Here is a 113,385-nt window from a genome sequence, read left to right on the forward strand (position 1 = left end):
GCGCAGCCGTACCGAGCGGCTGTTCGACTTCCGTTATCGGCTGGAGATCTACACCCCGCAAGACAAGCGGGTGTACGGCTATTACGTGCTGCCGTTTTTGCACAACGAGCGCATCGCCGCGCGCGTGGACTTGCGCGCCGAACGCGCCAATGGCTGCCTGGCGGTGCATGCGGTGCACGAAGAAGAGCTGGGGTTGGATGGGGAAGGCATGCAGGCGTTGGCCTTGAACCTGGCGCAGATGGCCAGTTGGCTGGGGCTGGGGCTGGGGCAGGTCCAACTTAATTGCCGGCGGCCCAGTGCTGCTCGGTTGAGAGTAGCGATGCTCAACTTGGGTATAGGCCTTTAGGGCGCCATCGCGGGCAAGCCCGGCTCCCACAGTTGGAATGCATTTCCCTGTGGGAGCCGGGCTTGCCCGCGATGGCGTCGGCCCAGTCGACTCAACGTTTTAGCGCTTGACCTGCTTCAAGGTCTCGGCAATCAGGAACGCCAGCTCCAGCGACTGATCGGCATTCATCCGTGGGTCGCAATGGGTGTGGTAGCGGTCCGACAAACCGTCCTCGGTGATCGGCCGCGCGCCGCCGATGCACTCGGTGACGTTCTGCCCGGTCATCTCGATATGAATCCCGCCGGCATACGAACCTTCGGCCTGATGCACCTGGAAGAACTCTTTCACCTCGCCAAGAATCTGCGCAAAGTCGCGCGTCTTGTAGCCGCTGCTGGCCTTGATGGTGTTGCCATGCATCGGGTCGCTGCTCCACAGCACCTGCTTGCCCTCGCGTTGCACAGCGCGGATCAGGTTGGGCAGATGGTCGCCAACCTTGCCGGCGCCCATGCGCGCGATCAGGTTGAGGCGGCCGGGGTCGTTGTCCGGGTTGAGAATGTCGATCAAGCGGATCAGGTCGTCGGGGTTCATGCTCGGGCCGACCTTGACGCCGATCGGGTTATTGACCCCGCGCAGGAATTCAACATGGGCGCCGTCCAGCTGACGGGTACGGTCGCCGATCCAGAGCATGTGGGCCGAGCAATCGTAGTAGTCGTTGGTCAGGCTGTCGCGGCGCACGAAGGCTTGCTCGTAGTTGAGCAACAGCGCCTCGTGGGCGGTAAAGAAGCTGGTTTCGCGCAGCTGGGGTGAATCGTCCATGCCGCAGGCACGCATGAACGCCAGGGTCTCGTCGATGCGGTCGGCCAGTTGGCTGTATTTTTCGGCCAGCGCGGAGTTGGCAATGAAGTCCAGGTTCCACTTGTGCACTTGGTGCAGGTCGGCAAAACCGCCCTGGGCAAACGCGCGCAGCAAATTGAGCGTGGCGGTGGACTGGTGATAGGACTGCAGCAGGCGGTCCGGGTCCGGCACGCGGCTTTTCATGTCGAAGCCGATGCCGTTGACGATGTCACCGCGGTAGGCGGGCAGGGTGACGCCGTCGATGGTTTCATCGTTGGCCGAGCGTGGCTTGGCGAACTGGCCGGCCATGCGCCCGACTTTCACCACCGGGCAGCCGGCAGCGAAGGTCATCACGATGGCCATCTGCAGCAGCACCTTGAAGGTGTCGCGGATTTTTGCCGCCGAGAACTCGGCAAAGCTCTCGGCACAATCGCCGCCCTGCAGCAGGAACGCGCGGCCCTGGGTCACTTCGGCAAACTGACGGCGCAACTCGCGGGCTTCCCCGGCAAACACCAGCGGCGGGTAGCTGGCCAGGTTCTGCTCCACTTGCAGCAAGTGTGCAGCGTCCGGGTACTGGGGTTGTTGCTGGATCGGCAGGGCGCGCCAGCTGTCGGGGCTCCAGGGTTGGCTCATCATGAACTCGATTGGGTGATTGACGGTCGGGCGCCAATGTTATCAGCAATTAGTGCGTGACCTGTTGCCGCCGGTTGGCCGACAATCGCGCCTTTGCCGTGCGGTAAACCCTTTAGGAGTAGTGATGACCGAGGAGCGTGTCGAGCGCCTGCTGGCCGAAGTCCATGATGATTTCGGCATGATCCGCGTGCTCGAAGTGGCCGATTACCGCTTTCTCGAGTTTGGCGATGCCATCGAGCAAAGCTGCGTATTTACCGCCGACCCGAGCTGGCTGGAGTACGACTACACCCGTGCGATGCTGATTGGTGCGTTGTGCCATGAGCAACCTGAGAGCGCGCTGTTCCTCGGCCTGGGGGCCGGCACGCTGACCCAGGCGTGCCTCAAGTTCCTGCCGCTGGAAGATGTCGAAGCCATTGAGCTGCGCCCGGAGGTGCCGCGCCTGGCCATCGAATACCTGGGGCTGGATGACGACCCGCGCCTGTACATCCGCATTGGCGACGCGCTGCAACTGTTGGATACCGCCGAGTCGGCCGACCTGATTTTCGTCGACCTGTACACGGATGTCGGCCCGGGCGTCGGCCATCTGGCCTGGACCTTCCTGGAAAACTGCCAGAAGAAACTCAACCCCGGCGGCTGGCTGGTGATCAACCAGTGGGCGACCGACGATGGCAAACCGCTGGGTGCGGCGTTATTGCGCGGGTTGTATCACCGCCATTACTGGGAACTGCCGGTGAAGGAGGGCAATGTGATTTTGCTGGTGCCTTCGGAGCTGGATCAGGAGCTGGACATTGATGCGCTTTCGGCGCGGGCCGAAGCCTTGGCGCCGCGGTTGGGGTACTCGTTGCAGGCGTTGATCAAGGCGATTCGGCCGGCGACTTAGTTGCCTGTTCTGGCGCCATCGCGGGCAAGCCCGGCTCCCACAGTTGAAGTGTGTTCACCTGTTGAAATGCATTCCCCTGTGGGAGCGGGCTTGCCCGCGAAAAGGCCCGCATTGCCAGCTCAAATCCCCTTGAACACCCCCGGCCGCTTCTCAATCATTGCTCGCACGCCCTCTTTGGCATCTTCACTGTTGAGCAATTTCTCCACCACCCCCTGCAACCCGGCCGCCGCAACAGCCTCACCCTCCATCCGCGCCAGGCGCGCCGACATCAACGTCGCCTGCACCCCAAGCGGCGCCTGGCGGGCAATGCGGTTGGCCAGCTCGATGGCGCGGGGCAGCAAGTCTTCACTGGCCATCACTTCCTGCACCAACCCCAGCCGCAGCGCCTCGTGCGCATCAAATTCATCGCCGGTAAGCAACCAGCGCATCGCATTGCCCCAGCCGGCCACCTGATGAAAGCGCAGCGTCGCACCGCCAAACGGAAAGATCCCGCGCTGGACTTCCATCTGCGCAAAGCGCGTGTTGCTCGCGCAAATATTGATGTCCGCCGCCAGCATCAACTCGATGCCGATGGTCAGGCAGTAACCCTGGGCCGCAACGATTACCGGTTTGCTCACCCTGGGCCCGGCGAACACGCCCCACGGGTCGCAGCCGCCCAACGGTGGCTGCCAGCCGCCCGACATCACCCCGCTGACATTCGCCAGGTCCAGCCCGGCGGTGAAGTGGTCGCCGTGGGCAAACACCACGGCCACCCGCGCGTCGTCGTTTCGATCAAATTCGCCATAGGCCAGGCTCAGTTCATTGAGCAAATCCAGGTCAAAGGCGTTGCGCTTGGCCACCCGGTCCAGGCCCAGCAGCATGACATGGCCTTGAAGTGCACGGCTGACGCGACTGCTGCTGGCTTGATTCATCGAGTGTGCCCTCAGGGCGTGGGTAGGTTTCAGACCAAAGGTCTTAAGCGTTGGGTGAACCGTTTAAGCGTTATGACCAGCAGGGCCGGGCCTTTGAAAAATAGACCCTGGCACGGCTCTCTGCAAAGACTGTGACACAGCGCGGTATATCAGCGCTTTACGATAAAAAAAGCTCCCTTTTTCAGGTATTTCCGGTATAGTGCGCGCCGGCCTTTAACCGGGCCGCGTTTAGGTAGCGCAATTCCCCGAAGTCAGCTTCGGCTGCACGTCCGCACAGCGGACTCTTCCTTGACGAATCTTTTTCATTCATTCGTTTTCGCAAATCCCCGCCGACAAAGCAGCCAGGGCGACTCTTGAGTCTCAACACGGCATGCGCAGCTTTGGAGCATGGGTCTTTGCGGATGCACTTAGAGGCAGACCCATGACCCAGGAAACCGGCGGCTTCGCCGCTTTTAATCTTAACCCGAATATTCTTGCTGCCGTCATCGCGACCGGCTACGAAGAACCTTCGGCTATTCAGCAGCAATCGATCCCGATCATCATGGCCGGCCAGGACATGATTGGCCAGGCGCAAACCGGTACCGGTAAAACCGCCGCGTTCGCCCTGCCTATCCTGCACTGCATCGATCCTGCCAAGCGCGAGCCGCAAGCCCTGATCCTGGCGCCAACCCGTGAGTTGGCGCTGCAAGTAGCAACCGCTTTTGAAACCTACGCCAAGCAAATGCCAGGCGTAACCGTTGTGGCCGTTTACGGCGGCGCGCCTATGGGCCCACAACTGAAAGCAATCCGTAACGGCGCACAGATCGTTGTCGCCACTCCGGGCCGTCTGTGCGACCACCTGCGTCGTGACGAGAAAGTCCTGTCGACCGTGAACCACCTGGTTCTGGACGAAGCTGACGAAATGTTGAAGCTGGGCTTTATGGATGACCTGGAAGTCATCTTCAAGGCGCTGCCACCGACCCGTCAAACCGTACTGTTCTCGGCCACCCTGCCACAGTCGATCCGTGCCATTGCCGAACGCCACCTGCGCGATCCGCAACACGTGAAGATCCAGACCAAGACTCAGACCGTTACCGCGATCGAACAGGCTCACCTGTTGGTTCACGCTGACCAGAAGACCTCGGCTGTATTGAGCCTGCTGGAAGTCGAAGACTTCGACGCCCTGATCATGTTCGTACGCACCAAGCAAGCGACCCTGGACCTGGCCAGTGCCCTGGAAGCCAAAGGCTACAAAGCCGCTGCGCTGAACGGTGACATCGCCCAGAACCAACGTGAGCGCGTGATCGACTCCCTCAAGGATGGCCGTCTGGACATCGTTGTGGCGACCGACGTTGCGGCTCGTGGCCTCGACGTTCCACGTATCACCCACGTGTTCAACGTTGACATGCCTTACGATCCAGAGTCCTACGTTCACCGTATCGGCCGTACCGGCCGTGCTGGTCGCGAAGGTCGTGCACTGCTGCTGGTGACTCCACGTGAGCGCCGCATGCTGCAAGTGATCGAGCGTGTAACCGGTCAGAAAGTCGCCGAAGTCCGCCTGCCGGATGCCCAGGCTGTTCTCGATGCCCGCATCAAGAAACTGACCAACAGCTTGTCGCCGCTGGTGGCTGACGCTGAATCGACCCACGGCGACCTGCTGGACCGCCTGACCGCCGATATCGGTTGCACCCCGCGTGCCCTGGCTGCAGCCCTGCTGCGCAAAGCTACCAACGGTCAGGCCCTGACCCTGGCAGCCATCGAGAAAGAACGCCCACTGGTACCGAACAACGCGCCACGCGGTGATCGTCCAGAGCGTACTGGCGACCGTCCAGACCGTGGTGATCGTGAGCGTCGTGCTCCGGTTCCATTGGCCGAAGGCCGTGCTCGCTGCCGTACCGCGCTGGGCGCGCGTGATGGCATCGCTGCCAAGAACCTGCTGGGCGCTATCCTCAACGAGGGTGGCCTGGCACGTGAAGCCATCGGTCGCATCCAGGTCCGTGACAGCTTCTCCCTGGTGGAGCTGCCGGAAGACGGTCTGGAAAAACTGCTGGCCAAGCTGAAAGACACACGCGTTGCCGGTAAGCAGCTGAAGCTGCGTCGCTACCGCGAAGATTGATCCGCCTTTGGGCTGATTGATCGCACATAAAAAATCCCCGACTGGTTCGGGGATTTTTTTTGTCTTGCATTCAGGTTTGGGTCAACACTCGATCCCACATTTAGATCTGTGTCAGCCGAAGCGGTAGATGTCCATCCCGAGCGCACCCATGGTGAACCCCTGATGCGCCACGCTGAAATCACCACCAGCGCCGCGCGCAAAGTACAGCGGCAGCAGATGCTCGTCACTGGGATGGCTGCGCACCGCATGGGGCGCCTGGCGACGGTAATCGTGCAAGGCCGTTTCATCGTTAGCGGCGAGTTTATCCACCACCCAATCACGAAAATCCCGCGCCCAAGGCTCGATGCTTTCAGGCCCGGCCTGCCAGTTCAGTTCCCCCAGGTTATGGGTGATGCTGCCGGAGCCGATCAACAGCACGCCTTGTTCGCGCAGGCTGGCGAGCGCATGCCCGACGCGGGTCTGCAGGGCAGGGCCCATGCGGCTGGGCAACGACACCTGGACCACGGGAATATCCGCTGCCGGGTACATCAGCGACAGCGGCACCCAGGTGCCGTGGTCGAAGGGGCGGCGCTCATCGATTCGCGCAGCCAGGCCATCGGCGTCGAGCAGCTCGACAATTTCATTCGCCAATGTCGGGTTGCCCGGCGCAGGGTATTGCACGGCAAACAGCTCGCGGGGGAAGCCGCCGAAGTCGTGCCAGGTTTGCGGAGCGGCACTGCCGCTGACCAGTAACTCATGGCTTTCCCAATGCGCCGACACCACCACAATTGCCTTGGGCCGTGGCAGTTCGGCCGCCAGGCGCCGCAATGCCGGGCCGCTGGCGCCGGGTTGCAGGGCGAGCATGGGCGAACCGTGGGAGATAAACAGGCTGGGGAACATAAGTGGGGTCCTGAGCGTTAACATGGGCCCATCTTCAATCAGATCATTGATCTAAATCTAATATAAGTTTTAGCGCCTTTTGATCGAATTTTCAGGGTGATTTTATGGAGCCTAAGTTTTGGCAAGAGCGCTGGGCCCGCAACCAGATCGGTTTTCATCTGCCCGAGGTCAACCCCTGCCTGCAGCGTCACTGGCCGAAACTGGCGCTGGCCGACGGGGCGAAGGTGCTGGTGCCGCTGTGTGGCAAAAGCCTGGACCTGATGTGGCTGGCAAGTGCCGGGTATCGCGTGCTGGGGGTGGAGCTGTCTGAGCAGGCGGTGGAGGCGTTTTTCAGCGAGCAAGGGCTCGTGCCCAGGGTCAGCCAGCGGGGCGTGTTCAAGGTGTACCAGGCCGATCAGATCGAACTGTGGTGCGGTGACTTCTTTGCCTTGGACGCCGACGCGGTTGCCGATTGCGCCGCGCTCTACGACCGTGCGGCATTGATCGCATTACCGCCGTTGATGCGGGCGCAGTATGCCGGGCATCTCAATAGTGTATTGCGCCCAGGCTGCCGGGGTTTGCTGATCACCCTCGACTACGACCAGACGCAGAAGGCCGGCCCGCCCTTTGCGGTAACCGATGAAGAGGTCAGGGTATTGCTCGAATCACACTGGGCTGCGCAGGTGTTGGAGGAACAAGACATCCTGGGCGAGAGTTGGAAGTTTGTGCAGGACGGCGTCACGCGGTTGGAGGAGCGTGTTTACCAACTGGCAAAGTATTGACCCTGATATCGCCATCGCGGGCAAGCCCGGCTCCCACATTGACCGTGCCGTTCGCGCAAGATCCCTGTGGGAGCCGGGCTTGCCCGCGATGACGATTCAGGCGCCCACAAAAAAGGGGCGATCAAATCGCCCCTTCTCGTGTTACTGCCTGGCTATCAGCCCCGACGACGCAGTGCGTCAATCCGCTCTTCCAGCGGCGGGTGGCTCATGAACATGCGTGCAAAGCCTTGCTTGATGCCACCGTTGATACCAAACGCCGTCAGGCTGTCCGGCATGTGCACCGGCAGGCCTTGCTCGGAGCGCAGGTGTTGCAGCGCTGCAATCATCGCCCCGGTACCGGCCAGGCGGGCACCGGCTTCGTCTGCGCGGAACTCGCGTTTGCGCGAGAACCACATGGTGATTGCGCTGGCCAGGAAGCCCAGTACCACTTCGGCGAAGATGGTCGCCACGAAGTAGGCAATGCCGCGGCCGCCTTCGTTCTTGAAGATCACCTTGTCGACAAAGTTGCCGATGATCCGCGCAAAGAACATCACGAAGGTGTTCACCACGCCCTGTACCAGCGCCAGGGTGACCATGTCGCCGTTGGCCACGTGGCCGATCTCGTGGGCCAGTACCGCCTTCACTTCGTCGTAAGAGAAGCGTTCCAGCATGCCCTGGCTGACCGCGACGAGCGCGTCGTTCTTGTTCCAGCCGGTGGCAAAGGCGTTGGCTTCATAGGCCGGGAAGATCCCGACCTCAGGCATCTTGATGCCGGCCTCGCGTGACAGTTGCTCAACGGTTTGCAGCAACCATTGTTCATGCCGGGTGCGGGGCTGGGTGATGACCTGGGTGCTGGTGCTCATTTTCGCCATCCACTTGGAGATGAATAGCGAGAAGATCGAACCGGCAAAACCAAAGACTGCACAGAAAACCAGCAGCTGATTGAGGTTCAGATCAACCCCGTTGGCCGCCATGAACCCGTTGAAGCCGAAAAGGCTCAGGGTAATGCTGGCAATCAGCACGACCGCCAGGTTAGTGGCCAAGAACAGCAGGATGCGCATCATGGTTGTAGAGTTCTCCTCATGCTTAATATGTCGCGTACTGCGGGGTATATAAGGTGCGGCCAGGGGTGATTCAACCGAGCGACTATTTCAAACTGTGTCCTACAGCGCGAATGTAGAGCCTTGAAAGGATTTTCCGACCGGTAAAGCCAGCTGCGAACGCTGCAGTCACGCCTTTGTCCCCTGTAATTGCGGGGGTTGACCGGTCCGTGGTGTACAGCGGCAAGGGAAGAGGAGCGTCGCGCAGAGAAGTGTTGCCAGATACTCGCTGTACGACCGATTGTCGGTCGTACAGCGTCATTTGCACTACTGGCGATAGGACTTGAGGAAGTTGCCGATGCGACCAATGGCCATGTCCAGGTCATCCACCCGCGGCAACGTCACCACGCGGAAGTGATCCGGCCACGGCCAGTTGAACGCCGTTCCTTGCACCACCAGCAGTTTTTCCGACAGCAGCAGGTCGAGCACGAACTTCTCGTCGTTGAAGATCGGGCAGACTTTCGGGTCGATCCGCGGGAAGGCGTACAGCGCGCCCATGGGTTTTACGCAGCTGACACCCGGGATCGCGTTGAGCAGTTCCCAAGTGCGGTTGCGCTGTTCCAGCAGGCGGCCCTGGGGCAATACCAGGTCGTTGATGCTCTGATAGCCGCCGAGTGCGGTCTGGATCGCGTGCTGGCTCGGCACGTTGGCGCACAGGCGCATATTGGCCAGCATGTCGATGCCTTCGATATAGCTCTGGGCGTTGTGCTTGGGGCCCGAAATGGCGATCCAGCCGGAGCGGAAACCCGCCACGCGGTAGGACTTGGACAGGCCGTTGAACGTCAGGCACAGCAGGTCCGGCGCCAGCGAGGCGGTGCACACGTGCACGGCGTCATCGTAGAGGATCTTGTCGTAGATCTCGTCGGAGAACACCACCAGGTTGTGCTGGCGCGCCAGTTCCAGCATGCCCAGCAGGACTTCCCTGGAGTACACGGCGCCGGTCGGGTTGTTCGGGTTGATGATCACCAAAGCCTTGGTGTTCGGGGTGATCTTGGCCTTGATGTCGGCCAGGTCCGGGAACCAGTCGGCGCCTTCGTCGCACAGGTAGTGCACCGGGTGGCCACCGGCCAGGGTCACGGCGGCGGTCCACAGCGGGTAGTCAGGCGCCGGCACCAGCACTTCGTCGCCATTGTTGAGGAGGGCCTGCATGGACATCACGATCAGCTCGGACACACCATTGCCCAGGTAGATGTCTTCGATGCCGACACCTTCCACCTGCTTCTGCTGGTAGTACTGCATCACGGCCTTGCGCGCGCTGAACAGGCCCTTGGAATCGCTGTAGCCCTGGGCGGTCGGCAGGTTGCGGATCACGTCCTGGAGGATTTCGTCCGGCGCTTCGAAACCAAAGGGCGCCGGGTTGCCAATGTTCAGCTTGAGGATGCGATGGCCTTCCTCTTCCAGGCGTTTGGCGTGCTTGAGCACCGGGCCGCGAATGTCGTAGCAGACGTTGGCGAGCTTGTTCGATTTGCTGACCTGCATGGCGATGTGATCCTGAAAATGAACGATCCAGACGGCGTGGACACTACCGTACTGCGAATCCTGCGAGGCCTGCATCCATAAATACGTTTGAATGCCGATAGCGCGGGTGCCAGACTGGCGTTTTGAAGAGGCGCAATCATACGTGCCGCCTGATCCATGGAAAAGACACAGATCAGGCTTTTTCAGTTGCCGAGGTGTACCGATGGAAAAGTTGCAGAAAACCGTTGATGAATGGAAGGCCATGCTCGACCCGGAGCAGTACCAGGTTTGTCGTCTCAAGGGCACCGAGCGGCCTTTCAGCGGCAAGTACAACGAAACCAAGACCGACGGCGTTTATCACTGCATCTGCTGCAATGAACCGCTGTTCGATTCCACTACCAAGTTTGATTCCGGCTGCGGCTGGCCGAGCTTCTACGCGCCGATTGCCGACAGCGCGATGATCGAGATCCGCGACGTCAGCCACGGCATGATCCGTACCGAAGTCACCTGCGCCAAATGCGATGCGCACCTGGGCCACGTGTTCCCGGACGGCCCGCCGCCGACGGGCCTGCGTTACTGCATCAACTCGGTGTGCCTGGACCTCGTCCCCCGCTAAAACCACTGATCGCTGATCGTTCCCACGCTCTGCGTGGGAATGCCGCCCTTGACGCTCTGCGTCAGCTTCAAAGCAGTGACAGGCGTGCCTGCATCGCGGCCAAACCCGCCCCATAGTTGCATCGAGTACGCATCATCAATGCGATCAATTAAATTGCACACAATTGAATCGTCTACTATCTTTCAGCGTCTTTCATCTTAATCGAGGCACTGCCATGAGCAACAACCTGCTGAGCATCCCGTGCACCACCATCAAGGGTGAGCAAAAGACCTTGGCCGATTTTGCCGGCAAGGCCATTTTGGTGGTCAACACCGCCAGCAAATGTGGCTTCACCCCGCAGTACAAAGGCCTCGAACAGCTCTGGCAGCAGTACAAAGACCAAGGATTGGTGGTGCTGGGGTTCCCCTGCAACCAATTCGGTAAACAGGAGCCGGGCAACGAAACGGCGATTTCCGAATTCTGCGAATTGAATTTCGGCGTCAGCTTCCCGCTGTTCAAGAAGATCGACGTCAACGGCAGCGAGGCCCACCCGCTGTTCGTGCAGCTTAAAAAGCAAGCGCCTGGGTTGCTGGGTTCCAAGGGCATCAAGTGGAATTTCACCAAGTTCCTGATTGGTCGTGACGGTAAGGTGGTCAAGCGTTTTGGCCCAACCACCAAGCCCCAGAACTTGACCCAAGAGATCGAAGCCCTGCTCAAATGATCGACGCAACCACCGTGTCCCTGGCCCTGGACGACCAGCTGTGTTTCAAGCTCTACGCCGCCTCCCGCGCGGTGACGCGTGCCTACAAGCCAATGCTCGACCAGTTGGGCCTGACCTACCCGCAATACGTGGTCATGCTGGTGCTGTGGGAGTGGCACGCGGCAGCTGCGCCGCAGCCCACGGTCAAGGCATTGGGGCAGCGGTTGATGCTCGATTCCGGCACGTTGACGCCCCTGCTCAAGCGTCTTGAGCAGCTCGCCCTGGTTCGGCGCCAGCGCAGTGCGCGGGATGAGCGGGAGGTGCACTTGAGCCTGACCCCGGCCGGTGTGCATTTACGCGACCAGACCCACGGCCTGAAAACCCGGCTGTTGTGTGACAGCGGCATCGACCTGAATCAGGCCGACGCCTTGCGCCACGGCCTGGACCAGTTGCTGGCGCAGATCAAGGACTTGTCGTCTGTGGCACCCACAAGTCCAGCAGCGCCTTGAGTTCTTCACGGCGAAACGGCTTGGCCAGGTAGTCATCCATGCCGGCGGCCCGGCAACGTTCGCGTTCCTCGGCCAGGGCGTTGGCGGTCAAGGCGACGATGGGCAAGTCCGGCCAGCGCCCGCTGCGACGAATCTGCCGGCTGGCTTCGTAGCCGTTCATCACTGGCATGTTGCAGTCCATCAACACCATGTCAAAGCGCTGTTCCTCAAGGAACTTGAGCGCTTCGCCACCGTGGGCGGCCACGATCACTTCGCAACCGAGCTTGCTGAGCATGCCCTTGGCCACCAGTTGATTGACCGGGTTGTCCTCCACCAACAGGATGCGCGCCCGGTGCGTGAAGGGCGCGGCGTCCATCTGGATCGGGTCAAGGATCAGTTGTGCGTCACTGTGCAAGTTGCGCTGCAGAATCTGGTACAGCGCGTTGCGGCTCAATGGGCGTGCCTGTTGCTGCAGCGGCGCCAGGCCTGCGACTTCCTCGCTGGGCATGAAGTTGCCATAGGCGGTCACCAGCAGGATTGGCGCGGTAATCGCCGGGCGTAAGCGGAACAGGCACTCCGGGCAGTCAGTGATCAGTAAGTCGGGAGTTTGCCCGCTCAGGTCATCGTCCTGGGAGTAAAGGCGCGGCGTCAGGCACCAGTGCGGCAGCAAGTTGGTCAGCAACTCCGTCAGGCCATTACGGCTGCTGGTGATCACCATCACGTCGCCTGCCAGGGGCGCCTGACGGGCGGCGGGTAAATGCGTGGGCAGCGGCAGCTCGGCACAGAACTGGCTGCCAAACCCGACTTCAGAGCTGATACTCAAGCGGCCGCTCATTGCTTCACACAGGTTATGCGTCAATGCCAGCCCCAGTCCCGTGCCGCCAAACTGGCGAGTGATACCCGCGCCCGCCTGGGTGAACGGCTGGAATATCTTTACCTGCGCTTCCTGGGCAATGCCGATACCGGTGTCACAGACTTCGATTTTTACCCGGCCATCAAGGGCGCTCAGGTATACGTCCACGCGCCCGAAGCGGGTGAACTTCAAGGCATTGGAGAGCAAGTTGCTGACGATCTGCCGTACCCGCGTCGGGTCACCTATCACTTGGGCTGGAAACAGCGGGTCGATCAAGCAGGTCAACTCGACACTCGGCGCGGCGTTCTGCGACAGCAAGTTGGCGGTGTCTTCCACCAGCGACCCCAGGTCAAACGGGATGCGCTCCAGCTCCAGCTGGCCGGCGTCGAACTTCGACAGGTCGAGGATATCGTTGAGCAACTCCACCAGCACCTTGCCCGAATCGTGGGCGATGGACAGTTGTTGGCGCTGTTCGGCGTTCAGCGGGCTGTCCAGCGACAGCGCGATCATTCCCAGCAGCCCATTGAGCGGTGTACGGATCTCGTGGCTCATATTGGCCAGGAATGCAGCGCGGGCCTGGGCCATGGCCAATGCGGTCAACTTTGCCGCTTCCAGTTCATCGTTGGATTGGCTCAAGCGCTGGTTGCTGGCCTTGAGTTCAAGGGTGCGCGCAGAGACGATCGTTTCCAGTTGGCTCAGGTATTCGGTGAGGCGGTCCTCGGCGTGGCGCCGTTGCTGGATTTCGGTCTCCATGTTTTCAAATTGCTGGTTGGCAACGCTGACCAGCACGCCGATTTCGTCGTTTTCGTGCCCCGGTGGGCAGTCCAGGTGGGCCTGCTTGCTGGTGCTCAGCGCGCGAATAATGCGCACCAGTGGCTGAGTCAGCATCACGTAGAACAGGCCGAGCAGAATGCCCGTCAGCAGCAGGCTGCGGGCAAAGCCGTTGAGCAGGGTAATCTCGGCGCGGTGCAGGAAACGGCTGCCAAAGGCGTAAGTGTCCACGTCCAGGCGCAAGACGCCGAGGGAATCGTTGGGCATGTGGCTCAAGAACAGCCGGTCTTCAAACTGGCGGTTGGCGCCGAACAGAAAATCGCTGAGAGGCCGGTAGGTACTTTCCTTGCGCGGGCGATCGACGTCGGCCAGGACCACACCATTGTTATCGACCAATTGCGCATGAATGATCGCCGGGGAATGCAGCAGGCCCAGGGTCAGTTCCTGGGCGAGTTCGGCGTCGATGTTGTAGGCAATACGTGAAGCGGGGTTATGGCTGATTTCGATCAGCGAGCGTATTTCACGGTTGATGGATGCGTCTTCGCTGGCATAATCAATGCCGATTTGGATCAGACTGAGCAAGGTTCCCAAGACGAAACCGACCAGCACAGTCAATCGAGCTTGTTTATAAGACAAGCGGTGGGCGAACTTGATATCCATCGGGTGTTGAACCACTTCACGTTTCCCTTCGCCCGGCAAGCATAGCTGAACATCCACACGCTCTGGCTTGGCCGGCATGAATCATTTTTTTACGCAGCCGCGTGCGGTCTGCCGCAGGGTTGCCAATACGCCATCTTTTGCAAGAACTTGCCAGAGGAATAATCGTGGATTCTCGATTGAATGCCTTTCTTGAGCGGGCCGATGCGGTACTGGCTCGCCTGGAACCCTTGTTACCTGCACCGCGCCAAGCCATCGACTGGAACCAATGCCTCGCCGCCCGTTGGCAGCGTGAAGGCCGCTCAGGCTTTTTGCTGCCGCTGGACGTCAGCCTGGACATGCGCCTGTCCGACCTCATAGGGGTAGACAAGCAACGTGAGCAGTTGGCACGCAACACGCAACAATTTCTTGATGGCCTGCCCGCCAACCATGCGTTGCTGTGGGGCTCGCGTGGCACGGGTAAATCGTCGATGGTGCGCGCCTTGCTGGCGCAGCACGCCAAGGCCGGTTTGCGCCTGATTGAAATCGAGCGCGATCACTTGGCCGACCTGCCGCGCGTGGTCGAGCAACTGCTCAAGCTGCCGCAGCGTTTTATCCTGTTCTGTGATGACCTGTCCTTCGAGGCCGGCGAGGGCGACTACCGCGTGCTCAAGAGTGTGCTGGACGGCTCGCTGGAACAGGCGCCGGAAAACGTGCTGCTGTACGCCACCTCGAACCGCCGTCACCTGGTGCCGGAAAACCAGAGCGACAACGACAATTGGAAGCGGGTGGATGGCGAGTTGCACCCCAGTGAGGCGGTGGAGGACAAGATTGCCTTGTCCGACCGTTTTGGCCTGTGGTTGTCGTTCTACCCGTTCAGCCAGGAACACTTCCTGGATGTGGTCGAGCACTGGATCGGCGAGCTGGCCAGCAAGGCTGGTTTGCAGTGGCAGCGTGATGAAGCCCTCGACATTCTCGCCGTGCGCTGGGCCACCGGGCGCGGCAACCGCAACGGCCGTTGCGCGTATCAATTCGCCCGTTACTGGGTAGGACTCAAGTTGTTGGAGCGTCAACCATGATCGATTTACAACAGGCCGGCACCGGCCTGGACGGCTATGCCATGCTTTGCGCGCAGTTGGAGTCGCTGCTGGCCGATGAGCGCGACTTCATCGCCAACAGTGCGCAGTTTTCGGCGTTTCTGTTCAACCAGCTGGATGACTTGAACTGGGCGGGCTTCTACCTCAATCGCAATGAAGAATTGGTGCTTGGCCCGTTCCAGGGCCAGATCGCCTGTGTGCGTATTCCGTTCGGTCGTGGCGTCTGCGGCGCCGCGGCGGCATCGCGGCAAACCCAGCGGGTGGAAGACGTTCACGCGTTCCCCGGGCATATCGCCTGTGACAGCGCGTCTAACAGCGAACTGGTGGTGCCGTTGGTCAAGGACGGCGTGTTGATCGGCGTGCTTGATCTGGACAGCCCGTCGCTGGCCCGTTTCAGCCTTGAGGACCAGGCGGGTATCGAGCGGTTGGCGGCGATTTTCCTGCGCTTGACCGACTGCTGATCTGTCAGGAAGGGGCTAGCCAAGGTTCTGGCTATCCAGCTTATGGAGCTGCACGTGCAGCGTCCTTTCCAATTCAAGCATGAGCTTTTCCAGGGACTTCACGTAGGTTTCGATCAGGGCACGATCCTCGCTGCGGGCGCAGGCCTGCTCGAGCGCTTCGCATTGCGTCGCCAGGGCGCTTGCCTGCACGATGCGCGCTGCGCCCTTGATTTTGTGGGCTTGCTCGATAATGGCTTGGGGCGGCGCCTGCCGAGCCAGCAGGGCCAGCAGTTCCTGGCGGTCCAGGCGGCTGCTGCTCAACAGTTCCTCCAGTAAGCGCCGGCTCAGGAGCGGGTCGCCACCGGTCAACGCATCCAGACAGTCCAGTTCCAGCTGCTGGCCCGCGGGTTGTGGCCGGATTTGCCCCAGTTGCAGTTCCAGTGCCGTGAGGCTGATGGGTTTGAACAGGCAATCGTTCATGCCCGCTTGCGCGCAGCGTAGTTTCTCCTCGGGTTGGGCGTTGGCGGTGAAGCCGAGTATCACGCAAGGCGCCAGTTGCTCACGTTGCTCATATTCACGGATCGAGCGGCTCAACTCGTAGCCATTCATGACGGGCATATTGCAGTCGGCGATCACCAGGTCGAAGCGCTCCTGGCGCCAGGCTTGAAACCCGGCGGCACCGTGCTGAGCGGCAGTGAACTGGTGCCCCAGGTAACCCAGTTGCTGGCACATCAACAAGCGGTTCGCCGGGTGGTCGTCCACCACCAGTACGTTGAGTACCGGGGCGGCAGCAGGGGCCTGCGACTTGAGTTCGTCCAGCACTTCGATCGGCTGCAGGAGCGTCATGTTCAGGGTGACATGGACCTGGGTACCCACCATCGGCACGCTGCTCAGGCTCAGTTGCCCGCCCATCATTGAGCACAGGCTGCGACAGATCACCAGGCCCAGGCCTGCTCCGCTCCTGGCCAGGTGCCCAGAGTTGTCAGCCTGGGCAAAGGGCTCGAACAGCCGTAATTGGTCGTCTCGGCTGATGCCGATGCCGGTGTCCTCGACCACCAGTTTCATCTGGATCTCCTGCGGCCGTTCGGTGGCGTGCACGTTCACCTTGATCTTCACCTGCCCGCGCTCGGTGAACTTGATGGCATTGCTGACCAGGTTGGACAGCACCTGTTTGAAGCGCAAGGGGTCGATCAGCACGGCGGTATCGTCGATAACGGGATCGGACTCCAGCAGCAGGCTGAGGGTCTTCTGCCGGGCCAGGCCATCGAAGACGCGCACCACCGACTCGATCACCTCGCCCAGGTTCACGCGCTCCGGGGCCAGGCTCAGACGGCCGGACTCGATGCGCGCGATGTCGAGGATGTCGCCGATCAGCTCCAGCAGGTCCTTGGCCGAGTTGTAGGCCACTTCGATAGCCGGGCGATCAAGATGGCCCTGGTCGGCGCGTTTGAGTGTCAGCTCGAGCATGCCGATCACCGCATTCATCGGCGTACGGATCTCATGGCTCATGGTGGCGAGAAAGGTACTTTTGGCACGGTTGGCTTCATCGGCGCGTTCCTTGGCGGTGCGCAACTCGTCGAACAGTTGGCGCCGCTCACTGATATCGATCCAGCCACCGATGATGCCTTGCACTTCGCCGACCGAGTCGCGATAGGGCAGGATCCAATGGTAGATCGTCAGTTTTTTTCCTTGAATATGCAGCGTGCGATCAAGGATCAACGGGTTACCTTCGTGCACCACCCGCTGGTAGTCGGCGTGGTACTGCGCAGCTTCCGACTCCAGCGCCATGTCCATCTGGATCACACTTTTGCCAATCACTTCTTCGCGCTTGACGTCGAACACCTGCAGGTAACTGTCATTGCAGGTTTGCAGCAGCCCCTTGCGATCACGCACATAAATGGGGTGCGGCGTTTCATTCACCAGTGCCCGCATGAATTCGAATTGATCGTTGAGGGCGCGCTCGGCCATCTTGCGGTGTTTGATCTGGCGGCGCATGTAGGCGTTCCAGGTCAACGAGATCAGCAGCAACAGCCCGGTGCCGATGATGATTTGCGCGATCAGTTGGTGGTAATTGCGCCAATAGCTGTCGGAGGCGGCGCTGTAGCCTCGCCAGCGACTGTTGATCACGCCCATTTCGTCCGGAGCAATGCTCAGCAGCGCCTTGTCCAGGATTGAACTGAGTTCGACCGCGCGGCGCGGCGTCGCCAGGGCGAACGTGGCGGGCAGGGTGCCGATACTGGTGCTGATCTGCAGCTTGTCCTGGAACATCAGCGAGGAGAGCAAATAGTTGGCGATCACCAGCGAATTCACTGCGCCTTCCACTTTTCCCTGGGCGAGCAATTCCGAGGCCTTGAAGGTATCGCTGACTTCCACCAGGTGGACCAGCGGGAAATCCTGGCGCAGGATTTTTTCCATTGGGTTGCCCTCGGTGATTGCCAGGCGCAGGCCTGCCATCTGTTCCAGGTTCGAGGGCGCGTTGGGCTCCTTGCGGGTCAGCAGAACATAGGAGTTTTCCAGGTAGGGGCGACTGAAACTCAGCTGGGTTTCCCGTTCGGCGCTGGGGACGATAGCGCCGATGATATCGGCCTTGCCGGTGACGAGCTGGTCGATCATCGCGTTGACTTCGCGAGTGCGCTGGATCTCGAAACGCAACCCGGTACGCAGGCGAATCAGCTCCAGCAAATCGGCGGTGATGCCACGAAAGTTGCCGTCGGCATCAAAGAACGTCAGTGGCGCGAGGGTCTCGTTGACCACGACCCTCACCACCGGGTTGTCTTTGAGCCAGCGCTCTTCGCGTTGGGTCAGCTGCAGTTTTTTATCGGTCAGCAAAATATCGCTGCCGGCGCTCCAGCGCTTGGCGATGCTGTCCCGCTCATTCATGGGTACGGCGGCCAGCACCGTGTCGACGATACTCAAGAGCGTGTGTTGGTCGTGGCGCATGGCAAAGCTGAAACCGTAGGCTTCATGCTTGCCGAAGTTGGCCATGCGGATATTCTTCAGGTAGCCCTTGTTGATCATGTAATGGGTGGAAATGGTATCGCCGAGAAACACGTCCGCCTGTTCGAAAGCCACCGCATTCAAGGCGTTTTGAAACGAGGGGTAAGCGCGAATCTGCGCTTGCGGGTATAACTTTTCCACTTCATCGAGCGGCAGGTAATGGTAGACCAGGCTCATGCGAAGCCCGGCCAGGCCGTCGCTCAGGCTGCGCGTTTCGCTCTCCCGGGTCACCAGCACGGGTTGATCCACGGCGTAGGGTTGCGACAACGTGAGGTTCGGGTTGGCGGCCTCAAACCCGTTGGCGGAGCCCAGCAGATCAATTTCGCCGGTTTCGAGGGCATGTATGGATGCCTCCCGCGATGAGTAGCGAAGTACCTTGATCGGCAAGGCCAGGGCTTTGCTCAACAACCCTGCGTAATCGGCGGTCAGGCCCTCATAATCGCGGCCGCTGGAGGTAAGATCGAAGGGCGGGTAGTCAGGTGCGGCAGTGCCTAATACCAACTCGCGTTTGTTCTGCAGCCACTGGCGCTGAGCCTTGTCCAGTTGAACATCCAGTTGAACGGCAGCCGCGCGGCTCAATAAGGTGAAGTGTTCCGGACCGGGTTGAGAGGTCGCGGATGCGGTCGTGCTGAAGCACACGCCGGCGATTAATATAATCAAATAGTCCTTTATACACCTGGGCATCCGCTTTCTCACACTAGCGCGTTTCGTTTTGCCATCTCGATAAGTTCTACCAAGGATTTGGCTTTAAGTTTTTGCATCAGCCTTTTTTTGTAAGTGCTTACTGTCTTGTTACTGAGAAACATGCCTTTGGCTATTTCTTTGTTGGTGCGGCCTTGTGCAAAAAGTTGTAACACCATTAGTTCTCGATCATTCACTGTCTTGAACAGTTCAAGTTCCTCGAAGTCCTTGCCGTCTGCGTTGTTGGCGTTCAAGGCCTGGCTGGGGAAGTAATTGTAGCCCGACAGCACCGCACGGATCGCGCTCAGCAGCTCGCTCAGGTCGCCTTCCTTGCACACATAACCATCCGCACCTGAGCGCATGCAGCGGGTGGCGAACAGCGTCGGGCATTGGGCGGTCAGAATCAGGGTTTTCATCGAGGTGTTCATGGCGTTGAATCGGCACAGCACTTCGAGGCCATCAAGTTTGGGGATGCTGATATCCAGAATAATCAAGTCCGGCAGGCACTCACGAACCATCTGTATCGCATCACAGCCGTTGTCCGTTTCACCGACGACTTTATAACCTTCGTGTTCCAACAACATCCGAATCGCCAGCCGTATAACCGGGTGGTCATCAATGATAAAAACTGTGTTCATAATCACGTTCCATGCAAGTGCAAATAAAGCGGGCACATTAGCTCAGAAGATGAGGGGGGCGCATGAACCTTGTGGGGAGTAGGTATAAAACAAGAGAATTCCTACATGAAAAAAGGTAATAGCCTACCAGTCGATAAGTCTTTGTGACGGTAGGTGTAAGCAATTATTGAGGCATTGTGCTTATTGGCGGCGCCAAGGGTTTAGCGGAGGGTTCAGGTGATGTTTCGTCGATGGACAGCGTTTAAAGTCCTACATTTATAATCGGCGTATTGGTGCAATTAACGTTGCAAGTTCGTCTCTGTTCAAAGGTTTCAATAAATAACCCAGGAGGGGTAAACCGCGCGCCAGGGCTTGGCTCATCAGGTTGGAAAGTTCTGTGGCGGGGAGCCCGCTCAATAGGATGGCACCCATTATAAAGCGTTGGCGGGTGGCGATTTCCACCAGTTCCAGCCCCGGTAAATCCGGCAGGCATTGGTCGCATAGCATCAGATCAAAGGGTGCCTGGGACGCAGACATCACGCGGATAGCCTGTTCGGCATTTTCAGCCAGGGTCAGGCGCTCGAAGCCGAAACTTTTGAGAAGGCACTGAGTGGCCAGCAGTTGAAAGGGATGATCCTCCACCAATAGGATTCGGAGGGGGGAACTGGGCATAGGAGGCACATGGGTCAGTCAAGAGTCGATGGGGTGGGGCGTAGGAATTGCTCGCCACGTCCGCCGGAAGCGTGCGTGATTATTCCTCGAATGAATGTGCGAATTCGATCAGGCCGCTCTGTTCCCGCCGTAGGCAAATTCTGTGCGGGAGGCAGGCGGCGTGACCCATTTCTTCACTGCGGGCTGGAGCGCCCTGTCATCTCACGCGCCATTTCGGTTGCATAGCTGTCGGTCATGCCGGCGATAAAGTCGATCATGCGCAGGAACGACGCGTGCAGCGGCCAGGCTGGGTTGGGTGCGTTGTTACCCAGCAAGTCGAGGATGCGCCGGTTCTTGAACGACGGCGTGCGCCCGCCATGTTGCTCCAGCGCTGCACCACAAAACGCGTTCAAGAGGATTTCCAGCGTGGTGTAGGCGCCGATTTCATGCAGGGTCTTGCGCTTGTCCTGGAAGATTTTCTTGCGCGCCATGTCCTTGGCGTCCAGCACGCAACGCTTGGCGGGGCCGTGCATGTGCTCCACCAAGTCGCCCGGCAGCGTGCCGGCGAGCAAGGCATCCTGTTGTTCGACGAAGGCACGTGCAGCGGCATTGGTCAGGTGCTCAATGGCCTTGCCGCGCAGGATCGCCAGCTTGCGTCGACGCGAGTCCTGCGCGCCCAGTTGCCGATACGTCTGGGGCAGATCGTCGCCCACCAGGTCGAGCAACAATGACTCGACCTCGGTGTATTCCAGCAACTCCATTTCCAGCCCGTCTTCGAGGTCGATCAACGCGTAGCAGATATCGTCGGCTGCCTCCATCAAGTACACCAGCGGGTGACGGGCCCAGCGTTGTTCTTCCAGCTGTGGCAGCCCGAGCTTGTGGGCGATCTGCTCAAGGATCGGCAGCTCGCTCTGGTAACAGCCGAACTTATGCTTTTTATAACCCAACGAGTCCGCGTGGCGGGCGGTCCAGGGGTATTTCAGGTAAGTGCCCAAGGTGGCATAGGTCAGTCGTGTACCGCCGTCGAACTGGTGGTACTCAAGCTGGGTGAGCACGCGAAAGCCTTGCGCGTTGCCTTCAAAATTGAGGAAGTCATTGCGTTCGGCACTGCTCATGTCGTCCAGCCAGCCGCGCCCGGCTGCCTGCTGGAACCAGTGACGAATCGCATCTTCACCGGAGTGCCCGAACGGCGGGTTGCCGATGTCGTGGGCCAGGCAGGCCGATTGCACCACCATGCCCAGGTCGCTCGGGTCGCACCAGTCGGGCAGGGCGCTGCGCAGGGTTTCGCCTACGCGCATGCCGAGGGAGCGACCGACGCAACTGACTTCCAGTGAGTGGGTCAGGCGGGTGTGGATATGGTCGTTGCTGGACACCGGGTGCACTTGGGTCTTGCGCCCCAGGCGACGGAACGCGCCGGAGAAAATAATGCGGTCATGGTCCTTGTGAAACGGGCTGCGACCCAATTCTTCCGGGCTATGCAGGGGCTTTCCAAGACGTTCGCGGGTTAGCAGGGTGGGCCAATCCAAGGCGGGTACTCTCCGTGCGGTGAATGACACTGCCCAGCTTCGCGGTTCCGCCCTGGCGGGGCAAGCGAAAATCTACAGTCCGGCCGCGTCGATATCGATTAACAGCAAACGCTGACCGTTATCGAAGAATTGTCCGGCGGTCAGGCAGTACTGGTTGGTGGTGGCATCGCGGTAGGTTGAGGAAAGGGTCAGGCGCCGTTCCTCCCAGCCTTCGGCGAGCAGATAGTAGAAGTAGGGCCGCCACGACCAGTTGTGGCCCAGGTAGCGACTGTCGGCCTGCCAGGCGTCCTGGCGCCACTCGAAGTTGGGCGTCAACTGGGTGCCATGGCGGTCGCACTGGTAAAAGCGCAACAGCCAGGGGAAGTCCGGCAATTGCGGCAAGTGGTCCAGCGGTGCACGGTTTTGTGCCCAGGCCTGGAGGATTTTCATCAGCTCGGCCAATTGCAGGCGCAACTGCATGATACGACCGCGCTCCGCCAGTTTGTGCTGCACGTAGACGCTGCGTAGCTGGGCAAAGCGCGACACGAACGCATCCGTGGCAAACCAGTCGAGCTGCGCCTGGGCAAACAGGTAACCCTGCACATAGCGTGCGCCGCATTCCAGGGCAAAACTCAACTGCGCCTCGGTTTCCACGCCTTCGGCGATGATCCAGCACCCGGTTTTTTCGGCCATTTGCGCCAGTGCCCGCACCACTTCGCTGCTCGGGCCGCCTTTGGCGGCTTCCTGAAACAGGCGCATGTCCAGCTTGAGGATGTCCGGCTGCAGCGCCAATACCCGATCGAGTTGGGAATAACCGGCGCCGAAGTCATCGATGGCGATGCGTGCACCGGCTTCGCGATAACGCGCTACCACATCGGCGAGGCGCTGAATGTCGCCGCCCAATTCGGTGATCTCGAACACGATGCGCTGCGGGTCGACGCCATGGGCATGCACCTGCTTCAAGCTGGGCAAGGCTTGGCCGGGGCGCAGTCGGTTGATCCAGCGCGGCGAGATGTTCAGGCTGAGGAACCAGTCTTCGGGCGCTTCATGCAGACGGCTCAGGGCATTGTCGCGGATCTGTCGGTCGAGGCGGCGCAAGGCCACGCCCGGCGTGCGTGGGTCGGCAAACAGTGGGCCTACCGACTGCAAGCGGCCATCCGCCTGGCGCAGGCGGCCGAGCGCTTCGACGCCAGCGATGCGCCCGGTGGCGGTGTCAATAAACGGCTGGAAACAGGCGAGCGGTTGCCCGTCGATCACGAGGCCTCCTTAAAAACAATCAGCGAAAAAAGGCCCGGCCCTCAGTAACGAGGGCCGGGCCGATTCTGTTTGCAAGAATGCAGCCAGCGCGAGCTTAGCCTTTGCGCGAAGCGCCTTGCATGGCCAGCTTGATCAACGGGATCAACCCCGCCCCCAGCCGCACCAGGCGCGTCAGGCTGCTGATACTGCCGCCTTTGGCGCCCTTGCCGGTGAAGAAGCCCATCAGCGTCACCGCCGCCACGCCCCACAGCGGCGCGTGTTTGATGCCCAGGCTGTCTTGCCAGTTATGGCGCATGTCACGCACCTTGTTCAGGGGCGCCATGAGTTGCTGGGACTCGTGACGGATTTCCTGACGGTGCATTTCCATGCGCAGGCGAATCAACGCCTTGCGCATTTCCCGACGCGTGGTGTTTTGCGGGACTTCAGTGAGGCTCATGGCAGCAGGCGCTCCCGATCATTGGCCAGCTCTTCAAGGGTGGCGTGAAACGGCGTGGATTCATCAAATATCGCCGCTTTCAAACGCACCCCGCAGAAGGCTGCGGCCAGGGTGTAGAACACGCAGAGGCTGATGATCCCCGTAAGACGGTAGGTGTCCCATACCAGAATCATCACCAACGCCGACAACCCCACCAGCAACAGCAGGGCAAACACCAGCGCCAAGCCGGCAAACAACAGCAGGCTGACCGTACGCGACTTCTGCTCTTGCAACTCGATGCCAAACAACTCGACATGGCTGTGCAGCAGGCCGAGAACGGCCGCGCCCAGGCGTCGTGATGTGGAGCCTGCGCCCGTGGACGGGCCGTTTTCGCCGATTGCCATAGTTAGCGCCTTGTAGCCAGCAGGCCGATCAGAAAGCCCACGCCGGCAGCAATGCCGACAGACTGCCAAGGGTTGGCCTGCACGTAATCTTCCGTCGCAGTCACCGCCGCCTGGCCGCGCTCACGCAGGGAGTCTTCGGTCAGTTGCAGGGTTTCACGGGCCTTGAGCAGGCTGTCATGGATCTTGGTGCGCAGCTCATCGGCCTGGTCACCGGCCAGCACGGCGGTGTCGTCGAGCAACTTTTCGGTGTCGCTGACCAGGGTTTGAAAATCCGCCATCAGTATTTCTTGAGCAGTCTTTGCAGTTCTTCTGGCCATGGTTATCTCCGTGATTGGCTGATCTGTACAGCTGTTGTGTTCGTTACGTTTGTTTTCGAGTCACCGGCTTCGGTGAAGGTTCAGTGCAATTGTCTGGTACAGCTTTTGCTTTGCCTTGGTGCGCAAGCCCTGGGGCCTGCGCTGAATCCGGGCGGTTCGGGCGAATGCCTTGAAAAACCTTACCCTAAATAACCGAAACTCGCGGAAAAACCCTGTCGGCAACGGCCTGTTGTGTTGATCGCTGCGCTAAAGCGGTTCACGCCCTCTGAAGAGGGGCGGGGTCGTTGGTGCCAATTTAGTGCGCGCAACCCCCGGCTTGAACCGCTTTGGTGCTTTTTGCCTTTATTACAGGCCTGCCAACCTCCATGGACAACCTGCAAAGTGCAGTGGACACGCTCGTCCACAGCTCCAACACCCTGTTTATCCTGATCGGCGCGGTCATGGTCCTAGCCATGCACGCCGGCTTCGCATTCCTGGAAGTCGGCACCGTACGCCAGAAAAACCAGGTCAATGCCCTGTCGAAGATCCTCAGCGACTTCGCCATCTCCACCCTGGCCTATTTCTTTATAGGCTATTGGATCTCCTACGGTGTGAGCTTCATGCAACCGGCGGCGGTGATCAGTGCGAATCATGGCTATGGCCTGGTGAAGTTCTTCTTCCTGCTGACCTTTGCGGCGGCGATTCCGGCAATTATTTCCGGCGGCATTGCCGAACGTGCAAAGTTCGCTCCGCAGCTGTGCGCCACCGCGCTGATCGTGGCGTTTATCTACCCGTTTTTCGAAGGCATGGTGTGGAACGGCAACTTCGGCCTGCAAGCCTGGCTGCTTGCGCGCTTCGGCGCCAGTTTCCATGACTTCGCCGGTTCCGTGGTGGTGCATGCCATGGGCGGTTGGCTGGCGCTGGCGGCGGTATTGTTGCTGGGGCCGCGCAACGGGCGATATCGCGAAGGGCGACTGGTGGCGTTTGCGCCGTCGAGCATTCCGTTCCTGGCGCTGGGCTCGTGGATTTTAATTGTCGGCTGGTTCGGTTTTAACGTGATGAGCGCGCAAACCCTCAATGGCGTCAGCGGCCTGGTCGCCGTGAACTCGCTGATGGCCATGGTTGGCGGTACCGTGGCCGCCCTGTTAATCGGCCGCAATGACCCAGGTTTCCTGCATAACGGTCCGCTGGCCGGGCTGGTGGCAATCTGCGCCGGTTCCGACCTGATGCACCCGGTGGGCGCGCTGGTCACGGGGGCGGTGGCCGGAGGCTTGTTTGTGTGGTGCTTCATCGCGGCCCAGGATCGCTGGAAGATCGACGATGTGCTGGGTGTGTGGCCGCTGCATGGTTTGTGCGGCGTGTGGGGCGGCATTGCGTGTGGCATCTTCGGCCAGACCGCTCTGGGCGGCCTGGGCGGTGTCAGCCTGATCAGCCAATTGATCGGCACGGCGCTGGGCGTGGTAGTGGCGCTGGTCGGCGGCCTGCTGGTGTACGGCGTGATCAAGCGCGTGCATGGGCTGCGCCTGAGCCAGGAACAGGAGTATTACGGCGCGGACCTGTCGATCCACAAAATTGGCGCGGTCAGTCAGGATTGATCGGTTTTTCAGTCGGCGGGTAAACGCCGTGCAGCAGGCGATAACGGCTGCGCCGCACGTCATCGACCCGCGCCTGCACCTGTTGGTCCGGCAGGCCCAGCAGGATCAAGGCGTGGGAGGCGAGCATCAGGCTCGACTCCAACAGCTCGGGCACCACTTCGCTGGCGCCCGCTGCTTTCAATTCGGCCAGTTGGCTGTCATCCCGGGTGCGCACCAGGATGGGCACCCGCGGGTTGATCCTTCTTGCCTCCTTCAGGACGGTCAGGGCGACATCGCTGTTGTCCACGGCAATCACCACCAACCGCGCGCGTTCCAGGCCGACGGCACTGAGCAGGGCGCCGCGACGGCAGTCGCCGTAATGCACGTTGCGGTCTTCGGTGGCGGCTTCCTTGACGCGTTCGGGGTCGTCATCCAGGGCGATAAACGCCTGTTGTTCGCGGCGTAGAAACCGCCCGATGGTTTGCCCGACGCGGCCGTAGCCGCAAATCACCGCATGGCCGCGTAACTCGGCATTGAGTGCGGTGATTTCTTCCAGCTGCACTTGCTGGTTGGGCTTGCGGTGCAGGCGCAGGGCAATCGCCGGTGCGGCGCGCAGCAGCAATGGGGTCAGCAGCATCGAACAGAAGGTGGCGGCCAGCAGCAAGCCGTTGAATGCGTCCGGAATCAGCCGGCTCTGTTGCATTTGCGCCATCAGGGCAAAACAGAACTCGCCGCCTTGCGCCAGGGCCAGGCCGCTGCGCCAGGCGGTTTCACTGTCGCTGCCGCGCAGCTTGACCAGCGCTGCCACGACGCAGCCTTTGATCAGCATCAGCGCGAGGGTCAGGCCGAGAATCAGCAGGCTATGGCTGACGAACAGCTGCAGGTCGATGAGCATGCCGATGCTGACGAAAAACAGCCCCAGCAGAATGTCGCGAAACGGGCGGATATCCGCTTCGATCTGATGACGGTAGTGGCTTTCCCCCAGCAGCATGCCGGCCAGGAACGCGCCGAGGGCAGGGGAGAGCCCCAGCAAGTGTGTGAGCCAGGCGGTGAGCAATACGATTACCAGGGCTAACAGTACAAACAGCTCCGCCGAATGGGACGCGGCGACTTCATGGAACAGGCGTGGCAATAACCAGCGGCTGGCGAGCAGCAGGCCGACGAACAACACCACGGTTTTGCCCAAGGTCAACGGCAGCGCCCAATACCAGGCCTGCTCGCTGCTGCCGGCAAACACCGGCACCAAGGTCAGCAGCAACACTGCCACCACATCCTGGAACAGCAGCACGCCTATCGCGTTCTGGCCATGGCTGCTGAAGATTTCGCCGAGGCTGCCCAACTCCTTGCTGACGATGGCCGTAGACGACAGTGCCAGGCCCGCGCCGAGCAGCAGCGCAACACCTGGCGACAGGCCGAAGCCCATCAGCAGGCCGCCCAGCAACACCCCGCAACCGAGCACCTGCAAACTGCCCAGGCCAAACACCACGCTGCGCAGGGCCAGCATCTTGGTCAGGGAAAATTCCAGCCCCAGGGAAAACAGCAGGAACACCACGCCCAGTTCGGCGAGGTCGGGCAGGTCTTCGCTGTCGTTCACCCAGTCGAGGGCAGTAGGCCCCACCGCCAGGCCCACACACAGGTAGCCCAGCACGGGCGGCAGTTGCAGCCGGCGAAACAGCGCAATCACCACCAGGGATGAGGCCAGAATGATCAGCAGGTTGGCGAACACGAGCAGCTTCCTTGCAGGTTGAGCGGACAAAAAGCCGCGAGAATCGCTGAATCAGTTATAGGCCATGGTGATCTGGGTCAGGTGTTTTGTGAGTAGTCGGGCTTATTCTGGCGGGCATACAATGACCGTCTACTTTCTGATCGAGCCCATCGCCATGCTTCCTGAATGCCAGTTGTTCGGCACCCTGGGTTGCCATCTTTGTGAGATCGCCGAGGTCGAAATCATGCCGTTGGTCGAACACGGTTTGCTGGTGGAGCTGGTGGACATCACCGACCCCGACGACCTGACAGAAGCCTACGGCCTGCGGATTCCGGTGCTTCGCCGGGTGGACACCGGGGCGGAACTGGACTGGCCATTCGACACTGAACAGATTGTTGCCTTCCTTTCTTAAGCCTTCTCCGATGGCGGGTTTCCAAATATTACGATACTGTATGCTTGTACAGCGATTGAATAGAGGGAACGCCCGTGGTGAATGTTGAACAACTGAAAAGCAGCGTCAATCGCATGTCCGCCGACGTCGTGCGCGACGCGGTAAACGAGCTGCGCCTCGACGGCCTGGTCACGGAAGGCAAGACGCCGTTTAACAAAGTGCATTTCAATACCTGCTTTGCCGAGATCGAAGCGTTGTTCCAGCGCGCCGGTTATCACAAGCAGTTGGATGTGGTGGGTTATCAGGGCTTGATGTACGCGCTTTACGACCCTGGCCGTTGGGAAGCCGTAGACGTGCTGCGTTGGCTCAAGGAATTCACCGAGGCCGCCAGTGACTCGCCGATCCTGCGCGCGCAATTGGCCAAGGCTTGAGAGATGCCCTAGGCTCAATCCCGTTGCATGCGGGATAATGCCTGCCTGTTTTTTCCAGGCTTCGAGCATGTCCATGTCCACAACCGGTTTTTGCGCCTCGCAACATCAAGCCAGCACGCTGTATTTGCCACCCGGCCCTTGGGCCACGGTGCTGGATTGCCTGTGCGAGCACTTTCCGGCGATCAGCCGTGAGCACTGGCTGGACCGCATCGCCCGCGGCCGCGTGCTGGACATCAACGGCACGCCCATCCGCCTGGACCTGGCCTATAAAGAGGGCCTGTGCATTTATTACTTTCGCGAAGTGCCGAATGAAAAAGTGATCCCGGTGCAGGAAACCATCCTGTACGCCGACGAACACCTGGTAGTGGCCGACAAGCCGCACTTCCTGCCGGTGACGCCCGCCGGTGAGTACGTCGAGCAAACCCTGCTGCGCCGTCTGATCCGTCGCCTGGATAACCCCTCGCTGGTGCCTTTGCACCGCATCGACCGGCACACCGCGGGGCTGGTGTTGTTCTCGGCCAACCCGCAGAGCCGTTCGGCGTATCAACAGCTGTTTCCCACGCGGCGCATCGACAAATTCTACGAAGCCATCGCCCCCGCTTTGCCGAACCTGACGTTCCCGTTGGTGCACAAAAGCCGCCTGGTGGAGGGCGAGCCGTTCTTCCGCATGCAGGAAGGGCCGGGTGCCAGTAACACTGAAACTGCCGTGGAGGTGCGCGAAAAAAATGGCGAGTTGTGGCGCTACGGCCTGTTCCCCGTGACCGGCAAGAAGCACCAGCTGCGTGTGCACATGACAGCGCTGGGGGCGAGTATCTGCAATGACCCGTTCTACCCCGAGGTGCTCAAAGACGCCGAAGACGACTACGCCAAGCCACTTAAGCTACTGGCCCAAGGCGTGCGGTTTATCGACCCGGTCACCGGCGAGCAACGCGACTTTCGCAGCCAAATCACCCTCGGCTGGTAACCCCCGGAAACGACAAGGCCCGCGCGAGGCGGGCCTTGGGGCAAACGCTTAAGACTTACAGGTCTTTAACGGTGCGAACCTGGTCTTTGTTGATGCGGGTCTGCTTACCGTCAAGTTGTTCGAACTCATAGAAGCCCGAAGCCTTGTCGTATTTAGGGGTGTCGACGGCCTGGATTTCGCGACCGTCATTCAGGGTGATCACTGTAGGCGAGGCGCAACCGGCGAGAGTAGCGAGGCCCAGTGCAAGCATGAGAGCGGCGATGGTCCGTTGAGTCATGAGTTTGTCTCCGAGAGAATTCTTTTAAATTGCTGACCGTGTGACGCGCGCGGCGTCGACAAAGTTCCTTGTGCGAGGTTCATTCTGACACGCCGGAGCCTGGGTGCAACAGCTCAGGTGTATTCAGGTTGGCCAGGCGTGGGTCATTCGCGGCGCATTCCAGGCCCACGCCACCCAGTTGCAGGAGGATCTTGCGCGGGCTGCGTTCACCGGCGTCCCAGGCCCGTTCTACCTCGGTTTGCAGGTGGGTGGGGATGATGCAGATCAATGGTTCCCAGAACTCGCCATGGCGCACCATCACCGGCAGCTTGGGATGGTGGCGCGCAGTCTCACGCAGGTCGGTCAGCAGTCTCACATCAATGTTGGGCACGTCACACGGCAGTATCAGCAGATGCGCATGACGCGCGGCGGCCATCCCGGCGCGGATGCCGGCCAGCGGGCCGGGGAAGTCCGGGCTGTCGTCACTCACCAACTGGTCGGCATAAGGCGCATAGAGGTTGTGGTTGCGGTTGCAGGAGATGATCAGGTCATCCGTCAGCGGCCGGGCCAGGCCCTGCAAGTGCGCAATCAATGGCTGGCCGCGCCAGGGCAGCAGGCCTTTGTCCTGGCCGCCCATGCGTTGGCCACGGCCACCGGCCAGCAACAGAATCGAACAGGGCAGGGGCGAAGAATCGAGAGACATGGCGGTTCCGCAGCGGCAGGCAAATAGGGCCCTGTGATATAACATCGGGCTGTTCCTTCGACAACCGGACCGAGCCATGAAAGCCAAGGCTGATGCGCCCTTCGTACCCCTGAATATTGCTGTGCTGACCGTCAGCGACACCCGCACCCTGGACACCGACACCTCGGGCCAGGTCTTTGTCGACCGCCTGAGCGCCGCCGGCCACAACCTGGCCGAGCGCGTGCTGCTCAAGGACGACCTCTACAAAATTCGCGCGAAAGTTGCGCACTGGATCGCCGAAGACGTGGTGCAAGTGGTGCTGATCACTGGCGGCACCGGCTTCACCGGCCGCGACAGCACGCCCGAAGCGGTGAGCTGCCTGCTCGACAAGCACGTCGATGGTTTTGGCGAACTGTTCCGCCAGATCTCCGTGGCCGACATCGGCACCTCCACCGTGCAATCGCGCGCGCTCGCCGGCTTGGCCAATGGCACGCTGGTGTGCTGCCTGCCGGGCTCGACCAACGCGGTGCGCACCGGCTGGGACGGCATCCTCGCCGAGCAACTGGATAACCGCCACCGCCCGTGCAACTTCGTGCCCCACTTGAAGCAGGCTGAACCCTGCGAAACCCGTGGATAAGCCCGGCAAAACCGGCGCGCTGATGCCGGTGGAAGACGCGCTGCGCCAACTGCTGGACATGGCCGAAGCGGCGCCGATCCGTGAGCCCCACGTGCTGCCGCTGGCTGACTGCGATGGCCGCGTATTGGCGCAAGACCTGATCTCCACCCTTGACCTGCCGCCGTGGCCGAACAGCGCCATGGACGGTTACGCCCTGCGACTTGCGGACTGGACAGGCGAGCCCTTGCAAGTCAGCCAACGGATCTTCGCCGGTCAGGCGCCGCAGCCGTTGGCGGCTGGCACCTGTGCGCGCATCTTCACCGGCGCACCAGTGCCCGAAGGCGCGGATTGCGTAGAGATGCAGGAAAACGCCGTGGTCCACGCCGACGAACGCGTGAGCTTTACCGAGCCGTTGCAGGCGCACCAGAACATCCGCCCACAAGGCCAGGAAACCACCGTTGGCGAGCGGGTGTTGAACGCCGGCACGCGCCTTGGCCCAATCGAACTGGGCCTGGCCGCGTCCCTCGGCCACGACCGCCTGAGCGTGGTTCGCCGCGTGCGCGTGGCCGTGCTGTCCACCGGCGACGAGTTGATCGAACCGGGTTTGCCGCTGGGCCCGGGACAGATCTACAACAGCAACCGCCGCGTGCTGTGCAGCTGGCTGGCGCGCATGGGTTGTGAAGTGATTGATGCCGGGATCCTGCCGGATGACCTGGAAAAAACTCGCAAACGCCTGGCAGACCTGGGCAATGTCGACCTGATTCTGTCGACCGGCGGTGTGTCGGTGGGCGAAGCGGACTTCCTCGGCATCGCCCTGCGTGAAGAGGGCGAGCTGGCCCTGTGGAAGCTGGCGATCAAACCCGGCAAACCGCTGACCTTCGGCCATTTCCGCGGCGTGCCGGTGATCGGCCTGCCCGGCAACCCGGCCTCGACCCTGGTGACCTTTGCGTTGTTGGCGCGGCCCTATCTGCTGCGCCGCCAAGGGGTGCAAGAGGTTGAGCCGCTGCGTTTTGAAGTGCCGGTGGGGTTCACCTGGCCCAAGCCGGGCAACCGTCGCGAATACCTGCGCGGGCGTATCGAGCAGGGCAAGGCGATCATCTACCGCAACCAAAGCTCCGGCGTGCTGCGCAGCGCGGCGTGGGCGGAAGGGTTTGTGGAGGTGCTGGAAGGGACGACGTTGGCTATTGGGGATCGGGTCAATTTCATTCCCCTGAGTGAAGTCCTGGACTGACCATAGAGAACCACTGTGGGAGCTGGCTTGCCTGCGATAGCGGTCTACCTGTTCCAGATAAGCAAGCTGACACACCGCTATCGCAGGCAAGCCAGCTCCCACATGTGTATGCGTGAATGTCTGAGATGCTCAGTAATCATCCCCACGCTCAGTCACATCGCGCTCCACCGGCTCGGCATTCGGGTCGTAGCCCACCGGAAACTTGCCCTTCAGCGTCCACGCAAACGCAATAATCTCCGCCACCGTGCGGTACAACTCTTCGGGGATGCTGTCGCCCAGTTCCATGCGCGCCAGCAGCTTCACCAGCTCGGCGTTCTCATAGATCGGCACTTCATTTTCCCGCGCCAACTTCAAAATGGCTTCAGCCAGGGCGTCGTCGCCCTTGGCCGTCAAGGTCGGGGCTTGCTGGCCGTCATACTTGAGCGCAATCGCCTGGCGCGGTGGAGACGGGTTTTTCATGCGGTTTCATCCACCCAGCGTTGTTCCAGTCCGGTTCTCGGCCCGCGAGGCGGCGTGCCGAGGTGGCAATCGAGGTCGCCAACGTTGAGGCCCGAGGTCACCAGGCGCTCGCGCAAGCTGCCCAAATGGCTTTCGATCAAACTCGCGGTATAGGGCCGGGTCGCCCACAGCTGGCTGGACAGTTTGCCCTGTGTCAGTTGCGCCTGAACCTGCAGCGGCCCCAGCGGCTCCATGTCGAACGCCAGCTCGACGCGCCAGAGCATCTGTTTCGGGTCTTTCTTGTCTTTGCGCTCCGGCTGGTCCTTGTCCGGCGCCGGCTCTTCGCGCTGGAACTTGACCTGCAACGGCACAATGTCCTGCAAGGTGCGCATGGGGATTTCCAGCTGCCAGGTGGTTTGCAGGCGGCCGTCGGCGGTGGTGCCGGTTTGCTCCAGGCTCGACAGCTGGTGGCTCTGCAGGCGCGAAATCGCCCCGGCAGCCAGGCGTAGCAGGTTTTCCAGGTCGCCTTCGCCTTCCAGTTTCGCCATCAGCCGCTCGGGCAACGGGAAGCCGGCGGGTGTCTGGCGGGCGCTGACCTGGCCCAGTGTGTTCAACGGGCTGCGCACAAAATTCGGCAGCACCTGGGCGAGGGTGTTGGCAGCGAGAATCGCGTTGAGGTTGGTGGCGCTGGGCAGGGCCGGCAGCAAGTCTGCGACCAGCCGCAGCAGCGCGCCTTTCATGTCCAGCGGCGGTATTTGCGGGTTTTGCCCGGCGAGTAGCTTGGCTTCAAGGAACGCGCCGCTGTTCTGAACCAGTTGCGCCAACACCTTGGGGTTGCTGACTTGTGCCAGGTCGGGCAGCGCCGCCAGCAAACGCGCGGCAGCGGCACGCAGGTCGGTGGAAGTGCTGTCGTCCGTCGGCAGGTTTTGCGCGGCGGTGAAGACCACGTCCAACGAGCCTTGGCGACTTTGCTGGGTGGAGAGCTGTTGCGCGACCGCCAATTGATCCTTGAGGCCGCTCAATGGCACGAAATTCAGTGTCTGCGCGTTCTGCACCACTGCGCTGAGCAAGCTGCCGACCCGCAGCGGCTGTGGGCTTTCCAGCGTCAGCGTGGTGCCGGCAAGGGCGTTATTCAGCACGGTCACCAGCGAGCGATAAATGGCCGGTTGCGTGGTGCCTTGCGGCAGCATCTGCGTGGTCAGCACCTTGGCTTGCAACAGCGTGCCCACCGGCATTTGCGTGGTATCGATGCGGGTGAGGGCAGCCACGTTGGCGCTCAAGGCTTGCTGCAAGGAAATGGTCAGGTTGCCGGTGGGCGTCTGGCTCACCGCCACGTTGCTGCCCAGCGGCAACGGCTGGGCGCTGCTGGCTTGCACCAAGGTCTGGCGGCCGCCTTCGAGGGTCAACTTGAGCAACAACTGAAACGCATCGCCGCCTTGTTTAAGCGCGATCACCTCGGCATTGACGGTTTTCCCAGGGTCGATCAGGCCGGTCTGCGGCTCCAGCAGCTTGAGCAGCTCACCGGTCGGCGGCAGCGGGGCAGGGCTGGGCGCCGGGGCGGCAGGCGGCAGCGTGGGAAGGTTGATCTCACCGGTCATCGTGCGCGTCGTCTCTGGGGAAATTGCCCTCTTTAGAGTAGGGCATCACATGTATAATGCCGCCCGTCTGCAAAGAGAGCGGTAAAAACCTCACAACTATTTGATCCAGCTCTCTAAAATCGGTCGCCAAAGCCGTTATTGTGCTTTTCTCTATAACGGCTGCTGCACCGCCGACTTGAACCGTAAAGGCCCGCGATCTTTTGACCAGCCCTCTTCTTGAAGCCGTAGCGCTCTCCTGTGAACGCGACCTGCGCCTGCTGTTCGAGCACCTCGACCTGCGGCTGACGGGCGGCGACATGGTGCAGGTCAGCGGCCCCAACGGCAGCGGCAAGACCAGCCTGCTGCGCCTGCTGGCCGGGTTGATGCAGCCGACGGCCGGTGAGGTGCAACTCAACGGCAAACCCCTGACCGAGCAACGCAGCGAGCTGGCCCGCAACCTGACCTGGATCGGCCACGCTGCCGGCATCAAGGATGTGCTCACGCCGGAAGAAAACCTCAGTTGGCTCAGCGCCCTGCATCACCCGGCTTCCCGCGACGCCATCTGGCAGGCCCTGGCCGCTGTCGGCCTCAAGGGTTTCGAAGACGTGCCGTGCCACACCCTGTCGGCCGGCCAACAGCGCCGCGTGGCCCTGGCGCGTTTGTATTTGCCTGGGCCGCCGCTGTGGATTCTCGACGAGCCGTTCACCGCCCTCGACAAACAAGGCGTTGCCCAGCTCGAAGAGCACCTGGCCCAACACTGCGAGCAGGGCGGGCTGATCGTGCTCACCACGCACCACACACTGACGCGCATGCCCGCCGGTTACCGCGACCTCGACCTGGGCCGGTGGTCGGTATGAGTGTGTTCGCCCTGCTGGTCGCCCGCGAAGCGCGGCTGTTGTGCCGCCGCCCGGCTGAATTGGCCAACCCGCTGGTGTTCTTCGCCATTGTCATCGCCCTGTTCCCGCTGGCGGTCGGCCCCGAGACTAAACTGTTGCAAACCTTGTCCCCAGGACTGGTGTGGGTAGCAGCGCTTTTATCGGTGCTGCTCTCGCTGGACGGGCTGTTTCGCAGTGATTTCGAAGACGGTTCCCTTGAACAGTGGGTCCTTTCGTCGCACCCTTTGCCACTTCTGGTACTGGCCAAGGTGCTGGCACACTGGGTTTTTTCCGGCTTGGCGCTAGTCTTGCTCTCGCCGCTGTTGGCGATGATGCTGGGCTTGCCCGTCGAGTGCCTGCCGGTATTGCTTCTGTCCTTGTTACTCGGTACGCCGGTGCTCAGCCTGTTGGGGGCGGTGGGCGCAGCGTTGACCGTCGGTTTAAAGCGCGGTGGCCTGTTACTGGCCCTGCTGATTCTGCCTTTGTATATCCCGGTGTTGATCCTCGGCAGCGGCGCCTTGCAGGCCGCGCTTATGGGCATGCCGGCGACCGGTTACCTCCTGTGGCTTGGCAGCCTGACCGCCCTGGCGGTAACCCTGACACCCTTTGCTATAGCGGCTGGCCTGAAGATCAGCGTCGGCGAATAATGAGGTCTGGTTAAGCGTTATTAACCAGTAAAGACCCTGAGTTTCTCGCCAAGACGAGAAACCACCGTGATGGAAACAGCAATGAACTGGACCTGGTTTCACAAGCTCGGCTCGCCCAAATGGTTTTACGGCATCAGCGCCAGGCTGCTGCCGTGGTTGAGTGTCGCCGCCGTGTTGCTGATCGGCATCGGCCTGGTCTGGGGCCTGGCCTTCGCGCCGCCGGACTATCAGCAAGGCAACAGCTTTCGCATCATCTATATCCACGTTCCCGCCGCGATGCTGGCGCAGTCCTGCTACGTGATGCTGGCAGTGTGCGGCGTCGTCGGCCTGGTGTGGAAGATGAAACTGGCCGACGTCGCCCTGCAATGCGCCGCGCCCATCGGTGCGTGGATGACCGCCGTGGCGCTGGTCACCGGGGCGATCTGGGGCAAACCGACCTGGGGTTCGTGGTGGGTGTGGGACGCGCGTCTTACCTCGATGCTGATCCTGCTGTTCCTGTACTTCGGCCTGATTGCGCTGGGCAACGCCATCAGCAACCGCGACAGCGCCGCCAAGGCCTGCGCGGTGCTGGCCATCGTCGGCGTGATCAACATCCCGATCATCAAATACTCGGTGGAGTGGTGGAACACCCTGCACCAGGGCGCCACCTTCACCCTCACCGAAAAACCGGCCATGCCCGTGGAAATGTGGGCGCCGCTGCTGCTGATGGTGCTGGGGTTCTACTGCTTCTTCGGCGCTGTGCTGCTGATGCGCATGCGTCTGGAAGTGCTCAAACGCGAAGCCCGCACCAGCTGGGTCAAGGCCGAAGTGAAAAACAGCCTGGGAGCGCGTGGATGAGCTTTAACTCTTTCAGCGAATTTCTCGCCATGGGCCATCACGGCCTGTATGTCTGGACCGCCTATGGCATCTGCCTGGCGGTACTGGCCCTCAACGTCGCCGCGCCGATCCTGGCCCGCAAGCGTTACCTGCAACAAGAGGCGCGTCGTTTGCGCCGGGAGACCGACAAGTGAATCCGCTGCGTAGAAAGCGTCTGTTAATCATCCTGGCCATCCTGGCCGGCGTCGGCATCGCGGTGACCCTGGCCCTGAGCGCCTTGCAGCAGAACATCAACCTGTTCTACACCCCGACCCAGATCGCAAATGGCGAAGCGCCGGTGGACACGCGCATTCGCGCCGGCGGCATGGTCGAGAAGGGCTCGCTGAAACGTTCCGGTGATTCCCTGGACGTCACCTTTGTGGTCACCGACTTCAACAAGGCCGTGACCATCACTTATCGCGGCATCCTCCCGGACCTGTTCCGCGAAGGCCAGGGCATCGTCGCCCTGGGCAAGCTGAATGCGGACGGCGTAGTGGTCGCCGACGAAGTGCTGGCCAAGCACGATGAGAAATACATGCCGCCCGAGGTCACCAAGGCCCTCAAAGACAGCGGCCAATCGGCCCCTGGCTCAAATACACAGCCTGCCAAGGAGGGCTAAGCCATGACGTCCGCACTGTTTATTCCGGAGCTGGGCCAGTTGGCGATGATCCTCGCCCTGTGCTTTGCCGTCGTCCAGGCCGTGGTGCCGTTGCTCGGCGCCTGGCGCGGTGACCGCCTGTGGATGAGCCTGGCCCAGCCGGCCGCCTGGGGCCAGTTTGCCTTTCTGCTGTTCGCGTTTGGCTGCCTGACCTACGCCTTTATGACCGACGACTTTTCCGTCGCCTATGTCGCCAACAACTCCAACAGCGCCTTGCCGTGGTACTACAAGTTCAGCGCCGTGTGGGGCGCCCACGAAGGTTCGTTGCTGCTGTGGGCCTTGATCCTCGGCGGCTGGACCTTCGCTGTGTCGGTGTTCTCGCGCCAACTGCCGCAAGTCATGCTGGCGCGGGTGCTGGCGGTGATGGGCATGATCAGCATTGGCTTCCTGTTGTTCCTGATCATGACCTCCAACCCGTTCAGCCGCATCCTGCCGCAGATCCCGGTGGACGGCCATGACCTCAACCCGTTGCTGCAAGACATCGGCCTGATCGTGCACCCGCCGATGCTCTACATGGGTTACGTGGGGTTCTCGGTGGCCTTCGCCTTCGCCATCGCTGCCTTGCTCGGCGGTCGCCTCGATGCGGCCTGGGCGCGCTGGTCGCGGCCATGGACCATCGTCGCCTGGGCCTTCCTCGGGATCGGCATCACCTTGGGCTCGTGGTGGGCCTACTACGAACTCGGCTGGGGCGGCTGGTGGTTCTGGGACCCGGTGGAAAACGCCTCGTTCATGCCCTGGCTGGTCGGCACCGCGCTGATTCACTCGCTGGCCGTGACTGAAAAACGCGGCGTGTTCAAAAGCTGGACTGTGCTGCTGGCGATTGCCGCGTTTTCCCTCAGCCTGCTCGGCACCTTCCTTGTGCGTTCGGGTGTGCTGACGTCGGTACACGCGTTCGCGTCCGACCCTGCGCGCGGCGTGTTCATCCTGATCTTCCTGCTGTTTGTGGTCGGCGGCTCGCTCACCCTGTTCGCCCTGCGTGCGCCGGTGGTCAAGAGCCAGGTCGGCTTCAACCTGTGGTCGCGGGAAACCCTGTTGCTGGGCAATAACCTGGTGCTGGTGGTGGCCGCGTCGATGATCCTGCTCGGCACCTTGTACCCGCTGGTGCTGGACGCGCTGAGCGGCGCCAAGCTGTCGGTCGGCCCGCCGTACTTCAACGCGTTGTTTATCCCGCTGATGGGTTTGTTGATGGTGGTGATGGCCGTCGGCGTGCTGGTGCGCTGGAAAGACACCCCGGTGAAATGGCTGGCCGGCATGTTGATGCCAGTGCTGCTCGGCAGTGTGGCCTTGGCGGTGATCGCAGGCGTTGCCTACGGCGACTTCAACTGGGCCGTGCTCGCGACCTTCCTGCTCGCCGCCTGGGTGTTGCTGGCCGGCGTACGCGACATCTTCGACAAAACCCGCCACAAAGGCCTGATCAAAGGCTTGCCGACGCTGACCCGCAGCTACTGGGGCATGCAGGTCGCGCATATCGGCATCGCCGTGTGCGCCCTCGGCGTGGTGCTGTCCAGCCAGAACAGCGCCGAGCGCGACCTGCGCCTGGCGCCGGGCGAGTCCATGGACCTGGCCGGTTACCACTTCATCTTCGAGGGCGCCAAGCACTTCGAAGGCCCGAACTTCACCTCAGACAAAGGCACCGTGCGTGTGGTGCGCAACGGCAAGGAAGTGGCGGTGCTGCACCCGGAAAAACGCCTGTACACCGTGCAGAGTTCAATGATGACCGAAGCCGGTATCGACGCTGGTTTCACCCGCGACCTCTATGTGGCGCTGGGTGAACCGCTGGGCGACGGTGCCTGGGCGGTGCGGGTGCATGTGAAACCGTTCGTGCGCTGGATTTGGTTCGGCGGTTTGCTCACCGGTTTCGGTGGTTTGCTGGCCGCGCTGGACCGGCGTTATCGGGTCAAAGTAAAAAGCCGCGTGCGTGAAGCTCTCGGCCTGCAAGGAGCGGCGGCATGAAGCGTTGGTTGATGGTGTTACCACTGGCGGCCTTTCTGGTGGTGGCGGTGTTTCTGTATCGCGGCTTGTATCTGGACCCGGCCGAGCTGCCGTCGGCGATGATCGGCAAACAGTTCCCGGCCTTCAGCCTGCCGACGGTGCAGGGCGACAAAACCCTGACCCAGGCTGATCTGCTGGGCAAACCGGCGCTGGTCAACGTGTGGGGCACCTGGTGCATCTCGTGCCGCGTCGAACACCCGGTGCTGAACAAACTGGCCGAGAAGGGCGTGGTGATCTACGGCATCAACTACAAGGACGACAATGCGGCGGCCTTGAAATGGCTGGCGGAATTCCATAACCCGTACCAGCTGGATATCCGCGACGAAGACGGCAACCTCGGTTTGAACCTTGGCGTGTACGGCGCCCCGGAAACCTTTTTCATCGATGCCAAGGGCGTGATCCGCGACAAGTACGTCGGCGTGATCGACGAAGTGGTGTGGCGCGAGCAACTCGCCGCCAAGTACCAGGCGCTGGTCGATGAGGCCAAGCCATGAAGCGTCTGTTAGCCGCTGCGGTTCTCGCACTCGGGTTGGTCGGCGTCGCGCATGCGGCCATCGACACCTACGAGTTCGCCAAGGACAGTGACCGCGAGCGTTTTCGCGAACTGACCAAGGAACTGCGCTGCCCCAAGTGCCAGAACCAGGACATCGCCGACTCCAACGCGCCGATTGCCGCCGACTTGCGCAAAGAGATCTTCCGCATGCTGGGGGAGGGCAAGGACAACCAGCAGATCATCGACTTCATGGTCGACCGCTACGGTGATTTCGTGCGTTACAAACCGGCCCTCACCGGCAAGACCGCGCTGCTCTGGTTCGGCCCTGCCGGGCTGTTGCTGGCCGGTGTGGTGGTGATGGCCGTGATCGTCCGCCGTCGCCGCGCCGCGCCTACTGATGGCTCCGACGCGTTATCCCCTGAAGAGCGCAAACGCCTCGACCAATTGCTGGACACCAAGACTGATGATTGATTTTTGGCTCGCAGCAGGGTTGCTGCTTCTGATTGCCCTGAGTTTCCTGTTGATCCCTGTGTTGCGCGGCCGCCGTGCCCAGCGTGAAGAGGATCGCACCGCGCTGAACGTGGCGCTTTACCAAGAACGCGTGGCCGAGCTGCAAGTGCAGCAGGACGAAGGCGTGCTCAACGCCGCGCAACTCGACACCGGCCGCGCCGAAGCTGCCCGCGAACTGCTGGCCGATACCGAAGGCGTGGAAAAACCCCGCGAATCGCGCCTCGGCAAACCGCTGCCGTTTCTGGCGGCTTTTCTCGTGCCGGTCCTGGGTGTTGCGCTGTACCTGCATTACGGCGCCAGCGACAAGGTCGAACTGACCCGCGAATTCTCCCAGCCGCCCGTGTCCATGCAAGATATGACCCAGCGCCTGGAGCGCGCCGCCGCCGCCCAACCGGATTCGCCGGAAGGCTTGTACTTCCTCGGCCGCGCCTACATGGCCCAGGACCGTTCGGCCGATGCTGCGAAAGTCTTCGAACGCACCGTGGCCCTGGCCGGCCGCCAGCCGGAACTGCTCGGCCAATGGGCGCAGGCGCAGTACTTTGCCGACAATAAACAGTGGTCACCCAAAGTGCAGGCGTTGACCGATGAAGCCTTGAAGCTGGACCCGAAGGAAGTCACCAGCCTCGGCCTGCTGGGTATCGCCGCCTTCGAAGGCCAGCGTTATCAGGAAGCCATCGATTACTGGAACCGCCTGTTGGCGCAACTGCCAGCGCAAGACAATTCCCGGGTCGCGCTGCAAGGCGGGATTGACCGCGCGGCCGAAAAGCTCAAGGAAAACGGCGGCACCGTGGCGCCAAAGACCGTGATGAACGTGCGTGTGGACCTGTCTGCCGAGGTGAAAGCCAAAGCCTTGCCCACCGACAGCGTGTTCATCTTCGCCCGCGCCGTCTCCGGCCCGCCTGCGCCGCTGGCGGCCAAGCGCGTGACCGTCGCCGAACTGCCTGTCACCGTCGAACTGGGCGATGCGGACGCGATGATGCCGCAGTTGAAACTGTCCAACTTCCCCGAAGTCCAACTGGTTGCGCGCATATCCCGGGCCGGTCAGCCGACCACTGGCGAGTGGATCGGCCGCAGCCAACCGCTGGCCAGCTCCACCACTGCGTTGCAGCAGCTGACCATCGACAGTCCGGACAAGTAATTTCGAGGAAACGCCTATGACCGCATTTGCACGTATCACCTTGCTCAGCCTGGTATTGGGGCTCAGCGCTTGTGCGGTCCACCGCCCCCCTCAACCTACCGGCCCGACCATCCCGCCGTCCGGCCCGTCGACCCAGCCGAGCACCAAGCCTACCGGCCCGGTCACCCCGCCGCCAAAACCGCTGCCAAGCTCATCGCCTACGTTCGCCCCACCACCGGGCGCCGCCAGCCACTGGGACGGCAAAATGCAGGTGTATGTGCTCGAAGAACAGCCCGACACCTTCTACCGCCAGCGCACTTACTACCGCTGGAGCAACGGCTGGAGCCGCTCGATCAGCCCGAACGGCCCGTGGGAAGAAACCGACGTGCACGGCGTGCCGCCGGGGTTGAGCAAGCAGTACGCGCAATGACAAAAGGCGACCATCGGGTCGCCTTTTTCATAACCTTGAAATACATCCCTTCAAAACATGGGTCTTAAATGTGAGAGCCGTTTGCCTGCAATAGCAGTCAGTTAGAAAAAAAGACTTTTCTACCCTTTACTATGTGCGCACGCCGTTTGAGGTGTTTTCAGCGTTCGGCTCGCGACGAAGATTGCCAGCACCGCCAAACTGAAGGTGGCCCAAGCCATCAAGCTAGTCCCCCCTTCAAATGCGCGTGTCGCACTGCGCATCAATTCATCGGCTTGATCCTCCGACAATGTCGCCGATACCGCGTACGCTCCCGCCAATGTTTCGCCGGCTAACTGTGTTTGCAGCGATGTCAGGAAGTCCGGTAGCTGTAATGTGCCGCGGTAGTACGCGGTGACAATTCCACCGAGCAGCGTGGTGCCAAGTACAACGCCCACTTCATAGGCTGTCTCACTGATGGCGGATGCAGCTCCGGCTTTATTGGGCGGGGCAGCCGATAGAATCACATCGTTAGATACAGTGGCGATGGCACCGACGCCGATGTTCAGCAACGCAAATGCCAGCACCAACACCGTCAGACTACTCCCGAAGCTGGCTACCATGAAAAATGCCCCGGCCGTAAAGGCCAGCAAGACCGGAATTAGAACATTGACCGAAACTCGCTGGGCGACTGGGACTATCAGGATACCTACGACAATCGCCATGATCTGACCCGGTATTAATACCAGGCTGGCGCTAAGGGGGGACATGCGCAGGACGATTTGCAGGAGTTGAGTGGAGAAAAATACAAAGCCGATCAGAAATGCCAGGCTCATCAGGTTGATGGTCACAGACCCGCTGAAGGTCTTGTTGCGAAACAGGCTCAGGTCCATCAATGGCGTCGGTAGGTTTAGTTGTCGGTGCACGAATTTCCAGCCAACAACGATAGCAATACAGAAGGCCGCCAATGCCAATGCATCGGGCCCATCACTGGCGATGTGCTTGATGCTATACACCAGCGCGCTGAGGGCTACCATGGACTGTACAGTACTGAGCACGTCTATCGGCCCAGACGCATCGGGCTCCGACTCAGGTAACAGCAATGGTCCGAGAATCAATAATGGCACCAGCACCGGTATTGCCAGCAGAAAGATCGATCCCCATCTGAAGAACTCCAGCAATAGTCCGCCGACTAAAGGCCCAAGCGCAGAACCGACTGTCAAGGTCGTTGCCCAGATAGCCACGGCTAGCCGCCGTTCCTCTCGATCATTAAAGAGTGAGCGAATCAGCGCCAATGTTGAAGGCATCAGCATAGCCCCGAAGATCCCCATGCAGGCGCGCCCTGCGATCAGTTGCGCGGCAGTGCTGGAATAGGCCGTCATTACGGAAACGACGGTAAACCCCAGTGAACCGATGAGCAGTAGTTTTCGATGACCTTTACGGTCACCCAAACTACCCATGGTAATCAGCAATCCGGCCAGCACTAATGAATAGGCATCAATCATCCATAGTTGCTGACTCGCGCTGGGATGCAAGGCCTCAGCGATTTTTGGCAGGGCGAAACCCAATACGGTGTTATCCACTGTCACCAGTAAGACCGGCAGCATCAAAATAGCTAGAGCCCACCACCGCTTGGACCGGGGTTGCTGTTTTACATCGTCAGCCGTCAATGGCATCACCGGCTCCTTATCAATAAAGTTCATGATCCCTATCAAGCTGTCGGCTAAGGGATGAAAGTCGTTCTTGTAGAAGAACGTGCTGAACTTTTTATAGTCTGTAAGAGGGTGCGGCCATCGAGTATTTGTTTCATGTTGTATCGTATTTACAAATGCACATTTCCATAAGGAAAGCCCTGGGCACGCTGTATGAAATTTGTCTCGGAAGAGCCGTAGGAAGTAGCCGAGGTGCAAGGCTTACCTTCTATCGTCGAGCAAGCAACATGCGCAATAAAAAAGGCGATCTTCGGGTCGCCTTTTTATTGTCTTGAATTACCCCTCATCCTCTGTAGGACAAATGTGGGAACAGGCAAGCCCGCTCCCACATTTCGATCTTCATTCGGCCTGAGATTTACGCCAGTTCTTGAGCTTGGCGTGGCGCGCCGAGCCAATGAATCACCCCAGCCAACACCCCCAGCACAACCCCAAACTCCACAATCCCCACCCACCCAAACCTGGCCATCAACCACCCACTCACCGTCGCCCCCACCGCTCCACCCACAAACGTCGCGGTCATATACAAACTATTGATGCGCCCCTGCGCCTTCGGGTCCACCGCAAACGCCCGCGTCTGGTTCGCCACCAACCCCGCCTGCACGCCGATATCCAACACGATCACGCCAATCACCAGCAAGATCAGCGAGGTCTGCGCCCCAGCCAACAGCAGAAATGCCAAGGTCACAATCCCCACGCTGGCTCCAATCACCTTGCGACAACCCACCTTATCCGCCGCCCGGCCGCCATACGACGCTGCAAACGCACCCACCGCGCCAATAATCCCAAACCCACCGGCCCAGGCACTGCCCAACTGCCACGGCCCATTGGCCAGCAACCCCGCCAGATTCACCCAGAACGCGTTAAAGCACGCCCACAACAATGCCTGCACCATCATCGATTGCCGAATCGGGCTGTTATCGCGCATCAAAGGCCACAGCGAAGCCAGCAGGCGAGGATAGGACAGGTTGCTGCTCGGCACGCCCGGCGGCAGCAGTTTGGCCGCGATAAACCACACCGGCAGCATGAACGCCGCCTCCAGTGCATACACCGCGCGCCAGCCATACGCCTCACCGACCACACCGCTGATGGTGCGCCCGAGCAAGATCCCCAGCATGATCCCGCTGACCACCGTGCCCACATTGCGCCCGCGCTCGTGGGGCGGCGACATCACCGCCGCAAACGGCACCAGTTGCTGCGGCACGCAACACACGATGCCCAAGCCAAACGAGGCGCCGATCAACGCCCAGATACTCGGCGCAAACGCTGCCGCCAAGGCAAAACACAACGCCAGGGCGATCTGCCCCAGCACCAGCTTGCGCCGGTCAAAGCGGTCGCCCATCGGCAGCAACAGCGCCAAGCCGGTGGCAAACCCCAGCAAGGCCGCGCCCGCCACCAAGTTGACCGTCGAGACGGCCACGTCCAGGTCCGAGGCAATCAGCGGCAGCACCGGCTGCGTGCAATAGATATTGGTGACCACCGCCCCGGCGATCACCGCCATCATGATGTTCTTGCCTCGCGGCGGGGAATTTTCGGATGTCATGGCGTTTACCTCATGTCGCAGGGGGAAGAGTCGCCAACCTTACGCAGTCGCGTTTATGTCGATAATCCCCTAGGATCGGGAATCATCCTTCCAGAATTTGATAGGGCGTTATGAACCGTCTTGAGTCGATGTCGGTGTTTGTTGCGGTGGTCGAGGCGGGCAGCCTGTCGGCGGCGGCGCGCCAGTTGGGCATGCCGTTGGCCACGGTCAGCCGCAAAGTCGCGGAGCTGGAAGCCCACCTGAAATCCCGCCTGCTGCACCGCACCACGCGGCAACTGTCGCTGACCGACGTGGGCGCGTCCTATCTGGCGGCGTGTCGGCGCATTCTTGAAGAGATTGGCGAAGCGGAGCGGGCGGCCACCGGCGAGTACGCCGTGCCCAAAGGTGAGCTGGTAGTGACCGCGCCCATCGTGTTCGGGCGCCTGCACATCGTGCCGGTCGTGGCGGAGTTTCTGGCGCAGTACCCCGAGATCAGCATCAACCTGATGCTCACCGACCGCGTGGTGCATCTGATGGAAGAGCAGTGCGACGTGGCCGTGCGTATCGGTGACCTGCCCGACAGTGCGCTCAAGGCGGTGCAGGTCGGCACGGTGCGGCGGGTGGTGTGCGCCAGTCCCCGGTATTTGCAAACCCATGGCGAGCCGGCCACGCCGCAGGCGCTGACGGACCACAGTTGCATCACCTTTGAAGTGCTTTCCTCGGTGGGCGCCTGGTTGTTTGGGGCGGGGAAAGCGCAACAGAGCGTGTCAGTGCAGTCGCGGCTGTCGGTGAACACGGCGGAAGCGGCAATCACGGCGGCGACATTGGATGTTGGCGTGATTCGGGTGCTGTCCTATCAAGTCGCGGATGCGGTGCACAAGGGTGAATTGCAGGTGGTGCTGCAGCCGTTCGAGTCGGCCGCATTGCCCATCAGCCTAGTGCACAAAGGGCAGGCGCCACTGCCGCTGAAAGTGCGCGCCTTCCTGGATTTCGTCACGCCACGGCTGCGTGCCCGCGACGCAAACATCCCTTGATGCACACGGAGCAAATGTGGGAGCTGGCTTGCCTGCGATAGCAGTGTGTCAGCCATACATCTGCCAACTGACCCACCGCCATCGCAGGCAAGCCAGCTCCCACAGGGATCACCGCGGTATCAAGCTACGGGGCACTCGCGATTCAGTGCTTGATCCACCAACAACTGCGCAATCTCAAGCATCTGCACCACCGCCAGTACCTGCTTGCGGCTTGAGCCATCCAAGTGCTCCGCACAGTCGTAGGCGCACACGGTCGCCGATTCCAGCATCTCGCTGGCATTGCTCAAGGCAACTTCGGTGCTGAGGCCGGGGCGGACGGAGAAGATGAGGTTGGGTGGGGTTTGTGGGGTGTCATCCGAGGTGGATGGCGGGGGATTGGGTGTGACTTTTTTCATGGTGTTACTCCTGGAGTTAAAGGAGTCGCCACGATCACTTCCACATGATTGGGTGGCGACTGTACGCAGGTGTGGAAGACCGGACTCCAGGACCCCGGCGCACCCGAAGGTGCCCCGCGCACAGCCGCCATAACACTTTATAGCGGGCATGAAAAAAGCGCCCGCTAGAGGCTATGGGCGCTTATACGCCTGGAGAGTTCGGGCTTCCACACCCGTTCGCTGATTTTGCAGCGACCCGTGAAGGTTAGCGGTGAGGTTGGTCGGACGCAACCCGAAATATGTGTAGGGCAGATCTTCACATACATTGGCCGGTCTCTATCACACGATGGAGGGAGGCGACCGTACACGGGGTGGTAGGCCGGTCATAGAAACCCGGCAGGCCGAAAAGCCTCCGATGCACAGCCGCCACAAAGCAGGTTGGAAAGGGTGAGCCATACGCAGGTCGGTCGACCGGGCAATGGGAAAACCGGCAGGGCTTGGCCCTCTCGCATATGGTTCAGTCCACATAATGCAGAGTGGTTAAATGACTGGTTGTAGGGAAAGTCTTGTTCAGCTTTCGTTATCACCAAGCCTTTCTATCAATGTAGTCAGCGCGCCCTTAAAGATCGGGTGCCATTCAGGGGTAAGTTCACTGCTCAATGGGTGCCAGAAAAATCGAAATTCATGGCCTCCATCATCTTCTGCAAAATGGGTCCAGGTATCCGCAAGCTCTACCGAAGCCTGGCATTGGTGAAAAGCCCAGGTATGTCCGGTGATTTCTGAATACCAGGTGCCCAAGCCCCGTATTACGCTGCCGGTTATTCCAGACTCTTCGCGCAGTTCTCGGATGGCGGCGGTTTCTGTGGTTTCGCCTGGCTCTACGCTGCCCTTGACCAGTTGGAAACCGGCGAGGGGGTGTTCGAAGGCCAGGATTTCCAAAGTCTGTTTTTTTCGCAGTACGACGGGGCAAGCCTTGGCGATGACCATTGAGGTTTGTCTTCCATGTTTTTGGGACAATTTATGTGGGCGTGAAGCAATAGATCGTTCCCACGCTCCGCGTGGTAATGCATCCCGTGACGCTCTGCGTCATCCCTGCGCAGGGTTCGGGACGCAGAGCGTCCCAGGCGGCATTCCCACGCAGAGCGTGGGAATGATCGGTCAACACTGAATACCTTAAGGCAAGCCAATCCCCTATGGCGAGCAGGCTTGCCCTGCGTTGGGCTGCGAAGCGGCCCTAAAACCTGAGGACGCGTTCTGCCTGAATAAGCGCGGTGGTCTTATTGGGGCTGCTGCGCAGCCCAACGCAGGGCAAGCCTGCTCGCCACAACAAGATGCGGAGCGTGGGAACGATCATTGCGCTGGCTGTGCAACCTTTCACAAAACCTTCATCAAAGCGCCGCCCGCCAGTCATGTGCAAGTAATAGCACTGACACCTGGCGCGCCTACTGTCGTTTGAACTCAACCGCAGCCCTGTTGTGGCTGTTCAAACCAGACAGAGAAGCCCATGACTCACGCTATCCATGTCGATCACTTGAACAAGACCTTTGCGAAGAAATCCGCATTGGTCGACCTCGAACTCACCATTGCATCCGGTGAGATGGTCGCGCTGATTGGCGCTTCCGGTTCCGGCAAGTCCACGTTGTTGCGCCATTTGGCAGGCCTGGCGTGTTGCGACAAGAGCAACGGCGGCAGCGTCAAGGTGTTGGGCCGTGAGGTGCAGGCCAGTGGACGCTTGAATGGCAAGGTGCGGCGGTTGCGCGCGGACATCGGCTACATCTTCCAGCAGTTCAACCTGGTCAACCGCCTGAGTGTGATCGACAACGTATTGCTCGGCTGCCTGGGCCGCATGCCACGCTGGCGCGGCAACCTCGGCTTGTTCAATGCCGAAGAAAAGGCCTTTGCCATGGAATCCCTGGCCCGCGTCGGCCTGGCCGATCTCGCCGCGCAACGTGCGTCGACCTTGTCCGGCGGCCAGCAGCAACGCGTGGCGATTGCCCGCGCCTTGACCCAGCGCGCCGAGGTGATCCTCGCCGATGAGCCCATCGCCTCGCTGGACCCGGAGTCGGCGCGCAAGGTCATGGAGATCCTCGCCGACATCAACCGCCGCGACGGCAAGACCGTGGTGGTGACCCTGCATCAAGTCGACTACGCCATGCGTTATTGCCCCCGAGCCGTGGCGCTCAAAGGCGGGCGAATTCATTTCGACGGGCAGGGCAGCGCCATGAGCAGCCAGTTCCTCAACGATTTGTACGGTGCCGACGTCGACACCAGCCTGATGTTTTCCGACCAGACCCGCCACCCCGAAACTACCCCTCGGCTGGCCCTGGCGCGCGCTTGAAACCCTACTCACGACCCACAGGAATCCTTTCCATGTTGAACCGTATCGGCCACGTGTTTCTGTCTGCGGTGTTGCTGGCCGGCGTCGCCCTGGGCAATGCCCAGGCCGCCGACAAAGCCATCAACTTCGGCATCATGTCCACCGAGTCTTCGCAGAACCTCAAGAGCATCTGGCAGCCATTTCTGGATGACATGCACAAGAAGACCGGCCTGACCATCAACGCCACCTTCGCCTCCGACTACGCCGGCCTGATCCAGGGCATGCGCTTCAACAAGGTCGACGTGGCCTGGCTGGGCAACAAGGCGGCGATGGAAGCCGTGGACCGTTCCAACGGCGAGATCTTCGCCCAGACCGCCGCCGCCAACGGCGCCGCCGGTTACTGGAGCGTGCTGATCGTGCGCAAGGACAGCCCGATCAACAACGTCGACGACATGCTCAAGAACGCCAAGAACCTGACCTTCGGCAACGGTGACCCGAACTCCACTTCCGGCTACCTGGTGCCGGGCTACTACGTGTTCGCCAAGAACCACGTGGATGCCGCCACCGCGTTCAAACGCACGCTGAACTCCAGCCATGAAGTTAACGCCTTGAGCGTGGCCAAGGGGCAGTTGGACGTGGCCACCTTCAACACCGAAAGCTGGGATCGCCTGGAAGTCACCCAGCCGGACAAGGCCGCCATGCTCAAGGTGATCTGGAAGTCGCCGCTGATCCCGGCTGACCCGATGGTCTGGAGCAAAGCGCTGAGCGACAGCGAGAAGACCAAGATCCGCGATTTCTTCGCCCACTACGGTGACACCGACGAAGAGAAGGCGGTGCTGAAGAACATGCAGTTGGGCAAGTTCCTCGCTTCGAATGACGACCAACTGCTGCCGATCCGCCAGCTGGAGCTGTTCAAGCAGCGCACCACCATCAGTTCGGATGACCACCTCGAAGCGGCTGACAAAGCCAAGAAGCTCGCCGACATCGACGCCGACCTGGCCAAGCTGCAACAGCGCATCTCTGAGCTGGACAAAAAGACCGCAGCCAACGGCTAACCCCCTGTGGAAACCGGATTCATGTGGGAGCGGGCTTGCCCGCGATTGCGGTGTATCAGGCAACACATTTGTAACTGACAAATCGCTATCGCAGGCAAGCCAGCTCCCACATTTAGATTGAGGCGATCCAATGACTACCTTGCACGCTGAAGCCGTCGGCAAGCGCACCTGGCCGCAATACCTCGGCTGGGGCCTGTTCCTGCTCCTGCTGGCCTGGGCCTGGCACGGCGCGGAAATGAACCCGCTGGCGCTGTACCGCGACTCCGGAAACATGGCGACCTTCGCCGCCGACTTCTTCCCGCCAGACTTCCACGAGTGGCGCTCCTACCTCAAGGAGATGATCGTCACCGTGCAAATCGCCCTCTGGGGCACGGTGCTGGCGATTGTCTGCTCGGTGCCGCTGGGTATCTTGTGCGCCGACAACATCACCCCGTGGTGGGTGCACCAGCCGCTGCGCCGGGTGATGGACGCCTTCCGCTCCATCAATGAAATGGTGTTCGCGATGTTGTTCGTGGTCGCCGTTGGCCTCGGTCCCTTCGCCGGTGTTCTGGCGCTGTGGATCAGCACCACCGGCGTGCTCGCCAAGCTGTTTGCCGAAGCCGTCGAGGCCATCGACCCCGGCCCGGTCGAAGGCGTACGGGCCACCGGCGCGAGTGCCTTGCAGGAAGTGATCTATGGCGTGATCCCGCAAGTCATGCCGCTGTGGGTGAGCTACGCGCTGTACCGCTTCGAAGCCAATGTGCGTTCGGCCACGGTGGTCGGCATGGTCGGCGCTGGCGGGATCGGCGTGATCCTCTGGGAAAACATCCGCGCCTTCCAGTTCGTACAAACCTGCGCGGTGCTGCTGGTGATCATCGTGGTGGTGAGCTGTATCGACGTGCTGTCCCAACGCCTGCGCAAGCAGTTCATCTGAAGCCTGAGGGGTGCCCGCGCGGCGCTTTTTTTAAGCATGCAGTTGTCTAGACAAGATGAGCCGGTGTACCGCGAACTCGCGGATATCCTGCGCCGTGAACTGAGCAGCTACAGCGCCGGCGACTTCCTGCCCGGCGAGGTGCACATGGCCGAGCGCTTCGGCGTCAACCGCCACACCCTGCGCCGTGCCATCGACGAGTTGGTGTTCGAAGGCAGCCTGCTGCGCCGCCAGGGCAAGGGCACCCAGGTGCTGGACCGCCCGCTGATTTACTCGATGGGCGCCGAGACCTCCTACAGCCAATCGCTGTCGGCCCAGGGCGTCGGCGTGCAGGCGCTGCTGCTCAAGCGCCGCTATTGCTACGCCAGCCGCGACGAAGCCCTGCACTTAGGCATTGCCGAGATGGCGCCGATGATCGAGCTGCAAACCCTGCGCAAGCTCGATCACCAGCCGGTCAGCCTGATCCGCCATCGCTACTGCGCCAGCCGTGCGCCGTTGCTGGCCGACTACAACGGCGGTTCGCTGCGCCAGTACTTGCGCGAGCGTGACCTGCCGCTGACCCGCACCCAAAGCCTGATTGGTGCGCGTTTGCCCAACCGTGATGAAGCCGCGCTGCTGATGATGCCTCGGCACTTGCCGGCCCTCACGGTTTTTACCCTTTCCTGTGATCCCGACGGCCGCCCGGTGGAGCTGGCGCAGTCCACCAGCCGTTCGGATCGCTTTCAGTACCAAGTGGTGACTTGAATGATGAGTGTGTCCCCGCGACAACATTGGATCGGCGTATTAGCCCGCGCCCAGCTCAATGAACTGCAACCCCACGAAGCCGCCTTGAAGGACGCCGACTACCAACTGATCCGCGCCCCGGAAATCGGCATGACCCTGGTACGCGGGCGCATGGGCGGTGACGGCGCCGCCTTCAACGTCGGCGAAATGAGCGTGACCCGCTGCGTGGTGCGCCTGGCTGACGGCCGCACCGGCTACAGCTACCTGGCCGGGCGCGACAAGCTGCACGCCGAGCTGGCCGCGCTGGCCGATGCCCATTTGCAAGGCAGCCAGCCGAGCCTGTGGCTCAGTGATTTGATCACCGCGCTGGCCACTGCCCAAGCCAAACGCCGCGCGCAAAAAGAAGCCGACACCGCTGCCACCAAGGTCGAGTTCTTCACCCTGGTGCGAGGAGAAAACTGATGAACGCTCACCTGTTACAGCCGGCGTTTGTCGACCCGGTATTGGACGCCCAGCGCGGTTTTCGCGCGGCGCTCAAGGCGCTCGCCGAACCTGGCCTGCTCCAGCATTTGCCCTCGGCGCCACGCCTCGACGGCCTGGCGCCTGCCACCTACGCGCTGTGCCTGGCGCTTCTGGATATGGACACGCCGCTGTGGCTGGCGCCGAGCTTCGACACGCCGCTGATCCGCGCCAACCTGGCCTTTCACTGTGGCTGCCCGCTCACCGATAAACGTGAAGACGCGGCGTTCGCGCTGCTCGGCGAACACGACTTGCTCGACCTCAGCGATTTCGACCACGGCAACGACCGTTACCCCGACCAGTCCTGCACCTTGCTCGTGCAACTCACCGACCTGGAATCCGGGCGCGGCCTGCACTGGCGCGGCCCCGGCATCAAGACGCAACGCCTGGTCAATGTGCCGGTGCCGCAAGCCTTCTGGCTCGAACGCCAGCGCCGCGAAGCCTTCCCGCGTGGCCTGGACGTGGTGTTCAGCGCAGGTCATCACCTGATCGGCCTGCCACGCAGCAGCCGACTGTTAGAGGAGCGTGCCTGATGTACGTAGCCGTCAAGGGTGGCGAACAGGCCATCGACAATGCCCATCGCCTGCTGGCGAAAAAGCGCCGGGGCGATACCCGCGTGCCTGAACTGAGCGTGACGCAAATCCGCGAGCAACTGCCGTTGGCCGTGGCGCGGGTGATGACCGAAGGCTCGCTGTTCGACGAAGAACTGGCTGCGCTGGCGATCAAGCAAGCGGCGGGTGATTTGGTTGAGGCGATCTTCCTGTTGCGCGCCTACCGCACCACGCTGCCGCGCTTCAGCCCGAGCTTGCCGATTGATACGTCGCAGATGTCGCTGAGCCGGCGTTTGTCGGCCACGTTCAAGGACGTGCCCGGCGGTCAATTGCTCGGCCCGACCTTCGACTACACCCACCGCCTGCTGGATTTTTCGCTGCTCGCTGAAGGTCAATACCCAGGCCCGCAGACCACGCCCGAGGCGCGCATCGAAGCCTGCCCACGGGTGCTCGGCTTGCTCGCCAAAGAAGGCCTGATCAAAAACGAAACCGACGACAACGCCAGCGTCGCCGACATCACCCGCGACCCCCTGGAGTACCCGGCCAGCCGCGCCGAGCGCTTGCAGGCCTTGGCCCGTGGCGATGAAGGTTTCCTGTTGGCGCTGGGCTATTCGACCCAGCGCGGTTACGGCCGCAACCACCCGTTTGCCGGTGAGATTCGCATTGGCGACGCGGAGGTGTGGATCGACCCCGAAGAGCTGGGCTTCCCGATCTGCCTGGGCAGCATCGAAGTGACCGAGTGCGAGATGGTCAACCAGTTCGTCGGTTCGGCCACTGAGCCGGCGCAGTTCACGCGCGGTTACGGCCTGGCGTTCGGGCATGCCGAGCGCAAAGCCATGGGCATGGCGCTGGTCGACCGCTCGCTGCGCGCCGAGGAATACAACGAAGAAGTGGTCTCACCGGCCCAACGCGAAGAGTTTGTGTTGGCCCACTGCGACAACGTCGAGGCGGCGGGGTTTGTCTCGCACCTCAAATTGCCTCACTACGTGGACTTCCAGGCCGAACTGGAACTGATCCGCAAACTGCGCCAACCGGCCGAGGGCACCCGCCATGAATGACTTGACGCAAACCCCGGCGCGCGACCCGGCGTACAACTTCGCCTACCTCGACGAGCAGACCAAACGCATGATCCGCCGCGCCTTGCTCAAGGCTGTGGCGATTCCCGGTTACCAGGTGCCGTTCGGTGGCCGCGAAATGCCGTTGCCGTATGGCTGGGGCACGGGCGGCATGCAATTGACCGCCGCGATCCTTGGTGATGACGACGTGCTCAAGGTCATCGACCAAGGCGCCGACGACACCACCAACGCCGTGTCGATCCGGCGCTTTTTTGCGCGCACGGCCGGCGTCGCCACCACCGAAGCCACACCGCACGCCACGGTGATCCAGACCCGCCACCGCATCCCGGAAACTCCGTTGCAGGCTGGCCAGATCATGGTTTACCAAGTACCGATCCCCGAGCCGCTGCGCTTTATCGAGCCGTCGGAAACCGAGACCCGCACCATGCACGCCCTCAACGATTACGGGGTGATGCACGTGAAACTCTACGAAGACATCGCCACCTTCGGCCACATCGCCACCGCCTACGCCTACCCGGTGATGGTCGACGAACGCTACGTGATGGACCCGTCGCCTATCCCCAAATTCGACAACCCGAAACTCGACATGAGCCCGGCGCTGATGCTGTTCGGCGCCGGTCGTGAAAAGCGCCTGTACGCAGTGCCGCCGTACACCCAGGTCACCAGTCTGGACTTTGAAGACCACCCGTTCGAGGTGCAGAAGTGGGAGCACAACTGCGCCATCTGCGGCAGCCACGATTCCTTCCTCGATGAGCTGATTCTCGACGACGCGGGAACCCAGAGTTTTGTGTGTTCCGACACCTGGTATTGCGCCCAACGCGTGAAGGAGAACAACCAGTGAGCCAGCCGTTATTGCAAGTGCGTGACATGTCTCTGCTCTATGGTCCGGAGAAGGGCTGCCAGGGCGTCAGCTTCGACCTGTACCCCGGCGAAGTGCTGGGGATTGTCGGCGAGTCCGGCTCGGGTAAATCCACCTTGCTCTCGCTGCTGAGCGGGCGTTTGCCACCGCAAGCCGGCACCATCGGCTACCGCAGCAAGGACGGCGAATGGCTCGACCTCTACAGCGCCAGCGAAGCCGAGCGCCGCACCTTGCTGCGCACCGAGTGGGGTTTTGTCGAGCAGAACCCACGGGACGGCCTGCGCATGGGCGTGTCGGCCGGGGCGAATATCGGCGAGCGTCTGATGGCTCAGGGCGTGCGCAACTATGAGCAGCTGCGTGGCGCCGGTCTCGACTGGCTGGGCCAGGTGGAAATCGACCCGCAGCGCATCGACGACCTGCCGCGCACCTTCTCGGGCGGCATGCAGCAACGCCTGCAAATCGCCCGCAACCTCGTCTCCAGCCCGCGCCTGGTGTTTATGGATGAGCCGACTGGCGGCCTCGACGTGTCGGTGCAGGCGCGCTTGCTCGACCTGTTGCGCGGCCTGGTGCGCGAGCTGGACCTGGCGGTGGTGATCGTCACCCACGACCTGGCGGTGGCACGTTTGCTGGCCGACCGCCTGATGGTGATGCGCCGCTCGCACGTGGTGGAAACCGGGCTCACCGACCAGATCCTTGATGATCCACAGCACCCTTACTCTCAACTGCTGGTGTCTTCGGTATTGCAGCCATGATGAATGCCTTGATCGAGGTCCGTGACCTCTCGAAAACCTTCACCTTGCACCAGCAGAACGGCGTGGTGCTCAATGTGCTGCGCGGTGTGGAATTCAGTGTGCAGGGCGGTGAATGCCTGGTGCTGCACGGCCAATCCGGCGCGGGTAAAAGCACCTTGCTGCGCACGCTGTACGGCAACTATCTACCGGCAGGCGGCAGCATTCGCGTAAGGCATGCCGGTGAGTGGTTGGAGCTGGTCGGCGCCGAGCCGCGCGACATTTTGCAGGTGCGCCAGCACACCCTGGGCTATGTCAGCCAATTCCTGCGGGTGATTCCGCGCGTGGCCTGCCTGGACGTGGTGATGGAGCCCGCGCTGGCCCGTGGTTGGTCGAAGGCCAATGCGCAGTCACGCGCCGAGCACTTGCTGACGCGTCTGAATATTCCTCAGCGCCTGTGGCAACTGGCGCCCGGCACCTTTTCCGGTGGCGAGCAACAGCGCGTGAATATCGCCCGCGGCTTCATGGTCGAGTGGCCGGTGATGCTGCTCGACGAACCCACCGCGTCCCTGGACGACAACAACCGCCAGGTGGTGCTGGAACTGATGAACGAAGCCAAGGCGGCGGGTGCCGCGCTGATCGGCATCTTCCACGACCGCGCCGCCCGTGAAGCGGTGGCTGACCGCCATTTCGACATGACCCCCACGCCCGTTGCCGAAGAGGAATATGAACATGCCCGCTGAACAGATCCTCAGTAATGCCCAGGTCGTCACGGCGGAGCGTGTGTTCCTCGGTTCGGTGGTGCTGCGTGACGGCAAGATCGTCGACATCGCCGAAGGTCGCAGCCAGTTGCCCCAGGCCCAGGACCTGGGCGGTGATTGCCTGCTGCCGGGGCTGGTGGAGTTGCACACCGACAACCTGGAAAAACACATGACCCCGCGCCCCGGCGTGGACTGGCCGTCGACCTCGGCGGTGCTCAGCCACGATGCGCAGATCATCGCAGCGGGGATCACCACGGTGTTCGACGCGGTGTCCATCGGCGATGTGAACCCCAAGGGCAACCGCATGAAAAAACTGCCGGCGATGCTCGATGCCATCGCCCAGGCAGAAGGCGCCGGGCTGACTCGCGCCGAGCACCACCTGCACCTGCGCTGCGAGTTGTGCCACCCGGACACCCTCAGCGTGTTCCGCGACCTGGTGGAAAACCCGCTGGTGCGCCTGGTGTCGGTGATGGACCATTCGCCGGGTCAGCGCCAGTTCGTGCTCGAATCCAAGTACCGTGAGTACTACATGGGCAAGTACCACCTCAACGACGAAACCATGGACGCGTTTATCCTGCTGCAAATGGCCAACTCACGCGAGTACAGCGACCGCTATCGCGCGGCCATCGTCGAGCATTGCCTGGGGCGCGGCCTGTCGGTGGCCAGCCATGACGACGCGACGCTTGCACATGTCGAGGAATCGGCGCGCTATGGCATGACCATCGCCGAATTCCCGACCACGCTGGAAGCGGCGAAGGGCTGCCAGGCGCTGAACATGAAAGTGCTGATGGGCGCGCCGAACGTGGTGCGCGGTGGTTCGCACTCGGGTAATGTGGCCGCCGCCGGCCTGGCGGCCGAGGGCTTGCTGGATATACTTTCCAGCGACTACTACCCGGCCAGCCTGTTACAGGCCGCGTTCGTGCTGGCCGACCAACAGGACGGCGGCGACCTGGCACGCGCGGTCAAGATGATCAGCCTGGCACCGGCGCAAGCGGCGGGCCTGACCGATCGCGGTGAAATTGCCATTGGCCTGCGCGCCGACCTGGTCCAGGCCAAGCGCCGCGAAGGGTTGCCCGTGGTGCAACAAGTGTGGCGACAAGCGAAGAGGGTGTTTTGATGGCAGGCAGGTTGATCTATCTCATCGGGCCATCGGGTTCGGGCAAGGACAGCCTGCTGGATGCCGCGCGCCCGCGCTTGGCCGAGCGCGGCTGCCGCATTGTGCGCCGGGTGATCACCCGTTCGGCCGAGGCGGTGGGCGAGGCGGCCCAAGGTGTGAGCCCCGAGCAGTTCGCCGCGATGGACGCCGAGGGCGCGTTTGCGCTCAGTTGGCACGCCAACGGGTTGTCGTATGGCATTCCCAAGGCAATCGATGCATGGCTGGCGGCGGGGGACGATGTGCTGGTCAACGGCTCCCGTGCGTACCTGGCGCAGACGCGCGTGCTTTATCCGACGGTGTTGGTGCTGTTGCTGACGGTGGACCAGGCCGTTTTGCGCCAGCGTCTTATCGCGCGCGGGCGTGAGTCGCTGGCCCAGATCGAAGAGCGCCTGGCGCGTAATGCGCAGTTCACCGCCGAGCTGATCAGCGACAATAGCTCGGGGTTGTTTGTGCTGGATAATTCCGGCCCATTGGACAACACCGTCGAGCGCTTGCTGTGCTGTCTGGACCAAGGGCACTCGGCATGCGCCTGACATTGCTGGGCACCGGCGACGCGCGGCAAGTGCCGGTGTATGGCTGCGAATGTGCGGCGTGTGGCCTGGCGCGCAGCGATGCAAGCCTGCGCCGCCTGCCGTGCAGCGCGTTGATCGAATGCGGCGACCAGCGCTGGTTGATCGACAGCGGTTTGCCCGACCTCTGCGAACGCTTCCCGCCGCGCAGCTTCAACGGGATTTTGCAGACTCACTACCACGCGGATCATGCCCAAGGTTTGCTGCATTTGCGTTGGGGCCAGGGCTTGATCATTCCGGTGCATGGCCCGGCGGATCCAGAGGGTTTGTCCGACCTCTACAAACACCCTGGCATTCTGGATTTCAGCCAGCCGTTCGCGGCGTTCGAAACCCGGCAGTTCGGCGAGCTGAGCGTCACCGCGTTGCCGTTGCAGCATTCCAAACTGACCCTGGGTTATGTGCTTGAAGGGCAAGGGCGGCGCATCGCCTACCTCACCGACACTGTCGGCCTGCCGCCCGACACGCTGGCCTGGTTGCAGCGTGAGCCATTGGATGTGTTGGTGCTCGATTGCTCCATGCCCCCACAGCCGCAAGCACCGCGTAATCACAATGACCTGACGCTGGCGTTGCAAAGCATTGCGGACAGTGGTGCGCAATTGGGCGTGTTGACCCATGTGGGGCATACGCTGGATGCGTGGTTGCTGGAACATCGGCGCGAGCTGCCCAGGCATGTAACGGTGGCATGGGATGGCCGAATTCTCTAGGCAGCGCATAACCCTGTGGGAGCTGGCTCCCACACAAGCCAGCTCCCACACAAGGCACCTTCCAGACAAGCCAGCTCAACCTGGCTGTATTCCAAGTCGGGACGTGAGTGTCCTGCGCTTCTTGGCGCTGTGATGTTTGCGCAGTGTTTAATTGTAGAATTTTATGTGCGGTCCTTTATTCTCCAAGCCTGTAATTGCGGGCGGGTGAAGAGTTTTAAGATGTTTTAAAGTTTGAACATGAAATACTATCGGGTTGGCGTTAGCGAGTTGTCTATGGGACTTTATTGTTGCGGTAAGTTGGAATTGCCGTCATCACAGCCTTTTGGCAGGGCTGAATATAAAGTTTTTCAAAGGATGTTTTATGCGTGTTGCTCATTCGTTTGTTAATCAGCCTGTTCCCAATAATGAACTTCCTACGCTGAATGCTCCCGCTTTCTCACCGTACTCGACGTTATCCACTCGCGCAACTCAACAACGTTCCTTTAACACGGAGGAGGCTGCCCAGCAGATTCTGCGAGAAGGCTATCGGCATTATGATCGCAATGGTGACGGGAAAATCGAGCTGTCTTTCACCCTTGATCCCGCCTTCTCCGCACCCCAGAAAGTGGCTATTCGCAAAGCGCTGCAGGCCTGGCAGGACGTGGCCAATATTGCGTTCAAGGAAGGCTCAACGGAGTTGGACGGTTCTATAACGTTCAAAGCCGCCCCCAATACCAGTGGGGGAAAGTCACATTTGCCTGATTGGGATCACGCTGACATGACCACCACGATCGGAACAAAGGGCGCTTCTGAAACGCCCCAAAATGGCGACTATTTTTTATTAACCGCCATACATGAAGTGGGGCATGCCATTGGTCTCGGCCATCCCGGCGACTATGAAGAGAGTGTGGACAGCTATACAAAGACGCCCTACAAACAAGACACTCGGGCCCATAGCGTAATGAGTTATTGGCCTGAAACTAATCAACCCGGGCATGATTTCAAGGAGCGTGGGCCTTCAGTACTGATGAAGGATGACATTGCGTCGGGGCAGAAATTATATGGCGTCAACTTCAAGACTCGGAATACGGACACCGTCTATGGTTTTAATGCCACTACTGGCGATGGTTACTTCAGTCTTAACTCCGCGAATGACAAACCTGTGTTTTCAATCTGGGACGGCGGGGGTAATGACACGTTGGACTTCTCCGGCTTTTACCAGTATCAGAAAATCAATCTGCTCGCTGAATCGTATTCCAGTGTGGGCGGCTTGAAGGGCAACGTGTCCATCGCCAAGGGCGTCGTCATGGAAAACGCAATCGGCGGTTCCGGCGATGACGACATCAATGGTAACGAGGTTGGCAACAGGCTCCGTGGCGGGGGCGGTGCGGACCGGTTGAGAGGCGGTGCAGGCGCGGATATTTTTGTTTACGACAAAGCCAGTGACTCTACGCTCGACAGCCCGGATGACATTCTGGATTTCACCAGCGGGTCGGACAAAGTTGACCTCAGCGGCTTATTCAAAAACTACTCGGTCAAGCATTTCAAGGTGGTTGAGCAGTTTACCGGGCGAGCCGGCGAGATCGTTCTCAGCCATGATCAGAACAGCGGGAATGGCAGCTTGAGCGTTGACCTGACGGGGCGTGGCAAAGCCGATGTGTTTATCAGAAGCGTGGGCGCTATTCAGGCCAGTGACATTGTCACTGGCGTGGGTGTTGCGCAACCGAACCCCACCCCGATCATCCAGGGCTCGGGCGGCCACGACACCCTGGACTTTTCCGGCGCCAGGCAGAACCAGACCATCGACTTGCGCCGCTCTGCAAGCTCCAGCGCAGACGGCCCGCGCGACCACGTCTCAATGGCGGAAGGTATTCTCGTGGAGAATGCCATCGGCGGTTCAGGCAGGGACCGGATCATCGGCAACGAGGTGGACAACACCCTCGCCGGCGGTGGCGGCGGCGATGTGCTGTGGGGCGTGGGCGGTAGAAACACATTCAAATATGCCAAGGTCACCGACTCGATCTTTTACGACCCTGACCAGCTCATGGATTTCGCCAGTGGCGAAGACACGATCGACCTGACGGCACTGGCAACCGAGCTGGGAACCCCTTTGCGCCTGGTTGATGCCTACACCGGGCGTATTGGCGATACCGTGGTCAAGCACGACCCAAGGACTGGCCGATCCGTTGTGGGAATCGACCTGCTCGGCAGGCGTCACTCGGACTTCCTTATTCGAAGCGCGCGGTTGATCAAGCCGCATGACCTGCTCGGCGTGGCCAGCCGTTAGCGCCGACCGGCTCAGGCGTTGAGCAGCGTTTCGACATACTCCACAAACGCCCGAGCCTTGGCGCTCGCCATCCTGCCGGTTGGGAACACCGCCCATAAATCAACCGGCGGGAGATGCCAGTCGGTCAGCACCGGCTTCACTTCGCCATTGGCCAGTTCCGGGGCAAACATCCAGGTCGACGCCATGGTCAGCCCCAAATGGCTCAGCACGGCGGCGCGTACGCCTTCCGCGGCGGTGACGCGTATGCGGCCGCGGGCGACGATGGGGTATTCGCTGTCGCCTTGGCTGAAGGCCCAGCGTGAGCCGCCGCCGAGGGTGTAGATGATCGCCGGGTGCTGCAGCAAATCGGCTGGGGTGGCCGGCTCGCCGAAACGCTCGAAGTACGCCGGGGTGGCGAGCACTTGGCGCGGGGATTGGCCGATCTTGCGTGCGGTAAGGCCGGAGTCGGTCAAGTTGCCCATGCGCAGGGCAACGTCGATGCCTTCTTCCACCAGGTTGAGGCTGTGGTCATTGAGTACCACTTCGATACTGACCCCGGGGTATTGCTCCAGGAATGGCCCCAGGTGAGGAATGATGTGCAAGCGGGCGAAGGTGGTAGCGGCGCTGATGCGCAAGTTGCCCGAAAGCCCTGTACCCGCGCCTCGGGCGGCGTCATCGGCTTCGTTGGCTTCGTCGATGGCGCGCTTGGCTTTTTCAAAAAATGCCACACCTGCTTCGGTCGGGGTCAGGCCACGCGTGGAGCGCAGCAGCAAGCGCACCGCCAGGCGCGCCTCCAATTGCGCGATGCTTTTGGAGACGGCGGGTTGGCCAACGCCAAGCTGTTTGGCGGCGGCGGAGAACGAGCCCGTCTCGACCACATGCACGAACGTTTCCATGGCGGTGAGGCGGTCCATCGAGTCTCCTTGGTTTATCGGTTAAGGGGTTATTGGGTAAGCGCGTCGAGCATCGCCGACGGTTCTGGGCGTTGAGTGTAATCCGGGTTGACCTCGGCGTATCGAATCACGCTGTCCTGGCCGATCACATAGCGCGCAGGCATGGGCAGGGTCCAGGCCGGATCATCGTTGATCAGCGGCAGGTTGTTGCCGAAGCCCTTGTAGAGTTCGATCAGGTAGTCCGGCAGTTGAAAGCGCAGGCCAAACGCCTCGGCGACGTCGTTGTGGGTATCGCTGAGGATCGGGAAGTCCAGTTCGGCGATGCGCTCGGCTTTACGGCTGTTGGCGGCCGTTTGCGGCGACAGGGCCAGCAAGGTCGCGCCGGCGGCTTTCAACGTCGGCAGAAACGCTTGCAGCGCTTGCAGCTCCATATTGCAGTACGGGCACCACACGCCCCGGTAGAACGTCAACACCAGCGGGCCTTTGGCCAACAGGTCGGCGGAGGACACCAGGGTGCCGTCGGCGTCCTTGAGGCTGAACAGCGGCGCCTTGTCACCCACCTTGAGCGCGCGTTCTGCGGCGCCGGAAGCGATCAACTCAGCGGTGGCGCGTTCCATGATCGGGTGAATGTGCGCCGGTGCGTTGTAGGGCGGCTTGCCGGCTTTGAAGTCGGCGCGGAAGGCATCAAGTGTGGCTTGAAGTGTCATTGAGATATTCCCTCGGGAGATGAGCCAGGTTGGCTGGAGAGCAGCATGAGGGAGGCAGGATGGGCGAGGAAGCCGGGCGCAGGGCATAGGATTTATGCTCTGTGGGAATAGGTTCTGCGGTTTTCCAATATGGCGTAATACAACCGTCAATCCATTCCAGCAAATCTGTGCTTGAGTAAATATAACTCTAGGGTTACTTTTATTCAGGCCAAGCCAAGGAGGCTGGGGTGCAAAGCAGGTTATTGATCAAGGAGCTGCAAGAGGCGGGTTGGGTGCTGGATCGGGTTACGGGCAGTCATCATATTTTTACTCACCGCTATAACCCGTACACGATCCCGGTGCCGCACCCCAAGAAGGACTTGCCCCTGGGCACCGTCAGAAGCATCAGGAAACGCGCCGGGCTGTTTCAGTTTTAAGGAGAGCACTCATGCAATACCCAATGTGTATCGAATGGGGCGACGACTTCACCGCCACCGGTATTCAGATCCCCGATATTCCAGGCGCGGTCACCGCCGGGGACAGCTTCGAAGAGGCATACAACGCCGCCGTGGAAGTCGCGCACATCATGCTGCAGGAGATCGCCGCCGAAGGCGGGCCGATTCCGATGCCCACCTCGGTGGCCCACCACCACGCGAACGAAGACTACGCCGGGATGGGCTGGGGGATGTTGGAGTTGGATATCTCGCCCTATCTGGGCAAGACCGAGAAGGTCAATGTGACCTTGCCCGGTTATGTCATCCAGCGAATCGACCGCTATGTGCGTGAGCACAAGGTCAAAAGCCGCTCGTCATTTCTGGCGGATGCGGCCTTGGAGAAGTTGGTGCGCTCCTGACCGCCATCAGGCTGTGGCGACCGCCACTTGCCGCGACGCACTCAGGAACCGCAACAACGCCACCAGCGGGAACGCACTGCCCACCAGCATCACGCCCAGCCAGCCGCCGTGTTCATACACGCTGCTGGCAATCGCCGAGCCGAAGGCACCGCCGATGAAGATGCTGGTCATGTACAGCGCGTTCAGGCGGCTGCGGCTGTTGGCGTCGAGGGCGTAGATGGCGCGTTGGCCGAGCACCATGTTCATCTGCACGCAAAAATCCAGCACCACACCGGTCACGGCCAGGCCGATCACGCTGTACAGCGGGTGCACAAAGGCCGGCAGAAAACTCAGCGCAGCAAACAGCATGGCCAGCAACGAGGCGCGATGCGTGTGGCCTGCATCGGCCAGGCGGCCGGCGATCGGGGCGGCAATCGCGCCCAGTGCACCGACCAGGGCGAACAACGCGATCTCGCTTTGGCTCAGGCCGTGATTGCGTGCCAGCTCAAGCGGCGCGGCGGTCCAGAACAGGCTGAAGGTGGCAAACATGCAGCCTTGGTAGAACGCCCGCTGGCGCAATACCGGTTGCTTGCGCAGCAGCGTGCCGAGTGAACGCAGCAGTTGGCCGTAGCTCGCGCTGTGGTCGGGTTGACGCTTGGGGATGGTCAGCAGCAGCACGATGCTGATGAACGCCATCAACGCGGCGGCGGCCATGAACATCGCACGCCAGCCGAAGTGATCGGCCACCACGCTGGACACCGGCCGTGCCAGCAGGATGCCGAGCAACAGCCCGCCCATAATGCTGCCGACGACGCGGCCACGGGATTCGGCAGGCGCCAGGTGTGCGGCCAGCGGGATCAGAATTTGCACCGAGACGGAACTGAATCCGATCAGCAACGACACAAGAAGGAACAAATTCGGCTGCTCGGTGAAAGCCGCACCCAGTAGGCTGGCGATGGCCAGTACCGTGGTGGCGATCATCAGCTTGCGGTTTTCCAGCAGGTCGCCCAGCGGCACCAGGAAGAACAGGCCCAAGGCGTAGCCGATTTGCGTCAGGGACACGATCAGGCTGGCCATCGCCGGGGTCAGGCCGATGTCCGGCGCAATCAATTCGATGATCGGTTGGGCGTAGTAGATGTTGGCCACAATGGCGCCGCAACAGAACGCAAAAAGCATCACCATGCCTCGGGTCATGGTACCTGTAGCGTGTGGAGTCGCATTCATGGTGTTCTCGTTAAAGCAAAGGAAGATGGCGTGCGAGAGTAAAGACAACCTCGCGGCCGGAGTAGAGCGCTGTGAGTGATATCACTCATGCCGCAAATTAATGACTGAATCGTTAACTTTCGAGTCGAACGGCAATGATACATTCAGTCACAACTGCCGAAACAGGAAATCCACTTTCATGAAAATCACGCTGAACAAGATGATCCTGGCTTCAACCCTCGCCGCGGCCATGGCCATTGGCTTGGCCAACGCCGCCAATGCCGCCGACGCGCCACGCGTTGGTGTGCGCGGCGCCATCACGGCGATCGACGGCGACGCCATGCACGTCAAGATCAACAGCGGTGAAGACGTCACCGTGCACCTGACCAAAGACACCCAGGTGCGCGCCGTCACCCTGGCCAAGATTGATGAAATCAAGCCTGGCAGCTACATCGGCTCTGCCGCCATGCCGAACGCCGACGGCACCCTGACAGCCCTGGAAGTCCACGTGTTCCCACCGGCCCTGGCCGGCACCGGCGACGGGCACCGCGCGTTCGATCTGAAAGAAGGCAGCAGCATGACCAACGGCACCGTCGGCGACCTGGTGGTCAGCAACGGTCGCACCTTGACCGTGAAGTACAAAGGCGGCGAGCAGAAGATTGTGGTGCCGGACGATGTGCCGATCGTGAACCTGGAGCCAGGTGACCGCAGCTTGCTCAAACCGGGGGTGAAGGTGGTGATGTTTGCGGCGCAGGGCGCGGATGGGACGATCACTGCCCAAGCGATCTCCGCCGGCAAGGATGGCGTGACACCGCCGATGTAACGGCCAAGCACTAAACCAAATGTGGGAGCTGGCTTGCCTGCGATGCAAGCACCTCGGTGTTTCAGGCATTGCGAGGTGATGCTATCGCAGGCAAGCCAGCTCCCACACTCAGTTACTGACCGGAATAAATCTGATCAAAAACCCCACCATCATTGAAGTGGGTTTTCTGCACGGTGCGCCAGTCACCGAAGGTCTTCTCTACCGACAGGAAGTCGACTTTAGGGAAGCGGTCGGTGTACTTGGCCAGCACCTTCGGGTCACGTGGGCGCAGGTAGTTGTTGGCAGCAATTTCCTGGCCTTCCGGCGACCACAGGTATTTCAGGTAGTCCTCGGCAGCCACGCGGGTGCCTTTCTTCTCGACCACTTTGTCGACCACCGACACCGGTGGCTCAGCTTCGGCCGAGACGCTTGGGTAGATCACTTCGAACTGGTCACGGCCAAATTCACGCGCGATCATTTCCGCTTCGTTTTCAAACGTCACCAGCACGTCGCCGATCTGGTTGGTCATGAACGTGGTGGTGGCTGCACGGCCGCCGGTGTCCAGCACTGGCGCGTGTTTGAACAGCTCGCCAACGAATTTCTTCGCCTTGTCTTCATCGCCGCCGTTCTTCAGCACATAACCCCAGGCCGACAGGTAGGTGTAGCGGCCGTTGCCCGAAGTTTTCGGGTTGGGCACGATCACTTGCACGCCGTCCTTGAGCAGGTCCGGCCAGTCTTTCAGGGCTTTTGGGTTGCCCTTGCGCACGATAAACACCGTGGCCGAGGTGAACGGCGCGCTGTTGTTCGGCAGGCGCGTTACCCAGTTGTCCGGCACCAGCTTGCCGTTGTCGGCCAGGGCATTGATGTCGGTGGCCATGTTCATGGTGATCACGTCAGCCGGCAGGCCGTCGATTACCGAGCGCGCTTGTTTGCTGGAGCCGCCGAAGGACATTTGCAGGGTCAGCTTGTCGTTCGGGTGCTCGGCTTCCCAGTGTTTCTGGAAGGCGGCGTTGTAGTCCTTGTAGAAGTCGCGCATCACGTCATAGGAGACGTTGAGCAGTGTGACGGGGGCGGCCTGGACGGCGCCCGCCAGGGCAAGGCCGGCGGCCAGGAGAGAGGCGCTAACGAGTTTTTTCACTGCTCATTCCTTGTTGTTCGAGAAGGTTGCTGATTGAGTAGGGGCAATTTGCCAGCGACTATAGCCGGGCCTGCATAGACGTTTAAAGATTAAAACGAACTTTGCTTATTCCACTTTACGAAACAAGTTACTGCCACAGCGCGAGCAAAACGCCGCGTTGGGTTCGTGGTTGTCTTTCTTGCACACCGGGCAATCGTGCTGCAACTGCTCGCCGCGCATGGCGCTGGCCAATTCGGCGGTGAAAATCCCGGTGGGCACGGCGATGATCGAATAACCGGTGATCATCACCAGTGACGAAATCACCTGGCCCAGCGGGGTCTTCGGCACGATGTCGCCAAAGCCCACGGTGGTCAGGGTCACAATCGCCCAATAGATGCCTTTGGGAATGCTGGTAAAGCCGTGTTCTGGGCCTTCGATCACGTACATCAAGGTGCCGAACACTGTCACCAGGGTGCACACGCTGACCAGGAACACCACGATCTTCTGCTTGCTGCCGCGCAGCGCCGCCATCAGGTAGTTGGCCTGCTTGAGGTACGGGCTGAGCTTGAGCACGCGGAAAATCCGCAGCATCCGAATGATGCGGATGATCAGCAGGTACTGGGCGTCGCTGTAATACAGGGCGAGGATGCCGGGCACGATGGCGAGTAAATCCACCAGGCCATAAAAGCTGAAGGCATAGCGCAACGGCTTGGGCGAACAGTACAACCGCAGCCCGTACTCGATGGCGAAGATCAGCGTGAAGCCCCACTCGATATACGCCAGCAGATTTGCGTAGTTCTGGTGAATCTGGTCGATGCTGTCGAGCATCACGATCACAATGCTGGCGAGGATGATCAGCAGCAGGATGCCGTCAAAGCGTCGGCCGGCCGGCGTGTCGCTTTGAAATACCATGACGTAGAGCCGCTGACGCCAGTCGTTGTTGCTGTCCATAAAGCCCGCCCAAATCGAATATCGAGCAAGCCTAGGGGGATTCGAACGGGCTGTCCACGCGGGCTTTTAACATCCGCTGGCTGGCGCGTACCAGCCAGCAGGCGAGTATAAACGGCGCGGTCAGCGCAGGCAGGTGCAGGGCAGCAAAACCAGGCGTGAGAATGACCGCCAGGAGAATGCCGAGCAGCGGCAGCCACGGTTGGCGACGTGTCTGGCTCAACGCCAGTGCGGCCAACGCCGGGTTGTAGCTGTGCAGGCCGAGGAGGGCGCTGCCGGTTTCGTCCATCAGCAGGGCGAGCAGCACGCCGCAGCTGGCACCGATCAGCGCCCACAGCGCGGCGCGGCGGTTGGCCAGCAACAGGCCCAGCGCAATCAGTGCGCCGGCCACCGGTTGGTCCAGCAGCATGATTTGCGCGAGCCCGGTAAACGGCGCGCTGAGCACGCTCAACGTATCGGGTTCGGTGAGTGTAAATGTGTTCTCAGGCACGCTGCCCAGCAGCAACCAGCCCAGGCCGACAAAAGGCGCGGTATAGGCGGGCAGGTCATCCGCCGCCGTCGCGTGTTTCAGCCATTGCCGTGTGAGCATCGCACTTAAGCCGCCACACGCCAGGATCAGCGGCGGCAACAAGGCCGACCAGGCGAAATGCTGGCTGATCAACACACCCAGCAGCACAGCGTTGTAGCTATAGAGCCCGGCCTGGCGTTCCGCCTTGGGATAACCCCGGCGCTGGGCGGTGAGCAAACCCGCGACGCCACCCAGCAACGCCCCGCCGAACAAGGCCGGGGCGCCGATCAGGATGGCCAGCAGGCACAGCAAGCCACACAGTGGCTGGCGTTGCAGGAAGATTTGGCTGAAGCCGTTGAGCAGGGCTTCGGCCCAGTCGGGGCAGGTTGGGTTGTGCATGGTGGTTAGTCAGTGAGACCGAGTTGGCCCCAATCGCAGGCAAGCCAGCTCCCACATTTGACTGTGTTCACACATCAAAAAATGTGGGAGCGGGCTTGCCCGCGATGGGGCACTTACAGACGCTAAATCAACGTCTCGATACGCAACGAGTTGGTCGACCCCGGCTGCCCGAACGGCACCCCGGCGGTAATCACCAACGTATCGCCGCGCTGCGCCATGCCCTGGGCCTGTGCAATTTCCAGCGCTGTGGAACACACCTCATCCACTTGGCGCAGCCGATCATTGACCACTGAGTGCACGCCCCACGCCACACTCAAGCGCCGCGCCGTGGACAGGTTGGGCGTGAGGTTGAGGATCGGCGCCACCGGCCGCTCCCGCGCTGCGCGCAGGCTGGAACTGCCGGACTCGCTGTAGTTGACCAGCACCGCCACCGGCAGGATGCTGCTGATACGCCGGATCGCGCAGCTGATGGCGTCCGACACCGTGGCATCGGCCTTGGGCCGGCTGACATCGAGTTGCGTCTGATAATCCGGGCCATTTTCCACCTGGCGGATGATCTTGCTCATCATCTGCACGGCTTCCAGCGGGTACTCGCCCGACGCGGTTTCCGCCGACAGCATCACCGCGTCGGCGCCTTCGGCCACGGCGTTGGCCACGTCCGTCACTTCGGCGCGGGTCGGCGCCGGAGAGAAGCGCATGGATTCGAGCATCTGCGTGGCCACCACCACCGGTTTGCCCAACTGGCGGCAGGTGCTGATGATGTCTTTCTGGATTTGCGGCACGCTTTCGGCAGGCACTTCAACGCCCAGGTCGCCTCTGGCCACCATGATTGCGTCGCTCAGTTCGGCGATTTCCTGCAGGCGTTGCACGGCGGACGGCTTCTCGATCTTGGCCATCAAAAACGCCTTGTCGCCGATCAACTCGCGGGCCTCGCGGATGTCTTCCGGGCGCTGCACGAAGGACAGCGCCACCCAATCCACGCCCAGTTCCAGGCCGAAGCTCAAGTCGCGGCGGTCCTTGGCGGTCAGCGGGCTGAGTTCCAGCAAGGCTTGCGGCACGTTCACGCCTTTGCGGTCGGACAGTTCACCGCCATTGAGCACGGTGGTGTCGATGGCTTCGGCATGTTTGGTGATCACCCGCAGGCGTAGCTTGCCGTCGTCGAGCAGCAGGTCCATGCCCGGCTCCAGCGCCGCGATGATTTCCGGGTGGGGCAGGTTGACCCGGCACTGATCGCCCGGCGTCGGGTCCAGGTCCAGGCGCAATGCCTGGCCGCGCACCAATTGCACCTTGCCCTCGGCAAACGTGCCGACGCGCAGCTTCGGCCCTTGCAGGTCCATCAGGATGCCCAGCGGGTAATTCAGCTGGCGTTCCACCTGGCGAATCCACTGGTAACGCTGTGCATGATCGGCGTGGTCGCCGTGGCTGAAGTTGAGGCGGAAGATATTCACCCCGGCTTCCACCAGCTCGCGGATGTCATCGATGCCGTCGGTGGCCGGGCCGAGGGTGGCGAGGATTTTGACCTTCTTGTCAGGCGTCATGGTTGGCAGTCTCAAGGATCAGGATGGCGCGCAAGTCATTGACGTTGGTGCGCGTCGGCTCGGTGACGATCAAGCCGTCGAGGGCAGCGAAGTAGCCGTAGCCGTTGTTGTTATCCAGCTCATCGCTGGCCGACAGGCCCAGGGCTTCGGCGCGCGCGTAGCTGGTGGGGGTCATGATTGCGCCGGCGTTGTCTTCCGAGCCGTCGATGCCGTCGGTGTCACCCGCCAGGGCATATACGCCGGGCAGGCCTTTGAGGCTGTCGGTGAGGCTGAGCAGGAACTCGGCGTTGCGCCCGCCACGGCCATTGCCGCGCACGGTGACGGTGGTTTCACCGCCGGAGAGGATCACGCACGGTGCCGCCAGCGGCTGGCCATGCTGCACGATTTGGCGGGCGATACCGGCGTGTACCTTGGCCACGTCCCGCGCTTCGCCTTCGAGGTCGCCGAGGATCAGCGGGCTGAACCCGGCCTGACGCACCTTCACCGCCACCGCTTCCAGGGATTGCTGCGGGCGGGCGATCAATTGGAAGTGGCTGCGCGCGAGCACCGGGTCGCCGGGCTTGACGGTTTCCGACGCCGGGTTCTGCAACCAGCTGCGCACCGAGGCGGGCGCGTCGATGCCGTAGCGTTTGAGGATCGCCAGGGCTTGCTGCGAGGTGCTCGGGTCGCCGACGGTGGGGCCGGAGGCGATGACGGTGGCCTGGTCGCCCGGCACATCGGAAATCGCGTAGGTGTAGACCGTCGCCGGCCAGGCCGCCTTGGCCAGCCGCCCGCCCTTGATCGCCGAGAGGTGCTTGCGCACGCAATTCATCTCGCCAATGGTTGCGCCGGATTTGAGCAGGGCTTTGTTGATGGTTTGCTTGTCGGCCAGGGTGATGCCTTCGGCGGGCAGCGCCAGCAAGGCCGAACCGCCACCGGAGAGCAGGAAGATCACGCGGTCGTCTTCGGTGAGGTTGCTGATCAGCTCCAGCACGCGCTTGGCCACCGCCAGGCCCGCTGCATCGGGCACCGGGTGCGCGGCTTCGACCACTTCGATTTTCTTGCACGGCGCGCCGTGGCCGTAGCGGGTGACAACCAGGCCGGTGACCTCGCCCTGCCAGCAGTTTTCGACGACAAGGGCCATGGCGGCAGCGGCTTTGCCGGCACCGATCACGATCACCCGGCCACTGCGGTCGGCGGGCAGGTAAGGTTCAAGGACCCGCCGGGGGTGGGCGGCGTCGATGGCTGTGGCAAACAGCTCGCGAAGCAGGTGTTGCGGATCGACCGACATAAGCGGGCTCCCGGGGATTTTTTGTTATTAGAGATGCAGCGATCGTTCCCACGCTCCGCGTGGGAATGCCTCATGTGACGCTCTGCGTCATGCTTTGGGACGCGGACCGTCCTGGGCTGCATTCCCACGCTGAGCGTGGGAACGATCAGTGGTGTTTCTTATTTATCGCGAATCGAAAAATTCGCCATATGCTCCAGCCCCTTGATCAGCGCCGAGTGGTCCCAATTGCCGCCACCCATCGCCGTGCAGGTGCTGAACACCTGCTGCGTACCGGCCGTGTTAGGCAGGTTGATCCCCAGCTCCTTGGCCCCGGCCAGTGCCAGGTTCAAATCCTTCTGGTGCAGGTTGATGCGGAAGCCTGGATCGAAGGTGCCTTTGATCATGCGCTCGCCATGCACTTCCAGAATCTTCGACGAGGCAAAGCCACCCATCAGTGCTTCACGCACCTTGGCCGGGTCGGCGCCGTTTTTCGAGGCGAACAACAGCGCTTCGGCCACCGCCTGGATGTTCAGCGCAACGATGATCTGGTTGGCCACTTTTGCGGTCTGGCCATCGCCATTGCCACCGACCAGCGTGATGTTCTTGCCCATGCTCTGGAACAGCGGCAGGGCGCGTTCGAAGGTCTGCGGCTCGCCACCGACCATGATGCTCAAGGTGCCGGCCTTGGCGCCGACTTCACCACCGGACACTGGCGCATCCAGGTACTGCGCGCCGGTTTCGTTGATCTTCGCCGCGAATGCCTTGGTGGCGGTGGGCGAGATCGAGCTCATGTCGATCACCACCTTGTTCGGCGACAGGCCCGCCGCGACGCCATCCTTGCGGAACAGCACGTCATCGACCTGCGGGGTGTCGGGTACCATGACGATGATGAATTCGGCTTCCTGCGCCACTTGCTGCGGGTTGGCCAAGGCCACGGCGCCGGCGTCGATCAGGGCTTGCGGGGCTTTGCCGTGGTGTTCGGAGAGGAACAGTTGGTGACCTGCTTTCTGCAGGTTCGCAGCCATGGGTTCGCCCATGATGCCGGTGCCGATAAATCCGATTTTAGCCATGATCAAAATCCTCTTTTTATTAGATGGGCAGGCCTGTTTCGGGCCTGCCAGACACCGAAGATCTACTGTGGGAGCTGGCAAGCCAGCTTCCACAGAGTTCTGTGTTGTGTCTGTTAGATAGCGTTGTGGCTCTTGAGCCAGCCCAATCCCGCCTCGGTCGTGGTCAACGGCTTGTACTCACAGCCGACCCATCCTGCATAACCAATGCGGTCCAAATGCTCGAACAGGAAGCGATAGTTGATCTCCCCGGTCCCCGGCTCGTTACGCCCCGGGTTATCGGCCAGCTGGATGTGATTGATCTCACCCAGGTGCGCCGCCATGGTCCGGGCCAGGTCACCTTCCATGATTTGCATGTGGTAGATGTCGTATTGCAGGAACAGGTTGGCGCTGCCCACCTGCTCGCGAATCGACAGGGCTTGCGCCGTGTTGTTCAGGTAGAAGCCCGGAATGTCACGGGTGTTGATCATTTCCATGACCAGCTTGATGCCCGCCGCTTGCAGCTTGTCGGCGGCGTATTTGAGGTTGGCGACAAAGGTTTTTTCCACGGTTTCGTCGTCAACATCCTGTGGCCGGATGCCTGCCAGGCAGTTGACCTGGGTATTGCCCAGCACCTCGGCGTAGGCGATGGCCAGCTTGACCCCGGCGCGGAATTCCTCGACGCGGTCCGGGTGGCAGGCCAGGCCGCGTTCACCCTTGGCCCAGTCACCGGCCGGCAGGTTGAACAGCACTTGAGTCAGGCCGTTGGCGTCCAGCTGTGCCTTGATGTCGGCGGAGCTGAACTCGTACGGGAACAGATATTCCACACCCTGGAAGCCCGCATCGGCGGCCGCTTTGAAACGGGCGAGAAAGTCCTGCTCGGTAAACAGCATGGACAGGTTGGCAGCAAAGCGCGGCATAGGGTTCTCCTTAATCGAGCAGGGAAATGGCAGTCGGCGCATCGTTGCCGACCAGTGCCAGATCTTCGAATTCGTTGACGGCGTTGATCTCGGTGCCCATGGAAATATTGGTCACGCGCTCCAGAATAATCTCAACAATCACCGGCACCTTGAATTCTTCGATCATTTCCTCGGCGCGGCGCAACGCCGGGGCGATCTGGCCTGGCTCGAACACACGCAGGGCCTTGCAACCCAGGCCTTCGGCGACCGCGACGTGGTCGACGCCATAGCCGTTGAGTTCCGGGGCGTTGAGGTTGTCGAAAGACAGCTGCACGCAGTAGTCCATTTCAAACCCGCGCTGGGCCTGGCGGATCAAACCGAGGTAGGAGTTGTTCACCACCACGTGGATGTAGGGCAGCTTGAATTGCGCGCCTACGGCCAGCTCTTCGATCATGAACTGGAAGTCATAGTCACCCGACAGCGCGACGACCTTGCGGCTCGGGTCGGCCTTGACCACGCCGAGTGCTGCTGGAATGGTCCAGCCGAGCGGGCCGGCCTGGCCGCAGTTGATCCAGTGGCGCGGCTTGTACACATGCAGGAACTGCGCGCCGGCAATCTGCGACAGGCCGATGGTGCTGACGTAGCAAGTGTCTTTGCCGAACACCTGGTTCATCTCTTCGTACACCCGTTGCGGCTTGACCGGCACGTTGTCGAAGTGGGTCTTGCGGTGCAGGGTGGCCTTGCGCTGCTGGCAGTCATTGAGCCAGGCGCTGCGGTCCTTGAGCTTGCCGGCGGCTTTCCACTCGCGGGCCACTTCAATGAACATCGTCAGTGCGGAACCGGCGTCGGACACGATGCCCAGGTCCGGGGTGAACACGCGGCCAATCTGCGTCGGTTCGATGTCGACGTGAATGAATTTGCGCCCTTCGGTGTACACCTCCACCGAGCCGGTGTGGCGGTTGGCCCAGCGGTTACCGATGCCCAGCACCACGTCCGATTTCAGCATCGTCGCGTTGCCATAACGGTGCGAGGTTTGCAGGCCGACCATGCCGACCATCTGCGGGTGATCGTCCGGGATCGTGCCCCAGCCCATCAGGGTCGGGATCACCGGAATGCCGGTGAGTTCGGCAAATTCAACCAGCAGTTCGCTGGCGTCGGCGTTGATCACGCCGCCACCACTGACCAGCAATGGGCGTTCAGCCTGGTCGAGCAGGGCCAGGGCTTTCTCGACCTGAATGCGCGTGGCCAAAGGCTTGGCCAGGGGCAGCGGCTGGTAGGCGTCGATGTCGAACTCGATCTCGGCCATCTGCACGTCGAACGGCAGGTCGATTAGCACTGGGCCGGGGCGGCCGGAGCGCATTTCATAGAAGGCTTTCTGGAACGCGTACGGCACTTGGCCGGGTTCCAGAACGGTGGTCGCCCACTTGGTCACCGGCTTGACGATGCTGGTGATGTCGACGGCCTGGAAGTCTTCCTTGTGCATCCGTGCACGTGGAGCCTGGCCGGTGATGCAGAGGATCGGGATCGAGTCGGCCGAGGCGCTGTACAGGCCGGTGACCATGTCGGTGCCCGCCGGGCCCGACGTGCCGATGCACACGCCGATATTGCCGGCCTTGGTGCGGGTGTAGCCCTCGGCCATGTGCGAGGCGCCTTCAACGTGGCGAGCAAGGACGTGATCGATGCCACCGACCTTCTGCAAGGCCGAATACAGCGGGTTGATGGCGGCGCCCGGGATGCCGAAGGCGGTGTCCACACCTTCACGTCGCATCACCAGGACGGCGGCTTCGATTGCTCTCATTTTGCTCATGGTTTTGGTGCCTCTTGCGTTTTGTAATTGTATACAAGTGGTGTCTGTTCAAAGTGTATTCACGGCGAGCGGCGCAGGTCAATGCATTTTATAAACTGGCGTTTGCGTTCGTCTGAATGGCTTTTTTCGACGTATGGAGCCTTTGTGCGAAAATATTGTATACAAAAACAATATTCATTGTGTTCTATTCGTTTGATCGAGCTTCTGATCCTTCAGACCTCAGCGGCTTTACCCATAACAAGATAAGGACGGCACCTATGAGCGCTTTAACCTTGAAACTCGCCACCCAACTGGCCAGCCAGGCCCTCACCGCAGGCCGCACGATTTCAGCCGCGCCGTTGACCATTGCGGTGCTCGACGGCGGCGGCCACTTGGTCACCCTGCAACGCGAAGACGGCGCCAGCCTGCTACGCCCGCAAATCGCCATCGGCAAGGCCTGGGGCGCGATTGCCTTGGGCAAGGGTTCACGTTTGCTGGCGCTCGACGCCCAGCAGCGCCCGGCGTTTATCGCCGCCTTGAACAGCCTGGGGCAGGGCAGCGTGGTGCCGGCGCCGGGTGGGGTGTTGATTCGGGATCAGCAAGGGGTGGTGCTGGGGGCGATCGGGATCAGTGGGGATACATCGGATATTGATGAGCAGTGTGCGATTACCGCGATTGAGGCGGTGGGGTTGTTGGCGGATGCGGGGGTGTCTGCTTGATTTGAGGTGACAGTGCTGGCCCCTTCGCGAGCAAGCCCGCTCCCACATTTGATTGGATTCACATATTTATATTTGTGAATGCGGTCAAGTGTGGGAGCGGGCTTGCTCGCGAAGGCGGCGCCTCGGTCTCGGCTCTAAACCCAAACCGCATCCCACAACGGATAGTCGCCAATCCGCTGTACCAGTCCCGCCCGAAGCGGATTAGCTACCACATACCTGGCCATTTTTACCAAGTCATCTTCCTGGCGCAGTGCTCGGTCATGAAAACTGGTTTGCCAAAGACGCCCCTTGCGTCCAGTAGCGCCATTCACCGTCCGGGTGCTTTTGGATTTCACCTGGCACATCAAATCCCCCAGCGAGCCTTTTTGCAGTTCGATCAGCCAGTGGAAATGGTCTGGCATCACCACCCAGGCCAGGGAGTTAGCCAGCCCTTGGTACTGGGCGAGTCTGAATTGCCAGACCACCAGGCGACCCAGATGAAAGTCACTGAATAGGGGGACACGTTCGTGGGTGTTGGTGGTGATCAGGTAGATGCGGTTTGGTTCGCTGAACCGTCCGATGCGCAGGCGGTGTGATGTGGCTGGATCAGGCATTCCTTGGCCTCTCTTCAGGTGGTGTTCTGAGAGGCTAGATCTCGATGGCAGATGCTGATCTGTAGGCTTTTGGCAGGATGTGTCTGGGAGGGCGCTTTCGCGAGCAAGCCCGCTCCCACATTGGCTTTGCGGCGTTCCGACAAATTATGTCTGGCGCAGATCAAATGTGGGAGCGGGCTTGCTCGCGAATGTCACAGGCCCCTCGGTATTTCAGTCCGGCTCACACCCCTTCAACACCAACCGAATAATCGTCTGCGCCGCCGCTTCATAATCCGCCTCATCCAGCTTGGCTTTCCCGGTTACCGCCGATATCTGCCAATCAAAATCCGCATACGTCTGCGTTGCCGCCCAGATGCTGAACATCAGGTGGTTGGGGTCGATGGCGGCGATCAGGCCGCGGTCCACCCAGCTTTGGATGCAGTCGATGTTGTGCTTGGCCTGGGCGTTGAGCTGCTCGATTTGCTCGGGGCTCAGGTGCGGGGCGCCGTGCATGATTTCGCTGGCGAATACCTTGGAGGCAAATGGCAGGTCGCGAGAGATGCGGATTTTCGAGCGGATGTAGTTGCTCAGCACCACCGACGGCTCACCCTCGGGATTGAACGGCGTAGAGGCGGCCAGGATCGGCTCGATAATACTTTCGAGCACCTCGCGGTAGAGGTTGTCCTTGGACTTGAAGTAGTAGTAAACGTTGGGCTTGGGCAGCCCGGCCTTGGCGGCGATGTCGCTGGTTTTGGTCGCGGCGAAGCCCTTGTCGGCAAACTCCTCGCTGGCCGCCCGCAGGATCTTTTCTTTGTTGCGCTCGCGAATGGTGCTCATAAACCAACAGTTTCCTTGCCAAGACAGGCGGTCGAGCATGGTAGCACCGGCTTGACGCAGGGCTCAATAATACCGGCCCAGCCCTTGCACGCCGGGCGTTTGAGCTGACTTTGTCTGTCTTGATGCTGAACGTATTCACGGTAGTACAGGCACAGGCCAGACGCGCTGCTAGAGTTCAAAGCAACGACGCGGCTGTGTTGGCCGGCGTTCAGTCCTGTAGTCGGCGTTCGAGTGAGAAACCGTGGAGAAAAGCAGACGACGTACGTTCGCCTGGGTGGTTAGCGCGTTGTTGGTAATAGCGTTGTTGATTGGCCTGGGCCTGCACTTTTTTGGCGGCACCCACAAAGGTCGGCCACCGTCGCCCGGCGAGCCGGTGGCCGTGGTGCCGGTGGTTTTGCAGGATGTGCCGGTGTACATCGACGCCCTCGGCACCGTGACGCCCACCCGCAGCGTGACGGTAGTGACGCAGGTCAATGGCATCCTCAGCAGCGTGGAATTCAAGGAAGGCCAGCACGTCAGCAAAGGCCAGGTCATCGCCCGTATCGATGACCGCGCGCTCAAGGCGCAGTTGGCCGTCGCCAAGGGCACACTGGCCCATGATCAAGCCGTATTGAGCAACGCCCAGCGTGACCTGGCGCGTTACCGTGACCTGGTCAAGGCCGGTTCCGCCAGCCAGCAAACCCTCGACACCCAGGCCTCGCTGGTGCAGCAACAACAAGGCACCGTCGCGGCCGACCAAGGCAATGTGCAAAACCTCGAAGTGCAACTGAGCTATTGCACCATCACCTCGCCGGTGGATGGTGTGGTCGGCCTGCGCCTGGTCGACCCCGGCAACTACGTGACCACTGCCAGCACCACCGGCATCGTGGTGATCACCCAGATGAACCCGGCCACCGTGGTGTTCGCCGTGCCCGAAGATGACCTGGGGGCAATCAACCAGGCCATGTCCCATGGCAGCGTCACGGTGTTGGCCTACGACCGCAACAAGAAATCCCTGCTTGCCAGCGGCACGCTGCTGGCGCTGGACAACGAGGTGGATACCAGCACCGGCACGGTCAAGGTCAAGGCGCAGTTCGATGACTCGGGCAATGCGCTGTTTCCCAACCAGTTCGTCAATGCGCGGCTCAAGGCCGACACCTTGAGCCAGATTGCCGTGGTGCCGACCCGCGCGATCCAGCACGGCAGCAAGGGCGACTTCGTGTTTGTGGTCAACGACAACAAGGCCAGCCTGCGCACCATCAAGACCGGTGCGTCAACCGGGGACGTTACCGCAGTGCTCGCCAACGGGGTCAAGGCCGGTGAGCAGGTGATCACCGAAGGCGCCGACAAACTGGACGATGGCTCGCCGGTGAAGGTCGTCGCCCAGTGAGGAGCTGCCGAGGATGAATATTTCGCGGCCCTTTATCGAACGCCCGGTGGCCACCACGCTGATGATGGTCGCGGTGCTATTGCTCGGTCTGTTGGGTTACCACTTGCTGTCGGTGTCGGCGCTGCCGGAGGTGGATTACCCGACCATCCAGGTGTTCACCCAGTACCCCGGCGCCAGCCCGGATGTGGTCAGTTCTTCGATCACCGCGCCGCTGGAACGCCAGCTCGGCGAGATGCCCGGCCTCAAGTCGATGAACTCCACCAGCTCCGACGGCGCCTCGGTGGTAACCCTGCAATTTGACTTGTCGCTGTCGTTGGATGTGGCCGAACAGGAAGTGCAGGCCGCAATCAACGCGGCGGGCACGTTCTTGCCGGCCAACCTGCCGTACCCGCCGGTGTACAGCAAGGTCAACCCGGCGGACGCGCCGGTGCTGACCTTGTCGCTGACCTCCGACGTGCTGCCGCTGACCAAGGTCGAAGACCTCGCCGACACGCGTCTGGCGCAGAAAATCTCGCAGATTACCGGTGTCGGCCTGGTCACCATCAGCGGCGGCCAGCGCCCGGCGGTGCGGGTCGAGGCCAACACCTCGGCACTCAACAGCCTCGGCCTGTCTTTGGATGACCTGCGCACCTCGCTGGGCACCGCCAACGTCAACCAGGCCAAGGGCAATATCGATGGCAAGTTCCAGGCGTATTCCATCGGCGCCAACGACCAGTTGCAATCGGCCGAGGAATACCGCGATCTGGTGATCGCCTATAAAAACGGCGCGCCGATTCGCCTGTCGCAGATCGCCAGTTCCACCCAAGGCCCGGAAAACCCGCGCCAGGCCGCGTGGACCAACGACACGCCGTCCATCGTGCTGAACATCCAGCGCCAGCCCGGCGCCAACGTGATCGAAGTGGTCGACCGTGTGCAGCAACTGCTGCCCAAGCTGCGCGCCAGCCTGCCGGGCACCTTGAAGGTCGCGGTGTTGACTGACCGCACCCAGACCATCCGCGCCTCGGTGACGGATGTGCAGTACGAATTGGGGCTGGCGATTCTGCTGGTGGTGATCGTGATTTTCGCCTTCCTGCGCAACATTCCCGCCACGATCATCCCCGCCGTGACCATCCCGCTGACGCTGATCGGCACTCTGGCAGTGGCTTACGCGCTGGGCTTTTCCCTGAATAATCTGACATTGATGGCGTTGACCATCGCCATCGGTTTTGTGGTCGATGACGCCATCGTCATGATCGAAAACATCACGCGCTACCTGGAGGCCGGAGACACGCCGTTGCAAGCTGCGCTCAAGGGCGCGGAGCAGATCGGCTTCACCATTATCTCGCTGTCCATCGCGCTGATTGCGGTGATGATCCCGCTGCTGTTCATGGGCGATGTGGTCGGGCGGCTGTTCCGTGAATTCGCCATGACCGTGGCCGTGACCATCGTGATTTCAGCGGTGATCTCCCTGACGCTGACGCCGATGATGTGCGCGCGCATGCTCAAGTCCAAACATGAGGAGCGCCGCGCGGACTTCTTCGACCGCATCAACCACCATTACGTACGCGGCCTGGATTGGGTGTTGGCGCACCGCACCTTGACCCTGATTTCGGTGGTGCTCACCGCCGCGCTGACCTTGTTCACCCTGGTGATCATGCCCAAGGGTTTTTTCCCCGATCAGGACACCGGCCTGATCCAGGGCATTTCCCAGGCCTCGCCGACCATCTCGTTCCAGCAGATGCAGGTCGAGCAGCAACGCCTGGCCGCGCGGATTCTCAAGGACCCGGCGGTGCTAAGCCTGTCGTCGTTCGTTGGCATCGACCAGACCAACCCGACCATCAACCAGGGCAATTTGCTGATCAACCTCAAGCCACGCGGCGAGCGTGACAGCAGCACTGAAGTGATCCGTCGCCTGGCCGACGCGAATGCCGACGACGCCGGCATCCGCCTGTACCTGCACTCGGTGCAGGACCTGACCCTGGACGCCACGGTGTCCACCACCAGCTACCGCCTGGGCCTGCAAGCCACTGACCCGGATGAGCTGGAGCAGTGGACCACCAAGCTGCTCGCCGCGATCAAGCAAGACCCGATGTTCACCGACGTGCAAAGCCAGGCCATGCAGTTCGGCAACCAGATCAAGCTGACCTTCGACCGCGCCACCGCTTCGCGCCTGGGGATTACCCCGCAGGCCATCGACGATGTGCTCTACGACGCCTTCGGCCAGCGCCAGGTCTCGACCATCTACACCCAGCTCAACCAGTACCACGTGGTGATCGCCACCGACCACCCGCCGCGCAATTTGCCGGACTTGCTCACCGGTTTGTACGTGGACATTCCCGGCGGCGGCGTGGCGCCGCTGTCGAGCATGGCGACCATGGAAGTGGTGCGCTCACCGGTCACCATCAACCGCCTGGGGCAGTTTCCCTATGCGGACGTGTCGTTCAACCTGGCCCCCGGGCAGACGCTGGGCGCGGCGGTGACGCGCTTGCAGGACATTGAAGCCAAGGTCGGCCTGCCGCTGTGGGTGCAGGCCAACCTCGAAGGCGCGGCGGCGACGTTCCAGGCGTCGCTGTCCAACCAGGTGTTCCTGGTGCTGGCGGCGATTGTGGTGGTGTACCTGATGCTGGGGATTTTGTACGAGAGCTTTGTGCACCCGGTGACGATCCTGTCGACGCTGCTGTCGGCGGCCCTCGGCGCCTTGCTGGCGTTGCTGGTGACGGGCACGCAGTTCGACATCATCGGCTTGATCGGCATTGTGTTGCTGATCGGCATCGTCATGAAAAACGGCATCATGATGGTCGACTTCGCCCTGGAGCTTTTACGTGAAGGCGGCTTGAGCCCGGTGCAAGCGATTCGCCAGGCGGCGGAGCTGCGCTTTCGGCCGATTCTGATGACCAGCATGGCCTCGCTGTTCGGTGCAGTGCCGTTGGCGCTGGGCACCGGCATTGGCTCGGAGCTGCGCCACCCGCTGGGCATCGCGATTATAGGCGGGTTGCTGCTCAGCCAGTTGCTCACGCTGTTTTCCACGCCGGTGATCTTCCTCGCCATGCACGGCTTGGGCGAACGCTTCAGCCGTCGCTCGGTGGCGGTGGAATGATGCGATGAACCTCAGCGCGCCGTTTATTCATCGCCCGATTGCCACCACGCTGCTGGCGGCCGGGCTGGCCTTGTTTGGCGTGTTGGCGTTCAACCTGTTGCCGGTGGCGCCGCTGCCGGAAGTGGACTTCCCGACCATCAGCGTCAGCGCCTCGTTGCCCGGCGCCGACCCGACCACTGTCGCAAGTTCTGTGGCGACGCCGCTGGAGCGCCAGTTCGGGCAGATCGCCGGGGTCACGCAAATGACCTCCGCCAGCAGCCTCGGCTCCACGCGCATCACTATGCAGTTCGACCTGAGCCGTGACATCGACGGCGCGGCGCGGGATGTGCAGGCGGCGATCAACGCCGCGCGCAGCAACTTGCCCAGCGACTTGTCCGGCAACCCGACCTACCGCAAGGTCAACCCGGCCGACTCGCCGATCCTGATCATCAGCCTGACCTCCGACAGCGCCACGCCGGGGCAGATGTACGACGCGGCCTCGACGGTGCTTGAGCAGCGCCTGTTGCAGACCACCGGCGTCGGCGACGTGACAGTCGGCGGCGGCGCGTTGCCGGCGGTGCGCATTGAGCTGAACCCGGACCGGCTGAACAGGTACGGCGTGAGCCTGGAGCAGGTGCGCCAGGTCATCGGCGCGTCCAACGCCAACTTGCCCAAGGGCAATGTGGCGGTGGGCGATCGCTCGTATGGCATCGGCGCCAACGACCAGTTGCTCGACAGCAATGATTACGGGCCGCTGGTGGTCAAGGCCAGTAACGGCGACCTGATCCACATTGCCGACCTCGGCTACGTGCGCGAAGACGTGCAGGACCTGCGCAACTTCGGCCTGTCCAACGGCAAGCCGGCAGTGTTGCTGGTGGTGTTCAAGCAGCCGGGCGCCAACGTGATCGACACCGTGGACGCGGTGAAAGCCTCGCTGCCGTTTCTGCAAAGCTCGATCCCGGCGTCGATCAAACTCAACCTGCTGATGGACCGCACCACCACCATTCGCGCGTCGCTGCATGACGTGGAAGTGACCTTGCTGGCCTCGATCCTGCTGGTGACGCTGGTGACCTTCGGCTTCTTCCGTGACTGGCGCAGCACCCTGGTGCCGGCCGTGGTGGTGCCGTTGTCGTTGCTTGGCACCTTTGGCGCGATGTACTTCCTCGGCTACAGCCTGAATAACCTGTCGCTGATGGCGCTGACCATTTCCACCGGGTTTGTGGTCGACGATGCGATCGTGGTGGTGGAAAACATCATGCGCCACCTGGAGCGTGGCAAAACGCGGGTGGAAGCGGCGCTGGCCGGCGCGCAGGAAGTCGGCTTCACCGTGCTGACCATCAGTGTGTCGCTGGTGGCGGTGTTTATTCCGTTGCTGTTGATGGGCGGGATTGTCGGGCGGTTGTTTCGTGAGTTTTCGGTGTCGCTGTCGGTGGCCATTGTGATCTCGATGGTGATCTCATTGACCGTGACGCCAATGCTCGCCAGCGTGTTGCTGCGCGCGCCGAAGGAAATCCGCGCAGGCAACGAGCACCCGGACTCACGCTTTCACCGCTTCTACGACCGCACGCTGGGTTGGGTGATTGATCACTCGATCCTGATGGGCCTGGTGACAGTGCTGGTGATTGTGCTCGCGGGCGTGCTGTACGTGCTGGTGCCCAAGGGCTTCTTTCCCCAGGAAGACACCGGGCGCCTGCAGGGCAGCATCATCGCGGCACAGAGTATTTCCTACGGGGCGATGCAGAACGACTTCACCGCGATCAACCACAAGGTCATGCAAAACCCCAATGTGGAAACCGCTGCGGGGTTTGTCGGCGGCGGTGGCGGTGGCGGCGGGGCGGTCAACAGCGCGCAGTTGTTTGTGCTGCTCAAGCCGATTGATCAGCGCAAGGACAGTGCCGTGGATGTGATCGGCCAGATCCGCCGCAGCCTCGGCGACTTGCCTGGCACCAAGCTGTTTTTGCAGGCAGCCCAGGACATCACCGTGGGTGGCCGGCAAAGCGGCGCGCAGTACCAATACACCTTGACCGCCGACGACCAGCAATCCCTGGATGAGTGGGTGCCCAAGGTGGTGGAAGTGCTGCACAAGCTGCCGCAACTCACCGACCTGAACACCGACCAGCAGGACAACAGCCTGCTGGCCAACGTGCACATCAACCGCGACACCGCCGCGCGGCTCGGCGTGGGCATGTCGGCGGTGGACCAGACGCTGTACGACGCCTTTGGCCAACGCCAGGTCTCGACCCTTTACCGCGCCGCCAACCAGTACCACGTGGTGATGGAAATCGCGCCGGAGTACTGGACTGACCCTTCAGCGCTCAAAGGCATTTATGTGCCGACCGGCAACGCGTCAGTGGCGGCCAAAGGCACCACCGCTGCGCCGAACCTGACCACGCCAACGACGTTGGTGCCGCTGTCCGCACTGGCGGATAACAGCCTATCGCGCACGGCGATTTCCATCAGCCACCAAGGCACGTTCCCGGCGGTAACCGTGTCGTTCAACCTGGCGCCCGGCACTTCGATCGGCCAGGCCACCGCGCTGGTGGAGGACGCGGTGAAACAGCTGCGCATGCCCGCCAGCGTCACCGGCCAGTTTGCCGGTACGGCGCAGGTGTTCCAGTCGTCGGTGGCCAGCGAGCCGCTGCTGATCGTGGCTGCGCTGCTCTCGGTGTACATCGTGCTGGGCGTTCTTTACGAGAACCTGATGCACCCGCTGACCATCCTTTCCACCTTGCCTTCGGCAGGCGTTGGCGCGTTGATTGCCTTGCTGCTGACCGGCACCGAGTTGTCGATCATCGCGCTGGTGGGCGTGATACTGCTGATCGGCATCGTCAAGAAGAACGCAATCATGATGATCGACTTCGCGATCACCGAGCGGCGTGAGTTCGGCCTTACGGCCAAGGAAGCGATACGCCGCGCGTGCCTGATCCGTTTCCGGCCGATCATGATGACGACGCTGGCGGCGATTCTCGGCGCGCTGCCGCTGGTACTCGGCTCAGGCTATGGCTCGGAACTGCGCCGGCCGTTGGGGATTGCAATTATTGGTGGGCTGTTGCTCAGCCAGGTGCTGACGCTTTACACCACCCCGGTGATTTACCTCTGGCTCGACCGGGCGTCGCAACGCCTGGGGCGGCACAAGGAAGCAAGGTCATGAAACTCAGATATAGCGTGCTGTTGGCCAGCCTGATGCTGGGTGGTTGCATGGTCGGGCCGGACTACCAGAAACCGGCGATGGAGCTACCACAATCGTTCAAGGAAGGCGCGCAGTGGCAGCGCGCGGTCTCCAATCCTCAAGGGGCGTTGGACAGCCAGTGGTGGCTGGCCTACCAGGACCCGGTGCTGAATGACTTGGTGGCGCGCTCGGCCAAGGCCAACCAGTCGATCATCGCGGCCGAGGCGGCGTATCGGTTGGCTCAGGCGCAAGTGGCGTCGAGCCGTGCCGGGTTGTGGCCGACGGTGGGCGTGGGCTTGTCCGGTTCGCGCGGCGAGGGCGGTGACGGCAGCACGTCCAGCACCACCACGGCATCGAGCGGCGTGAAAAACAGCGTCAGCGCCACGTTGACCGCCAGTTGGGAGCCGGACTTGTGGGGCGAGGTGCGCCGGGGCATCGAATCCAGCCAGGCCACGGCCCAGCAATCCGATGCGTTACTGGCCGGGGTGCGGTTGTCGATCAGCTCCAGCGTGGCGAGCAATTACCTGGCGTTGCGGCAGATGGACATCGACGTGCGCCTGTTGCAACAGCAGCAGAGCATCAATCAGCAATTGCTCGACATGATCCAAGCGCAGTTCACCCAAGGCGTGGCGACCAATGACCAGTTGCTGGTGGCCCAGGACCAACTGACCACCTCGACTGCCGACCTGCAGACGTCGCTGCGTAATCGTGAGCAATACGAACACGCGTTGGCGGTGCTGGTGGGCGTGGCGCCGAGTGAGTTCAGCATTGCGCCACGCACTGATTTTGCCTTCGTGGTGCCGCGGCCACCGTTGAGCCTGGCGTCGACCTTGCTGCAACGCCGGCCTGATGTGGTCGCGGCTGAGCGTTCGGCGGCGGCGGCCAACGCCAAGATCGGCGTGGCTGAGGCAGCTTTTTTTCCGACCCTCGATCTCACGGCCCAATTGGGTTATCGCGGCAGTGCCTTGGGTGGGTTGTTTTCGTTGCCTAACCGCATCTGGACGTTGGGACCGGCGTTGGCGGAGACGATTTTTGACGGCGGCGCGCGGGAGGCGGCGGTCAAGCAGGCGGAGGCGAGTTATGACCAGATTGCGGCCAACTACCGGGGCACCGTGTTGAGTGCCTTGCAGAATGTCGAGGACAACTTGTCGGCGATCAATCATCTGCAAACCCAGGCGGATGCGTTCCAGCAGGTCTACCAGCGTAATCAGCAACTGTTTGGCAGCCAGGAGGCGCAGTTGCGTGCGGGCACTGTCAGCCGGGAGACGGTGCTGACTCAGCAGTTGGTGTTGCTGCAGGCGGAGCAGAATTTGCGTGATACGCAGGGGCAGTTGAGTCAGGGCAGTGTGGCGTTGATTCAGAGCCTGGGGGGTGGTTGGCAGCCTTGACACACCGGTGTCCCACTGTGGGAGCTGGCTTGCCTGCGATGGCGGCCTCCGAGCCGCCCAGTATCTTGCTGACCCAACACAATTGAATTGTGGGAGCGGGCTTGCTCGCGAAGGCTATATGTCAGTTGGCTGGGATATTTAGTCGGAGTACATATCCATTGCTTCGGTAACGGCCACTTAGGGTTCCGCTCTTACAGCGGCTCACTTTTGGAAGGACCCAAAAGTAAGCAAAAGGTCCTCGCCCCACCACTCGGTGTCTCGCCTAGGCTCGACATGCCCTCACTCCGGCTTGAATCCGTGGGCCGCCGCGATGGGCCATCCTTGGCCCAGCGCGGCTAACCCGGCGTCCTGCCGGGTTACCCACGGATTCAAGCCTGCGTTCGGCCAGCGTGGTTGACGGGGCGACTCAGATCAAGATCAAAAGCAGATCAAAAGCAGATCAAAAGCCAGGTCAACAGCAATATTCTGCGCAGTAGCGTCCTGTATTCCCTCACGGTCTAATCGCAGGATGAACCCGCCATGGCAGGAAGCAACTACTGGTACTGATCGACGACATCGCCGCCGTCCTCGACGATGTGGCGTTGATGACCAGAATGGCCGCCAAGCAGACTGCCGGGTTGCACTAATCCAGCGTCTGGGCGGTGGCGGGTATGCCGCTGCGCACTGAACAGCGTTTGGCTGGATCAGTCTGCCAACGCTGAGTAGCCTTTCTCGCTGAATTTCTTCAGCAGGGCCGCCTCTGAGCCGTCGTCGTCTTCTATATAGGCGTCATCAAACGGTTCCGGTAAGGGAGACACAATTTCGCCCTCTATCTTGGCATTACCTGGTCTGTTATAGATCGCATAGGGGCCCTTCAGGTCGCTTGCGTCTATGTAGTTAAACAGGCGTGCCGCGTTATAGGCGGCGTCTGCGCGTTTTTGCGGATCCGGATTATTACTCGTCCAGTCACCCAAGTATCTGTAAAGGTTTTGTGCCGGGATCGACACGGGCAGGTAATTAAAAATGGGATTTGCGCGGATGATTTGGTCTGCTGTTCTGTGGTCACCTTCCGGGAGGCCGGTTGCATGGGTGGGCGCCAAGTCGGTGTCTTTTTCCGTCTGTATAAAGTCGTGGGGTGATTCCGCAGCAGGGTGGTTAGGGGCCGTAGCTGTCGGCGGTGGTGGGGTGTCTTTTTTGGGTTCGGTACGCCCGGCACTTGTTGGATCGTTTGAGTCTGTGTTTCGATATTTTTCCAACGCCGGATAACCGTGCCTGCTGAACGCTATGAAGGTGTCCTTTATGGCCTGTAGATTACTCCTGTCGGGTTTTATCTGCGCACTCAAAAAATCGGTTACACGCGCCAATCTGTAGGCGGCATCCGCCTGTGCTTCTTTGTCCGGGTTGTCTGATCTCAGGTTTCCAACTATCAATTTCAATTGGTTAAGAAGTTTGTTCTCATCAGGGGCCGCGTGATGGTGTGAATCGGTAAAACTCGCAATATTGTGCTGGTCATAGATAGCGAAGGCGTCACGACGATCCAGTGGCGGGCGCTTTTCGTCAGCGCTTGGAAATACAGAGGCTTTAGCCTTAGCCTCTGCCGCCGCTTCGGCGTTTGACCATTTAGTTATTTTGACAGGGTATGCCTCAGGTAGGTCGGCGTAGCCGCCCAAAGCGAATGCGATGAGTGCGTTGTACTCGTTGCGCGGATGCTCATCCGACGGCAAATACCCTGTCAGATGGTCTGCTTCTGAAGGATTAAGTGCCTCGTCGGATCTGTGCAGGTTTGGGTTTTTGTCCAGGTAGTTCAACACGCGTGCAAGGTTATAGGCTGCATCTGCCCGCGCGTCTGAATTGCGGTTGTTTGCGGTCCAGTCGCCCAGTCGTCTCTTAAGCGCTTGGAGTATGTGGTGCCCGCCATGTGTGAGCTCCTGAACGTTCTCGAAAAAACGTTGGATAATAGGGTTGTCATCAAAAATCTGCGCCGCGCGGCGATTATCGTTCGAGGGGCGGCCGGTCGAACCGGTCGGTTTGAACTGTGTGAGTTTTTCATCCCCAGAGAACGGCGGTGTCATGCCGGAACCGTTCGGGTTGATGGTTGTACGGGTTTCCCCTTGGGGGAGCGGGGGCGTGCCGATAAACATAGGTTGATTGAATAGTTTCATGCTCACCTCGTGTTGTACGAATGGAACAAAACTAGTGGCACTTTTGCTTCAGAGGGTTCCAAGGCTGCTAAAAAAGTTAGGCCAGTGAAATAGCTTTTAATAGTTATAGTTACATCAACTTTTGGCACGGCTGCCTTTGCAGATAGCGCTATTCGTTATAGAGGTAGCGCACATGTTTTTACTTGAACAGTTAGTTCATATGAGGCTGGCGGGCACTGGTCTTGTCGTGGCGAATGCTTGTTGGCGCAGCGCTGAACGATTCGCGTCATTGGCAGGCGCCGCGTTATTCTCGACCTACTTTGAATGATAGGAAGCCTGAACCATGGCAGGAAGCAGCTTACTGGTACTGATCGACGACATCGCCGCCGTCCTCGACGATGTGGCGTTGATGACCAAGATGGCCGCCAAGAAGACCGCCGGGGTGCTTGGGGATGACTTGGCGCTGAATGCCCAGCAGGTCTCCGGGGTGCGGGCCGAGCGCGAGATTCCGGTGGTGTGGGCGGTGGCCAAGGGTTCGTTTCTGAACAAATTGATCCTGGTGCCTGCGGCGTTGCTGATCAGCGCGTTTGCGCCGTGGGCGGTCACGCCGTTGTTGATGCTGGGCGGGGCTTATCTGTGTTTTGAAGGCTTTGAGAAGCTCGCGCATAGCTTTCTGCACAAGCGCACTGAGGAACAGGCGCACTTGGTCGAAGCGGTGGCGGACCCGGCGACTGACTTGGTTGCGTTTGAGAAGGACAAGATCAAGGGCGCGATCCGTACCGATTTCATTCTGTCGGCGGAAATCATCGCCATCACCCTCGGCACGGTCGCCGATGCGCCGCTGATGCAGCAGGTGATCGTGCTGTCGGGCATCGCGATAGTGATGACCATCGGCGTTTACGGGCTGGTCGCCGGTATCGTCAAGCTGGATGACCTGGGCCTGTGGCTGACGCAAAAGCCCGGCCAGGCTGCGCGCAGCATTGGCGGGGCGATCCTTCGCGCTGCGCCGTACATGATGAAACGCCTGTCGGTGATCGGCACGGCGGCGATGTTCATGGTCGGCGGTGGCATCCTCACCCATGGCGTGCCGGTGGTGCATCACTGGATCGAAACAGTGAGTCAAAGCGTCGGCGCCATGGCGTGGTTGATGCCGACGCTGCTCAATGCGGTGGCCGGGATTGTTGCCGGGGCACTGGTCCTGGCGATTGTGACTGGGGTGGGCAAGGCCTGGTCGGGAATCACTGCCAAGCCATAGACGAGTAGGGCGTTGGGCGCTCGTTACTTAAGTTTTCTGGCCGTGAACTGCCAGGCTTTTACCGCGATCAGTGCCAGAAGCGCTCCACACGCGCCACTCAACAGACCCAGCTTCAGACGGGCCCAAGGGCTGAAATGGCAGGCCTCTTGAGGCGTGCCGGTCGGCGCGATGCACACTTCAGGGAACAGCATCTGCCAGGCATGAGGCCAGCCAATGATCAACATGAACCCTATGGCAAACAGCACGCATACCTGGCTGCGCGAGGTGTTTTTGAATGCCGTGCGCAGGACGAAGAGAAACAGGACCAGGCAAAACGATAACAGCGCCGGGGTTAGCATTTCGTCGTAGAAAACCTGCTCAAGTAATTGTGAGTAAGGGTCCATGTCATCTCTCCGGGAACGCAGGGTGACGCCGTTGGTGGCTGGGCGGAGCCCGCAGATTGCGCTTTGGTTGCTGACCTGCAATAGGCGACGTTGTCTTAAAGGGTTGTAGGGGGTTTCCGTAGTTGGAAGATTGGCATTCGCCAGAAACATAGATACGATGCTAATCATTAGCTTGCTATCTATGTGTCCGCCGCATGAAGCTTTCCACGTTTCAACTGCCTGATTTCTGGCAAGCCACTCTGGCGCCCTCGCGAACCGATCTGCTGTTTGCCTTGCGCAACCTGATCGCTGGCGGGGTCGCTTTGTATCTGGCCTTTTGCTTCGATTTGCAGCAGCCGCAATGGGCGCTGACCACGGTGTTTATCGTCGCTCAATCCACCAGCGGCATGGTCTTGGCCAAGGGCGCTTATCGCTTGCTGGGCACCTTTGTGGGCGCTGTGGCCTCCATCGTCATGATCGGCGTGTTCGGCCAGGCGCCTTTGTTGTTCTTGCTGTGCATGGCGCTGTGGCTGGCGTTTTGCACCACGGGCGCGTCGCTGCTGCGCAATCACGCCTCCTATGGTTTTGTGCTGGCGGGCTACACCACGGCCATTATCGCGTTGCCCGCGACCGCCGCACCGCTGGGCGTGTTTGATGAGGCGGTGGCGCGTTGCCAGGAAATCAGCCTGGGGATCCTTTGCGCGACTATCGCCAGCACGATTTTATGGCCGCGCCGGGTCGAGCAGACCCTGGCGGCTCAAGGCCGCGCCGCCTGGCAGGCGGGAATGCGCGCCGCGGCGTCGGAGTTGCTGGGCACGGATCAGCGCAAGGGCTTGCTGGAGGCGCTCGGCCGCTTAGTCGCGGTGGATGCGCAGCGCGATCATGCCTGGTTTGAAGGCCCAAAGGGGCGCCGGCGCTCCCAGGCATTGCGCGTGCTCAGTCGGGATTTGCTCGGGTTGTTGCGCGCCGCGCGAGGCGTGGCGCGGCAACGGATGTTGCTGGATGACACGACGCTCGTGGCACCTTGGGTGGATGAGGTGGCCGCCACATTGCAACAAGAGCGGCACGCGGCGCTGCCTGAGCTCTCGCGTCGCCTCCGGTTGGCGCTGCAAGACCCACGTTTGAGTGCCGAGGTGCACTTTTGCCTGGTGCAACTGGCTGAGGTTTTAAGGCTGGTTGACCTCGGGGCGCTAACCCTTGCCGCCGTCGAAGCGGGCAGGGTGCCACCCGGCGCTCCGGGGGTAATGTCCTGGCATCGGGACATCGAGCGAGGCGTACTCGGTGGGTTGCGCAGTGCGCTGGCCTTTCTGGCGGTTGCCGCCCTCTGGATATTCACCGCCTGGCCATCGGGCTTGGGCGCGGTGTCGATCAGTGGCGTGGTACTGAGCCTGTTTGCCGCGCGGGAAAACCCCTCGGCCGCCAGCGTGAATTTTCTCAAGGGCATTGCGCTGTCGATCCCGGTGGCCGGTTTTGTGCGCTTTGCCTTGCTGCCCGGCTTTGATGGTTTTCCGTTGCTCTGCCTGGCGCTCGGTGTGCCGCTGTTTTTCGCTTCGCTGTGCATGAGCCGGGCGACACTGGCGGCCACCGCGTCGGCGTTCTGCATCTTCTTTGTCAATAACGTCGGGCCGAGCAACCTGATGACGTACGACATCGCCGCGTTTCTGAACAAGGCCATCGCCACGCTGGTGGGTGTCGGGATTGCGGTGGTGGTGTTTCGCCTGATCCCGCTCAACCCCGGCGAGCACCACTATCGGCGGATGTTCAAGGCTTCGTTGTTTGACTTGGCACAGCTGACGTCGCGACCGTTGGAACAAGCTGAAAGCTGGTTTGGCGGGCGCATGGCCGATCGTTTGATTCGTCTGTCGCGCTACAGCGAAGCCTTGCCAGTTGATCGTCGCACCCATTGGGAGAACGGCTTGCTGGGGCTGGACCTGGGCGATGAATTGCTGGAATTGCGCGCGAGCCTAGCCCGCAGCGAGGGTTCGCTGGTGGTTGCGCGTGACGGGTATTTGCGACAGTTGGCGGCGGCGCTCAAGCACGGTGGGCCGAGCGCGGCAAATGCCGCTTTGCTGGATGCGCCCAGCGCTGTGTTGCTGGAAGCGCTTGAGCAGCCAAGAGGGTTGGGGCAGCAGGATCTTGAGATGGCCAGGGCGGCGGTGCTGCAGTTGCGTTTTACGTGGCAGAAGTGGTGTCAGCGTAGCGTTGAGTCGTAGGAGCTGGCGAGCCAGCTCCTACCCGGTTTGTTACTCGGCAATCTGCAACTTGCGCGATTCGGTATAGATATACCGCACCTTCTCATACTCAAACGGCGAGTTCATCTGGCCGTAGCGGAAGCTGGTCTGGTAGCGCTTGTCGACGGCGCGCAGGGCCCAGATTTCCGGGTGGTTTTCGCTGACTTTGGACACGTTGAGGAAGTTGATCTCGGTTTCCGCGCCGTAGTCGACGATCAGGCCGGTGGTGTCGCGCAGGTTCGACGGGCCGAAGATCGGCAGCACCAGATAGGCGCCGCCGGGCACGCCGTAGAAGCCCAGGGTCTGGCCGAAGTCTTCGCTCTGGCGCGGCAGGCCCATGGCGGTAGCCGGGTCCCACAGGCCGGCGATGCCGATGGTGGTGTTGAGCAGCAGGCGCCCGGTGGTTTCCAGGGAGCGGTGGCCCTTGAGTTGCAGCAGGCTGTTCAACAGGTTGGGCACGTCGCCCAGGTTGTTGAAGAAGTTGCTCACGCCGGTGCGCAGGAAGCTCGGCGTCACGTAGCGGTAACCGTCAACCACGGGCAGGAACACCCATTGGTCGAAGCGGTAGTTGAAGTGATACACGCGACGGTTCCAGGATTCCAGCGGGTCATACACGTTGAGCGCAGTCAGCGATGAACGCTCGAACTCACGCTGGTCCAGGCCCGGGTTGAACTTGAGCTTGGTCAGCGGTTCCTTGAAACCATCGGAATCTATTTTGACCGGCTCATGCGCCTTGCTGTTGTCGGCATTGGCGACGCCCGCGCACATCAGGGCGGCGAGCAGCAGAAGATATTTAGCCACGGAAGAACTCCAGCATGGCGTCGGCGTTGACGCGGTAATTGAGGTTGCCGCAGTGGCCGCCCAGCGGGTAGACGGTCAAGCGATCGCCGAAGGTTTTACGCAGGAAACCGAGGTCGCCAGGGCCGAGGATCACGTCGTCAGCGTTGTGCATCACCGCGATTTTCGGGCTGGTGTGCAGGTAGTCTTTGAGCGCGTACAAGCTGACCTGGTCGACCAGTTGCAGCAGGCTGCCGCCGTCGGAGCGCGCGCGCCACATCGGGATCACTTGTTCGGTGAGGTAGCAGTCGAAGTCGCATTGCAGTGCACGCTTGAGGAACGGCGTGAGGCTGGTGCCTTCGGTGATCGGGTATTTAGGCGGGATGATCAGGCCGCGACGGTTGATCAGGTCCGAGGTGAACGCAATGTCGGCCGCCGAAAAGCGGAACGAAGTGCCGATCAGCATCGCCATCTGTTCATTGGTCAGGTGCTGCTTGGAGTTCTGGAAGTCGTAGAGCAGGGCGTCGTTGAGGTCGATGTAGCCCTTTTGCTGGAAGTAGCGGGTCAGCTTGCTCAGCACCAGTTCATAGAACGTGGTGGTGTTGTTGATGCCCTTGACTTCGGTCTGCACCAGCTTGTCGAGGTTGGTGATCGAGGTATAGAGGTTGACCGGCGGGTTGAGCAGCAGCACTTTCTTGAAGTTGAAGCTGCGACGGGTCTCGTCGAGCTTGCTCACAAATGCCGCATCCAGGGCGCCGAGGCTGTAGCCAGTGAGGTAAAAGTCGGTCACCGGCAGCGAGGCGTTCTGCGCGCGCACCGCCTGCATGACGCGGTACATGTCCTCGGCGTCTTCCTGGGTGATCCCAGGCGTTGCGAAGCGCGAGGCGGCGCTGATGAAGTCGAAGCTGGTTGGCGACGACAGTTGCACCACGTGGTAGCCGGCCTGGTAATAGAGCTTTTTCAGGTACTCGTTGATGCTGCTGTCAAACCGCGCACCGGTGCCGGCGATCAGGAAGATCAGCGGCGCGGCGTGGTCTTGCTTGGCGATGCGGTAAGTGAGTTTCTTCACGGCCCAGAAGTTATCGGGCAGGCTGAATTCGCGCTCGGGGCGCATGTTCAGGGTGTAGTCGGACTGGTTGATCTCGTCGTTGGTCGGCAATTTGGGCCGAAGGTCAGGCGGAGTGGTGGCGATGGTCGCTTCGAACGGGTTGGTCAAAGGGTAGCCATACGTGGCCTGGTCGATATCGACGGCCAGTGCTGACGCACTCAAAAATAGGCTGCCCAGCAAGGCAGCACAGCGCAAGGAACGGAGCATGACTTAATCCCTAAGAGGAAACGTGCTGATAGATTCGCAGGCTATGACCACCGCTCCATCACCGAAGTGCCAGCATTCGGCACGAAAAGTCGGAAAAAGAAGTCGGAATCGGGGTAATAGTAGCCAGAAGATACACTTTGCGACGCTTGGTTGAACAGTTATCTGCGTACACACCTTGCTAACGGCAGCCGTGGCATTAAGCTGAGCGCCGTTTTTGCCTATCGGAGTGCCTCATGTCCCGCCGCTTGCCGTTGATTCTGCTGCTTATTGCCCTGCCGTTATGGCTGGCCGCCAGTTATGGCGCCCGCTACGGTTTTATGGAGGACGGCCGCTGGGTGGGAATCTGCGTCGATGAGGCCAGCCGCTGGGAATGCCAGCTGCGCTCGAACCTGGGGCTGATGATTCATTTCAAGGTGCTGGGCTGGGCGGCGTTGGTCACGTCGGTGCTGGGGTTTTTTGTGCCGGGCCGCGCGGGGTGGGGCTTGGCGGTGTTGGGGATGGTGTTTGGGTTACCGGCATTGGCGCTGTACAACACCACATTTGCGGTGTTTGCGGTGGTGATTGCGGGGTTGCGGTTGGTCAGGAAGCCTCGGGCTGTCTGATAGGGCCTCATCGCAGCGGTGCGACGATTCGACAAGCCAGCTCCCACATCTGACGGTGTGAACCCAATCAACAGTGGGAGCTGGCTTGCCTGCGATAGCGCCGCTAAGCCTTGCGCACCCTCAAGCAACGCCACAAAGCACCAACCATCAGCACACTGACCACCGCCCAACCCCACGCCTGCTGGTTAAGCAAACCTTCGCGATACAGCTGCGGCGCAATCCCGGCACCGATGATGAAGGCCAGCAACGCAATCTCCCGACGCGGTCCGGTCACCGGGCGAACCAGATACACCAGCGCCGGCAGCACCAGTGCCGCGCTCGGGAAGCTGCGATAACGCGGGTCGAACACCAGCGCCAGCATCATCACCGCGCCGGCAAACCCGGCGATTGCCACCAGCCAGCCTGCGCGCAGCTCCAGCCAGTTGAACGCGCGCTCGCGCCATCCTTCTCGTGCGCCAAGGGCCAGCGCGGCATGGGCCAGCACCAGCAGGTTCAACACCACCAGCAAGGCTGCCCATACCCATTCATCGTTGAAGCGTGCGGTGACGCGAGTCAATTCGGCCCAGGTGCCGATGGAACAGGCTGCCACGGCGCCGAGCAATGGCAACAGGACCGCTGCGCGGGTGCTGCGAACACGGCCACCGAGGGCCAAGGTACTCAACAGGATAATCCCGCCTACGCCCAACCACAGTGGCCAGTACGGCACGTTGCTCACCGACCCGGCAAGAATGCCCTTGTCCTGGCGATCGGCATCAAACAGGCCCCAGTAACCGCCAACTGCGCCTTCACTGGCGCGTTTCCACGGCTGGTCAAAGGCTTCGATCAGGTTGTAGCGCCAGCCATTGGCTTCGGCCATGGCCACAAAGCCGCGCATGAACTTGGCTTCGTTGACCCGGCTCGGCACGGCCGTTTCGCGCTGGCGACCTTCGCTGGGCCAGCCGGTCTCGCCGATCAGCACATCTTTAGGCGCGAACTTGTTGCCGAAGGTCTGGCGCACATCACCGACGTGCTTGAGCGCCTGGTCGATGCCCGACGGGTCATCTTCCCAGTACGGCAGCAGGTGAATAGTCAGGAAGTCCACCGCCGGGGCGATTTCCGGGTGTTGCAGCCAGAACTCCCATACGTCGGCATAGGTGACCGGCTGCTTGATCTGGCTTTTGACTTTATGGATGAGCGTCACCAACTGCTTGGCGGTGACTTCCTTGCGCAGCAGGGCCTCGTTGCCAACGATCACCGAGGTGACCACGTCGGGGTTGGCGTTGGCCGCCGCGATCAGTTCGTCGATTTCTTTTTCAGTGGCCACCGGGTCACTGCTGACCCAGGCGCCGGCCATCAACTTCAGCCCGTGCTTGCGGGCCATGCCGGGCAGCGCTTCCAGGCCGGTCATGGAGTAGGTGCGAATGCAGTCGAAGCGGGTGGCAAGCAGCGCCAGGTCGGCGTCCATGCGCTCGGGGCGCAGGGTGAATGGCTGGTCGAAGGGTGATTGGTCCTTGTCGAACGGCGTGTAGGACGCACATTGCATTTTGTGGCTGGCGCTGGCGACGTCCGGCAATACCACCGGCCGGCCGAGGCCGTACCAATAGCCGACAAGGGCCAGCACACCGAGGATCAAGGCGAAACAATAGGGCAGGGCAGGGAAGCGGGCAGTCGCGGGCATGGTCGGCTTATCTGGAGGAGCAAAGGCGCGCATCTTACCCGGAATTGGCCCGTCCCAGTGGGGCTGCATAATTTAGACATGCAAAGTTCGGGCGGGATTTTGCAGCGATGTCCTACAAATCGCCCTGCTGGCGATGTGATGTCGTTTCTTGCTTACCTGAGGTCGCAGTCAGAGCAGGTCCAAGGCCCCGGCAGGTTGATGATCGAAGTGTCAGCACACCACTGATGTCTGGGCCGCCGGATCGATGCGCGTGAAGGGGGCGCGGTGCACCATATAACAACAGGTTGACGTCGCTCGGCATCCGCCGGGCGCAGCACTTTCGGGGAAGTACTATGAAGATGCGACGACTCTTGGGCGCAGCTGCCACTCTGGTAGTTGCGATGAGCGCCACACTGGCCAGCGCCGACAGCAAAACCCTGAGCATCGGCTATGTGGACGGTTGGTCCGACAGCGTTGCCACCACCCACGTGGCGGCAGAAGTGATCAAGGAAAAGCTCGGTTACGACGTGAAACTGCAAGCCGTCGCCACCGGGATCATGTGGCAGGGTGTAGCCACCGGCAAGCTCGACGCCATGCTCTCGGCCTGGCTGCCCGTGACCCACGGTGAGTATTGGGCCAAGAACAAGGACAAGGTGGTCGACTACGGCCCCAACTTCAAGGATGCCAAAATTGGCCTGATCGTGCCGGAGTACGTTAAAGCCAAGTCCATCGAAGACCTCAAGACCGACACCACCTTCAAGAACAAGATTGTCGGCATCGATGCCGGTTCAGGCGTGATGCTCAAGACCGACGAAGCGATCAAGGCCTATGGCCTGGACTACAAGCTGCAAGCCAGTTCGGGCGCCGCGATGATCGCCGAACTGACCCGTGCCGAAGACAAGCAGGAATCCATTGCGGTGACCGGTTGGGTGCCACACTGGATGTTTGCCAAGTGGAAACTGCGTTTCCTCGACGATCCAAAAGGGATTTATGGCGCTGCTGAAACCGTCAACAGCATCGGCAGCAAGGGCCTGGAGAAGAAAGCGCCGGAAGTCGCCGCTTTCCTGAAGAAATTCCAGTGGGCCTCCAAGGACGAAATCGGCGAAGTCATGCTCGCTATCCAGGAAGGTGCCAAGCCTGATGCCGCGGCTAAGGACTGGGTTGCCAAGCACCCTGAGCGTGTGGCCGAGTGGACTGCCAAATAAAGCACTAACTCTTTAGAAGCCCCACCACAACCCTAATGTGGGAGCGGGCTTGCCCGCGAAGGCGGTGTGTCAGTCAGCCCATGTATTGACTGATGCACCGCCTTCGCGAGCAAGCCCGCTCCCACATTTTTTTGCCTGCATTCAGGCTGTTGTTTATTTGTTGACTTAAAAACTTGCGAAGTCGCTATCTCGTTCTACTACTAAGGTCGTCTGGAACCTGTTCCGCAGCCGCATACAGTGGATATGTTCCAAAATAATAAAAAGCTGTGCTGCGAGGATAAAAACAATGAACGACAGCATTTACCTCTCGATTCAAAACAGCCCGCGTTTCAAGGAGCTGGTGAGAAAAAGGGAAAGGTTCGCCTGGATTCTCTCGGCGATCATGCTAGGGCTTTACTCCGCTTTCATTCTTCTGATTGCCTATGGGCCGCAAATACTGGGGGCCAAGATCAGTCCCGGTTCGTCCATCACCTGGGGAATCCCGATTGGGGTTGGGCTGATTGTTTCGGCCTTTGTCCTGACTGCGATTTACGTACGACGCGCCAACGGCGAATTTGACGACCTGAACAATGCGATTCTCAAGGAGGCTGCGCAATGATCCGTCGTCTATTGGCTGTACTCGGCGCTTCGGTCTTTGCGCCTGCCGTTTGGGCGGCGGAAGCATTGACCGGCGAAGTGCATAAACAACCGCTGAATATCCCGGCGATCCTGATGTTCGTCGCTTTCGTTGGCGCGACCTTGTGCATCACCTACTGGGCATCCAAGCGCAACAAATCGGCGGCCGACTACTATGCGGCCGGCGGCAAGATCACCGGCTTCCAGAACGGCCTGGCAATTGCTGGCGACTATATGTCGGCGGCGTCCTTCCTGGGGATTTCCGCGCTGGTGTTCACCTCCGGCTACGATGGCCTGATCTACTCGATCGGCTTCCTGGTGGGCTGGCCGATCATTCTGTTCCTGATCGCCGAGCGCCTGCGTAACCTGGGCAAGTACACCTTTGCCGACGTGGCGTCCTATCGCCTGGGGCAAACCCAGATCCGCAGCCTGTCGGCGTGTGGCTCGCTGGTGGTGGTGGCGTTCTACCTGATCGCGCAGATGGTCGGTGCGGGCAAGTTGATCCAGCTGCTGTTCGGCCTGGATTACCACGTTGCGGTGATCCTGGTGGGGATCCTGATGTGCATGTACGTGCTGTTCGGCGGCATGCTCGCGACCACTTGGGTGCAGATCATCAAGGCCGTGCTGTTGTTGTCCGGTGCCTCGTTCATGGCGCTGATGGTGATGAAGCACGTCAACTTCGATTTCAACACGCTGTTCTCCGAAGCGATCAAGGTTCACCCTAAAGGTGAAGCGATCATGAGCCCGGGTGGCCTGGTAAAAGACCCGATCTCGGCATTCTCCTTAGGGCTTGCGCTGATGTTCGGTACGGCCGGCCTGCCGCACATCCTCATGCGCTTCTTCACCGTAAGCGACGCCAAGGAAGCACGTAAGAGCGTGCTGTATGCCACCGGCTTTATCGGCTACTTCTACATCCTGACCTTTATCATCGGTTTTGGCGCGATCCTGCTGGTCAGCACCAACCCGGCGTTCAAGGACGCGGCAGGCGCCTTGCTGGGCGGTAACAACATGGCGGCGGTGCACCTGGCCGACGCGGTGGGCGGCAGCATCTTCCTGGGCTTCATCTCGGCTGTGGCCTTTGCCACCATCCTGGCGGTGGTTGCCGGTTTGACCCTGGCCGGTGCTTCAGCGGTGTCCCATGACCTGTACGCCAGCGTGATCAAAAAAGGCAAGGCCAACGAAAAGGATGAGATTCGCGTGTCGAAGATCACCACCGTAGCCTTGGGTGTATTGGCCATCGGCCTGGGTATCCTGTTCGAAAGCCAGAACATCGCGTTCATGGTGGGCCTGGCGTTCTCCATTGCCGCCAGCTGTAACTTCCCGGTGCTGCTGCTTTCCATGTACTGGAAAAACCTCACCACCCGTGGCGCCATGATTGGCGGCTGGCTGGGCTTGATCAGTGCCGTAGGCCTGATGATCCTTGGCCCGACCATCTGGGTGTCGATCCTGCACCATGAAAAAGCCATCTTCCCGTACGAATACCCGGCGTTGTTCTCGATGATCATCGCGTTCGTGGGTATCTGGTTCTTCTCCATCACCGACAAGTCGGCGGCGGCAGAGAAAGAACGTGCGCTGTACTTCCCGCAGTTTGTGCGTTCGCAGACTGGCCTGGGGGCGAGTGGGGCGGTGAATCACTAAACGTTGTAACAGCTACAAAAAAAGCCCCGGTCGCAAGATCGGGGCTTTTTTTTGCTTTTATTGGTAACGGATTTCACAAAACTGTTTCTCAAATCCTGCACCAATAAAACTGCCTTTGATCGTTCCCACGCTCTGCGTGGGAATGCAGACCCGGACGCTCCGCGTCCTGCTGACAACGCCAGTCTCAAGCCTTGCTCGGGGTGACGCGTAGCGTCACAGGAGGCATTCCCACCCGGAGCGTGGGAACGATCATCAGAAACAAATAAGGCCTCCAGAGGAGGCCTTATTTCAGTGCAATCAAGCAATTAGCTGCTTACTTGCGATCTTCCAGCTTGGTGATGTCACGCGACTCGTAGCCGGTGTACAGCTGGCGCGGGCGGCCAATCTTGTACGGGCTGGAGAGCATTTCCTTCCAGTGGGAGATCCAGCCCACGGTCCGCGCCAGGGCGAAGATCACGGTGAACATGCTGGTTGGAATGCCGATCGCCTTGAGGATGATCCCCGAGTAGAAGTCGACGTTCGGGTACAGCGAGCGTTCGATGAAGTACGGGTCGGTCAGGGCGATCTCTTCCAGGCGCATGGCCAGTTCGAGTTGCGGATCGTTCTTGATGCCCAGTTCCTTCAACACTTCGTCGCAGGTCTGCTTCATGACGGTGGCGCGTGGGTCGCGGTTCTTGTAAACGCGGTGACCGAAGCCCATCAACTTGAACGGATCGTTCTTGTCCTTGGCCTTGGCGATGAAAGTGTCGATGTTGGAGACATCGCCGATTTCATCCAGCATGGTCAGAACGGCTTCGTTCGCACCGCCGTGGGCAGGGCCCCAGAGCGCGGCGATACCGGCGGCGATACAGGCGAACGGGTTGGCACCCGAAGAGCCGGCCAGACGCACGGTAGAGGTGGAGGCGTTTTGCTCGTGGTCGGCGTGGAGGATGAAGATCCGGTCCATGGCCTTGGCAAGCGTCGGGCTGATCGGTTTGATCTCGCACGGGGTGTTGAACATCATGTGCAGGAAGTTTTCCGCGTACGTCAGGTCGTTGCGCGGGTACATCATGGGTTGGCCCATGGAGTACTTGTAAACCATTGCGGCCAGGGTTGGCATCTTGGCAACCAGGCGGATCGCGGAGATTTCGCGATGCTGCGGGTTATTGATGTCCAGGGAGTCGTGATAGAAGGCCGACAGGGCGCCGACCACACCGCACATGACGGCCATCGGGTGGGCGTCGCGGCGGAAGCCGTTGAAGAAGGTCTTCAACTGCTCGTGAACCATGGTGTGGTTCTTTACGGTGCTGACGAACTGGGCTTTTTGCTCGGCTGTTGGCAATTCGCCATTTAGCAGCAGGTAGCAGGTTTCCAGGTAGTCCGACTTTTCAGCCAGTTGCTCGATCGGGTAGCCCCGGTGCAGCAGGATGCCATTGTCGCCGTCGATATAGGTGATCTTCGACTCGCAAGAGGCGGTCGACATGAAGCCTGGGTCGAAAGTGAAACGGCCCGTGGCCGTCAGGCCCCGTACGTCGATAACATCGGGACCAACGGTGCCGGTTAAAATGGGCAGCTCGACGGGGGCTGCGCCCTCGATGATCAACTGCGCTTTTTTGTCAGCCATGTGGCCTCCTATTTATGCTTCAAATCATCAGACAGACCCCCCACGCAGGGCCCGCACCACTATATTGATATAAATCCAGATGTCAATTTGCCTAAAGTCTTGCTCCAGAAGGCTTTAACCAGACTTTTTCGTCGAAATTGACTGCCATTTACGCCTTTTATCCCGCCAACGCAATCAGCTATTAGGGTGAGGAGCGCGCGTTGTCATTAGTAACCTAACTGTCTATACTCGGCCACCGACCGCCAAGGGCTTTTGGGCTTGCTTTCATTGGGGGTCGCACTCCCTGGGTGGTGCTTACCTGACCAGTGCACTCCCCAACAACTTTGCCCTGATTGTTAGGGGCTCTTCAGTGTGAAAAAAAGCCGTGAATAGCCAACGACCTGTAAACCTAGACCTAAGGACCATCAAACTCCCCATCACCGGCGTTACGTCGTTCCTGCACCGTGTTTCCGGCATCATCCTGTTCCTGGGCTTGGGCATAATGCTTTATGCATTGAGCAAATCCCTGGGTTCCGAGGAAGGATACGCCGAGGTGAAGGCATGCTTGACCAGCCCGCTGGCCAAGTTCGTAGCATGGGGCCTCCTGTCCGCTCTGCTTTATCACCTGGTAGCCGGTGTGCGCCACTTGATCATGGATGCGGGTATCGGTGAGACGCTGGAAGGCGGCCGCCTGGGCTCGAAAATCATCATCGCCATTTCCGTGGTGCTGATCGTTCTGGCAGGAGTTTGGATATGGTAACCAGCGTTACGAACCTTTCGCGTTCAGGCCTCTATGACTGGATGGCGCAGCGTGTGTCTGCGGTCGTTCTCGCGGCTTATTTCATTTTCCTGATCGGATACCTCGTCGCAAACCCGGGCATTGACTATGAGCAATGGCACGGGTTGTTTTCCCACAATGCGATGCGAATCTTCAGTCTGCTGGCACTTGTTGCCCTGGGCGCACACGCCTGGGTCGGCATGTGGACCATCGCGACTGACTACCTGACGCCGATGGCGCTGGGCAAGTCCGCGACTGCAGTACGTTTTCTCTTCCAGGCAGTATGCGGCGTCGCGATGTTCGCTTACTTCGTCTGGGGTGTGCAGATTCTTTGGGGTATCTGATTCATGGCTAACATTCCAACTATTTCCTTCGACGCCATCATTATTGGTGGCGGCGGTGCTGGCATGCGCGCAGCGCTGCAGCTGGCCCAGGGCGGTCACAAGACTGCCGTGATCACCAAGGTGTTCCCGACGCGTTCCCACACCGTTTCGGCCCAGGGTGGGATCACCTGCGCCATCGCGTCCGCCGACCCGAACGATGACTGGCGCTGGCACATGTACGATACCGTCAAGGGTTCCGACTACATCGGTGACCAGGACGCTATCGAATACATGTGTCAAGAAGGCCCGGCCGCCGTGTTCGAGCTGGACCACATGGGTCTGCCGTTCTCGCGTACCGAGCAAGGTCGTATCTACCAGCGTCCATTCGGCGGCCAGTCGAAGGATTACGGTAAAGGTGGCCAGGCTGCCCGTACCTGCGCTGCGTCCGACCGTACCGGTCACGCGCTGCTGCACACGCTCTACCAGGGCAACCTGAAAGCCGGCACCACGTTCCTGAACGAATACTACGCAGTTGACCTGGTGAAGAACGCCGACGGCGCCTTCGTCGGTGTGATCGCGATCTGCATCGAAACCGGTGAAACCACCTACATCCGCGCCAAGGCGACCGTTCTGGCCACCGGCGGTGCAGGCCGTATCTACGCGTCCACCACCAACGCCCTGATCAACACCGGTGACGGCGTCGGCATGGCCCTGCGTGCAGGCGTGCCGGTACAAGACATCGAGATGTGGCAGTTCCACCCAACCGGCATCGCCGGCGCCGGTGTACTGGTTACCGAAGGTTGCCGTGGTGAAGGTGGTTACCTGATCAACAAGCACGGCGAGCGTTTCATGGAGCGTTATGCTCCGAACGCGAAAGACCTGGCGGGTCGTGACGTTGTTGCCCGTTCGATGGTTAAGGAAATCATCGCCGGTAACGGCTGTGGCCCAAATGGCGACCACGTACTGCTGAAACTCGATCACCTCGGTGAAGAAGTCCTGCACAGCCGCCTGCCTGGTATCTGTGAGCTGTCCAAGACCTTCGCTCACGTTGACCCGGTAGTTGCTCCAGTTCCGGTTGTTCCAACTTGCCACTATATGATGGGCGGCGTGCCGACCAACATTCATGGCCAGGCGATCACTCAGAACGCCGAAGGCGTGGACGAGATCATCCACGGTCTGTTCGCAGTAGGCGAAGTGGCCTGCGTATCGGTTCACGGCGCCAACCGTCTGGGCGGCAACTCGCTGCTCGACCTGGTGGTATTCGGCCGCGCTGCCGGCCTGCACCTCGAGAAGGCACTGACTGACGGCATCGAATACGATGACGCCACCGACGCCAACATCGAAGCGGCCCTGGCCCGTCTGAACGCTCTGAACGAGCGCACCGATGGCGAAGACGTGGCTACTCTGCGTCGCGAGCTGCAAAGCTGCATGCAGAACTACTTCGGCGTATTCCGTACCGGCGAATACATGCAGAAGGGTATTGCCCAGCTGGCTGATCTGCGCAAGCGCATCGCCAACGTCAAGATCAACGATAAGAGCCAGGCGTTCAACACCGCTCGTATCGAAGCCCTTGAGCTGCAAAACCTGTTGGAAGTGGCTGAAGCGACGGCGATCGCCGCCGAGGTTCGTAAAGAATCCCGTGGTGCTCACGCTCGTGAAGACTTTGAAGATCGCGATGACGAAAACTGGTTGTGCCACACCCTGTATTTCCCGGGTGACAAGCGCGTAACCAAGCGTGCTGTGAACTTCTCGCCGAAGACGGTTCCGACGTTTGAACCGAAGATTCGGACTTACTAAGGGTGGCTGCCATGTTGAAAGTCAGTGTTTACCGCTACAACCCTGATCAGGACGCTGCGCCGTTCATGCAGGAATTCCAGGTCGATACCGGTGGTAAAGACTTGATGGTGCTGGATGTACTGGCACTGATCAAAGAGCAGGACGAAGGTTTCTCCTATCGTCGCTCTTGCCGTGAAGGTGTGTGCGGTTCCGACGGCATGAACATCAACGGCAAAAACGGCCTGGCGTGCATCACGCCGCTGTCCGCCGTGGTTAAAGGCAACAAGCTGATCGTTCGTCCTCTGCCAGGTTTGCCGGTTATCCGTGACCTGGTCGTCGATATGAGCATCTTCTACAAGCAATACGAGAAAGTTAAGCCGTTCCTGCAGAACGACACGCCGGCTCCGGCCATCGAGCGTCTGCAGTCCCCGGAAGAGCGTGAAAAGCTCGACGGTCTGTACGAGTGCATCCTGTGCGCTTGCTGCTCGACTTCGTGCCCGTCCTTCTGGTGGAACCCGGACAAGTTCCTGGGTCCAGCTGCCCTGCTGCAAGCGTACCGCTTCCTGGCAGACAGCCGTGACACCAAGACGTCCGAGCGTCTGGCTTCACTGGATGACCCGTTCAGCGTATTCCGCTGCCGCGGGATCATGAACTGCGTCAACGTATGTCCCAAAGGCCTGAACCCGACTAAGGCCATTGGTCACATCCGTAACATGCTGCTGCAAAGCGGCGTGTAAGCGACGTTGTAGCAAAGCAGGACCGTTGTGCCCGTAAATGCTACGGCGCAGGCTTCAACCGGCGCCGTAGTTTTAACTTGAGCAGCGACTTACAAAGCCGCGGCTCTTATTTTGAAGAAATGAGACAAGCAGGGGCATTCGGGTTGGTACCCGAACTATCAGCGTGATCCTAAGTGGCTTGTTTTGGTCGCTGCACTTGGCCTTTTGCAAGCAAACTCGGTGTTTTCGCCGGTGGTGTCCCCAAATCGAGGGTGACCAAGCATGCAAGAAAGCGTGATGCAGCGCATGTGGAACAGCGGCTATCTTTCAGGTGGTAACGCTGCCTATGTGGAAGAGCTTTATGAGCTCTACCTGCACGACCCTAACGCTGTGCCAGAAGAATGGCGCACCAAATTTCAGACGTTGTCTTCAGACGGCAACGCTGCCACCGATGTATCGCACGCAACAATTCGCGATCAGTTTGTGCTGCTGGCAAAGAACCAGCGCCGCGCCCAACCGGTTTCCGCCGGTAGCGTGAGCAGCGAGCATGAGAAGAAGCAAGTTGAAGTATTGCGACTGATCCAGGCCTACCGGATGCGTGGCCACCAGGCGGCCCAGCTTGACCCGCTGGGGCTCTGGAAGCGTCCTGCACCTGCTGACCTGTCGATCAATCATTACGGCTTGACCAATGCCGATCTTGATACGACCTTCCGTGCCGGCGACCTGTTCATCGGCAAAGAGGAAGCGAGCCTACGCGAAATTCACGAAGCGTTGCAGCAGACATATTGCCGCACCATCGGCGCTGAATTTACGCACATCACCGATTCCGAGCAGCGCCACTGGTTCCAGCATCGCCTGGAAGGCGTGCGTGGCCGTCCGGTATTGTCCGCCGATGTGCGCAGCCACCTGCTGGAGCGCGTGACCGCGGCCGAAGGCCTCGAGAAATACCTGGGCACCAAATACCCAGGCACCAAGCGTTTCGGCCTGGAAGGCGGCGAAAGCCTGATTCCAATGCTCGACGAGCTGATCCAGCGTTCCGGTTCCTATGGCACCAAGGAAATCGTGATCGGCATGGCTCACCGTGGTCGCCTGAACGTGTTGGTCAACACCTTCGGCAAGAACCCGCGCGAGCTGTTCGACGAGTTCGAAGGCAAGAAGAAGGTCGAGCTGGGTTCCGGTGACGTTAAGTATCACCAGGGCTTCTCGTCCAACGTAATGACCACCGGCGGTGAAGTTCACCTGGCCATGGCCTTCAACCCATCCCACCTGGAAATCGTTTCTCCAGTGGTCGAGGGTTCGGTGCGTGCTCGCCAGGATCGTCGTAACGATGCCACCGGTGAGAAAGTTCTGCCGATTTCCATCCACGGTGACGCGGCATTCGCCGGTCAAGGCGTGGTCCTGGAAACGTTCCAGATGTCGCAGACTCGCGGCTTCAAGACCGGCGGTACGGTTCACATCGTCATCAACAACCAGGTTGGCTTCACCATCAGCAACCCGCTGGACGCGCGCTCTACCGAGTACGCGACCGACGTTGCCAAGATGATCCAGGCGCCGATCCTCCATGTGAATGGCGATGATCCGGAAGCCGTGTTATTCGTGACCCAGCTCGCCATCGACTACCGCATGCAGTTCAAGCGTGACGTGGTAATCGATCTGGTTTGCTACCGTCGTCGCGGTCACAACGAAGCGGATGAGCCTAGCGGCACCCAGCCGTTGATGTACCAGCAGATCACCAAGCAGCGCACCACCCGTGAGCTGTACGCTGAAAGCCTGATCAAGGCCGGTGTGGTTGACGATGCGCGTGTTCAGGCGAAAGTCGATGAATACCGCAACGCGCTGGACAATGGTCTGCATGTAGTAAAAAGCCTGGTTAAAGAGCCGAACAAAGAGCTGTTCGTGGACTGGCGTCCGTACCTGGGCCACGCCTGGACTGCACGTCACGACACCTCGTTCGATCTGAAAACCCTGCAGGAACTGTCTGCCAAGCTGCTGGAAATCCCGGAAGGCTTCGTGGTGCAGCGCCAGGTTGCGAAGATCTACGAAGACCGTCAGAAGATGCAAGCCGGCGGCCTGCCGATCAACTGGGGTTACGCCGAAACCATGGCGTACGCGACCCTGGCGTTCGAAGGTCACCCGATCCGCATGACCGGCCAGGACATCGGCCGTGGTACGTTCTCGCACCGTCATGCTGTGCTGCACAACCAGAAAGACGCGGGCACCTATATCCCGTTGCAGAACCTGTACGAAGGCCAGCCACGTTTCGACCTGTACGATTCGTTCCTGTCCGAAGAAGCCGTACTGGCGTTCGAATACGGCTACTCGACCACCACGCCAAACGCGCTGGTGATCTGGGAAGCCCAGTTCGGCGACTTCGCCAACGGTGCCCAGGTGGTTATCGACCAGTTCATCACCAGCGGCGAGCACAAGTGGGGCCGTCTGTGCGGTCTGACCATGTTGCTGCCACACGGTTATGAAGGTCAGGGTCCGGAGCACTCCTCGGCCCGTCTGGAGCGTTACCTGCAGCTGTGCGCCGAGCACAACATCCAGGTGTGCGTGCCGACTACCCCGGCCCAGATCTACCACTTGCTGCGTCGCCAGGTGATCCGCCCGCTGCGCAAGCCGCTGGTAGTGCTGACCCCGAAATCGCTGTTGCGTCATAAATTGGCCATCTCGACCCTGGAAGATCTGGCCGACGGTTCGTTCCAGACCGTTATTCCAGAAATCGACACCCTGGACGCGGCCAAGGTCACGCGCCTGGTCCTGTGCAGCGGCAAGGTTTACTACGACTTGCTGGAAAAACGCCGTGCCGAAGGCCGCGAAGACATCGCCATCGTGCGGATCGAGCAGCTTTACCCGTTCCCGGAAGACGACCTGATGGAGGCCATCGCGCCTTACACCAACCTCACCAACGTGGTGTGGTGTCAGGAAGAACCGATGAACCAGGGCGCTTGGTACAGCAGCCAGCATCACTTGCGTCGCAGCATCGGCAACCACAAGACAGGCCTGGGCCTTGAGTACGCCGGTCGTGATGCTTCTGCTGCACCTGCGTGTGGTTATGCGTCGATGCACGCCGAGCAGCAGGAAAAACTGCTGCAAGATGCTTTCACTGTTTAACGCCTTCGCGCTGACTGAAACCGAATTTTAAGGACCCACAGATAATGGCTATCGAAATCAAAGCCCCGTCATTCCCGGAATCGGTTGCCGATGGCACCGTTGCCACCTGGCACAAGAAACCAGGCGACGCTGTTAAGCGTGACGACCTGATCGTCGACATCGAGACCGACAAAGTCGTTCTGGAAGTGTTGGCTGAAGCTGACGGCGTACTGGGCGCAATCGTTGCCGAAGAAGGCGCTACCGTTCTGTCGAACCAGATCCTGGGCTCGATCGAAGAGGGCGGCGCTGCTGCTCCTGCACCGGCCGCCGCCGCTGCACCGGCCGCTGCCGCTGCTGCTCCAGCCGCCGCTCCGGCTGCTGCTGGCGAAGACCCGATCGCTGCACCGGCTGCACGTCAGCTGGCTGAAGAAAACGGCATCAACCTGGCTTCCATCAAAGGCACCGGCAAAGACGGCCGTGTGACCAAGGAAGACGTGGTTGCTGCTGTTGAAGCCAAGAAGAACGCTCCAGCTGCCGCACCTGCCAAGGCTGCTGCTCCAGCGGCCGCTGCGCCTGTGTTCGCTGCCGGCGACCGCACCGAGAAGCGCGTGCCGATGACTCGCGTACGTGCCACCGTGGCCAAGCGCCTGGTTGAAGCACAGTCGAACATGGCGATGCTGACCACCTTCAACGAAGTCGACATGACCGAAGTCATGGCCCTGCGTTCGAAGTACAAGGATCTGTTCGAGAAGTCCCACAACGGCGTGCGCCTGGGCTTCATGTCGTTCTTCGTGAAAGCGGCCACCGAAGCGCTGAAACGCTTCCCGGCAGTCAACGCTTCCATCGACGGCGGCGACATCGTTTACCACGGCTATGCAGACGTCGGCGTTGCCGTGTCCAGCGACCGTGGCCTGGTAGTGCCGGTTCTGCGTAACGCCGAACTGATGAGCCTGGCTGAAATCGAAGGCGGCATCGCCGGCTTCGGCAAGAAAGCCCGTGACGGCAAGCTGACCATCGACGAGATGACCGGTGGTACCTTCACCATCACCAACGGTGGTACCTTCGGTTCGATGATGTCGACCCCAATCGTCAACCCGCCACAAGCTGCGATCCTGGGCATGCACAACATCATCCAGCGTCCGATGGCCATTAACGGCCAAGTCGTGATCCGCCCAATGATGTACCTGGCACTGTCTTACGATCACCGCCTGATCGATGGTAAAGAAGCCGTGACTTTCCTGGTGACCATCAAGAACCTGCTGGAAGACCCGGCTCGTCTGCTGCTGGATATCTGATAGAAGCAGCTGCAGGCCTCGAGTGACAGGCTGCCGGATAAGGCAGCTGGGCTCGGGGCTTGCGGCTTGAAAGCTTGCTGCTAAATAGAGGAACTATTTTCATGTCGCAGAAATTTGACGTTGTAGTGATTGGTGCAGGTCCTGGCGGCTACGTTGCCGCCATCAAGGCCGCACAACTGGGCCTCTCGACTGCTTGCATCGAAAAATACACCGACAAGGAAGGCAAACTGGCACTGGGCGGTACTTGCCTGAACGTCGGTTGCATTCCTTCCAAGGCGCTGCTGGACAGCTCCTGGAAATTCCACGAAGCCCAAAGCGGTTTCGCGATCCACGGCATCAACCATGCTGGCGTGACCATGGACGTGCCAGCAATGGTCGGCCGTAAAGCCAACATCGTTAAAGGCCTGACGTCCGGCGTTGCCACCTTGTTCAAGGCCAACGGCGTCACTTCCCTGCAAGGCCACGGCAAACTGCTGGCCGGCAAGAAAGTTGAAATCACCAAGCCTGACGGTTCGGTAGAAGTCATCGAAGCCGAGAACGTGATCCTGGCCCCAGGCTCGCGTCCAATCGACATTCCACCGGCTCCAGTTGACCAGAACGTGATCGTTGATTCGACCGGCGCCCTGGAATTCCAATCCGTGCCTAAGCGTCTGGGCGTGATCGGCGCTGGCGTGATCGGCCTGGAACTGGGTTCGGTATGGTCCCGCCTGGGTTCCCAAGTGACTGTGCTGGAAGCCCTGGACACGTTCCTGCTGGCTGCCGACACCGCGGTGTCCAAAGAAGCGCTGAAAACCCTGACCAAACAAGGTCTGGACATCAAGCTGGGCGCCCGTGTTACCGGTTCCAAGGTTAACGGCGAAGAAGTCGTGGTGACCTACACCGATAAAGAAGGCGAGCAGACCATCACCTTCGACAAGCTGATCGTAGCCGTGGGTCGCCGTCCAGTGACCACCGACCTGCTGGCTTCCGACAGCGGCGTGAATATCGACGAGCGTGGCTTCATCCACGTTGACGATCACTGCGCTACCACCGTGCCTGGCGTATACGCCATCGGCGACGTGGTTCGCGGCATGATGCTCGCGCACAAGGCTTCCGAAGAAGGCATCATGGTTGTCGAGCGCATCAAGGGCCACAAAACCCAGATGAACTACGACCTGATCCCGTCGGTTATCTACACCCACCCCGAAATTGCATGGGTCGGCAAGAACGAACAGCAGTTGAAAGCTGAAGGCGTTGAAGTTAACGTCGGCACCTTCCCGTTTGCCGCTTCTGGCCGTGCCATGGCAGCCAACGACACCGGTGGTTTTGTCAAAGTCATCGCTGATGCCAAGACTGACCGCGTATTGGGCGTCCACGTGATTGGCCCAAGCGCTGCAGAACTGGTTCAGCAAGGCGCAATCGGTATGGAATTCGGCACCAGTGCCGAGGACCTGGGCATGATGGTCTTCTCCCATCCGACCCTGTCCGAAGCGTTGCACGAAGCAGCGTTGGCAGTGAATGGCGGCGCCATCCACATCGCCAACAAGAAGAAGCGCTAAGCGAGATAATAAGAAACCACGGCGGAGTTGCCCGTCGTGAGCCTTGCGCGCAAGACTCACCGCGGAATATCCGCTGGACGCAGTCTTGCGCAGCTTTACGGGCATTAAGCCCCGCAAGCTGCGCGAGCAGCAGTCACAGGTGGCGCGGCACTCATAATGAGCGCAGCGCCGAATGCGCAGTACCTAACGAAGACGGTAAAAAGCATGAATCTTCACGAGTATCAGGGTAAGCAGCTGTTCGCTGAATACGGCCTGCCAGTATCCAAGGGCTACGCAGTAGACACCCCGGAAGCAGCGGCAGAAGCTTGCGACAAAATCGGTGGCACCGAGTGGGTTGTCAAAGCCCAGGTCCACGCTGGTGGTCGCGGTAAAGCGGGCGGCGTTAAGCTGGTTCGCAGCAAAGAAGACGCCAAGGCCTTCGCACAGCAGTGGCTGGGCAAGCGTCTGGTGACTTACCAGACTGATGCCAATGGCCAACCAGTCACCAAGATCCTGGTTGAATCGTGCACTGATATCGCTAAAGAGCTGTACCTGGGCGCTGTCGTTGACCGTTCGAGCCGTCGCATCGTGTTCATGGCTTCCACCGAAGGTGGCGTGGACATCGAGAAAATCGCTCACGAAACCCCAGAAAAAATTCTGAAAGCCACTATCGATCCACTGGTTGGCGCTCAGCCATTCCAGGGTCGCGAGCTGGCTTTCCAGCTGGGCCTGGAAGGCAAGCAAGTTGCCCAGTTCGCCAAGATCTTCGTAGGTCTGGCCAAACTGTTCCAGGATCACGATCTGGCCCTGCTGGAAGTGAACCCGCTGGTGATCAAGGCTGACGGCGATCTGCACTGCCTCGATGCCAAGATCAACATCGACGCCAACGCCATGTACCGTCAGCCTAAGCTGAAGACTTTCCACGATCCGTCGCAAGACGATCCGCGCGAAGCGCACGCTGCCAAGTTCGAACTGAACTACGTAGCCCTGGAAGGTAACATCGGTTGCATGGTCAACGGTGCTGGCCTGGCCATGGGTACCATGGACATCGTCAACCTGCATGGCGGCAAACCTGCCAACTTCCTCGACGTGGGCGGTGGTGCTACCAAAGAACGCGTTACCGAAGCCTTCAAGATCATCCTGTCCGACTCCAACGTCGCTGCAGTATTGGTTAACATCTTCGGCGGCATCGTTCGTTGCGACATGATTGCCGAAGGCATCATCGGTGCAGTGAAAGAAGTCGGCGTTAAAATCCCGGTTGTTGTTCGCCTTGAAGGTAACAACGCTGAACTGGGCGCTAAAGTACTGGCAGAAAGCGGTTTGAACATCATCGCGGCTACCAGCCTGACCGACGCTGCTCAACAAGTTGTCAAAGCTGCGGAGGGCAAATAATGAGCGTCCTGATCAATAAAGACACCAAAGTTATCTGCCAGGGTATTACCGGTTCGCAAGGTAGTTTCCACACCCAGCAAGCCATCGAATACGGCACCAAGATGGTTGGCGGCGTAACGCCGGGCAAAGGCGGCACCGAGCACCTGGGCCTGCCAGTGTTCAACACCGTGAAAGATGCTGTAGCTGCCACTGGCGCCACCGCCAGCGTGATCTACGTTCCAGCTCCTTTCTGCAAGGACTCCATCCTGGAAGCAGCATTCGGCGGCATCAAGCTGATCGTTTGCATCACCGAAGGCATTCCTACCCTGGACATGCTGGACGCTAAAGTTAAGTGCGACGAGCTGGGCGTAGTCCTGATCGGCCCTAACTGCCCAGGCGTGATCACCCCAGGCGAATGCAAGATCGGCATCATGCCAGGTCACATTCACTTGCCAGGTAAAGTCGGTATCGTTTCGCGTTCCGGCACCCTGACCTACGAAGCTGTGAAGCAGACTACTGACGCCGGTTTCGGTCAGTCGACTTGCGTCGGCATCGGCGGTGACCCGATCCCGGGTTCGAACTTCATCGACATCCTGAAGCTGTTCCAGGAAGACCCGAAGACCGAAGCGATCGTGATGATCGGTGAGATCGGCGGTTCGGCTGAAGAAGAAGCGGCTGCCTACATCAAGGCACACGTGACCAAGCCGGTTGTTTCCTACATCGCTGGTGTGACTGCCCCTGCTGGCAAGCGCATGGGCCATGCTGGCGCAATCATCTCTGGCGGCAAAGGCACTGCAGACGAGAAATTCGCTGCACTGCAAGACGCAGGCGTTAAAACCGTGCGTTCGCTGGCAGACATCGGCAAAGCCCTGGCTGAGCTGACCGGTTGGGCTGTCAAGTAAGCCTCGCGCTTAACTGACGCTTCACCAGGCAAAGGCCACCTTCGGGTGGCCTTTGTGCTTTCTGGACTTGCTGAAGTAGCGAGCCTGATGAAGGTCAAAATGTGGGAGCTGGCTTGCCTGCGATAGCATCGACTTGGTTTACCTGATGCGCCGAGTCGCCCGCATCGCAGGCAAGCCAGCTCCCACATTGTTCTGTATGCCAAATTTAAGTATGAAAATGCGACATCCAGATGTCGCTTATCGGACAGTTCGCCCCGCAACAGTGCGTTTGTCAGCCCAATTCTGTACTCTAGCCGCCTCTTTATGCGTCCGCATCCCAAAAGGAAGCCGCGCGCTAGACCGGTCGGTCCCCATAAGGACCGGCAGCAGTTCCCTCATCCATAGGGAATCCCTCTCTAAATTCCGATTCAGTAGTGTGGTATTTCCTCAAATGAAAGTGTTGAAAAGCCAGGATGTCCTGGCGTTAGGCTTTATGACTTTTGCCCTGTTCGTGGGCGCCGGCAACATCATCTTCCCGCCTATCGTTGGTTTGCAGTCCGGGCCTCACGTCTGGATGGCAGCGCTGGGCTTCCTGATCACCGCAGTGGGTCTGCCGGTGGTCACTGTGATCGCCCTGGCCAAGGTCGGCGGCGGTATGGACGCGTTGAGCAGCCCGATCGGCAAGATCGCCGGCGGCCTGCTCGCGGCGGCGGCGTATCTGGCGGTAGGGCCGCTGTTCGCCACCCCGCGTACCGCGACAGTTTCGTTTGAAGTGGGCCTGGCGCCGCTGACCG

At 60.7% G+C, this 113,385-nt stretch carries 106 protein-coding genes (2 of these 106 only partly in view); 64 read left to right on the plus strand and 42 right to left on the minus strand.

All coding sequences use genetic code 11. The features are described 5' to 3' along the window. A protein-coding gene (locus L8I05_RS11730; RefSeq protein ID WP_242169070.1) for a winged helix-turn-helix domain-containing protein crosses the window boundary here: on the plus strand, window positions 1-346 show its 3' end. Its footprint begins 893 nt before the window's first position; only the last 346 of its 1,239 coding nucleotides appear in the window; its start codon lies beyond the left edge, outside the window; its stop codon occupies window positions 344-346. Window positions 347-445: 99 nt separating this feature from the next. Here L8I05_RS11730 and L8I05_RS11735 read toward each other — a convergent pair whose 3' ends face one another. Then, window positions 446-1,792 (minus strand): 3-deoxy-7-phosphoheptulonate synthase class II, encoded by a 1,347-nt coding sequence (locus L8I05_RS11735; RefSeq protein WP_159955023.1) that lies wholly within the window; start codon window positions 1,790-1,792, stop codon window positions 446-448. 124 nt (window positions 1,793-1,916) lie between these two features. On the opposite strand from L8I05_RS11735, the gene L8I05_RS11740 reads away from it, so the two are divergent. Continuing rightward, window positions 1,917-2,672, plus strand: a complete 756-nt coding sequence (locus L8I05_RS11740; RefSeq protein ID WP_242169072.1) for a spermidine synthase — start codon at window positions 1,917-1,919, stop codon at window positions 2,670-2,672. 119 nt (window positions 2,673-2,791) lie between these two features. On the opposite strand, the gene L8I05_RS11745 is transcribed toward L8I05_RS11740, so the two are convergent. Beyond that, window positions 2,792-3,583 carry a crotonase/enoyl-CoA hydratase family protein gene (locus L8I05_RS11745; RefSeq protein WP_242169074.1) on the minus strand — a complete coding sequence of 264 codons (792 nt, stop codon included), beginning with the start codon at window positions 3,581-3,583 and terminating at the stop codon, window positions 2,792-2,794. A 421-nt stretch (window positions 3,584-4,004) separates the two neighbouring features. On the opposite strand from L8I05_RS11745, the gene L8I05_RS11750 reads away from it, so the two are divergent. Then, window positions 4,005-5,678, plus strand: a complete 1,674-nt coding sequence (locus L8I05_RS11750) for a DEAD/DEAH box helicase (protein ID WP_017136163.1) — start codon at window positions 4,005-4,007, stop codon at window positions 5,676-5,678. Window positions 5,679-5,789: 111 nt separating this feature from the next. Here the strand turns inward: L8I05_RS11750 and L8I05_RS11755 are convergent, their stop codons facing one another. Next, window positions 5,790-6,557, minus strand: coding sequence for a class III extradiol ring-cleavage dioxygenase (locus L8I05_RS11755; protein WP_242169076.1), 768 nt, complete (start codon window positions 6,555-6,557; stop codon window positions 5,790-5,792). A 104-nt stretch (window positions 6,558-6,661) separates the two neighbouring features. Here L8I05_RS11755 and L8I05_RS11760 point away from each other — a divergent pair, with 104 nt between their 5' ends. Next, a complete protein-coding gene (locus tag L8I05_RS11760; protein ID WP_242169077.1) occupies window positions 6,662-7,318 on the plus strand; it encodes a thiopurine S-methyltransferase in 657 nt (218 codons plus the stop codon). A gap of 155 nt (window positions 7,319-7,473) precedes the next feature. Here L8I05_RS11760 and htpX read toward each other — a convergent pair whose 3' ends face one another. Together htpX and L8I05_RS11770 are read right to left on the minus strand one after the other, a co-directional pair. Continuing rightward, window positions 7,474-8,361 (minus strand): protease HtpX, encoded by an 888-nt coding sequence (gene htpX / locus L8I05_RS11765; protein WP_159955029.1) that lies wholly within the window; start codon window positions 8,359-8,361, stop codon window positions 7,474-7,476. A 303-nt stretch (window positions 8,362-8,664) separates the two neighbouring features. Beyond that, on the minus strand, window positions 8,665-9,876 hold the full coding sequence (locus L8I05_RS11770) for a pyridoxal phosphate-dependent aminotransferase (protein WP_242169079.1): 1,212 nt from the start codon (window positions 9,874-9,876) through the stop codon (window positions 8,665-8,667). Window positions 9,877-10,078: 202 nt separating this feature from the next. Between L8I05_RS11770 and msrB the strand changes: the two genes are divergently transcribed. From msrB to L8I05_RS11785, 3 genes are all read left to right on the plus strand, one after another. Continuing rightward, window positions 10,079-10,471 carry a peptide-methionine (R)-S-oxide reductase MsrB gene (gene msrB / locus L8I05_RS11775; RefSeq protein WP_159955030.1) on the plus strand — a complete coding sequence of 131 codons (393 nt, stop codon included), beginning with the start codon at window positions 10,079-10,081 and terminating at the stop codon, window positions 10,469-10,471. A gap of 214 nt (window positions 10,472-10,685) precedes the next feature. After that, on the plus strand, window positions 10,686-11,171 hold the full coding sequence (locus L8I05_RS11780) for a glutathione peroxidase (RefSeq protein WP_159955031.1): 486 nt from the start codon (window positions 10,686-10,688) through the stop codon (window positions 11,169-11,171). Next, the gene (locus tag L8I05_RS11785; protein WP_242169081.1) at window positions 11,168-11,659 is read left to right on the plus strand and encodes a MarR family transcriptional regulator; all 492 of its coding nucleotides are present in this window, start codon (window positions 11,168-11,170) and stop codon (window positions 11,657-11,659) included. The genes L8I05_RS11780 and L8I05_RS11785 overlap by 4 nt, the downstream gene beginning before the upstream one ends. On the opposite strand, the gene L8I05_RS11790 is transcribed toward L8I05_RS11785, so the two are convergent. Further along, window positions 11,613-13,922, minus strand: coding sequence for a response regulator (locus L8I05_RS11790; RefSeq protein WP_242169360.1), 2,310 nt, complete (start codon window positions 13,920-13,922; stop codon window positions 11,613-11,615). The genes L8I05_RS11785 and L8I05_RS11790 overlap by 47 nt on opposite strands. A gap of 164 nt (window positions 13,923-14,086) precedes the next feature. Between L8I05_RS11790 and L8I05_RS11795 the strand changes: the two genes are divergently transcribed. Continuing rightward, window positions 14,087-14,977, plus strand: coding sequence for an ATP-binding protein (locus tag L8I05_RS11795; RefSeq protein WP_177015989.1), 891 nt, complete (start codon window positions 14,087-14,089; stop codon window positions 14,975-14,977). Next, entirely contained in the window at window positions 14,974-15,456 is a 483-nt protein-coding gene (locus L8I05_RS11800; RefSeq protein ID WP_159955034.1) for a GAF domain-containing protein, read from the plus strand. Before L8I05_RS11795 ends, L8I05_RS11800 begins: the two co-directional genes overlap by 4 nt. A 15-nt stretch (window positions 15,457-15,471) precedes the next feature. Here the strand turns inward: L8I05_RS11800 and L8I05_RS11805 are convergent, their stop codons facing one another. The 8 genes from L8I05_RS11805 to L8I05_RS11840 all read right to left on the minus strand — a co-directional run bounded on the left by L8I05_RS11805 (window position 15,472) and on the right by L8I05_RS11840 (window position 24,279). Beyond that, window positions 15,472-19,116 carry a transporter substrate-binding domain-containing protein gene (locus L8I05_RS11805; RefSeq protein WP_242169083.1) on the minus strand — a complete coding sequence of 1,215 codons (3,645 nt, stop codon included), beginning with the start codon at window positions 19,114-19,116 and terminating at the stop codon, window positions 15,472-15,474. An 8-nt stretch (window positions 19,117-19,124) separates the two neighbouring features. Next, the gene (locus L8I05_RS11810; protein WP_159955036.1) at window positions 19,125-19,751 is read right to left on the minus strand and encodes a response regulator transcription factor; all 627 of its coding nucleotides are present in this window, start codon (window positions 19,749-19,751) and stop codon (window positions 19,125-19,127) included. Between the two features lie 255 nt (window positions 19,752-20,006). Further along, on the minus strand, window positions 20,007-20,402 hold the full coding sequence (locus tag L8I05_RS11815) for a response regulator (protein ID WP_242169085.1): 396 nt from the start codon (window positions 20,400-20,402) through the stop codon (window positions 20,007-20,009). 173 nt (window positions 20,403-20,575) lie between these two features. After that, window positions 20,576-21,907 (minus strand): deoxyguanosinetriphosphate triphosphohydrolase, encoded by a 1,332-nt coding sequence (locus L8I05_RS11820; protein WP_159955038.1) that lies wholly within the window; start codon window positions 21,905-21,907, stop codon window positions 20,576-20,578. Window positions 21,908-21,979: 72 nt separating this feature from the next. After that, window positions 21,980-23,143: an EAL domain-containing protein gene (locus L8I05_RS11825; protein WP_242169087.1), complete on the minus strand. Its 1,164-nt coding sequence runs from the start codon at window positions 23,141-23,143 to the stop codon at window positions 21,980-21,982. A 94-nt stretch (window positions 23,144-23,237) separates the two neighbouring features. Further along, the gene (locus L8I05_RS11830) at window positions 23,238-23,579 is read right to left on the minus strand and encodes a hypothetical protein (RefSeq protein WP_159955040.1); all 342 of its coding nucleotides are present in this window, start codon (window positions 23,577-23,579) and stop codon (window positions 23,238-23,240) included. Next, on the minus strand, window positions 23,576-23,962 hold the full coding sequence (locus L8I05_RS11835; protein ID WP_159955041.1) for a phage holin family protein: 387 nt from the start codon (window positions 23,960-23,962) through the stop codon (window positions 23,576-23,578). The genes L8I05_RS11830 and L8I05_RS11835 overlap by 4 nt, the downstream gene beginning before the upstream one ends. A gap of 2 nt (window positions 23,963-23,964) precedes the next feature. Then, a complete protein-coding gene (locus L8I05_RS11840) occupies window positions 23,965-24,279 on the minus strand; it encodes a YqjD family protein (RefSeq protein ID WP_058411763.1) in 315 nt (104 codons plus the stop codon). 365 nt (window positions 24,280-24,644) lie between these two features. Here L8I05_RS11840 and L8I05_RS11845 point away from each other — a divergent pair, with 365 nt between their 5' ends. Further along, window positions 24,645-25,853, plus strand: a complete 1,209-nt coding sequence (locus L8I05_RS11845) for an ammonium transporter (protein WP_242169089.1) — start codon at window positions 24,645-24,647, stop codon at window positions 25,851-25,853. On the opposite strand, the gene L8I05_RS11850 is transcribed toward L8I05_RS11845, so the two are convergent. After that, complete coding sequence (locus L8I05_RS11850; protein WP_242169091.1) at window positions 25,840-27,558, minus strand: monovalent cation:proton antiporter-2 (CPA2) family protein; 1,719 nt, start codon at window positions 27,556-27,558, stop codon at window positions 25,840-25,842. The genes L8I05_RS11845 and L8I05_RS11850 overlap by 14 nt on opposite strands. Before the next feature lie 154 nt (window positions 27,559-27,712). Here L8I05_RS11850 and L8I05_RS11855 point away from each other — a divergent pair, with 154 nt between their 5' ends. From L8I05_RS11855 to L8I05_RS11865, 3 genes are all read left to right on the plus strand, one after another. Next, the gene (locus L8I05_RS11855) at window positions 27,713-27,949 is read left to right on the plus strand and encodes a glutaredoxin family protein (protein WP_159955044.1); all 237 of its coding nucleotides are present in this window, start codon (window positions 27,713-27,715) and stop codon (window positions 27,947-27,949) included. A 74-nt stretch (window positions 27,950-28,023) separates the two neighbouring features. Then, on the plus strand, window positions 28,024-28,359 hold the full coding sequence (locus L8I05_RS11860) for a transcriptional regulator (protein ID WP_242169093.1): 336 nt from the start codon (window positions 28,024-28,026) through the stop codon (window positions 28,357-28,359). A gap of 73 nt (window positions 28,360-28,432) precedes the next feature. Beyond that, window positions 28,433-29,323 carry a pseudouridine synthase gene (locus L8I05_RS11865; RefSeq protein WP_242169361.1) on the plus strand — a complete coding sequence of 297 codons (891 nt, stop codon included), beginning with the start codon at window positions 28,433-28,435 and terminating at the stop codon, window positions 29,321-29,323. Between the two features lie 55 nt (window positions 29,324-29,378). Here the strand turns inward: L8I05_RS11865 and L8I05_RS11870 are convergent, their stop codons facing one another. Both L8I05_RS11870 and mobA read right to left on the minus strand, forming a co-directional pair. Continuing rightward, window positions 29,379-29,600, minus strand: coding sequence for a YgdI/YgdR family lipoprotein (locus L8I05_RS11870; protein WP_017136187.1), 222 nt, complete (start codon window positions 29,598-29,600; stop codon window positions 29,379-29,381). A 79-nt stretch (window positions 29,601-29,679) separates the two neighbouring features. Next, on the minus strand, window positions 29,680-30,282 hold the full coding sequence (gene mobA / locus L8I05_RS11875) for a molybdenum cofactor guanylyltransferase MobA (protein ID WP_242169095.1): 603 nt from the start codon (window positions 30,280-30,282) through the stop codon (window positions 29,680-29,682). Window positions 30,283-30,358: 76 nt separating this feature from the next. Between mobA and moaB the strand changes: the two genes are divergently transcribed. After that, window positions 30,359-30,898: a molybdenum cofactor biosynthesis protein B gene (gene moaB / locus L8I05_RS11880; protein WP_159955047.1), complete on the plus strand. Its 540-nt coding sequence runs from the start codon at window positions 30,359-30,361 to the stop codon at window positions 30,896-30,898. Between the two features lie 22 nt (window positions 30,899-30,920). Beyond that, complete coding sequence (glp, locus tag L8I05_RS11885; RefSeq protein WP_242169363.1) at window positions 30,921-32,108, plus strand: gephyrin-like molybdotransferase Glp; 1,188 nt, start codon at window positions 30,921-30,923, stop codon at window positions 32,106-32,108. A gap of 129 nt (window positions 32,109-32,237) precedes the next feature. Here the strand turns inward: glp and L8I05_RS11890 are convergent, their stop codons facing one another. Both L8I05_RS11890 and L8I05_RS11895 read right to left on the minus strand, forming a co-directional pair. Beyond that, window positions 32,238-32,567 carry an EscU/YscU/HrcU family type III secretion system export apparatus switch protein gene (locus tag L8I05_RS11890; RefSeq protein WP_177015982.1) on the minus strand — a complete coding sequence of 110 codons (330 nt, stop codon included), beginning with the start codon at window positions 32,565-32,567 and terminating at the stop codon, window positions 32,238-32,240. Then, entirely contained in the window at window positions 32,564-34,144 is a 1,581-nt protein-coding gene (locus L8I05_RS11895) for a flagellar hook-length control protein FliK (RefSeq protein ID WP_159955049.1), read from the minus strand. Before L8I05_RS11895 ends, L8I05_RS11890 begins: the two co-directional genes overlap by 4 nt. Before the next feature lie 200 nt (window positions 34,145-34,344). Between L8I05_RS11895 and ccmA the strand changes: the two genes are divergently transcribed. The 10 genes from ccmA to L8I05_RS11945 all read left to right on the plus strand — a co-directional run bounded on the left by ccmA (window position 34,345) and on the right by L8I05_RS11945 (window position 41,700). Further along, window positions 34,345-34,980 carry a cytochrome c biogenesis heme-transporting ATPase CcmA gene (gene ccmA / locus L8I05_RS11900; protein ID WP_242169097.1) on the plus strand — a complete coding sequence of 212 codons (636 nt, stop codon included), beginning with the start codon at window positions 34,345-34,347 and terminating at the stop codon, window positions 34,978-34,980. Continuing rightward, window positions 34,977-35,645, plus strand: coding sequence for a heme exporter protein CcmB (gene ccmB, locus L8I05_RS11905; protein ID WP_014717701.1), 669 nt, complete (start codon window positions 34,977-34,979; stop codon window positions 35,643-35,645). The genes ccmA and ccmB overlap by 4 nt, the downstream gene beginning before the upstream one ends. Window positions 35,646-35,726: 81 nt before the next feature. Next, window positions 35,727-36,482 carry a heme ABC transporter permease gene (locus tag L8I05_RS11910; protein ID WP_242169098.1) on the plus strand — a complete coding sequence of 252 codons (756 nt, stop codon included), beginning with the start codon at window positions 35,727-35,729 and terminating at the stop codon, window positions 36,480-36,482. Beyond that, complete coding sequence (gene ccmD / locus L8I05_RS11915) at window positions 36,479-36,655, plus strand: heme exporter protein CcmD (protein WP_159955052.1); 177 nt, start codon at window positions 36,479-36,481, stop codon at window positions 36,653-36,655. Before L8I05_RS11910 ends, ccmD begins: the two co-directional genes overlap by 4 nt. Continuing rightward, window positions 36,652-37,119 carry a cytochrome c maturation protein CcmE gene (ccmE, locus tag L8I05_RS11920; RefSeq protein WP_242169100.1) on the plus strand — a complete coding sequence of 156 codons (468 nt, stop codon included), beginning with the start codon at window positions 36,652-36,654 and terminating at the stop codon, window positions 37,117-37,119. The genes ccmD and ccmE overlap by 4 nt, the downstream gene beginning before the upstream one ends. 3 nt (window positions 37,120-37,122) lie before the next feature. Further along, window positions 37,123-39,111: a heme lyase CcmF/NrfE family subunit gene (locus tag L8I05_RS11925; protein WP_242169102.1), complete on the plus strand. Its 1,989-nt coding sequence runs from the start codon at window positions 37,123-37,125 to the stop codon at window positions 39,109-39,111. After that, a complete protein-coding gene (locus L8I05_RS11930; RefSeq protein WP_016972113.1) occupies window positions 39,108-39,644 on the plus strand; it encodes a DsbE family thiol:disulfide interchange protein in 537 nt (178 codons plus the stop codon). The genes L8I05_RS11925 and L8I05_RS11930 overlap by 4 nt, the downstream gene beginning before the upstream one ends. Further along, window positions 39,641-40,114, plus strand: coding sequence for a cytochrome c-type biogenesis protein (locus L8I05_RS11935; protein WP_159955055.1), 474 nt, complete (start codon window positions 39,641-39,643; stop codon window positions 40,112-40,114). The genes L8I05_RS11930 and L8I05_RS11935 overlap by 4 nt, the downstream gene beginning before the upstream one ends. Then, window positions 40,107-41,291, plus strand: coding sequence for a c-type cytochrome biogenesis protein CcmI (ccmI, locus tag L8I05_RS11940; protein ID WP_242169104.1), 1,185 nt, complete (start codon window positions 40,107-40,109; stop codon window positions 41,289-41,291). Before L8I05_RS11935 ends, ccmI begins: the two co-directional genes overlap by 8 nt. 16 nt (window positions 41,292-41,307) lie before the next feature. After that, window positions 41,308-41,700: a hypothetical protein gene (locus L8I05_RS11945; RefSeq protein WP_242169106.1), complete on the plus strand. Its 393-nt coding sequence runs from the start codon at window positions 41,308-41,310 to the stop codon at window positions 41,698-41,700. Window positions 41,701-41,819: 119 nt separating this feature from the next. Here the strand turns inward: L8I05_RS11945 and L8I05_RS11950 are convergent, their stop codons facing one another. Then, the gene (locus L8I05_RS11950; protein WP_242169108.1) at window positions 41,820-43,379 is read right to left on the minus strand and encodes an MFS transporter; all 1,560 of its coding nucleotides are present in this window, start codon (window positions 43,377-43,379) and stop codon (window positions 41,820-41,822) included. A 364-nt stretch (window positions 43,380-43,743) separates the two neighbouring features. Further along, window positions 43,744-44,928 carry an MFS transporter gene (locus tag L8I05_RS11955; protein ID WP_242169110.1) on the minus strand — a complete coding sequence of 395 codons (1,185 nt, stop codon included), beginning with the start codon at window positions 44,926-44,928 and terminating at the stop codon, window positions 43,744-43,746. 110 nt (window positions 44,929-45,038) lie between these two features. Between L8I05_RS11955 and L8I05_RS11960 the strand changes: the two genes are divergently transcribed. Continuing rightward, window positions 45,039-45,941: a LysR family transcriptional regulator gene (locus L8I05_RS11960; protein WP_242169112.1), complete on the plus strand. Its 903-nt coding sequence runs from the start codon at window positions 45,039-45,041 to the stop codon at window positions 45,939-45,941. A gap of 119 nt (window positions 45,942-46,060) precedes the next feature. Here L8I05_RS11960 and L8I05_RS11965 read toward each other — a convergent pair whose 3' ends face one another. Both L8I05_RS11965 and L8I05_RS11970 read right to left on the minus strand, forming a co-directional pair. Then, a complete protein-coding gene (locus L8I05_RS11965) occupies window positions 46,061-46,336 on the minus strand; it encodes a DUF6124 family protein (RefSeq protein ID WP_242169114.1) in 276 nt (91 codons plus the stop codon). 549 nt (window positions 46,337-46,885) lie between these two features. Further along, on the minus strand, window positions 46,886-47,302 hold the full coding sequence (locus L8I05_RS11970; RefSeq protein WP_242169116.1) for an NUDIX domain-containing protein: 417 nt from the start codon (window positions 47,300-47,302) through the stop codon (window positions 46,886-46,888). Between the two features lie 517 nt (window positions 47,303-47,819). On the opposite strand from L8I05_RS11970, the gene phnC reads away from it, so the two are divergent. The 14 genes from phnC to L8I05_RS12040 all read left to right on the plus strand — a co-directional run bounded on the left by phnC (window position 47,820) and on the right by L8I05_RS12040 (window position 60,509). Next, entirely contained in the window at window positions 47,820-48,653 is an 834-nt protein-coding gene (phnC, locus tag L8I05_RS11975; RefSeq protein WP_242169118.1) for a phosphonate ABC transporter ATP-binding protein, read from the plus strand. 32 nt (window positions 48,654-48,685) lie between these two features. Then, window positions 48,686-49,687 carry a phosphonate ABC transporter substrate-binding protein gene (phnD, locus tag L8I05_RS11980; protein WP_242169120.1) on the plus strand — a complete coding sequence of 334 codons (1,002 nt, stop codon included), beginning with the start codon at window positions 48,686-48,688 and terminating at the stop codon, window positions 49,685-49,687. Window positions 49,688-49,817: 130 nt separating this feature from the next. Then, entirely contained in the window at window positions 49,818-50,600 is a 783-nt protein-coding gene (gene phnE / locus L8I05_RS11985; RefSeq protein WP_242169121.1) for a phosphonate ABC transporter, permease protein PhnE, read from the plus strand. A 36-nt stretch (window positions 50,601-50,636) separates the two neighbouring features. Then, window positions 50,637-51,341: a phosphonate metabolism transcriptional regulator PhnF gene (gene phnF / locus L8I05_RS11990; RefSeq protein ID WP_177015971.1), complete on the plus strand. Its 705-nt coding sequence runs from the start codon at window positions 50,637-50,639 to the stop codon at window positions 51,339-51,341. 3 nt (window positions 51,342-51,344) lie between these two features. Continuing rightward, window positions 51,345-51,782, plus strand: a complete 438-nt coding sequence (phnG, locus tag L8I05_RS11995) for a phosphonate C-P lyase system protein PhnG (protein ID WP_197623474.1) — start codon at window positions 51,345-51,347, stop codon at window positions 51,780-51,782. After that, entirely contained in the window at window positions 51,782-52,372 is a 591-nt protein-coding gene (gene phnH / locus L8I05_RS12000; RefSeq protein WP_242169123.1) for a phosphonate C-P lyase system protein PhnH, read from the plus strand. The genes phnG and phnH overlap by 1 nt, the downstream gene beginning before the upstream one ends. Beyond that, window positions 52,372-53,448 (plus strand): carbon-phosphorus lyase complex subunit PhnI, encoded by a 1,077-nt coding sequence (locus L8I05_RS12005; RefSeq protein ID WP_242169124.1) that lies wholly within the window; start codon window positions 52,372-52,374, stop codon window positions 53,446-53,448. The genes phnH and L8I05_RS12005 overlap by 1 nt, the downstream gene beginning before the upstream one ends. Then, window positions 53,441-54,307: an alpha-D-ribose 1-methylphosphonate 5-phosphate C-P-lyase PhnJ gene (locus L8I05_RS12010; protein ID WP_177015969.1), complete on the plus strand. Its 867-nt coding sequence runs from the start codon at window positions 53,441-53,443 to the stop codon at window positions 54,305-54,307. Before L8I05_RS12005 ends, L8I05_RS12010 begins: the two co-directional genes overlap by 8 nt. Continuing rightward, window positions 54,268-55,077 (plus strand): phosphonate C-P lyase system protein PhnK, encoded by an 810-nt coding sequence (gene phnK / locus L8I05_RS12015; RefSeq protein WP_277931785.1) that lies wholly within the window; start codon window positions 54,268-54,270, stop codon window positions 55,075-55,077. The genes L8I05_RS12010 and phnK overlap by 40 nt, the downstream gene beginning before the upstream one ends. After that, window positions 55,077-55,796, plus strand: coding sequence for a phosphonate C-P lyase system protein PhnL (gene phnL / locus L8I05_RS12020; RefSeq protein WP_177016635.1), 720 nt, complete (start codon window positions 55,077-55,079; stop codon window positions 55,794-55,796). The genes phnK and phnL overlap by 1 nt, the downstream gene beginning before the upstream one ends. Beyond that, window positions 55,786-56,931 carry an alpha-D-ribose 1-methylphosphonate 5-triphosphate diphosphatase gene (locus L8I05_RS12025; RefSeq protein ID WP_242169127.1) on the plus strand — a complete coding sequence of 382 codons (1,146 nt, stop codon included), beginning with the start codon at window positions 55,786-55,788 and terminating at the stop codon, window positions 56,929-56,931. The genes phnL and L8I05_RS12025 overlap by 11 nt, the downstream gene beginning before the upstream one ends. Then, window positions 56,931-57,503 carry a phosphonate metabolism protein/1,5-bisphosphokinase (PRPP-forming) PhnN gene (gene phnN / locus L8I05_RS12030; protein WP_242169129.1) on the plus strand — a complete coding sequence of 191 codons (573 nt, stop codon included), beginning with the start codon at window positions 56,931-56,933 and terminating at the stop codon, window positions 57,501-57,503. The genes L8I05_RS12025 and phnN overlap by 1 nt, the downstream gene beginning before the upstream one ends. Then, a complete protein-coding gene (gene phnP, locus L8I05_RS12035; protein ID WP_242169131.1) occupies window positions 57,494-58,243 on the plus strand; it encodes a phosphonate metabolism protein PhnP in 750 nt (249 codons plus the stop codon). Before phnN ends, phnP begins: the two co-directional genes overlap by 10 nt. Before the next feature lie 361 nt (window positions 58,244-58,604). Continuing rightward, a complete protein-coding gene (locus L8I05_RS12040) occupies window positions 58,605-60,509 on the plus strand; it encodes a M10 family metallopeptidase C-terminal domain-containing protein (RefSeq protein WP_242169134.1) in 1,905 nt (634 codons plus the stop codon). An 11-nt stretch (window positions 60,510-60,520) separates the two neighbouring features. Here L8I05_RS12040 and L8I05_RS12045 read toward each other — a convergent pair whose 3' ends face one another. Further along, window positions 60,521-61,402, minus strand: coding sequence for a LysR family transcriptional regulator (locus tag L8I05_RS12045; RefSeq protein WP_242169136.1), 882 nt, complete (start codon window positions 61,400-61,402; stop codon window positions 60,521-60,523). 29 nt (window positions 61,403-61,431) lie between these two features. After that, window positions 61,432-62,088 carry a peroxiredoxin-like family protein gene (locus L8I05_RS12050; RefSeq protein ID WP_159955070.1) on the minus strand — a complete coding sequence of 219 codons (657 nt, stop codon included), beginning with the start codon at window positions 62,086-62,088 and terminating at the stop codon, window positions 61,432-61,434. Window positions 62,089-62,315: 227 nt separating this feature from the next. Between L8I05_RS12050 and L8I05_RS12055 the strand changes: the two genes are divergently transcribed. Together L8I05_RS12055 and L8I05_RS12060 are read left to right on the plus strand one after the other, a co-directional pair. Then, window positions 62,316-62,504 (plus strand): type II toxin-antitoxin system HicA family toxin, encoded by a 189-nt coding sequence (locus tag L8I05_RS12055; protein WP_065901605.1) that lies wholly within the window; start codon window positions 62,316-62,318, stop codon window positions 62,502-62,504. Window positions 62,505-62,515: 11 nt separating this feature from the next. Next, window positions 62,516-62,920: a type II toxin-antitoxin system HicB family antitoxin gene (locus L8I05_RS12060; protein WP_242169138.1), complete on the plus strand. Its 405-nt coding sequence runs from the start codon at window positions 62,516-62,518 to the stop codon at window positions 62,918-62,920. Window positions 62,921-62,926: 6 nt separating this feature from the next. On the opposite strand, the gene L8I05_RS12065 is transcribed toward L8I05_RS12060, so the two are convergent. Continuing rightward, complete coding sequence (locus tag L8I05_RS12065; RefSeq protein ID WP_242169140.1) at window positions 62,927-64,123, minus strand: MFS transporter; 1,197 nt, start codon at window positions 64,121-64,123, stop codon at window positions 62,927-62,929. A gap of 178 nt (window positions 64,124-64,301) precedes the next feature. On the opposite strand from L8I05_RS12065, the gene L8I05_RS12070 reads away from it, so the two are divergent. Beyond that, window positions 64,302-64,925: a DUF5666 domain-containing protein gene (locus L8I05_RS12070; protein WP_242169141.1), complete on the plus strand. Its 624-nt coding sequence runs from the start codon at window positions 64,302-64,304 to the stop codon at window positions 64,923-64,925. A 112-nt stretch (window positions 64,926-65,037) separates the two neighbouring features. Here L8I05_RS12070 and L8I05_RS12075 read toward each other — a convergent pair whose 3' ends face one another. From L8I05_RS12075 to gcl, 8 genes are all read right to left on the minus strand, one after another. Beyond that, entirely contained in the window at window positions 65,038-66,042 is a 1,005-nt protein-coding gene (locus L8I05_RS12075; RefSeq protein ID WP_159955075.1) for a sulfate ABC transporter substrate-binding protein, read from the minus strand. 105 nt (window positions 66,043-66,147) lie between these two features. Beyond that, a complete protein-coding gene (locus L8I05_RS12080; protein WP_242169143.1) occupies window positions 66,148-66,972 on the minus strand; it encodes an ion transporter in 825 nt (274 codons plus the stop codon). A gap of 31 nt (window positions 66,973-67,003) precedes the next feature. After that, window positions 67,004-67,876, minus strand: a complete 873-nt coding sequence (locus tag L8I05_RS12085) for an urea transporter (protein ID WP_242169145.1) — start codon at window positions 67,874-67,876, stop codon at window positions 67,004-67,006. Window positions 67,877-67,998: 122 nt separating this feature from the next. Further along, entirely contained in the window at window positions 67,999-69,414 is a 1,416-nt protein-coding gene (pyk, locus tag L8I05_RS12090) for a pyruvate kinase (RefSeq protein ID WP_124416850.1), read from the minus strand. Then, on the minus strand, window positions 69,404-70,684 hold the full coding sequence (locus L8I05_RS12095; RefSeq protein ID WP_242169146.1) for a glycerate kinase: 1,281 nt from the start codon (window positions 70,682-70,684) through the stop codon (window positions 69,404-69,406). Before L8I05_RS12095 ends, pyk begins: the two co-directional genes overlap by 11 nt. Window positions 70,685-70,842: 158 nt before the next feature. Next, complete coding sequence (locus tag L8I05_RS12100) at window positions 70,843-71,733, minus strand: 2-hydroxy-3-oxopropionate reductase (RefSeq protein ID WP_197623432.1); 891 nt, start codon at window positions 71,731-71,733, stop codon at window positions 70,843-70,845. A 113-nt stretch (window positions 71,734-71,846) separates the two neighbouring features. After that, entirely contained in the window at window positions 71,847-72,629 is a 783-nt protein-coding gene (hyi, locus tag L8I05_RS12105; protein ID WP_242169149.1) for a hydroxypyruvate isomerase, read from the minus strand. A gap of 10 nt (window positions 72,630-72,639) precedes the next feature. Then, on the minus strand, window positions 72,640-74,415 hold the full coding sequence (gene gcl / locus L8I05_RS12110; protein ID WP_159955082.1) for a glyoxylate carboligase: 1,776 nt from the start codon (window positions 74,413-74,415) through the stop codon (window positions 72,640-72,642). 257 nt (window positions 74,416-74,672) lie between these two features. Here gcl and L8I05_RS12115 point away from each other — a divergent pair, with 257 nt between their 5' ends. After that, window positions 74,673-75,113, plus strand: a complete 441-nt coding sequence (locus tag L8I05_RS12115) for a heme-binding protein (RefSeq protein ID WP_242169152.1) — start codon at window positions 74,673-74,675, stop codon at window positions 75,111-75,113. Window positions 75,114-75,247: 134 nt separating this feature from the next. Here the strand turns inward: L8I05_RS12115 and L8I05_RS12120 are convergent, their stop codons facing one another. Both L8I05_RS12120 and L8I05_RS12125 read right to left on the minus strand, forming a co-directional pair. Continuing rightward, window positions 75,248-75,706, minus strand: coding sequence for a transposase (locus L8I05_RS12120; protein WP_242169154.1), 459 nt, complete (start codon window positions 75,704-75,706; stop codon window positions 75,248-75,250). Window positions 75,707-75,916: 210 nt separating this feature from the next. After that, on the minus strand, window positions 75,917-76,522 hold the full coding sequence (locus L8I05_RS12125) for a TetR/AcrR family transcriptional regulator (protein ID WP_159955085.1): 606 nt from the start codon (window positions 76,520-76,522) through the stop codon (window positions 75,917-75,919). A 241-nt stretch (window positions 76,523-76,763) separates the two neighbouring features. Here L8I05_RS12125 and L8I05_RS12130 point away from each other — a divergent pair, with 241 nt between their 5' ends. Genes L8I05_RS12130 through L8I05_RS12145 form a run of 4 tightly spaced genes read left to right on the plus strand, consistent with a single transcriptional unit; the run spans window position 76,764 to window position 85,503 of the window. Further along, entirely contained in the window at window positions 76,764-77,891 is a 1,128-nt protein-coding gene (locus L8I05_RS12130; RefSeq protein WP_242169156.1) for an efflux RND transporter periplasmic adaptor subunit, read from the plus strand. 13 nt (window positions 77,892-77,904) lie between these two features. Continuing rightward, window positions 77,905-80,967, plus strand: a complete 3,063-nt coding sequence (locus L8I05_RS12135) for an efflux RND transporter permease subunit (protein ID WP_242169158.1) — start codon at window positions 77,905-77,907, stop codon at window positions 80,965-80,967. A gap of 4 nt (window positions 80,968-80,971) precedes the next feature. Continuing rightward, the gene (locus L8I05_RS12140; RefSeq protein ID WP_242169160.1) at window positions 80,972-84,097 is read left to right on the plus strand and encodes an efflux RND transporter permease subunit; all 3,126 of its coding nucleotides are present in this window, start codon (window positions 80,972-80,974) and stop codon (window positions 84,095-84,097) included. After that, on the plus strand, window positions 84,094-85,503 hold the full coding sequence (locus L8I05_RS12145) for an efflux transporter outer membrane subunit (RefSeq protein ID WP_242169162.1): 1,410 nt from the start codon (window positions 84,094-84,096) through the stop codon (window positions 85,501-85,503). Before L8I05_RS12140 ends, L8I05_RS12145 begins: the two co-directional genes overlap by 4 nt. Before the next feature lie 683 nt (window positions 85,504-86,186). Here L8I05_RS12145 and L8I05_RS12155 read toward each other — a convergent pair. Next, entirely contained in the window at window positions 86,187-87,644 is a 1,458-nt protein-coding gene (locus L8I05_RS12155; RefSeq protein ID WP_242169164.1) for a hypothetical protein, read from the minus strand. Between the two features lie 322 nt (window positions 87,645-87,966). Here L8I05_RS12155 and L8I05_RS12160 point away from each other — a divergent pair, with 322 nt between their 5' ends. Next, a complete protein-coding gene (locus tag L8I05_RS12160) occupies window positions 87,967-88,878 on the plus strand; it encodes a DUF808 domain-containing protein (RefSeq protein ID WP_242169166.1) in 912 nt (303 codons plus the stop codon). A 23-nt stretch (window positions 88,879-88,901) separates the two neighbouring features. Here the strand turns inward: L8I05_RS12160 and L8I05_RS12165 are convergent, their stop codons facing one another. Further along, window positions 88,902-89,429, minus strand: coding sequence for a hypothetical protein (locus tag L8I05_RS12165; protein WP_242169168.1), 528 nt, complete (start codon window positions 89,427-89,429; stop codon window positions 88,902-88,904). A 26-nt stretch (window positions 89,430-89,455) separates the two neighbouring features. On the opposite strand from L8I05_RS12165, the gene L8I05_RS12170 reads away from it, so the two are divergent. After that, window positions 89,456-91,453, plus strand: a complete 1,998-nt coding sequence (locus L8I05_RS12170; protein ID WP_242169170.1) for an FUSC family protein — start codon at window positions 89,456-89,458, stop codon at window positions 91,451-91,453. 30 nt (window positions 91,454-91,483) lie between these two features. On the opposite strand, the gene L8I05_RS12175 is transcribed toward L8I05_RS12170, so the two are convergent. Both L8I05_RS12175 and L8I05_RS12180 read right to left on the minus strand, forming a co-directional pair. Next, a complete protein-coding gene (locus L8I05_RS12175) occupies window positions 91,484-92,272 on the minus strand; it encodes a VacJ family lipoprotein (protein WP_159955094.1) in 789 nt (262 codons plus the stop codon). After that, window positions 92,265-93,563, minus strand: coding sequence for a serine/threonine protein kinase (locus L8I05_RS12180; RefSeq protein WP_177018387.1), 1,299 nt, complete (start codon window positions 93,561-93,563; stop codon window positions 92,265-92,267). Before L8I05_RS12180 ends, L8I05_RS12175 begins: the two co-directional genes overlap by 8 nt. 233 nt (window positions 93,564-93,796) lie before the next feature. Here L8I05_RS12180 and L8I05_RS12185 point away from each other — a divergent pair, with 233 nt between their 5' ends. Next, a complete protein-coding gene (locus tag L8I05_RS12185) occupies window positions 93,797-94,165 on the plus strand; it encodes a hypothetical protein (protein WP_242169172.1) in 369 nt (122 codons plus the stop codon). 103 nt (window positions 94,166-94,268) lie between these two features. Here L8I05_RS12185 and L8I05_RS12190 read toward each other — a convergent pair whose 3' ends face one another. Further along, on the minus strand, window positions 94,269-95,822 hold the full coding sequence (locus L8I05_RS12190) for a glycosyl hydrolase family 17 protein (RefSeq protein ID WP_242169174.1): 1,554 nt from the start codon (window positions 95,820-95,822) through the stop codon (window positions 94,269-94,271). 332 nt (window positions 95,823-96,154) lie between these two features. Between L8I05_RS12190 and L8I05_RS12195 the strand changes: the two genes are divergently transcribed. From L8I05_RS12195 to L8I05_RS12205, 3 genes are all read left to right on the plus strand, one after another. Then, window positions 96,155-97,006, plus strand: a complete 852-nt coding sequence (locus L8I05_RS12195) for a glycine betaine ABC transporter substrate-binding protein (protein ID WP_242169177.1) — start codon at window positions 96,155-96,157, stop codon at window positions 97,004-97,006. A gap of 286 nt (window positions 97,007-97,292) precedes the next feature. After that, complete coding sequence (locus L8I05_RS12200) at window positions 97,293-97,604, plus strand: DUF485 domain-containing protein (protein ID WP_064451602.1); 312 nt, start codon at window positions 97,293-97,295, stop codon at window positions 97,602-97,604. After that, window positions 97,601-99,259 (plus strand): cation acetate symporter, encoded by a 1,659-nt coding sequence (locus L8I05_RS12205; RefSeq protein ID WP_242169179.1) that lies wholly within the window; start codon window positions 97,601-97,603, stop codon window positions 99,257-99,259. Before L8I05_RS12200 ends, L8I05_RS12205 begins: the two co-directional genes overlap by 4 nt. Before the next feature lie 313 nt (window positions 99,260-99,572). Here the strand turns inward: L8I05_RS12205 and gltA are convergent, their stop codons facing one another. Continuing rightward, on the minus strand, window positions 99,573-100,862 hold the full coding sequence (gene gltA / locus L8I05_RS12210; protein WP_034118918.1) for a citrate synthase: 1,290 nt from the start codon (window positions 100,860-100,862) through the stop codon (window positions 99,573-99,575). A 364-nt stretch (window positions 100,863-101,226) separates the two neighbouring features. On the opposite strand from gltA, the gene sdhC reads away from it, so the two are divergent. From sdhC to brnQ, 10 genes are all read left to right on the plus strand, one after another. Next, window positions 101,227-101,601, plus strand: a complete 375-nt coding sequence (gene sdhC / locus L8I05_RS12215) for a succinate dehydrogenase, cytochrome b556 subunit (protein WP_016979564.1) — start codon at window positions 101,227-101,229, stop codon at window positions 101,599-101,601. Next, window positions 101,595-101,963, plus strand: a complete 369-nt coding sequence (gene sdhD, locus L8I05_RS12220) for a succinate dehydrogenase, hydrophobic membrane anchor protein (RefSeq protein ID WP_032892638.1) — start codon at window positions 101,595-101,597, stop codon at window positions 101,961-101,963. The genes sdhC and sdhD overlap by 7 nt, the downstream gene beginning before the upstream one ends. 3 nt (window positions 101,964-101,966) lie before the next feature. Then, window positions 101,967-103,739, plus strand: coding sequence for a succinate dehydrogenase flavoprotein subunit (gene sdhA, locus L8I05_RS12225; RefSeq protein ID WP_027607057.1), 1,773 nt, complete (start codon window positions 101,967-101,969; stop codon window positions 103,737-103,739). An 11-nt stretch (window positions 103,740-103,750) separates the two neighbouring features. Next, window positions 103,751-104,455, plus strand: coding sequence for a succinate dehydrogenase iron-sulfur subunit (locus L8I05_RS12230; RefSeq protein WP_003172807.1), 705 nt, complete (start codon window positions 103,751-103,753; stop codon window positions 104,453-104,455). A gap of 261 nt (window positions 104,456-104,716) precedes the next feature. Continuing rightward, on the plus strand, window positions 104,717-107,548 hold the full coding sequence (locus L8I05_RS12235; RefSeq protein ID WP_159955099.1) for a 2-oxoglutarate dehydrogenase E1 component: 2,832 nt from the start codon (window positions 104,717-104,719) through the stop codon (window positions 107,546-107,548). Between the two features lie 44 nt (window positions 107,549-107,592). Then, on the plus strand, window positions 107,593-108,822 hold the full coding sequence (gene odhB, locus L8I05_RS12240) for a 2-oxoglutarate dehydrogenase complex dihydrolipoyllysine-residue succinyltransferase (protein WP_159955100.1): 1,230 nt from the start codon (window positions 107,593-107,595) through the stop codon (window positions 108,820-108,822). A gap of 101 nt (window positions 108,823-108,923) precedes the next feature. Further along, window positions 108,924-110,360 carry a dihydrolipoyl dehydrogenase gene (gene lpdA, locus L8I05_RS12245; protein WP_159955101.1) on the plus strand — a complete coding sequence of 479 codons (1,437 nt, stop codon included), beginning with the start codon at window positions 108,924-108,926 and terminating at the stop codon, window positions 110,358-110,360. Between the two features lie 204 nt (window positions 110,361-110,564). Then, entirely contained in the window at window positions 110,565-111,731 is a 1,167-nt protein-coding gene (sucC, locus tag L8I05_RS12250) for an ADP-forming succinate--CoA ligase subunit beta (RefSeq protein ID WP_003233235.1), read from the plus strand. Further along, a complete protein-coding gene (gene sucD / locus L8I05_RS12255; protein ID WP_003172813.1) occupies window positions 111,731-112,612 on the plus strand; it encodes a succinate--CoA ligase subunit alpha in 882 nt (293 codons plus the stop codon). Before sucC ends, sucD begins: the two co-directional genes overlap by 1 nt. Window positions 112,613-113,042: 430 nt before the next feature. Beyond that, window positions 113,043-113,385: the beginning of a branched-chain amino acid transport system II carrier protein gene (brnQ, locus tag L8I05_RS12260; protein ID WP_242169181.1), read on the plus strand. It continues 971 nt past the right edge of the window; the window shows 343 of its 1,314 coding nt (coding positions 1-343); its start codon is at window positions 113,043-113,045; its stop codon lies beyond the right edge, outside the window.

This window comes from Pseudomonas sp. MONT-RG-20F-20-E-7-02 (genome assembly GCF_022662395.1).
Lineage (GTDB): Bacteria > Pseudomonadota > Gammaproteobacteria > Pseudomonadales > Pseudomonadaceae > Aquipseudomonas.

Coding starts and splice junctions, on each gene's coding strand:
- L8I05_RS12205 (WP_242169179.1), top strand. CDS start 97,601: ATGATCCGTCGTCTATTGGCTGTACTCGGCGCTTCGGTCTTTGCGCCT.
- L8I05_RS12190 (WP_242169174.1), bottom strand. CDS start 95,822: ATGCCCGCGACTGCCCGCTTCCCTGCCCTGCCCTATTGTTTCGCCTTG.
- L8I05_RS12045 (WP_242169136.1), bottom strand. CDS start 61,402: ATGGACCGCCTCACCGCCATGGAAACGTTCGTGCATGTGGTCGAGACG.
- L8I05_RS12070 (WP_242169141.1), top strand. CDS start 64,302: ATGAAAATCACGCTGAACAAGATGATCCTGGCTTCAACCCTCGCCGCG.
- L8I05_RS11760 (WP_242169077.1), top strand. CDS start 6,662: ATGGAGCCTAAGTTTTGGCAAGAGCGCTGGGCCCGCAACCAGATCGGT.
- L8I05_RS11955 (WP_242169110.1), bottom strand. CDS start 44,928: ATGACATCCGAAAATTCCCCGCCGCGAGGCAAGAACATCATGATGGCG.
- htpX (WP_159955029.1), bottom strand. CDS start 8,361: ATGATGCGCATCCTGCTGTTCTTGGCCACTAACCTGGCGGTCGTGCTG.
- L8I05_RS11780 (WP_159955031.1), top strand. CDS start 10,686: ATGAGCAACAACCTGCTGAGCATCCCGTGCACCACCATCAAGGGTGAG.
- L8I05_RS12165 (WP_242169168.1), bottom strand. CDS start 89,429: ATGATTAGCATCGTATCTATGTTTCTGGCGAATGCCAATCTTCCAACT.
- L8I05_RS12025 (WP_242169127.1), top strand. CDS start 55,786: ATGCCCGCTGAACAGATCCTCAGTAATGCCCAGGTCGTCACGGCGGAG.
- sdhA (WP_027607057.1), top strand. CDS start 101,967: ATGGCTAACATTCCAACTATTTCCTTCGACGCCATCATTATTGGTGGC.
- glp (WP_242169363.1), top strand. CDS start 30,921: ATGCCGGTGGAAGACGCGCTGCGCCAACTGCTGGACATGGCCGAAGCG.
- L8I05_RS12200 (WP_064451602.1), top strand. CDS start 97,293: ATGAACGACAGCATTTACCTCTCGATTCAAAACAGCCCGCGTTTCAAG.
- L8I05_RS12235 (WP_159955099.1), top strand. CDS start 104,717: ATGCAAGAAAGCGTGATGCAGCGCATGTGGAACAGCGGCTATCTTTCA.
- L8I05_RS11810 (WP_159955036.1), bottom strand. CDS start 19,751: ATGAACACAGTTTTTATCATTGATGACCACCCGGTTATACGGCTGGCG.
- L8I05_RS11935 (WP_159955055.1), top strand. CDS start 39,641: ATGAAGCGTCTGTTAGCCGCTGCGGTTCTCGCACTCGGGTTGGTCGGC.
- phnF (WP_177015971.1), top strand. CDS start 50,637: ATGCAGTTGTCTAGACAAGATGAGCCGGTGTACCGCGAACTCGCGGAT.
- gltA (WP_034118918.1), bottom strand. CDS start 100,862: ATGGCTGACAAAAAAGCGCAGTTGATCATCGAGGGCGCAGCCCCCGTC.
- L8I05_RS12040 (WP_242169134.1), top strand. CDS start 58,605: ATGCGTGTTGCTCATTCGTTTGTTAATCAGCCTGTTCCCAATAATGAA.
- L8I05_RS11815 (WP_242169085.1), bottom strand. CDS start 20,402: ATGCCCAGTTCCCCCCTCCGAATCCTATTGGTGGAGGATCATCCCTTT.
- L8I05_RS12005 (WP_242169124.1), top strand. CDS start 52,372: ATGTACGTAGCCGTCAAGGGTGGCGAACAGGCCATCGACAATGCCCAT.
- ccmB (WP_014717701.1), top strand. CDS start 34,977: ATGAGTGTGTTCGCCCTGCTGGTCGCCCGCGAAGCGCGGCTGTTGTGC.
- L8I05_RS11770 (WP_242169079.1), bottom strand. CDS start 9,876: ATGCAGGTCAGCAAATCGAACAAGCTCGCCAACGTCTGCTACGACATT.
- L8I05_RS11835 (WP_159955041.1), bottom strand. CDS start 23,962: ATGGCAATCGGCGAAAACGGCCCGTCCACGGGCGCAGGCTCCACATCA.
- ccmD (WP_159955052.1), top strand. CDS start 36,479: ATGAGCTTTAACTCTTTCAGCGAATTTCTCGCCATGGGCCATCACGGC.
- L8I05_RS11785 (WP_242169081.1), top strand. CDS start 11,168: ATGATCGACGCAACCACCGTGTCCCTGGCCCTGGACGACCAGCTGTGT.
- gcl (WP_159955082.1), bottom strand. CDS start 74,415: ATGAGCAAAATGAGAGCAATCGAAGCCGCCGTCCTGGTGATGCGACGT.
- L8I05_RS12095 (WP_242169146.1), bottom strand. CDS start 70,684: ATGTCGGTCGATCCGCAACACCTGCTTCGCGAGCTGTTTGCCACAGCC.
- L8I05_RS11750 (WP_017136163.1), top strand. CDS start 4,005: ATGACCCAGGAAACCGGCGGCTTCGCCGCTTTTAATCTTAACCCGAAT.
- L8I05_RS12145 (WP_242169162.1), top strand. CDS start 84,094: ATGAAACTCAGATATAGCGTGCTGTTGGCCAGCCTGATGCTGGGTGGT.
- L8I05_RS12155 (WP_242169164.1), bottom strand. CDS start 87,644: ATGAAACTATTCAATCAACCTATGTTTATCGGCACGCCCCCGCTCCCC.
- ccmI (WP_242169104.1), top strand. CDS start 40,107: ATGATTGATTTTTGGCTCGCAGCAGGGTTGCTGCTTCTGATTGCCCTG.
- phnE (WP_242169121.1), top strand. CDS start 49,818: ATGACTACCTTGCACGCTGAAGCCGTCGGCAAGCGCACCTGGCCGCAA.
- L8I05_RS12180 (WP_177018387.1), bottom strand. CDS start 93,563: ATGCTCCGTTCCTTGCGCTGTGCTGCCTTGCTGGGCAGCCTATTTTTG.
- L8I05_RS11945 (WP_242169106.1), top strand. CDS start 41,308: ATGACCGCATTTGCACGTATCACCTTGCTCAGCCTGGTATTGGGGCTC.
- L8I05_RS11855 (WP_159955044.1), top strand. CDS start 27,713: ATGCTTCCTGAATGCCAGTTGTTCGGCACCCTGGGTTGCCATCTTTGT.
- L8I05_RS12100 (WP_197623432.1), bottom strand. CDS start 71,733: ATGGCTAAAATCGGATTTATCGGCACCGGCATCATGGGCGAACCCATG.
- sucD (WP_003172813.1), top strand. CDS start 111,731: ATGAGCGTCCTGATCAATAAAGACACCAAAGTTATCTGCCAGGGTATT.
- L8I05_RS11925 (WP_242169102.1), top strand. CDS start 37,123: ATGACGTCCGCACTGTTTATTCCGGAGCTGGGCCAGTTGGCGATGATC.
- L8I05_RS11740 (WP_242169072.1), top strand. CDS start 1,917: ATGACCGAGGAGCGTGTCGAGCGCCTGCTGGCCGAAGTCCATGATGAT.
- L8I05_RS11910 (WP_242169098.1), top strand. CDS start 35,727: ATGAACTGGACCTGGTTTCACAAGCTCGGCTCGCCCAAATGGTTTTAC.
- L8I05_RS12125 (WP_159955085.1), bottom strand. CDS start 76,522: ATGAGCACCATTCGCGAGCGCAACAAAGAAAAGATCCTGCGGGCGGCC.
- L8I05_RS12185 (WP_242169172.1), top strand. CDS start 93,797: ATGTCCCGCCGCTTGCCGTTGATTCTGCTGCTTATTGCCCTGCCGTTA.
- L8I05_RS11960 (WP_242169112.1), top strand. CDS start 45,039: ATGAACCGTCTTGAGTCGATGTCGGTGTTTGTTGCGGTGGTCGAGGCG.
- L8I05_RS12170 (WP_242169170.1), top strand. CDS start 89,456: ATGAAGCTTTCCACGTTTCAACTGCCTGATTTCTGGCAAGCCACTCTG.
- L8I05_RS11870 (WP_017136187.1), bottom strand. CDS start 29,600: ATGACTCAACGGACCATCGCCGCTCTCATGCTTGCACTGGGCCTCGCT.
- L8I05_RS11830 (WP_159955040.1), bottom strand. CDS start 23,579: ATGAGCCTCACTGAAGTCCCGCAAAACACCACGCGTCGGGAAATGCGC.
- L8I05_RS11790 (WP_242169360.1), bottom strand. CDS start 13,922: ATGGATATCAAGTTCGCCCACCGCTTGTCTTATAAACAAGCTCGATTG.
- hyi (WP_242169149.1), bottom strand. CDS start 72,629: ATGCCGCGCTTTGCTGCCAACCTGTCCATGCTGTTTACCGAGCAGGAC.
- L8I05_RS12230 (WP_003172807.1), top strand. CDS start 103,751: ATGTTGAAAGTCAGTGTTTACCGCTACAACCCTGATCAGGACGCTGCG.
- phnN (WP_242169129.1), top strand. CDS start 56,931: ATGGCAGGCAGGTTGATCTATCTCATCGGGCCATCGGGTTCGGGCAAG.
- phnH (WP_242169123.1), top strand. CDS start 51,782: ATGAACGCTCACCTGTTACAGCCGGCGTTTGTCGACCCGGTATTGGAC.
- L8I05_RS12160 (WP_242169166.1), top strand. CDS start 87,967: ATGGCAGGAAGCAGCTTACTGGTACTGATCGACGACATCGCCGCCGTC.
- phnD (WP_242169120.1), top strand. CDS start 48,686: ATGTTGAACCGTATCGGCCACGTGTTTCTGTCTGCGGTGTTGCTGGCC.
- mobA (WP_242169095.1), bottom strand. CDS start 30,282: ATGTCTCTCGATTCTTCGCCCCTGCCCTGTTCGATTCTGTTGCTGGCC.
- L8I05_RS12085 (WP_242169145.1), bottom strand. CDS start 67,876: ATGCACAACCCAACCTGCCCCGACTGGGCCGAAGCCCTGCTCAACGGC.
- L8I05_RS11970 (WP_242169116.1), bottom strand. CDS start 47,302: ATGGTCATCGCCAAGGCTTGCCCCGTCGTACTGCGAAAAAAACAGACT.
- moaB (WP_159955047.1), top strand. CDS start 30,359: ATGAAAGCCAAGGCTGATGCGCCCTTCGTACCCCTGAATATTGCTGTG.
- phnP (WP_242169131.1), top strand. CDS start 57,494: ATGCGCCTGACATTGCTGGGCACCGGCGACGCGCGGCAAGTGCCGGTG.
- odhB (WP_159955100.1), top strand. CDS start 107,593: ATGGCTATCGAAATCAAAGCCCCGTCATTCCCGGAATCGGTTGCCGAT.
- L8I05_RS12050 (WP_159955070.1), bottom strand. CDS start 62,088: ATGACACTTCAAGCCACACTTGATGCCTTCCGCGCCGACTTCAAAGCC.
- L8I05_RS12060 (WP_242169138.1), top strand. CDS start 62,516: ATGCAATACCCAATGTGTATCGAATGGGGCGACGACTTCACCGCCACC.
- L8I05_RS12195 (WP_242169177.1), top strand. CDS start 96,155: ATGAAGATGCGACGACTCTTGGGCGCAGCTGCCACTCTGGTAGTTGCG.
- L8I05_RS11755 (WP_242169076.1), bottom strand. CDS start 6,557: ATGTTCCCCAGCCTGTTTATCTCCCACGGTTCGCCCATGCTCGCCCTG.
- sucC (WP_003233235.1), top strand. CDS start 110,565: ATGAATCTTCACGAGTATCAGGGTAAGCAGCTGTTCGCTGAATACGGC.
- L8I05_RS12065 (WP_242169140.1), bottom strand. CDS start 64,123: ATGAATGCGACTCCACACGCTACAGGTACCATGACCCGAGGCATGGTG.
- L8I05_RS11800 (WP_159955034.1), top strand. CDS start 14,974: ATGATCGATTTACAACAGGCCGGCACCGGCCTGGACGGCTATGCCATG.
- L8I05_RS11845 (WP_242169089.1), top strand. CDS start 24,645: ATGGACAACCTGCAAAGTGCAGTGGACACGCTCGTCCACAGCTCCAAC.
- L8I05_RS11950 (WP_242169108.1), bottom strand. CDS start 43,379: ATGAACTTTATTGATAAGGAGCCGGTGATGCCATTGACGGCTGACGAT.
- L8I05_RS11735 (WP_159955023.1), bottom strand. CDS start 1,792: ATGAGCCAACCCTGGAGCCCCGACAGCTGGCGCGCCCTGCCGATCCAG.
- L8I05_RS12115 (WP_242169152.1), top strand. CDS start 74,673: ATGAGCGCTTTAACCTTGAAACTCGCCACCCAACTGGCCAGCCAGGCC.
- L8I05_RS11930 (WP_016972113.1), top strand. CDS start 39,108: ATGAAGCGTTGGTTGATGGTGTTACCACTGGCGGCCTTTCTGGTGGTG.
- L8I05_RS11890 (WP_177015982.1), bottom strand. CDS start 32,567: ATGAAAAACCCGTCTCCACCGCGCCAGGCGATTGCGCTCAAGTATGAC.
- sdhD (WP_032892638.1), top strand. CDS start 101,595: ATGGTAACCAGCGTTACGAACCTTTCGCGTTCAGGCCTCTATGACTGG.
- L8I05_RS12010 (WP_177015969.1), top strand. CDS start 53,441: ATGAATGACTTGACGCAAACCCCGGCGCGCGACCCGGCGTACAACTTC.
- L8I05_RS11965 (WP_242169114.1), bottom strand. CDS start 46,336: ATGAAAAAAGTCACACCCAATCCCCCGCCATCCACCTCGGATGACACC.
- L8I05_RS11840 (WP_058411763.1), bottom strand. CDS start 24,279: ATGGCCAGAAGAACTGCAAAGACTGCTCAAGAAATACTGATGGCGGAT.
- L8I05_RS11805 (WP_242169083.1), bottom strand. CDS start 19,116: ATGCCCAGGTGTATAAAGGACTATTTGATTATATTAATCGCCGGCGTG.
- L8I05_RS11745 (WP_242169074.1), bottom strand. CDS start 3,583: ATGAATCAAGCCAGCAGCAGTCGCGTCAGCCGTGCACTTCAAGGCCAT.
- L8I05_RS12080 (WP_242169143.1), bottom strand. CDS start 66,972: ATGGACAGCAACAACGACTGGCGTCAGCGGCTCTACGTCATGGTATTT.
- L8I05_RS12120 (WP_242169154.1), bottom strand. CDS start 75,706: ATGCCTGATCCAGCCACATCACACCGCCTGCGCATCGGACGGTTCAGC.
- lpdA (WP_159955101.1), top strand. CDS start 108,924: ATGTCGCAGAAATTTGACGTTGTAGTGATTGGTGCAGGTCCTGGCGGC.
- L8I05_RS11865 (WP_242169361.1), top strand. CDS start 28,433: ATGTCCACAACCGGTTTTTGCGCCTCGCAACATCAAGCCAGCACGCTG.
- L8I05_RS11895 (WP_159955049.1), bottom strand. CDS start 34,144: ATGACCGGTGAGATCAACCTTCCCACGCTGCCGCCTGCCGCCCCGGCG.
- phnL (WP_177016635.1), top strand. CDS start 55,077: ATGAATGCCTTGATCGAGGTCCGTGACCTCTCGAAAACCTTCACCTTG.
- phnG (WP_197623474.1), top strand. CDS start 51,345: ATGAGTGTGTCCCCGCGACAACATTGGATCGGCGTATTAGCCCGCGCC.
- L8I05_RS12140 (WP_242169160.1), top strand. CDS start 80,972: ATGAACCTCAGCGCGCCGTTTATTCATCGCCCGATTGCCACCACGCTG.
- L8I05_RS12135 (WP_242169158.1), top strand. CDS start 77,905: ATGAATATTTCGCGGCCCTTTATCGAACGCCCGGTGGCCACCACGCTG.
- pyk (WP_124416850.1), bottom strand. CDS start 69,414: ATGACGCCTGACAAGAAGGTCAAAATCCTCGCCACCCTCGGCCCGGCC.
- msrB (WP_159955030.1), top strand. CDS start 10,079: ATGGAAAAGTTGCAGAAAACCGTTGATGAATGGAAGGCCATGCTCGAC.
- phnC (WP_242169118.1), top strand. CDS start 47,820: ATGACTCACGCTATCCATGTCGATCACTTGAACAAGACCTTTGCGAAG.